Source organism: Chryseobacterium sp. JAH (genome assembly GCF_001507335.1).
Lineage (GTDB): Bacteria > Bacteroidota > Bacteroidia > Flavobacteriales > Weeksellaceae > Chryseobacterium.
On sequence record NZ_LMAH01000003.1, the window covers coordinates 518,657 to 633,999 of the forward strand.

The window sequence follows — 115,343 nt, forward strand, 5'->3', positions numbered from 1 at the left end:
ATGCTTTGATCTTTTTATCTAGTTTTTCAGCTTCATCGAGGATGATTTCTAAAGTTTCTTTGTATTCATCAGCGGTTCGGTTAATAGAAAGTGCTACATCCGCCTCCCCCATAATTGAAGTGAGCGGTGTTCTTAATTCATGAGAAACATTTCCGATGAGGTGATTTTGTGTTTCAAAAGAAGTTTCAATTCTTGTCAGCATCGTGTTGAATGTGTCAACCAATTCGTTTAATTCTCTGTTGTCAGGTTGAGATTCCAATCTTAAATGAAGGTTTTCAGAGCTGATCTGTTTTACCTTGCCTGTAATTTTAAGGATGGGTCTAAATAAAGTTTTAGACAAATAGAAAGAGAAAATCATGCTGAAGAAAATTGAGAGAACCATGCATGTAATAATTGTTCTCTTCAAGAATCCGAGATAATAAACAACATAATGGTTCTTTGCAGACGCAATGGCTATGTATTCTTTCTGATTAAATTTAAAAGACTGACCGATATAATAAAATTCCTTGTCATTATAATTGGCTTCACCTTTTCGGATAATATTTTTAAAAAAAGTGTCCGGAATGTGTACTTCTTTGGAAATGCTTTTAAAATTTGAATCTGAAGGAACTGCAAAAACATAATCACGTTCCATTGGGAGCTCTTCATCGTTCAGGCTATTGAGAATATAGTTTTCAGGTAGGTCAAGCTGCTGTTTGCTTTTCTCAATCTGAACGATCGTTGTGGTACGGATTTTTAATAATTCATAAAACCGTTGATGTGAAAAATTAACAATTGAAAAATAAACCAAACCTCCGAAAAGCGAAATGACGGTTATAAAAACAACCATCAAAAGCACCATCGTTTTGGTTTGATTTGTAATCATTTTGTTAGACATCTTCTATGGTTTTTTTAAAACATAACCCATTCCGATCACGGTATGAATGAGTTTTTTGTCGTCTTGATTATCTATTTTTTTTCTTAAATAATTAACGTAAACATCTACTACATTCGTTCCAAGTTCGTAATTCACTCCCCAAACGGAATCGAGAATTTCTGCTCTTGAGATTACTTTTTCTGGATTGTTAAGGAAATACATGAGCAGTTTGTATTCTGTGGTTGTAAGCGAAATTTCTTCTCCTGCACGCGTCACTTTTTTCGTATAATCATTCACTTTAAGATCTGAAAACTGAAAAAGGTATTCATTGAATGTCTCATCTTCAGTGATTTCTGGGGTTGTGATGGGGACACTTCTTCTCAGTAATGACTTAACCCTGGCAACTAATTCTATAAATTTGAAAGGCTTCACCAAATAGTCATCACCACCACTTTCCAAACCTAGAACAATGTTTTCTGAACTTCCCAAGGCTGTTAAGAAAAGAATAGGAACGTGTTTGTTGGTTTTCCTGATTTCTTTGCATACATCTAATCCGTTCATTTCCGGAAGCATGATATCTAAGATGACTAAATCGAAATCATTTTCCTGCACCAGACTTACACCGGTTAAACCATCAAAAGCCACGGAAACTTCATATCCTTTCTCCTGAAGTCCCTTTTTGATAAAAGAAACGACGCTGGTTTCATCTTCGATCAGAACAATTTTTTTCATATAGTAACGAATTTCACAAAAATAGGGAAAAGATTACAAATGATCTGAATCGGTTTGCAAATAGAATTGTAAGAGAAAAGGCGAAAACTTCTTTCCGCCTTTTTTTTCATCAAATTAGTTTTTACCCGGCTCTTTTTAGACCATTAATCAACAACAAACTAATCAATTTGTTGTATTTTAAATTCGCTAAACATTGGGTAAATATATTCACTATTTTTGAAATTATTTCACTTTGTAGTAGATTTTTTTAAAATAATTATTAAATATTAACAGAAAGCAATAAAACAGCCGTTCCTGTTAACTCTTTATGAATTTTTTGATAGGGTAAGTCTTTTTTCGACTTTACTTAAACTTTCAGAACTTATATCTTTAGACTTAATGCATAAGGGAGATAGCATTTTTCTCTGTCTATTTCTTGTTTTCAATATTAAAATCTGTCGAAGACTTTTATGAAGTTCACCGGATTTTGGAGACTAGTTTAATGAGTTTTATTGTTTTTTATTCCGATTCTTTTAATGATTGTTGCCAATTTTCTTCGTTCGGTTTTGTGTACGCACTATCAATTATTGAATATTTTGTATGCTATAGGTTTAGCATCAGAGAATAGTTGAGAACAAATAAGCCCTTGAATTTTTCAAGGGCTTAACTGATGTTATTCTGAATCTCTCAACATTCCGAGTTCTCCAAAATGTTTTTTAAATTTTTGAATTTTAGGACCTACCACAGCACTGCAGTAAGGTTGGTTAGGATTGACGTGATAATATCCCTGATGGTATTGTTCTGCTGCCCAGAATTTTTCAAATGGTGCCAGTTCTGTTACATATTTACCTGACCATTTGCCCGTTGCTTCAGATTCTCTGATTGCATTTTCTGCTCTTTGTTTCTCGGCGTCATCTGTATAGAAAATTACTGATCGGTATTGTGTTCCAATGTCATTTCCCTGTCTGTTAAGTTGGGTAGGATCATGAAGGAAGAAAAATACATCCATCAGTTGATCATAAGAAATAATTGCCGGATTGTAGGTGATTTGTACAACTTCAGCGTGACCGGTTTCTCCGGTGCAAATTTCTTCATATGTCGGATTGGCTTTATGGCCACCAGAGTATCCTGAAATTGCAGATTCTACACCTTTCAACATATTAAAACAGCTTTCTACACACCAAAAACATCCACCTCCGAACGTGATCTGCTGTAAATTGTTTTTATCCATTTTTTATTGATTTTTTATTTAAATTGTGTCTTTTATGACCATTAAAGAGGAATGAAAAACTCATCAAAAATAAGAAAAAATGAATCAAAATTTGGTCAAACAAATCTGTAAACTCAAATTACAACGATAGATTTCACAAATAACTATACAGGACAAAACACTTAATATTAAAAAAGAAAAAGCATTCTCAAAAGAATGCTCAATATGTTTTATTTGTCCTACATTTTATTTTTCCCAAACCAAGGCACTTGCTCCTAAAATTGCAGCATCGGCTTCATCCAGTTCACTGAAAACCAGTCGTACTTTGTTTCTGAAAATAGGTAAAAGGTTTCTTTCCATGTGAAGTTTAGCAGGTTTTAAAATGAAATCGCCCGCTTTAATAACGCCTCCGAATAAAAGAATTGCTTCAGGTGAAGAGAACATCACAAAATTGGCTAAAGCTTCTCCCAATTTCTGACCAGTATATCTGAAAACTTCTATTGCTACAGGATCTCCCTTTATAGCACACTCATGAACTGTTTTTGAGTTGATAGTATCTTCAGGATATTGATTCAACATAGAGTCTGGAAATTCTGCTCTCATTTTTTTTGCAGTAATGGCAATTCCTGTTGCTGATGCATACGCTTCAAGGCTTCCTTCAGAGCCCGTGCTCCAGTGTTTTCTTCCGCCAGGTTTTACAATGGTATGACCTAATTCTCCTGCAAAACCGTCGTGACCGTAGATTAAATGACCACTAGAAACAATTCCGCTTCCAACACCTGTTCCCAAAGTAATCATGATAAAATCTTTCATGCCTCTTGCAGCACCGTACATCATTTCACCTAAAGCTGCAGCATTTGCGTCGTTGGTCATTTTGCAAGGCTGTCCGAATTTTTCTTTCATCAGATCAGCAAAGTGGATCACACCTTTCCATGGAAGATTGGGCGCCTGCTCAATAGTTCCTCTGTAATAATTTGCATTGGGAGCACCTACACCAATTCCGTCCATCATTTTTCCTACAGCATGCTCATCAATTAATGGCTGTATTTTTTCGTGTAAAGCATCGATAAACTCTTCCGGCGTATCATATTGATCGGTAGGAAGCGAACCTTTTGCTAAAATCTGGCCTCTGTGATTTACTAAACCAAATTTAGTATTGGTTCCACCGATATCGATACCTAATGCAACCTGTTTTGACAAATCTATTACTGACATTTTCTTATTGTATAATTTCGAGGCAATAAATTTATAAAAAAGATTGTATTAATATTGATTAAACGGATATTTATTTGAATCAGATGACTTTTTTTGTCTTCTTTCTTCTTCCCCACCATACCAAAAATCCTGTTACGGGAAGCGAAGCACAAATTAAGCTGACAATAAATGCGATAATTTTGGTAGGTAAACCTAAAATTGAACCTACATGAATATCATAATTGGCTCCCACAGTCTTTTCGCCGAAATTTTTGTCTTTCATATCATGCGTGTGAAGTAAGGCTCCTGAGTTCTCGTCAAAAATCAAACTGCTGCTTTTGTGGTAAGAGTAGGAGAGGTGTTTTACATAGACCTCAAAATTAGGATGCTCATGATCATCCATGTGAGGATGGCCAAGATCTAGTGAAAAACCATATGAATCGGGATATTTTTCTTTTACTGTATTGCTGATGATGTCTAAGGTTCCTTCTGTCCTCAACTCAGTCGGAGCTTTTGTTTTAATGGACGAAAAATCCGGATAGACAGTTTCTCCTCCCGAAAAGACAAAGTAAAATGCTGCCTGAACAACAAAAAACGCATAAAATAATCCTGTAAGTGAAAAGATTAAAGCAAATATAGATGCGTAAAAACCTAAGACATTATGGAGATCGTAGTTTTTTCTTTTCCAGTTTTTTACGTTCTGCCATTTGAATGAAAAACGTTGTTTTCTCGCTGCTTTATTTTTGGGCCACCAAAGAATAATTCCCGAAATCAGCATGATCACAAAGATGATTACCGGAATTCCCACCACATAGGTTCCCCATTCCTGTTTCAGCAAATAGCTCCAATGAATCATTTTTACAATCTGGAAAAAACCGTTTTTCTCATCGTAAGTCTGTAAAACTTTTCCGTTGTATGGGTTGACGTAAGCTACTTTGTAAATAGGAAATTCGTCAAAATAATTCCACCCGTCCGGATTGTGCTCATACCAATAGAAAAGGTAAGACATCTTTTTATCAATCGGAATATTCACCCAATGTATAGGATATTTTTCTTTTACCTGATCATTTACTGATTTTTCCAAAACCCTGATCGGCAGGATCTGTTTGTGATCAATATTTGGCTCATTATGATAAATGACATCTTTTCTGGTAAAGTTTTCTACCTCGTCTTTGAATACGTACAAAGCACCAGTAATAGAGATAATAAAAATCAAAAATCCGATGCCCAATCCGAACCATAAATGTAATTTCCCTGTCCATTTTTTAAATTGACTCGGTTTCTTTTTGTGGTGATGTTTTTTCCTCATGAATTTCTAAAGTTGTGCAAATATAGGATTTTCTGTTTTTATTTAGATTAATTAAAATCTGTATTCAATCATAAGTGTTCCTCTCATTCCTAATGAGTTGGTGAAATCAGCGTCCCTTGCCGCCCACCATGAGATTGCCGGCTGATACATTTTGTTGAAAACATTTTCTACTCCTAAAGAAAATTTCCAGTTTTGATTAACATCATAGCTCGATTTAAAATTAAAAACCGTGTAGCCTGGAACTCTACCTTCACCATAAACAAACAATCCTGTTTTTGCATTCGGGTCAAATCTGTCCTGTTTAAAGGCATTGAGCATGTCCACTCCAACAGATAATTTTTCAATAGGTCTTACCTGAACATATGCCAGAACTTTCGGTGCAGAAATCCTACTGTTGTTGATTTTTGTTGAATAATCTCCGTCATCTTTTACAGAAGTTATTCCTTCCATCCAACTGTAGCTTCCTCCGAAATTGATCCATTTTGCAGGGGTGACGTGTAAAAATCCTTCCACACCATACACCACTTCGGGTGATCTTTGGATTGTTAACGCTCTGTCCGGACTTTGGATGAATGTAGCTCCTAATTTTGAAGTACTCACGTAAGAAGTCACTTCATAATTTAGCCATTTTGTGACTTGGCCTGTTGCTCCCAATTCGTAATTGTTGACGATGATAGGTTTGGTTTCAAGGTTGGTGATGGTATCAGAAGTCGAGGTTCTTAAAATTCTTCCCAACTCGTTAATTGAATATGCCTGTGAAAAACTTCCAAAAAGGTTGATCATCGGGTTGATGTTGTAACGAAGCCCAAGATTTGCTACTAATGCATTGTATTCCAGTTCGCCGCCGGTCACAAAAATACTTTTGGTAAAAGTTCCATCGGCTTTTAGTGATGAAAGAGTGTTAAAATCACCTACTTTTACTTTCATGTTTTCGTAGCGAAGCCCTCCTTTGATGGTCAATTTCTTTAGTAAATCAATTTTCACCAATAGAAAAGGGGCAATGTTGGTCATGTCCATATCCGGAGTCCAATAACGGCCATCTTCGAGCTTCTGAACGGTTTGGTCATTCAGGATATCTACTCCATAAATTACTTCTCCCTGAGAATTTTTAGCATTCCATAATTGGGTATCCAAATTAAGTCTTGCTCCTTTTTTATTTGAAATCACATTCGACTGGCCTCCGTTTAAGAAAGTGTCGCTATATCCGTAAACGGTTCTGAAATCTTGCAGATAGAGGTCTAAATTGAGTGAAGTGTTCCAAAATAAATTTTGATTGTCGTAGCTGATTTTAAAATTGTGATTTCTTGGTGTTCCCTGCGGTGTTGTTTCTAAGTTTTTGCCTTCGCCTTCACCGATCGTAGGGATTGAGCCATATTTTCCTGTTTTTAAACCTAAATTAAGGTCAGATTTTGAAGCATAACCAATGTAAGATGCTTCAATTCTTTGATTTTCATTAAAATTATAGCCTAATTTCAACATTCCGTTGTAGTTGTCCATTTTTGCAGGACTGTACGTGGGACTTAAATTGATGCCATCTGCATCTTTCATATAACCTGTTCTTTCGTAAGCGAAAGAAGCCACATAATCGAATTTATCTATGATTTTTCCAGATAAAAACTGACTGGCTCTCACCCCAAGAGTTCCTCCGTAAGGCTGCCCTGTAATTCCAACTTGGGAAATCCCTGAAATCTTTTTATCTGATTTGCTTTTTCTAGTAATGTAATTGATAATTCCACCGTCTGCACCGTTTCCGTAGATTGATGAAGAACCTTTAATCACTTCAATTCTTTCAATAACGGTCGGGTCAATTACTCGTAGGTCTCTCGCTCCGTTTCGAAGCGGTGTAGATTGTGGAATGCCATCAATTAATACCAAAACCTGACGTCCCCTCAATGTTTGTCCCGTATTTGAAGTTTGTCCAGAACTAGTAGCCAAACTCGGAACGGTATATTGTAAAATACTTGTAATATCTGAGTTGACCGTTAGTTGCGATTGAACCTGCTTTTCCCCGACAATAGTTACTGAACTTGGTATTTCTTTGATATTTTCGCTTTTTCTGGAAGCTGTCATGACCACCTCGTCTACGTCTTTAACCTGTAAAGAATCTTTTTGTTGAGCAAATGTTGTGATTGTAGCTAACGATGCTACAGATAAAATGATTTTCTTCATGATTACGCTTTAATTCCTTTTTTCTTCTGTTTCCCCAGCCATATTAAAAATCCTGTTACGGGTAATGATGTGCAGATCAGCCCTGCAATAAACCAAATAATCTTTCCTATCATTCCGAAATAGGATCCTGTGTGAATGTCATAATTGGCATAGGCATATTTTTCTGCAGTATTAAGTTCACGATGACGTTTATTAGACAGTAGTTTTCCTGAGTATTTATCAAATGCTAACTGATTTCTGATGGCAAATTTTCCTTCTTCACCATAGACGGTCACCGGAATGTTTTTTAAATCTTTTCCCTTTTTATTTTTCCCGTTTAATGGAACTCTGAAACTTGACGAGCTTGAATATAATTTCCTGGTCTCTTTTGCTGTAAGGTCAAAAACTGAACTGTTTTTTGCTAAAAGTGAATCCGGAGATTTAGATTCCTTTTCTTTAGGCAAATCAATCGTTCCGGATAACGTAAAATTGAATGCATTTTTCACCCATGGATATGCGAAATAAATTCCTGAAAGGCTCATGATTAAGGCAATAAATGAAACGTAGAATCCTAAAACACGATGAAGGTCATAGTTTTTACGCTTCCATGTTTTTACGTCTTTCCAGTCGAATGAAAAACGTCCTTTTCTCATTTTTTTATTTTTGGGCCACCAGAGAATGATTCCCGTGATGAGCATAATGATAAAGACAACAACCGGAACTCCTACTGCATATTTCCCCCAATCAGCTTTTAATAATAAACTCCAGTGTATGGATTTTAAAATAGGGAAGAGATCATATTTTTCGTTGTAAATCCCCAGAATGTCTCCGGTATACTGGTTCACATAAACCAATTTGTTAATTTTCACTTCGTCAAAATAATTCCAGGCTTTTTTGTCTTTTTCATAGTAGAGAAATTCATAAGATTTGTTTTTATCTAAAGGAATCTCCACAGAGCTAATCGGATATTTTTCATTGACCTCTAACGAAACTTTCTCACGAAGCACTTCAATAGACATAGGCTCTGCAATGATAGATTCTTTCTTTACATAGAGCGCATCTTTCCTAAGCTGATTTTGAATCTCATCTTTAAAAACATAGATCGTCCCGGTCAAAGAAACGATGAATACGATCATTCCAACAGATAAACCAAACCACAAATGCAGTTTGGCAGACCATTTTTTAATAAATGTAGGTTTCTTTTTATGATGATGTTTCTTCTTCATATAAAAAAAGCTAGCCATTGGCTAGCTTTTAAATATTTTATTAAAATTTATAGTTTAAACTAAGGGATAAGGTTCTTAATCTCTGAGGAGTTACCGTTGACCATCCTGAATAGTATTTCTTATTGGCGACGTTATCTAGTTTTAGGATCACACTATATTTTTCTTCATTATAAGAAAGTGCAGTATTAAAAATTGCATAACTTGGAATGGTAAATGTTCCGATTCCTGCTCTGTTTAATGTATAAAGATTACTTGCAGAATTTGCTCCGAAACCTATACCGACGTTTCTTAATGCACCATCCTGAACTTTATAATTTGCCCAGAAATTGAATATATTTCGTGGACCTGCTTCTTCAGGGCGATACCCTACATATGTTGGATCTCCTACAGTAACTTCACTGATGTTTTGGCTGAAACCTGCGATTACATTTAATCCTGCAACAGGACTTCCTACCACGCTAATTTCAAAACCTTTACTTTCTACTTCTCCTCCCTGAATACTTGCCAAAGGATTGGTAGGATCTGCCATTACCTTATCTTTTACCAAGATATTGTAATAACTTGCGGTAACTGATAATTTATCTTTAATTAAACTTGCTTTCGTTCCGACTTCCCACTGATTTGCGTGTTCCGGATCGAAGTATGCAAATGATTTGTTTCCACTAAGATCCGTGTTTTGTACTGGCTCAACATTTTGGAAACCATTCATATAATTGGCAAATATGGAAAGTTTGTCTTTAATTGGCTGGTAAACTAAACCTAATTTTGGAGAAAATGTTGTTGTGTTTTTAGATTTTTCTACTGCATAGGCTGTTGGATTTCCTGTAAAGTGATCCATTCTAAGGCTTAACATTGCAGATAAATTAGGAAGAATGTTTACAACATCTGAAACATATGCACTGTAGATTTTGGTTTCCATGCTTCCAATTGCTTGAGCACTTCCTGCCAAAGCATTGTCAACAGCTGATTTAGTTAAAAGTCCAGCATTGGTGTCTGACTGATTAACCAATGAGATTGTTCCAAAACCGGCCCATCCAGTTCCACCAATCAAAAATTCTCTCTGAAAGTAATCTAAACCAAATAAAAGTTTATTTTTTACATTTCCAATATTAAAGGTTCCTACAAAATTTTGCTGAATAGCAGTTGTATTTGTTTCTCCTCCTAATTTTGAAATAAATCTTGTAAACTCATTTCCATTAGATGAATCCCACAAATAATGATTATAGCCATCAGTTTTCGTATTTCCTCTTGAAACGATAGTACTTGACATCCAATTATCTGAAATTTTATATTGTGCCTGAGCTTGGATGTTGAATGAAGAATTCTTAATGCTTAAATCATTTGAAGTGTAAGAATTTTTATAATTCTGCTCAAACAAGTCTATTGAATTAAAAGAAAGTGGACTGTATCTGCTTAAGAAAATCATTGGTGCATTTGCTGCATCAGATTTCTTAATTTCAGTATTTACGAAAAAGGTCAATCTGTTATTAACTACATATTTAATAGATGGGTTAACATAGATAGATTCGCTGTAACCTGCATCCTGAAATGAGTTTTGCTTTTGATATGCTGCGTTTACTCTTGCATACATATTTTTTCCTACTGGAGTGTTTACATCTGCTGTTACCCTGTTTAGACCGTAGCTTCCAGTAACATATCCTACTTCACCTCCGAAATGATTGTATGGTTTTTTGGTTACAACATTTAGTAATCCTCCGTAAGAAATTACGCTACCTCCGTAAAGTGTTCCAGAAGGACCTTTGATCGCTTCAATTACTTCGATTCCTGCAGGATCTAAAGTTCCGTTGTTGAATGCAGGCATTCCGTTGATAAGATTAGGCTGTAAAGAGAAACCTCTCATTGAATAATATTCACCACCGTCATTTCCTCTTCCGGTAGACTCCCATAATCTTGCAATACCTGTAATATTTTTTAGAGCATCATTAAAGTTCGTAACAACTTGTTCTTTAATGACATTTTTATTTACTGTATTATAGACCTGGGGATTTTCAATATCTTTAAGTGGCATTTTGTTTGCCGATTGACTGTCTTTGGTTAAATAACCGGTAACTACTACTTCATCAATTTGATCAGACTTAATAGTATCATTTTCCTGTGCAAACGATATCATTGAACCCAACAATGATGCACAAACCAATAGTTTTTTCATGAAGCTTATTTTTTTGCAAATATATAGTTTTTAATTATTCTAAATAAACTATCGGATTGATATTTGTCATATTTGTAGTTAAATATTATTTATTGAATAACAAAAAAACCGCTTCAATTGAAGCGGTTTTTTATCATATATGTAATTATCTCTTATGCTGGAATTTCTCCTCTGTATAAGAATGATATAATTTCTTTGTTCATCTTGTCAACCATTTCGCTAAACAAGTGGAAAGATTCCTGCTTGTAGATTACCAATGGATCTTTCTGCTCGTAAACAGCTCCCTGAGAAGATTTTCTCAAATCATCCATTTCACGAAGGTGTAGTTTCCAGTTTTCATCGATGATTGATAAAGTGATATTCTTCTCAAAATCATTGATTAAGCTTTCGCAGTTGGAGTCGTGAGCTTCTTTCAAATCCGTAACGATGGTTAGCGTTTTCACTCCGTCTGTGAAAGGAACCTGAATCATTTTAAACATTGAACCTTGGTTTTGATACACATTTTCAATGATAGGGAATGATTTTTCCTTCAAAAGGTTCAGCTTCATATCATAGTCAGCCTGAGCTGCTTTGAAAAGAAGGTCAGTTAGTTCCGGAATTTGTTTAGATTTAAAATCATTCTCAGAAACCGGAGATTCCATTGTGAAGTTTTTAATGACTTCAAATTCAAAATCTTTATAGTTTCCAGTTGCTTTTCCTTTCGCTACGATAGAGTTGGCAACATCAAAAATCATATTAGTGATATCATACTTCAAGTGATCTCCGAACAATGCGTTCTTTCTTCTCTTGTAGATTACATCACGCTGCTTATTCATTACATCATCGTACTCAAGAAGTCTCTTTCTTGTTCCGAAGTTGTTTTCTTCTACTTTCTTCTGAGCTCTTTCGATTGATTTAGAAATCATAGAATGCTGAATAACTTCACCATCTTTATGACCCATTCTGTCCATCATTTTAGCAATTCTTTCAGAACCGAATAAACGCATTAGGTTGTCTTCCAAAGAAACATAGAACTGAGAACTTCCAGGATCTCCCTGACGTCCTGCTCTACCTCTCAACTGTCTGTCAACACGTCTTGAATCGTGTCTTTCTGTTCCGATAATCGCTAAACCACCTGATTCTTTTACTTCTTTCGAAAGCTTAATATCGGTACCACGACCCGCCATGTTGGTTGCAATGGTTACAACTCCTGGCTGACCTGCTCCGGCAACGATTTCCGCCTCTTTCTTGTGAAGTTTCGCATTCAGTACTTGGTGCTGAATTTTTCTTAACTGAAGTGCTTTTGATAGCAATTGTGAAATCTCAACAGAAGTTGTACCCACCAATACTGGTCTTCCGGCAGATGTTAAGTTTTCAATCTCTTCAATTACAGCGTTATATTTTTCTCTGTTGGTTTTGAAAACCAAATCCTGTCTGTCATGTCTTTGGATCGGACGGTTGGTAGGAATTACCACAACGTCTAATTTGTAAATCTGCCAAAGTTCTCCAGCCTCAGTTTCTGCCGTACCCGTCATCCCCGCAAGTTTGTTATACATACGGAAGTAGTTCTGAAGAGTAACCGTAGCAAAAGTCTGTGTAGCAGCTTCGATTTTTACGCTTTCCTTAGCTTCAATCGCCTGATGAAGTCCGTCAGAATAACGTCTTCCTTCCATGATACGACCTGTCTGCTCATCAACGATTTTTACTTCGCCATCGATCACTACATATTCATCATCTTTTTCAAACAATGTATATGCTTTCAGCAATTGGCTCATCGTGTGAACACGCTCAGATTTTTCAGCAAAATCAGAGAATAGCTTTTCTTTAGCTTCGAATTCTTCTTCTTTAGATAAATTTTTAGCTTCCACTTCAGCGATTTCAGTCCCGATGTCAGGAAGAACGAAGAAGTTTGTATCAGAGTTACCCTGAGACATATATTCCACACCTTTATCGGTCAAATCAACCTGATTGTTTTTCTCTTCGATAACGAAATAAAGATCTTTATCAACGATTGGCATATCACGGTTGTTGTCAGCCATGTACTGAGCTTCCACCTTCTGAAGTAATGCTCTGTTTCCGCTTTCAGATAAAAACTTGATTAACTGTCTGTTTTTCGGCAAACCTCTGTAAGCCTGAAGCAATTTAAAACCACCTTCTTTAGTATTTCCGGCAGCAATCAATTTCTTTGCTTCATTAAAAATTGTAGAAACTGTTTTTTTCTGAACTTCTACAATTCTGTCAATAGAAGGTTTAAGAACATCAAATTCCTGTCTGTCTCCCTGAGGAACCGGACCCGAAATGATTAAAGGTGTTCTTGCATCATCTACCAATACAGAGTCAACTTCATCCACAATGGCAAAGTTTAATTCTCTCTGTACTAATTCTGTAGGTGAAGCCACCATGTTATCTCTCAGGTAATCAAAACCAAATTCGTTATTGGTTCCGTATGTGATGTCTGAGTTGTATGCTTTTCTTCTTCCGTCTGAGTTGGGTTGGTGATTATCAATACAATCGATAGACATCCCGTGGAATTGGTACAATGGTCCCATCCAAGCAGAGTCACGTTTCGCCAAATAGTCATTCACAGTTACCACGTGTACTCCTCTTTCAGGAAGTGCGTTAAGGTAAATAGGAAGTGTTCCTACCAAAGTTTTACCTTCACCCGTTGCCATTTCTGCAATTTTACCGCTGTGAAGAATCACCCCACCAATAAACTGAGTATCGTAATGTACCATATCCCAATTTACAGGTGTACCTGCAGCATCCCATGAGTTTTTCCAAACTGCTTCAGTTCCTTGAATTTCAACGAAATCTTTAGTTGCAGCAAGTTCTTTATCCCAATCTGTAGCTGTTACACGGATTTCTCCGTTTTGAGCCCATCTTCTTGATGTTTCTTTGATTAACGCAAAAGCTTCTGGTAGAACCTGTAAAAGAACTTTTTCTTCAATCTCGTAAGAATCTTTTTTCAAAGCTTCAATTTTCGAGAAAAGAGCCTCTTTTTCATCAACGTTTTTTGAGTTTTTGATTTGCTCTCTGATTTGCTCTATCTGAGTTGTAATTGTATTGGTAGCCTCTTTAATTTTAGACTTAAATTGAGCCGTTTTCTCTCTCAACCCATCATCTGATAATTCTCCAATGCTAGGTTCAACAGCTTTGATTTTTGTTACAACTTTTTTTACTTCTTTCAGGTCCTGCGCTTTTTTGTCTCCCAAAAACCCTTTAAGAACTTTATTTAAAAAACTCATAGAATTTGTTTTAAGCTCAAAACCTCAGGTTTTAAGCATATTAAATTACACTCGATGGTGTATGTTATTATTGAAAAAGCTTTAAGCATATTGCCTAAAGCCTAATGCTTTGTACTAATATTCGTCTTCGTTCCAAAGATAATCTTCGTCCGTAGGATAGTCGCTCCAGATTTCGTCGATTGCATCGTATACCTCACCTTCGTCTTCGATTGCCTGTAGGTTTTCTACAACTTCCATGGGTGCACCAGTTCTGATTGCGTAGTCGATAAGTTCTGCCTTTGTCATCGGCCAAGGTGCGTCGCTTAAGTATGAAGCTAATTCTAATGTCCAGTACATAATTTTTATTTTTTGCAAAAGTATAAAAATAGGTTATATTATAAACTTTTTTTATGACTTGATTTTCAATTCTTTTATTAAATTTTGTATATGTTTACTGCAAATCATACTATAAGCATGATAGCAGCAGATTGATGTCATTTTCTCAAAAACCATTCCACAAATTTTTTTGTGCCATTTTGGAAGTTTGTGGTGGGCTCGTAACCGAGCAGATGTCTTGCTTTTGTAATGTCAGCGTTGGTTTTCTGCACATCGCCCTGCTGCATTGGCAGTATTTTTTTTGTGGCAATTTTGTCAAGATTTTGTTCAATAACGGACAACATTTCAGAAAGCTTGATGACTTCACTTTCTCCAAGGTTGATAATTTCGTATACGTTAATATTGTTTTCTAAATAATTGATAGATTTTACTATTCCGTCGACTACATCGTCGATGTATGTATAGTCTCTTGCTGTGTTTCCGTCGCCGTAGAATGGTATTTCTTTATTTTCAGAAATAAGTTTTGTGAATTTATAAATCGCCAAATCAGGTCTTTGTCTTGGTCCGTAAACGGTAAAAAACCTAAGCTGAATCATATCAATGTGATAAAGACTGTGATAAACATGACCTAAAATTTCACCACATTTTTTTGTGGCCGCGTATGTAGAGATGGGGTGGTCTACATTATCGGTTTCTGAAAAAGGAATTTTCTCGTTATTGCCATAAACACTTGATGATGAGGCGCAAACGAATTTTTTAATTTTAAATTCATTGCATAGTTCCCAGAGATGCATGGTTCCGCGTACATTGACTTCTTCGTATTCTAAAGGTCTTTCGATAGAGGGACGTACTCCAGCAAGGGCAGCCAAATGGATGACTAAATCAATTTGATGGTTTTTAAATATCTTTTCTAAACCTTCTTTATCTCTGATATCCTGATAGTATAAAACGTATCGGTCTGATTTTGAAATAGAAATCAAGCTCGCAATATCATTTTTTTTATCGGAAAATTTAAAATCAATACTTTTTTTGACAGAATCTAAAGTATTTTTAATTTTCATCTTATAATCATAGAAATCATCAAAATTGTCAATGTTTATGACAGAATGTCCGTGTTTCAATAATTCTTCTACCAAATGAGAACCAATAAATCCGCTTCCTCCCGTAACGAGATAGGTCATGTGTATTTTTTTAGAAGACAAATTTATTAATAATAGTTGAATGCTCTTTTCTTACTTTTGTTTTTTAAACAGAAGAGATGATTAATTTTCAAAAGCTTTTTGCTTTACCTAAGGAGGAGGAAGAAGATTTTACCTTTACAGAGATTGAGGAAGGAATTTATTTTCGAGGCCACAATCTCTGGCTTTTGGTCATCTCAATGGGGATTGCATGTATAGGTCTCAATATCAACAGCCCAGCAGCGGTAATAGGGGCGATGCTGATATCTCCTTTGATGGGGCCTATAGTGGGCGCGGCCTTCGGTTTTTCGATTGGTAATAGACATTTGATGCGCTTAGGAATCGTAAATTGGGCTTTAATGATTGTCGTTGCACTTTGCTCGTCTGCGTTGTATTTTTTCATCACGCCTTTTCATTCTGAAACGGCACAGCTTGAAAGCTTTAAGACTGCCACCATTTTTGACTGTTTTTTAGCACTACTGGGAGGTTTCGCATGGTTTTTGGGAATTGTTAGAAAAGAAGCCATTAAAGTAATTGCAGGAGTTGCTGTTTCTACAGCATGCATTCCGCCTCTTTGTACGGCTGGATATGGAATTGCAAATGGAAATTGGGAATATTTTTGGGGAGGATTTTACTTCTATCTTATCAACTGTTTCTTCATCGCCGTCGGAACCTGGATTCTCAGCATTGTATTGGGATATCAAAAATATTATCTTCAGAAAAATAAGATTAGAAACAAAAAAATGTCACTTTTTATTAGTTTGATTTCTGCTCTTATCCTGATCCCGAGCATTCTTCTGACCAAGAAAAAATGGGATCGAGAAAAACTCAATGAAAGATCTGAAAGTTATATTAAAACAATTAAAGAAAATCACCCTGAACTAGCCATTATCAGTCACGAACTTTATGAGCAAAATGGAAGCAGGTTTTTAAAAATAACATTGTTAAATGACAGCATAACGATTGGCAAAAATAAATTGGAAGAACATAATAATCTTGTAAAAGACATCCAATTGATTTGGCAATATTCGCCGAAACAGCAAAATTCAGAATCTGAGAAAATAAGAGAAATGCAGGCGCAAATTTCTGAATTAAAGCTGGAAATGGAACGAATAAAAACGAAAAAGAATAATAACTGATTCTAAAATTTTATATTTACTTAAAAGTTAACAAACATGCAGTTTCAAGGGCAAATTTTAAAAATGACTAGTTTCAATGACCAACCTATTCAATATTATTTAAATCTTTCAGGGGATTTGATTCATATGAATGAATTGTTGGGGAAAGAATTGAGCATTAAGCATACAGGTTTTCAATGTGTAAATTGTGGATTAGATAAAACAATCTACCGCATGGGCTTCTGTAAAAGCTGTTTTTTTGAAAGTCCATATGCGAGCGACACGATTATACGTCCGGAGCTTTCAACGGCTCATTTAGGAATTGGAGAACGAGATCTTGATATAGAGAAACAAATCCAATTGCAGCCGCATACCGTATATCTTGCATATACGGGCGATGTGAAAGTAGGCGTAACGAGAAATACGCAAATTCCCACACGATGGATTGATCAGGGCGCGACATTTGCTCTACCGATTGCGCGAACTGAAAACCGCTACGAAGCAGGAATGATAGAAGTTGCCCTTAAAGAACATCTTGCCGACAAAACCAACTGGAGAAAAATGCTGCAGGATGATTTTGAAGATGAAGTAGATTTGGCAGATTTCCAGCAGAAAATAAGAGAATATTTCCCTGAGGATTTCCAAAAGTTCTACTCTGAAGGCGAAGATATGTGGAAGTTTGATTATCCGTTTTCAAAGCCCGAAAAAGTAAGTTCTTTTACTCTTGACAAGAAACCTGAGTTTATAGGAAGACTTGTTGGAATCAAAGGTCAGTACTTAGCGTTTGAAGGTGGCAATTTTATGAATGTGAGAGGACATGAAGGTTATGTGATTGAGCTGGAAGTAAAAAATTAAAATGTTATTATGAAAAAACCCTGGGTTAAAAAGATTTTAATAGGTCTTGGAATTTTTTTCGGACTTATTCTGATTGCAAATTTTGCGATCAATATCTGGCTCAAAACCCAGCTTCCCGACTATATTAAAAAAAATACAGATTATAAAGTATCCTATCAATCTTTAGGGGTTGATTTGGGAACCGGAAATATTTTGGCGACTGGAATTACTGTCAATAATAAAAATCCGCAGAACTTGAATATAATGGGTTTCCAGGGAACGATTGATACCTTGAAAGTAAGTCGTTTCGGAATTTATGATGCGATTTTTAATAAAACCATCAGTTCGAGTGATCTGCTCTTGGCAAATCCCAATCTGAATATTATTCTGGCAAAACCGAAAGACAAAAAAACTGATAAGAAGACAAATCCAATTAGTTTTGAAAACATCAGAATAAATAACGGAACGATTCAGGTTTTTAAATATACCAAGCAAAAATTATTGGGCGTTAATGATTTGGATTTGTTTGTAGAAAATCTTGAGTTAAACGAAGAAACGGTAGAAAATAAACTGCCTTTTACGTTTGATCAGTACAGCATTAAAGGAAAAGATATTTTCTTCCAACCGAATGATATTTATACTTTGAAAATTGATAAGGTTACCACGACGAATGGTCAGGTTTCGATTGATCAGTTTCAGCTTGCTCCGATGATTGAATTTGAACAATTCAAAAAATTATATCCGAAGAAGAAGCAACTGATCTCGGCAAATATCCCGAAAATTGATTTTAGAGATGTTGTTTTAAAAGATAATAAAGTTTCTCTGACTAATGCCAGTTTTCAGAATCCCAATATTTTAGTTTATACTACGGATGCAATTCCGGATAAGGTAAAAAAACTGCTCAATTTTGAATTAAATCTGGGTGATTTTAAATTAGATAGAGGCATAATTCAGGTCAATAAGCCAGATGGCAACAAACTGCTATTTGCTAAAGATGTCAGTTTAAAGTTCAAAAACATTGAATATAGCAAAGATATTTCTGAAGAAATGATTCCGCTGAGATACAAGGATTTTAGTTTTTCAGGGAAAGATGTTCAGTTTTCCAATCATCAGGATATTAATGTCGGAAGTATTTCTTTAAGTCCGAAAAAAGGAGATTTCAAAAATATCTCAGTGATTCCGAAACATTTGGGTTCAGGTAAAACAACGATGCATCTTAAAGCCAATCAAATTGTTTTTAATATCAACAAATGGGAGATTGTCGACAAAAAACTCAATCTTGATGTAAAAGACGTTTTGGTGAATCAGGTTAATGGAACAGTTACTGCAGGAACCATTAAATCTAATAAAAAGTCAGAGTTCAACGGAATCCAGTTTCCAATTTTGGTCAGAAATGTCACTTTAAAGAATTCGAATTTAATTTATGATTCAAAAAATCAACCGTTACAATTCAACAATCTTAATGCAACGATAAAAGATATTGAACTGACAGAGAAACCAAAGAACGGAGGTTTGGCTGTTAAAGTGAAAGATTATGATCTTACAACCAAGAATTTTGCATACAAAACAAAGTTCTATAATATGACAGTAGGAGCTTTAGCATTGAATAAAAATAAAATCAAGATCGATCAGTTTGCGATGAAGCCTCTTGTTTCAAGAGCTCAGTTTATCAGAATGATTCCTGTTGAGAGCGATTTGTATGACCTGAAAGCCAATCAGGTGACCGCGGTTGGAAATTGGGATTTATTTTCAGAGAGTAAATTTCTTCATGCCAACAATGTTACAATTTTGTCCGCAAATGCCAATATTTTCAGAAGTAAAATTCCGGCAGATGATCCGAAAGAAAAGTTATTGTATTCCAGATTGTTGAGGACGATCAAAATTCCGATGTTTATTGATCAGCTTCAACTCAAAAATTCGGTTTTAGAATACGAAGAAGATACGCCAAAAAGCAGCGGGCCGGGGAAACTTACGTTTACCAATTTTAATATGAACGTGAAGAACCTGAATTCCGCAAAGATGAAAGGAAAACCTACTCAGGTTGACATTAAAATCAATTGTACTTTTATGAAAACATCGTTGCTGTCAGTCAATTGGGGATTTGATACGACAGATCAGGGCGACCGTTTTACGATTGCAGGAAAGCTGAACAATATTCCTGCAGAGGCTTTGAATGCTTTTGTTGTTCCTTATATGAGTATTACTGCGACAGGAACGATACAGGAAATGTTATTTAATTTTAAAGGAAATCCTAAAGGTATTGGCGGAACTTTTAATCTTAAGCATAAAGATTTAAAAGTTTCCATATTAGATAAAGATAGTAAAAAGAAAAAAGGCGTTTTAAGTGCGGTAGTCAATATTTTCGTAAAATCAGATTCCGGAAAATTTCCTGAGTCTGTCATTGTAGAAGGTGTTGAAAGAGATCCTACGAAGTCATTCTTTAATCTTTTCTGGAAGGGAATTGAAGACGGTCTTAAGAAAACACTCATCGGGATTGACGTTGATAAAGCTAAACAAACCGTTGAAAAAACCAAAGAATCTGTAAAAGACGTTAAAAGCACAGTGAAGGAGGTTAAAACTTCAGTAAAAGAAGCAGAAAAAGATATTTCTAAAGCAGTTACAGCTCCAGACAAAGGAGCTGAAAAACCAAAGGAGAAAGGCTTTTTCAAAAAAGTATTTAAGAAAAAAGAAAAAACCGAGACTCAGTGAGTTTCGGTTTTTTATAGTTGTAAAGAGAGTTATTATTTAAAAATCATACTCATCACTTTCATTAACGGGAATATCTCTAAGGAAAGTATCAAATTCGTGACCGGGATAATTGCTGTCTGCACCATATGAGTCAATGATAATACCTTTATTTCCAGAGTTATCCTCAAGTACATACAAAACGGCACTGTCATCCGGATTGCTGTCACCTTCAAAGCGATAGGTTTTCAGAATCGTCAACTCGCCGGGTTGATAGTTTTTGTCTGAATCTTCGTATTTCATTTCACAAGCTTCGTTCATTCTGAATTCTCGGTGTATGCCCCGCTCTCTAAGCCTTTCCATTACCTGACTTAGAGTGGTCATTCTGTCCATGTTGTCCGGATTTTCCATAATATTATTTTTTTTGATTTGTTTCTCATTAAATTACTACAATTTTCAAACCATAAAAAGCATGGTGAGTTAAATATGCTGTCTCTGCGGACTGTTTAATGTTAACAAAAATTATAATGACAGTGTGTGAAAAAGGTACACTATTTGCTTAATCTATTTACAAAATTGTACTAAATATGAAAAAAGAAGTAGGGGTTTTACTGGCAGGAGGAGTAGGTCTGTTGGCAGTGCTTAGCTTTTTAAGCGTAAAAAAAATATTAAGTAAAAAACATAAAAAATACAGCGAATATTACTCTGATCATCACAGGCATTTTGATAAAAATTCTGATGATGAAGATCATGGTATAGAGTATTACGCATTCAAGTAAGAGAAATAGTAACAGATATAAATTTTATATAATCCGCCTCGAAAATTTTTGATGGCGGATTTTTTTGTGGAAAACTTTTGTGTTAAAACTCATTATTTTCAAAACAAACCTTTATAATTTTACATATGAAATGCAGAACGAAAATATCATAAAAGGTCAGGGAGCTCAGCGAAACGTCATCAACCGTTTCGACAGATTCACCTTTGAGCCAGATGATGAAGATTTCGAGACGACAAAAACTACTTTCACAGAAGTTTTCCCTAAAACTATTGTTAATAAGGTGAAAAGTGAGGATTTGCCGATGGAATATTCGATGAATCCTTATCAGGGTTGTGAGCACGGGTGCTCGTATTGCTTTGCAAGACCAACACACGAATACTGGGGCTATAGCGCAGGAATTGACTTTGAAAGAAAGATCATGGTTAAGAAAAATGCTCCAGAACTACTGGAGAAATTCTTCAAAAAAAGAGGTTACAAACCTGAACCGATTTTGCTTTCAGGAAACACAGATTGCTATCAGCCTGCTGAAAGACAGTTTGAGATTACCAGACAGTTACTGAAGGTTTGTCTTGATTATAGACACCCTGTCAACATTCTTACAAAAAATGCAATGGTTCTTAGAGATTTGGATATCTTGAAACCGATGGCAGAGCAGAATCTCGTTTCTGTCTCATTAAGTATTCCGACCATCAATGAAGATCTGCGAAGAAAGATGGAACCCAGAACGAGTTCGTCTAAAAATAAACTGAAAGCAGTAGAAATTCTTTCTCAAAACGGAATTCCACCTCATGTGATGGTGGCGCCGATTATTCCGGGATTGAACAGTGATGAGCCATTAGCAATTTTAAAAGCAATTTCAGATGCAGGAGCACAGAGTTTTGGCTATACTTTGGTGAGGTTAAATGACACCGTGGAACCTGTTTTTGTGAAGTGGATTGAAGATGCTTTTCCTGACAGAGCGCAAAAAGTTTTAAATCTCATTCGCTCCATGCGTGGCGGAAAACTGGGAGACAAAAGAATTGTTGAAAGAATGAAAGGCGAAGGGAATATTGCAGAAATGATTCACAATACTTTTAAAATCGGCAGAAAGAAATATTTTGAAGGAAAAGAATTTCCGAAACTTTGTACAGATGGTTTTACAGGGACGAGAGAGCAGCAGTTGAGGTTCTTTTAGAATAAAAGTTTATCCTACTGACTGCAGAGATTTTCAAAGATTTCCCCAAGATGATGCTGTTGAAAATAAAAACCGCTCACTAAAGAGCGGTTTCAAAATTATTTTTTAATCAATCCCAATTCAATTAATCTTTCGTGCAAAAACTCACCTGCAGTGGTATCTTCATACAGTTTCGGGTTATTTTCATCTACACAATTTTCTAGAGCATTCAGCGACATTTCACTCACCGGATGCATAAAGAAAGGGATGGAATATCTTGAAGTTCCCCACAATTCTCTTGGCGGATTGACCACTCTGTGAATCGTAGACTTCAACTTATTATTGGTATGCCTAGAAAGCATATCTCCAACGTTAATCATCAATTCATCTGGTTCTGCTATCGCATCAATCCATTCACCTTTATGGTTTTGAACCTGAAGTCCTTTCCCTTGAGAACCCATCAAAAGAGTAATCAAATTGATGTCACCATGAGCTGCTGCTCTTACCGCATCATCGGGTTCCTGAGTGATTGGCGGATAATGAATGGGTCTCAAGATCGAATTACCTTCAGCAATTTTATCATCAAAATAAAATTCATCCAGACCAAGATACAATGCTAAAGCTCTCAAAACGTATTTTCCTGTTTTTTCAAGCATTTGGTATGTTTCCTTACCGACCTCGTTGAATTTTGGAAGCTCGTCTACGATCACATTATCAGGATATTGGCTTTTATATTTTGAGTCATCCGAAACGTATTGTCCGAAATGCCAAAATTCTTTCAAATCCCCTTTTTTAAATCCTTTTGCGGTCTCTTTTCCGAAACCTACATAACCTCTTTGTCCACCAATTCCGGGGATCTCATACTTTTGTTTGGTTTCTGTTGGGAGTTCAAAGAAGTTTTTTACTTCTCCATAAAGATTATCTACGAGTTTGTCATCGAGGAAATGTCCCTTTAAGGCAACAAATCCAATTTCTTCGTAAGCTTTTCCGATTTCATTTACAAATTTCTGTTTGCGTTCCGGGTTGTCCGAAAGGAAATCACGCAGGTCTACACTAGGTATTTTATCCATTTTATAGAAATTTTACGTGCGGCTAATTTACAGATTTTTTGACTTAAATGTTTTTACAATTAATTATTTATAGACTAAATTTGTCTCGTGAAATCGGCGAACACCTAATTGGTAAATAAATGAGGGTGAAATTTAAGACGGTTTTATTTTACCTTCAAAAATCAATAGAATTTTCAAATGAAAAAATATTCCTCCAAGAGAAGTATTCAGGTACTTGCCAATCTTTTTCAGCAATATGGTATTTTAGACGTTGTCATATCTCCGGGATCAAGAAACGCTCCTCTCGCGATTCATTTTTCGGAATTGGATGACTTCAACTGTTTCAGTATCGTTGATGAAAGAAGTGCCGCATTTGTAGCTCTTGGTATGGCAATAAGCGAAAAAAAACCGGTTGCAATTACCTGCACAAGCGGTTCAGCAGCTGCAAATTATTATCCTGCTGTGACAGAAGCTTTTTATTCAAATATTCCACTTTTGATCTTAACGGCTGACCGACCAACGGATTATGTCGACCTTTTTGACGGACAAACCATCCGACAGAAAAATATTTTTCATCAGCATTCTTACGGAGATTTCGAATTGTTGGAAGACAGCAAGGACAATGCTGAAGACATTAATTCAGAGATCATTAAAAAAGCTATCGAGCTCTGTTTTGAAAAGCAAGGTCCGGTTCATATCAATATTCCTCTCGAAGAACCATTGTATGACTTGGTCTCAGAGCTGCCGACTTTTCCTGAAGTTGAGAAGACAATCAAGAAAAAAGAATATGAAATTCCATCAAATTTAGTAGCCGACTGGAATACTTCACAGCGCATCATGCTTCTTGTAGGGACAAGAGCTTATAGCCCGGAACTTGAAAATCAGCTGACCCAATTGGTCAAAAATCATTCTGTGGTGGTTTTAAGTGAAGTCAATTCAAATTTGCATCACGATAAGTTTTTCAAACACATCGACCGTTATGTAACCCATTTTTCCGAAGAAGATTATAAAACTTATGCCCCGGATTTACTAATTACCATCGGGCAGAACGTGGTTTCGAAAAGGGTGAAGCAGTTTTTAAGAAAAGCACACCCGAAAGCGCATTGGCATTTGGATGAGGTTTGGCAACCGGATACTTATTTTGCGCTTACACAAAAAGTTGAGGTAAAACCGGAAGTTTTCTTTTCTAAGTTACTTCATTTTATCAATCTAGAGCCAAAACCTTACTTCAATCTTTGGGATGTTTTGAGGGATAAAAAAGATAAAAAACATTCAGAATTTTTGAATCTGATTGAGTTTTCAGATTTCTATTTTTTTAATAAAGCTTCGCAAAGTATTCCCGAAAATTATAATATCCATTTCAGTAACAGTTCGGCGATTCGTTATGCTCAGTTATTTGACTTCGGTAAAAGAAAAATTTACTGTAATCGCGGAACCAGCGGAATCGACGGCTCAACTTCTACGGCAATGGGTTTTGCCATCAAAAATACAAATCCAACATTATTAATAACGGGAGATTTAAGCTTCTTCTACGATATTAACGGGCTTTGGAATCAATATATTCCACCATTTACCAGAATTATAATCTTTAATAATGGGGAAGGGAATATTTTCAAAATCATTCCGGGACCGGGAAATGCAAATCCAAATACATTGGATGAATTTATTGCCACCAAGCATCACAAAAATGCAGAGTTTTTAGCGAAACACTTTGGCTTCACATATACAAAAGTGGAAGATGACGGAACGCTTGATCGTGTCTTGGATAACTTTTATAAGCCAGATGTCCAACCAAAAATAATCGAAGTTTTCACACACGGTAAAAATAATGCAGATGTTCTGAAAGCTTATTTTAATTTTTTAAAGGAAAATTAGAAGGGCATAAATTCATAAAAATTACTTTCTCCGTCCCTGAAGAGTGTATTTTTATGGAATTCTAAAATAATTTTCTTCCTGTACGGTTAAGGAAAAGAAATTATTTTAGAACTTAATAATAAACAATTCTAAAGGTTTAAATAATCATCATTCCCGGGAAGATTGGTAATCTTCGAAATAGGATAAATGAACATGTCATCAAAGTCATTCAGCGCATTAATTAGCTGAAAATGTGAGAACTCCTTGATGTTTTGCAGTGTAATCTCTGCTTCTTTGATCTTCTTTTTCTTCAGAAGATTCTGTCTCTGAACTCCGTTGAGCAGATAAGTGGAGGGTGTAAACCATTCCTTGCCTTTTTGAAATAGTATATTGGAAAATGAAGTGTCGGTGATGTGATTGTTTTTAACGATAATGATTTCTTCAGCTTTTGATTTCATCTTCATTTTCTCCAGTTCTTTACGGTCTTCAAACTTAAAAGAATAGTCATAAATATTGTTTTCAACCAACTGAAAATCCTGTATCTCCGGAATCGCGTAAGGAATCATCATGGTTCTGAATTTTTTATCCAGATCATAAGTCAGCCTCAGTTTGTACAGACCATCTTCATCATGATTTAGGTTTTTAAAGATTTTTTCCAAATCGATAGAGCCTTCTTTCCCAAAATGGGCAAAAGTATCGTTGACACGTTTTTGGTGAAATTCCAGCAGGAATAGTTCCTGATCTTCTACTTTAATGCTTTCAATGAATTGGGACATAGATTTTATTTTTCATTTCTTCGTACTCGTCTTCTAACTTGCTCATGTGCGTGATTCCGCCGCCGCTTTTAAAATACAGTTGGTCACCTTCTTTTTCGATAAAACGAATCATCACGCAACTGTCTAGATTTTCTCCGTCAAACCAACCGCAAACTCCGGTGTAAAACCCTCTGTCGAAACCTTCAGCTTCCAAAATGATTTCTAACGTTTTGGGTTTTGGGGCACCTAAGATTGATCCTGCAGGTAAAAGTTTTTGCATAATGCTTCCCACTTTTCCTTTGTATTCGGCTTTTACATTTCCTGAAATTTCCGAGCTCATCGCAAAAAGATTCTTTTGATGGGTTTTCAGAAAATCGATGTACTGAAATTTATCTACCGTCACATTATCTGCAACGATACTGAGATCATTTCTAAGCAGATCGACAACGGTATAATGTTCGGCTTTTTCTTTTTTATCGTTCTTTAAAACTTCTGCGGCATTCTCCAAAGATGCATCAATCGTGCCTTTCATCGGGTAAGTGAGAATTTTATCACTGATTATTTTAACGAAAGTTTCGGGAGAAAAAAATACGAAAAAATCTTTATATAAAACCTTGTATTTTGCCTGAGAATGAAAGAAAATTTCTTCTAAAGTCAGATTGGTTTCTATTTTCGTTTTTCGGGTGTAGTTGGTAAGGTAAGAATTTCCAAGACGGATATTTTGCTGAACGTGATCGAAGCCTTTTTGAAAACTTTCCAATGATTCCGGAAAGGATTTCAATTCCGTTTTTCTATCTAAAGCTTCCTGCTTTTCTGTGTTTGAAAATGACTGAAAATCAATTAGTAAACCATTTCTTTCAATTTCGTTTTGCTTGAAAATTTCTATCTCGTCAACGAGAAAGTCTATCATAAAGAAAAAAGGAACTTTCTGAAGTGAAAGTTCGTCCATTTCAATAAATTTTTGATGATTTGCCGAAAACATTCCGCAAAAGTAGTTATTGATGTTTACTTTTGCACAAAATATTTTTAATGCAGGAGAAATATCCACAAAAACCGGGACTCGATTTTATTTTAAAACAGGCTTTTTATTACTGGAACAGAACTTTGCTTTATCAGGTGATGTTTTCAATTATCTATTTTGCGATTTTTTTGACAGTTATGTTTTATTTTTCTGATAAGTACGGAATTATGGATCAGTTTCTAACAGCAGCTTCCGATTATATGAATACGGGACCTTCTGGTATGGATCAGTATAAAACGAATATTGCCACTATCATGGCGACAGAAGGGTTTCAAAATTTTTATCTAGGGATTGTTGCTGTTCAAATTTTTCTATATCCTCTAAATTTAGGATTCTTTCAAATTTTCAGAAAAATTGATTTAAAGGAGACGGTGGTTGTCGGAGATTTATTTGCAGGCTACAACGGATTGAATTTTTTCAGATATGTAAGTTATTTTATTTTTTGGTTCTTCTTATACACTCTCATTGCTCAGACTATAATACTTCCTGTGGTTTGGGTAATAGCAACAATTTTTGTAGCCCCTCTTATGTTTTTCCAAAATAAAACAATTTTTGAAGGAATTGCTTTAAACTGGAAAGCGTTGAAACTTCATTTTATCGAGATTTCTGCTTGCGTCATTGTTGCGGTTTTGTTTAAGTACATAGGCTTTGCATTATTTTTGGTGGGTGGATTGCTTACTTTGCCTTTCTGGAATGCGATGATTTACTCACTTTACAAAACTTTTTTCAAAGAAGAAGTATAATATTTAACAGAATGGTGATGCATTTGTTCTCAAAAAAAATTAAATTTGAGAAACAATAAAAATAAACACCATGTCAGAATTTAACGAATTTGATCAGCAGGGTTCTGCTCCAAACCGAGATACAGGTTCTATTATTTCGCATGCTTTCGAAATGTATAAAGGCGTAATTCTTTATGCTGTGGTCGCCATGATTATTTACATTATAGGAGATTCTATTATACAATCGATTTCTGGATTTAATTCTTATGCCAGCTACAGTGATTTTAAAGATTTTGATGCGGATGCCTACCGAGAAATTCTTTTTAATCGACCGGGGACGACTTTGTACTACTCGTTTACAGGTTTGTTCACTATTCTTTTATCTCCGCTTTTTGTTGGTTTAATCTATATTGCCAATAAATTCAACACGAAAATCCCTGTTGAATTTTCAGATTTATTTATTGGTTATCGCCAAAATTTAGGGAATATTTTACTGTACAGTTTAATTTCCAATATTATTTTGTGGATCTCTGCATTAATGTGTGTGATTCCTGTATTTTTTGTTTTTCCGCTGTTTCTTTTAGGTTATCCGATTCTTTTGTTTGAAAATGCAAATGCAATGGATGCAATTTCAAAAAGCTATAACATTGCACGGGAAAACTACGGTGTTTTTTTAGGAGCGGGGATTTTAGCGGCACTTATTTCGATCTCTGGACTGTTGCTTTGTTGTATTGGTATAATTTTTACTTATCCATTTATCTACATTGCCATGTACTCGGCGTACTGCGCATATTTAGGTAAACCAAGACAAATAACGAAGAAATAATGTCACACCACGAAAAACAAATCAGCAGTGTTGTTATCAAGCAAATTGCCCTGCTCGCTATCATCTTGATTTTAGCGGCTTTAATTTGCTTTAACTTAGCACTTTTTATCCCTTCTGTATTAGGAGCAATTACGATTTACGTCGTTTGTAGGAAGTATAATTTCTATCTTCAGGAGGAGAAAAAATGGAAACCTTGGGCTTCGGCTTTGGTTTTAATGCTGGCGAGTTTAGTCATTATCATTCTCCCGATTTATTTCATTGCCGATCTATTAATAGAAAAACTCGGAAATGCACAGGCGTACATGAATAAATTCAATGTTTTTATCGATAAAATTCATGATTTTGTTTATTCTAAAACGAGCATTGATCTTTTAAGTAAAGAAAATATGACCAAGCTGAAAGACACCGCTGGGCGTTTTTCCACCACAGCGTTAAGTGGCACGTTCAACACGTTGACTGTTGTCTTGTCCATGTATTTCATTCTTTACTTTATGTTTGAAAGACCAAGATTATTCGAAAGAATTTTGGCTTCTGCAGCGCCTTTGAAAAGAGCAAACGTCTCCATGATTGGTGAGAAGATGCGTAAATTGATTATAGCCAATGCGATTGGAATTCCTGTAGTAGCTATTGGGCAGGGGATTATTGCTCTAATTGGGTACTTTATTTTTGGGGCACCAAGTCCGATTCTTCTTTTTGCTTTAACGGCAGCAGCATCTATGATTCCTATTGTGGGAGCAGCCATTATTTATGTTCCGATTTGTATTTTTATGATTGCTGAAGGACAAACCGGTCCTGGTATTGGTCTGGGAATTTACTGTTTGATTGTTGTAGGTCTTACAGATAATATCCTCCGATTTACTTTATTAAAAAGGCTTGAAGATATCCATCCTTTAAATACTGTTTTCGGAATCATTATGGGTATGAAGCTCTTTGGATTCATGGGATTGGTATTTGGGCCGATTTTGGTTTCTTTTACCCTTCTTCTGATTCAGGTATACAGAAACGAATTTTCAGATGATGACACGCCTGAACTTGAGCTTACGAGTAAAGGAAATAATGACGATCTGGAAAACAAAATCGATTTAATAGTTTAAATATGGAGGAGGGAATACATCCTGAAATTTTACAGGAGATTTGTGTGGTGAAAATGCCTTTCGGCAAATATCAAAATACTGTTTTGGCTGATTTACCGATCAGTTATCTTGAGTGGTTTAACCGTCAAGGCATGCCCAAAGGTAAATTAGGAATGCAATTAGCGACGATTTATGAAATTAAACTGAATGGTTTAATGGATTTGCTCACTCCTCTTCGTGGTGGGAAAGTGGAATATGAGAAACCTAAGACTAAGGTTTATAAGTTCTAACTTGTGACTCTGAAATCTTTATGTTCCTAGTCCCTGTATCTTATGTGTTTTCATGGGTCGTTATTTTTACAATGATGCTTATGAAATTGATGAGATCGAAAAATCAAAAGCAAATAGTAATTTCAAGCGAATAGTTCTAAAGTTGAATACGCCTTCAAGATCAAAAGTTTTGGGTTTGGACTTATTGCTTTGGGATTCAGTATAATTATAATTTTATTGTTTCATTTATCATTCGATTTGAGAGGTCCCAACGGAACCGCTCAAATCGAAATCTTATTTATCCCTTCAAAGCCGCAATCTCATCTCGTAACTGTGCTGCTTTTATAAAATCTAGATTTTTTGCAGCGCCTTCCATTTCTTTTTGCTTCTGCGTAATTAATTTTTCTACATCTTCTGTTGCGTACGTTGCCTTGACGTCGGCAACTTTCTGCATGATCTGTTTCTGAGTATATTTTTCGTCCGGGAAATCTTTGCTTCTACCAACGAGATTTTCAGAGATCTTTTTATTTAAAGCCATTGGAACTTTACCATGTTCCGTATTATAAGCGATTTGTTTTTCGCGACGGTATTCTGTTTCATCAAGAGTTGCCTGCATTGATTTGGTAATCTTATCTGCATATAAAATGGCCCTTCCGTTTAGGTTTCTTGCTGCACGACCAACCGTCTGAATCATTGATCTTCTGCTTCTTAGCATTCCTTCTTTGTCGGCGTCTAGAATTGCCACAAGCGAAACTTCAGGTAAATCTAAACCTTCTCTCAATAAGTTGACCCCAATTAAAACATCAAAAATCCCAAGACGTAAATCCTGCATTATCTGAATACGTTCCAAAGTTTCAACATCAGAGTGAATGTATCTTGTTCTGATTCCGAATTTTGTGAAATATTTGGTTAATTCTTCCGCCATTTTCTTGGTTAAAGTGGTCACCAATACTCTTTCGTCTATTTCTGCTCTTTTTCTGATTTCTTCCATTAAATCATCAATCTGATTTAAAGAAGGGCGAATTTCTATAATAGGATCTAAAAGCCCGGTCGGACGGATAATCTGTTCGATATATTCTCCTCCCGTTTTTTCAAGTTCGTAATCTGCAGGAGTTGCAGAAACGTAAATAACCTGATTTTGAATGGCTTCAAATTCTTCAAATTTCAAAGGTCGGTTGTCCATCGCCGCTGGAAGTCGGAATCCGTATTCTACCAAAGCTTCTTTACGGCTTCTGTCGCCGCCGTACATGGCATGAACCTGCGGTACGGTAACGTGACTTTCGTCAATCACCATCAGATAATCTTTTGGGAAATAATCTAAAAGACAGAAAGGTCTTGAGCCAGGAAGTCTGCCATCAAGATAGCGCGAATAGTTTTCAATTCCTGAGCAGTAGCCTAACTCTTTAATCATCTCAAGATCAAGCTCTGTTCTTTCCTGAAGTCTTTTTGATTCTAAAGGTTTCCCGATTTCAGAGAAAAAGTCGACCTGCTTGACCATGTCGTCCTGAATATTTCTGATGGCACCGTTCAAGGTTTCTTTTGACGTCACAAATAGGTTGGCAGGATAGATTTGTATCTGGTCAAAATTTCCAGTCGTATTTCCGGAAACGGGATCAAAACTCTGAATTTTTTCAATTTCATCTCCAAAAAACTGAATTCTAACTCCATTATCTGCATATGCAGGGAAAATATCTACCACATCACCTTTCACACGAAATGTACCTCTTTGGAAATCTGCCAATGTTCTGGAATATAATGCATTAACTAAAGAATGAAGTAATGCAGTTCTTGTAGTTTTCTCACCAATTTCTAAGGAGATTAGTGATTTGTGGAATTCAGCAGGGTTTCCGACACCGTAAATACATGATACTGAGGCAACAATCAATACATCTCTTCGTCCGGAAAGTAAACTCGCAATTGCTGAAAGTCGTAGTTTCTCTACTTCTTCATTGATGCTCAAATCTTTTTCAATGTAGGTTCCTGAACTGGCGATGTAAGCTTCAGGCTGATAATAGTCGTAGTAACTCACAAAATATTCCACAGCATTTTCGGGGAAGAATTCTTTAAATTCCATGAAAAGCTGAGCTGCCAAAGTCTTATTGTGCGCTAGAACTAAAGTAGGTTTTTGGGTATTGTGAACGACATTAGCAACGGTGAACGTTTTCCCGGAACCTGTCACCCCGAGTAGAGTCTGATATTTTTCACCGATTTCCAATCCTTCAGTCAGTTTTTCAATGGCTGTAGGCTGATCTCCGGTTGGTTTATATTCTGATTGAAGCGTAAATTTCATTTGAGATATTTATTTTTTACTTGGTCAGATGGAACACCTCACCAACATTGCCTTTCAAAGATAATCTTATCAAGGCGTTTCATACATCAAATTTATGAAATAAAAAATGTTGGGAAGAGGAGTGTGGTCATAAATTATTTCTATTCTAATTTATTTAAAACAATGTGCTGGGATTAAAGCCAGCAGCTTTAATAGCTGGAGCTAGTGTATCTGCCAAAAATTCTTTTTCTTCAGTATCCAATTCGTTCCAAGGAAGCTCGTCAACCCTTTGAGATACGAGTCTTAATTTTGTTTCTGAAGATTCATTCGTGATGCATATTTCTTCTAGTTTATCCAAGAATTCATTAGTTGTAGTTCTAAGAAGTAGAATTACGGGCTTATCTGATGGCATGAGTCCACGAGCTTTCCAATTTTTTGGATTTTCGTAAGTTTCCGAAGTTTTTATAGTAGCAATTGTATTTGCTAAATTGACGTTACTCATTTTACTGTGAGTATTTAGGTTTGTAATATTATCTTTATTTTGCTTTTTACTGCAAGAATTCAGAACAATAAAAATTAAAATGGTAGAAATGTAGATACTTTTCATTTGCTAGCGTATATTATAAAGAAATTTTACTTCAAATATAATTAAAACCGTTATTAGCTAAGTCAAGTTTTTCAACTGTGTATGCCTTATTCTTTTAAATAAAAAAACCGCGAAGCAGTGACTTTACGGTAGGATTTCACATGATTGGTGAAGTTTATAATTTATTGTGTTTTTTTGAATGCTTCAAAACTCATAGTCAAAGGAAGTTTAAAAATGTATTTCACAGCGCTTCCATCTTTTGTTGCGGGTTTCCAGCTGATGTTTTCATTGGCTAATTTTACTGATCTAATTGCTTCTGTATTAAATATCTCATTATTTCCACTTGCTTTTATGTTGGAAACTTCACCTTTTTCACTAATTGTAAAATTAATATTTGATTTTACTACCCCTTCATCACCCTTAAAAGCTGCACCGTTAAATGTATTTGAAACCTTCTGTCGCATTGCATTGATTCCGCCTGGATATTCCGGAACAGTAGTAACTTCTTGTGTAACATTTACTGCCGGAGAAATTGCAAGATCTTGAACCTTACGCTCGCTATTTGAATTGTTATTTGTGGATTTTAGTTCGGAAACTTTAGCTGCTATATCTTTCTTGGGAGTGATGGTGTCTTTTTTTGTTTTGCTTTTAGAATCTTCAGAATTTACAGTAAAACTAACAGCAATATTTTTTTGAAGATTAAATTTCTCAGCATAGTCAGTTGTATAAAGGGACACAGCATAGTCAAACTTTCCGTAGTCTGGGTTTTTCGGCTGGATCTTCAATAGATAAACGTTGTAAAAGTCTGTGTTTTTGTAGCTCTTTAAAATGATGTTATCTATAATTTCCCCATTAAGAGTGATTTTGTAATCAGAATTTAAGAATTGATTAAGCTGTTTTTGAGTAGGAATTTGTTTATTAATTTCTTGATATGAAACCCAAACAGGAATTTTGTTCCAATCTATAACATTTATTTGGTCTCGCAATTCTATAAGTTTTAGCTGCTCATCTCTTGGAACTTCTTTTTTAAATCTATCAAAATCTCTATCTCTAATAATGTCTGCATATTTATCTGTGATTTCTAAAAATTCTTTGATCGCATCATTAGAATAAATTTTATTGACTTTTGTTGGTTGAGTTATACTTAAATAATTGTCAGCAGCTCCTTTGTCATTCGCATAAGTTCTTTCCGCAAAAATAAGAGCCAAAGCTGTAAATGCAGGAATCACCAAATACTTTTTTGCCTCCGCAAATTTTGAATTTTTTTTGGTCATCATAATAAATCTTTTTTTGGTGTTATTGAAATTGAATTGGTGTGTTAATTGTAAATTTTGCTGGGTCAGAACCTCATTCAGAATAAGTTCCTGATAGTTTTTAATGTTTTCATTTTTGATGATAACTTCTTCATCTGCCAAAAATTCATGATTGGTAATCATCACATTTTTATAGAAGTAAATGAAAGGATTAAACCAAGAAAAAGACTTTACAACTTCGATAAGTAGTACATCGAATGAATGCTTTTGTTTTACATGAATTTCCTCGTGAAGAAATATTCTTTCGTCAATTTTTTGATCCTTAAAATACTTTTCAGAAAGATAAATGGTGCTCAAAAAACTAAACGGCGCAATCTCTTCTTTAAGCAAAATGACATTTCGGTTCTGATAAATAATTTTTCTGCCTTTCAGTGTTTTAATTTTTAGTATTGAATACAGCATCTTTGCAATCAATAGTCCGGAGATTACAAAGTAAATGACCAATAATAATTGAGTGTAATCAAACTTTTCCGCCTGCATTGTAGCAGGAGTCTGCAAAATCTGTTGTGGAATTTCCTGCTCAATCAACAGCACTGGTTTGTCCTTTGCGATCTCTTTGGTTTCAATCGACACAAAAGGAATTGTGTATGAGAAAATAAGCCCAACAATAAATAAAAACGGTTGAAGGTCAATGTTTTCTCTTTTGCCAGAAATAAATAGTACAGTCCAAGCACAATTCCTGAACACAGAATTATTTTTAGAATGATAGTTTCCATGGCTATTCTTTTATTTCTTTGTCGATAATTTCACGAAGTTCTTTCAACTGCTTTTGACTCAATTTAGTGTTTGAGGTAAAAAATGAAGCAAACTGTGTCACCGAGCTGTTAAAAAAACGGTCAATCATAGAAGTCATTTCTTCTTTGAAATATTCACTTTTCGCAACTTTTGGAAAGTATTCACGTGAATTTCCATATAAGGTGTAGCCTACCAAATCTTTATTCTGCATTCTTTTGAGCAAAGTTGCTACCGTTGTTGATGCGGGTTTTGGTTCAGGGTAAGATTCCAGAATATCTTTCATGAAAAGTTTTTGTTTTTCCCAAAGCATTTCCATAATCACTTCTTCAGAATCTGTCAGTTTTATTTCTTTCATGTTCTACGTATTCCTATTCTGTTCTACAAATGTAGAATAAAAATTTAATTCTGCAATTTTTTATGGCATTATTTTTACACTCAGTTCAGTAATGCTATTTTCTGGCGTAAAAAAACAGCAATACCATTGTGCAAAATAGTTATTTAGGTTTGGCTGTTTTATAATTCTTAAACCAATAAATATTACATATGAAAAAATTACTCCTACCCGTTTTATTAGTCTCGGCAACGATGATAGTATCTTGTCAGGGAAAAGGTAAACGCAGCGAACCTGCAGCTACAGCAGAAAAAGCAAACACCAATTACAAACCTGCATTCGAAGGGCAAACCCGAATTGCACCAGTCAAAACAACAACGCCTTATAACGTAGAAGTGCTGAATACTTCATTAGGCAAACCGTGGGGAATGATCAATCTACCCGACGGACGTTTTTTAATTACCGAGAAATCAGGTTTCATCAATGTGGTTTCTACAGAAGGAAAAACAATGTCTAAAATCGAAGGCTTTCCAAAAGTGGACGACAAAGGACAGGGTGGCATGCTTGATGTTGCTTTGGATCCCGATTTCAAAACAAACAACGTGATTTATTTCTGCTATTCTGAACCTTACGGAGACGGAAATCATACAGCAGTTGCCAAAGGAAAATTATCTGCTGACCTGAAAAATATTTCAGAAGTAAAAGTAATCTTCAGAGCTACACCAACATACGATGGCGACAAACATTACGGAAGCCGTTTGCAGTTTGACAAAGACGGAAATCTTTTTGTAAGTACCGGAGAAAGGTCAGATAAAGAAACGAGAGTTTATGCTCAGAAAACCGATAATTATTTAGGTAAAATTCTAAAAATTACCAAAGATGGAAAACCTGCAGAGGGAAATCCATTCATCGGAAAAGCCGGTTATAAACCAGAAATTTATGCTTTCGGAATCAGAAGTCCTCAGGGTTTGGCTCTGGATGAAAAGGGACAGCTTTGGGATATTGAAATGGGACCGAGAGGCGGCGACGAAATCAATCTCATCCAGCCCGGAAAAAATTACGGTTGGGGCGATGTAACCTACGGAATTGAATACAACGGAGATAAAATCAATAGTGGTACTACCCAAAAAGCAGGCACCGAACAGCCGGTTTATTACTGGGATCCGGTAGTTTCACCAAGTGGAGTCACTTTCTACACCGGAAATATTGAAGAATGGAAAAACAATCTTTTCATCGCCTGTCTGAGTGGACAACACATTAACAGAATTGTTTTAAAGGATAATAAAGTTGTGGGTGAAGAGCGTCTGCTTTTAGACCAGAAAGAAAGATTCAGAGATGTTTTGAATGGCTCTGACGGAAATCTCTACGGAATTACCGACAGCGGAAAACTGTATAAGATTTCAAAGAAATAATTAACCAAAGTTGAAGTCCCGACGTGACGATTTTAACAGAAGATTGAAGATTATCCTTTCAATTATATGCTAATAAAAAAGAGGCTGCAAAATCTTAGATTTTGCAGCCTCTTTTAATGTAATTTAATTTTAAAAACTTTTAATAATCCTATTCAGTCCCTCTTCCAAAATCTCTCTTGAGGTAGAAAAGCAGATTCTGATGTGGCCTTCTGCTCCTTTTCCAAACCAACGTTCGGAACCGGGAACGACAGCCACTTTTCCTTGCTTTAAAACGTGTTGAGCAAACTGGTCGCTCGACATTCCGTTTTCTATTTTTGGGAAGATAACAAACGTGGCTTCCGGAAGGTTTGGGGTTAAAATTCCTGTGTTGCTCAGGATGCTGTGCGCCAAATCCCGGTTGTGCTGTAAATGCGTCAGGAAATCATTAAACCATGGCTTCGCCCTGTCGATAGCTACACTTGCTGCAATTTGTGATAAAGTGGAAACGCCTTCGATGGTAGAATTAAACTGAGATTTTTCTGTGAAATCATCCAACAGTTCCTGATCATTGCATAAAACGGCACCGATTCTTAAACCAGCAATTCCAAATGATTTTGAGAAACCGAATACGGTAAAACTTTTCTTTTTTGCCTCTTCCGATACAGATGAATAGGTGTTGAATTCCTTTTTATCATAAACAATATCGCTCCAGATCTCGTCGCTCATCACCCAAAGGTCATGTGCAGCAGCGATTTCGGAGATTTTGATTAAAATTTCTTTTGAGTACACACGTCCAACCGGATTGTGAGGGTTGCAGATGCTGATCATTTTGGTTTTAGGTCCAATTAGCGAAACCAATGTCTCAAAATCGATATCTCCGGTTTTGGAATCTACGGGACATAATTTCAGAATTCCACCCACTGCATCTACGGTTTTTTTAAATAAAAAATCAACCGGATCAAAGATGATCGCTTCGTCGCCAGGGTTCAAAACATATTTGGCAACCATAAACATTCCCATTGCAGCACTGTTGACTGCCAAAACATTTTCAGGAGTAAAATTTCCGTTTTTCCCTGTATTGAAATGCTCTGAGACGCTTTTTTTAAACTCAGGCAATCCGGAGAATGGTCCGTAGCTTAAATAGCCGTCTTTAATATATTCAATAATGCCCTGCTCGATTTCGGCAGACATTCTGAAATCCGGATCAGCAGCGGTAAGAGGGATGATTCCGTCTTCTAATGTTGCCCATCTTCCGTTGTAGGCCTTTTTTTTGAGAGCCTCAAAATTTATATCAGTATTATTAAACATATTATTTGTAAGAGATTGGTAAAGAGTCTTTTGGTTGTTCGCTGACAGGTAATAAAAACTGCTCAAGTAATATTCTGCCGTTTTTGATATGTATTTCTATTTCAGGTTTTCTTTCCTGTTCGTATTTTTCAAAGGTTTCTTCCAGATCTTTATTTTCCAGTAAAAGCTGAGTCAGAATATAAGAATCTTTTAATGCCGAAGTTACACCCTGACTTGTAAAAGGAATCAGAGGATGTGCTGCATCACCTAAAAATGCGATGTTTTTGTGATGAAAAGGATTCAGTTTTTCCAATTCATACACTCTCCAGATATGAGCATTGTCGTAGCTAGATTCTTTGACAATTGAAGAAACCAAAGGATTCCAGTCTCCGAAATTGTCAAGCATAAACTGTTTGATGCAGTCTGCCGTATAATCTTCATTAATAAAATAACGGGTGATATCAAACTGGCAATACCATAAAATTTTGCTAGGAGAGAGTTTTAAAACTCCGAAAGTTAATCCACCGTTTTCGTGGTGAAATTTATGAAAGTTGCCTTCAATCTGGCTTGCAATTTCTTCGTTTTCGATGATGTTAACAACTTCATTTTCTCTCACAGCCTTCATCACTTCATCCTGAAAGATTGCTCTTCTGATTCTGCTTCTAGAACCGTCTGACGCAATTATAACATCTGCTTGTAGTTTTGCGTTGTCTTCAAACTCCAGTTCTGCTTTTTCTCCAGAAAAACCGGTAAGATTAAGTGTACTTCTGTAAGAAATTTTATCTGTAGGAATATTTTGGCTTAAAACTTCAATTAAAGTGCTTCTTGAAATAACAAAGACATCATCCAGATCTTTTTCAGAAAGAATATGACCGTTGTGATCGTAGTGAATGTATTTTTTAAGGAAACTCCCTTTGGTATAAAGTTCATTGATATCGATAATCTCTGAAAGACATTCAATTCCTTCTTTTGGCAGAATAAATCCGTGACCTTTGAGGTCGTCTTTTGTCCGTCTTTCGTAAAGATGGTAGTCTAGATTATTTTTTTCTAAATAATTGGCCATGCTCAGTCCTGAAACTCCGGCTCCTATAATTGCAACTGTGCTCATCTTAGTTAGAATTTGATTTCAGAATCCAAAGATCACCATTTTTAATCTTCTTGCGCTCCAGTTTATTTTGGGTGCTCAGATTTAATAAAAACTCTTGTGATTTTTCAAACGAAATATTAGAAAGTACTGCAAATTCCTGAGTAGTAAGTGTAGGATAAACCGCAAATAAATTTTGCCAGTCTGCAGAATATTCTTTTTTCTTAGCTTGCGGATCAATCTTCTTTACTCTTTTCTCAAATTCTTCGTAAGGTTTAAAACCATACAAAACATCCAGCATTTCATCGTCTTTTACGAAGATTAAAGTAGGAAAGCCTCTTACACCCAATTGTTTTCCAAGATCAAGATCTTTTTTAAATTCGATCTGAGCTTTAGATTCATAATCTTCTCTCCATTGGGTAACATCTAATTTTGCCAAAGCCGCAGCTTTTGCCAGATGCTCATCTTTCGTAATATTTAATTTATCTAAGAAAACCATTTCACGAAGAATTCTTAGAAACACGATCGCTTTCTTTTCATCCTGCATCTGTGCCGCTTTGAATGCAATTGATGGAGGATATGATGAATTTAAAGGGTCTTCGATCCAAACACTGCCGTCGATTGGCATTTTGTAATAAGGGCTTACTTCTTCCCAGTGTCCTGCTACGTCGCTCGGCTTACTGATGCCACCGGAATTGTAAATATCCCAAGAAGGTAAAAGTCCCCCCATTCGATAATCGATTTCTACAGCTTCGCCATATTCTAATTTAAATTTTCTAAGCTGAGCTTCGATTCCCCAGCATGATGAGCAGATAGGGTCTGTATAATAAATGATTTTGATTTTATCGGTTTTTGCTGTTGTAAATTCAGCAGAAGATGATTCATCAGCAGGTGTTTCAAGAATTTCGCACACACCTTTTTCGTAGTCACAATTAAGAAGGGGATTATTATTCATAGTATTAAAATGATTAGCATTAAAAAAATTAAGAAGTATAGACAGGGCTGTCATGAGAGCTGTATCCATGGTAAAGTATTTTGATTTAACATAATATTAAAGAAAGAAATGAACTCTATCAAATCTATTTATATCATGACCTTTTTACTCAGGAGCTTTAAATACGTTGTCGTCAGAATGGAAACCTGCCACACCGCCACTAACTGCAAATTTCATTGCTGTAGCCGCCGTCATTCCCACCACGGGTTTGATGTTTTTTTCTTCGGTAATGATTACCCAGCCTGAAATAGCATAGGAATGCGGAAGGTAAACCGCTACGAAATTATGCTTATGCACATCGGCCATTTCTTTTTGTGTAAGAAAACCAATTCTCCAGATTTCAGGATTTTCATTGGTTTTCACCCAAACAGGGTCGCTGAATTTTTTCTTATCTCCAACGAAAGAAGACATCACATCTTTGGTAGGAGAATAAATATGTTTGATACCTGGAGTACGTTCAAGAATTCTGTCTATTGCATCTACAAAAAAACGTCCTACAACGAATTTGTTTCCCAAATATCCGAGTAGCGCAGTCACCAGAATTGTGGAGACAAAAACTAGTCCCGGAATTTCTCTTGCGACGGATGGAATAATATTGTCAACCGATGAAATTACATACCAAATCACAAAAATCGTCAGCCCGATGGGACCAATGATTAATAATCCCTGAAAGAAGTTTTTCAGAAAAAAATTGGTGATATTTTCAAAAGTAGGTTTTTTCAATTGGATTTTTTAACCGTGTATAGTTTCCTTGTTACCGTAAGATTTAATGATTTTTGCCTCATATTCTAGCCATTCTTCCCATCTTTTGTTCACTTTTTCAGGATCACCTAATTCTCTTGCAAAACCGATAAATGTAGTGTAATGGTTAGCTTCGGAAATCATCAATTCTTTGTAGAACTTTTTGAGTTCTTCGTCTTTTATGTTTTCTGTTAAAACTTTGAATCGCTCACAGCTTCTCGCTTCAATCATAGCAGCAAAAAGCATTTTATCAACAATCATCGTATCTCTGTGACCTCCTTTTTGGATGAAATTCACCAATTCATTGACGTAATCATCTTTTCTTGTACGTCCAAAAGTATAACCGCGCTTCTTGATAATTTCTAGGACCATACCGAAATGTTCAAGTTCTTCCTGAGCAATTGCTAAAAGTTCTGTCACAATATCGGGGCGTTCCGGAAGCATGGTGATTAATCCGATGGCATTGGTAGCGGCTTTTTGTTCGCACCATGCATGGTCTGTTAAAATTTCCTGGATGTTATCCTCTGCAATATTTGCCCACCTTGGATCGGTTGGAAGTTTCAACTTAAACATGATTTAAAAATTTTGGTAAATTTAATTAATAAAATTAACATGCGGTAATGCAAAACTCCTCACTTCAAAATTTATTTTGTTGTAATCATCTCTGGCATAGAGTTGGATTACCTAAATCAACATTAAAATCTTAAATCATGAATACTACATTAATGACAAAAAAATTGCAAAAATTTGCCCTTACAATGCTGACTATGTTTTTCAGTATTATTTCGTTTGCCCAGGATACAACACCTGACACACAGGTAAGCACGTCTACGAAAACTACCACAACTGAACAATGGTACATGGATCCCACTTATCTTATTATTGGTGGAGTAGTTCTTATCGTAGTGATCGCCCTTTTAGTAAGAGGAGGAGGAAGAGGAAGTAGAGATTAGAATCTCACGATAAAATATTGCCGCTCAGTAATTTACTGAGCGGTTTTTTTACGTAGATATTCTAAGATTCTCCATCCGGAATCGTCAAATTTCTTCAGACCTGAAGCAATAATAAATGCTAAAATCACATTAATAATATAAATAATAACCATCAAAGTCCACCACGGCATCAGTTCTTTCAAAGGAACAACAAGAAAATACACGAGCGAAGAGCTGATTCCCTGTCCGAAATAAAAGAAAATTGCGTTTTTACCGATATGTGTGACGAAATTTTCTTTGGTAATTTTTAATCGGTTATACAAAACAAATAGAGTTGTCAGTGAAAAGAATGTCCAAATAATGTAGGGCGTTTGCGGCGGAAATTTTTTCTTATTGATTTTGAAGAATACATCGTCACCGAAATACCAAAACATCCAAACTAAGGCTGCTGCTACCAATCCGTAAACAACAGGAATCATCTGTACTGGAATCTTTTTGCCACGCATTCTGTTTCCAATCAGGAAAACCGTCATGTAAAAAGCTACATATCCTACCTGGCCAGTTGGGTATAGTTCAGGGAATATATTAAATAGTAAAGTTAAAGCAATGCAAATTCCTATGAACCAATTAACGTGTTTCGGAAAAAATCTTAAGATTAAAACTCCGAAAACGGTTAAAATAAAATAGACTTTTAAGTACCAGAAACTTCCCATCACCACGGGAAAAGTGTCTGCATTTGAATATTCATGAAGATACCAGTTTCCTAAGTTTTGCCACTGCGGAGCTGTTGAAATGCTTGTTGCTTCATATTTTGTTCCGAATGTAGAGTAGAAGTTTTGTAGCCATTCGAGGGAAAAAAAAGTGAGCCCGAAAATTTTAAAGAAATAATCTAAAAAGAAAAGAAGTGTCACAAAAATCATGTACGTCACCTGTAGTTTCAGTAGTCTGTACAAGGTTTTTTCGATGTTTGAGCCAGAGGTTATTCCACTTAAAGCATAAAAAAGGGCGACATCAAAAACCAAAGAGAAAACTCTGATTTCAGGGATAATATAAAACTGCCCCGACCAAAATGCGGTATGAATAAATATTATGGAAAGTGTAGCTAAGCCTTTCGCAAAATCGATGTAAAGATCTCTGTTCATCTTATTGAGGTAAATCGCGTGTTACTTTTTCCAGTTTATCGTAATTGAAAAAATATAAACCTCCATCCCATTCAGGTTTTGCTTTTTTCTCAATTCCTCGCAATTCGTTTTCAAAAAGCCTGTGATATCTTACAGAATACCAAGAATTATAAAAATCATTATCGATTGAATACAATGGCTCTCTGAAAACTTCAGAACGCTGCTCAGTGGTCTTCTGAAGGTGAGAATAACCTTCCATCACAAGAAAAAGTTTGTAATTGTTTTCTTTTGCAAATCTCTCGTAGTTTGACATCGGAAGGCAATATTGTGATGTGCATCCATTGGTAAATATATAAACCAATGATTTTGGATGTTTTGATAATTCTGATTTAAGCTGCTGTCCGTTTATCTTGTACACGTGTTGACTGTCAGTCTGCTCAAAACTTTGTAAGGGCACAATCATCAATTGATCTTTTTCTGAAAGTTTTTTGTAATCATTGGTTACACCGTATACAGTGCACGACGCTAGAGATAAACAAAGTAAAATGCTTAAAATTATCTTCATTGTAAGTTTTTTCCAAAAGTACAAATAAAACCGGAGCAATTTAATTTCTATATTTGGAGAATTAATCACAAAATGATGAAGCATATTTTAAGTCTTGTTTTGTTCCTTTTATTCACTCTTAACCTCTCGGCGCAGGGAAATCGTTTTACGTATGAATATCAGTTCAGAATTGATTCCACAAAAACCGACAGCCTTAAAAAGGAATTTATGAATCTTGATATTTTCCCGACGAAATCTTATTTTTATGGTCAGGCTCAATATGCAAGCGATTCTGCAATGAACCATTCAATTATTCAGCAGAGAAAATCTACTCCGAACAGTATAAGCTATTCCTCCACGACGGAAGAGTGGAATGTTTCTTATTTAATAGAAAAATCTTATCCGGGTTTTAAAACAAACTGGTTTACGAATATCGAACAAACCAATATGGTGGTGGAAGAAACACTAGCTTTAAAATGGAATATTCTTCCCGAAACACAAAAAATAGAAAACTACAATTGTCAGAAAGCAACTGTAAATTTTGGCGGAAGAATTTGGGAGGCGTGGTTTTCCAAAGACTTGCCGTTTACAGATGGTCCGTACAAATTTCAAGGCTTGCCTGGATTAATTGTGAAACTCGAAGACAAAACAAAATCACATCAGTTTTTATTGAAAGGAAATAAAAAATTAAAAGCTGAGGATCATTCGTGGGATTATATTTTATCATTACAGAAAGAGGCAAAGAATGAATTTCAGGGCGTGAAAGTGAATCCTGTTCAATATAAAAAGCTTTTTTTGTCTTATAAAAATGATCCTGCAAAAGACATCAAACTCGATTTGGCAAATCCTAATAATTCGATGACGGTGACTACAGAATCGGGTGCGAAATTGACGAGCAATCCTGAAATTATTAAGTATTTTGAAGAATCGATGGCAAAGAAATATAAATCGGCCAACAATCAGCTGGAATTAAATTTACACAGAAAGTAGAAAATTTCTCAAAATCATATTGTTACTAAAGAAATAATCAGTACATTTGCACCTCGAATTAACTAAAAAATTTATAGACAATGTTTGCAATTGTAGAAATAGCAGGGCTTCAATATAAAGTTGAGCAAGACCAGAAGTTGTTTGTGAACCGTTTGAAAGGAGACAAAGGAGGAAAAGTATCTTTCGATAAAATTCTTCTTACTGTAAACGGAGCAATCACTGTAGGCGCCCCAGCTGTAAGCGGTATCACTGTAGAGGCAGAGATTCTTGACCACGTAAAAGCTGATAAAGTAATCGTCTTCAAAAAGAAAAGAAGAAAAGGTTATGAGGTTAAAAACGGTCACAGACAATCTTTAACTCAAATCAAAATCACTGGTATTACAGGATTTGAAGGAAAAAAAGCAGAGAAGCCTGCTAAAAAAACAACTAAAAAAGCTGACGCTGAAAGCGCAGAATAATTGTTAAACCAAAAAACCTTAAAATAAAATGGCACACAAGAAAGGAGTTGGTAGTTCCAAAAACGGTAGAGAATCTCATTCTAAAAGATTAGGTGTGAAGATTTTCGGTGGACAAGACGCTATTGCTGGTAACATTATTATCAGACAAAGAGGTACTCAACATCACCCAGGTGAAAATGTTGGTATGGGTAAAGATCACACTTTGCATGCACTTGTTGACGGTAAAGTAGTTTTCAGAAAGAAAGCAAACAACAGATCTTACGTATCTATTGAGCCAAACGCATAATTAAAAAGCGTTTTATAAAATAAAATCCTCAGCATTTTTGTTGAGGATTTTTTTGTGCTTTAATTATTTTTAGTTGAAAGATAATTGTCTTTTCTGTAATCTGGAAAATAGAATTTCTGCAGCTCCCAATGCCCACCAAAGCGGAAATTTAAAAAGGAAGTACAGAAGATTAAACCCATCAATGATTTTAAATTTTTGATGGACTTGGTGAAGCTCTATTTCACTTGAAATAAAAGGTATAAGAAAAAAACAATAAAAAAATAGAGACCTTTGAAATTATATTTAGTTTCATCTCAATCTTTTAGTGAAAAGAATATGGTTGATTATGATTGTTATTGAAAATAGAATATCATAATAAGTGAAACATGCAAATGGCTCTGATAGTTCATTAGAGATAGATAATAATTAATCTTTTAAAAATTAAACTGAAAACCTGCCTTAATTCCAAACTTAGAAACATCCGGTCGGTCAAGGTAATTTCCTCTCCAGTTAAAATCTACACGGAAAATTCTGATGTTTCCGAAACCGATATTCTCAATTCCAAATCCATATTCATAGTACACCTGTTGATCCGGTGCAGAATATTTTAGATTCTCAACATTGATGTTTTTTGACGCGTCACTCAAAGATCCGTAAGCACCTCTGATGAATGCTACTTCTCTAAGCTTCAGTTTCTTAATTAAAGGAATAAATGAAAGAATTTTGCCGTTAAAGTGATGTTCTATGTGAAGTGTAGAGTAGGTATCTGCAACAAATTCATAATAATTGAGCTGGGCAAAAGTATTTGGTACCAAGCCATAAGATTGGTTACCAGGAATGACATTCTGTAAAGCCAGTGGAACAGTATCAAAGTTTTTTCCTGCTTCAAAATTAAGCAAAGTTTTACCCCAGCTTCCCAAAAGGATAGGTTTGTAAAACATAAACTGAAGTTTATTGTAATTAAAATCTGCATTAAACAAACCTTCAATACCTCTTGTATATTTTAATACGATTGTCGGTGCCAATGTTCCGTGTTCGTATCGGTCGACCCCTGTCTGGGAAAATTTAGCTCCCGGTCTTGCTATTAAGCTAATGGTCACATGAGAATCATTTGTAGTTTTTCTTAAATCACCATTTCTGTAATACATTAAGCTGAAACCTGATGGATTGGCAGATTTAATGCTTTGCATGGTTCCGTCAACTCTCACCTGAAAGTTTTTCCAGGGTTCGATAGACGTGAATATACTCGTTTGGTTTACTGAGCTTAAAGAAGCGTTTTCTCCTCGTGCAAACACCGTTGATGAGGCAAATGAACGGGACATAATTCCATCTTCTGTTGTCAGCTGTACTCCAAGTTGCGTAATGTCTCTTTTTGTTCCGGCTCCTACCATGAAACGGTTTACTCTGTTGAACATGTAACGTCCTTCCACACCATATTTGAACTGCTGGTCTTTAAAACCATATGCATTATAGAATTGAATTCTCCAGGGATCATTCTGCCCGAAATATGTTCTGGCTCCCAATCTTATTCTGTCGCCTTCCACATCATTCTTTCCGTAAATTGAAAAAATAGGACCAATGTCAATGCCTTTTGTGATGTTGTAATGTTGTGAGGCAAGAGTTTCGTAGAGTTTTACAATACGGTTGAATTTCGGAGTCTGCTGTAATTTATCAAGCATCTCATATACTCCCTGTTCTGTTTTTGAAAGCGAATCTGGTCTTGCTTTTACCCAATATGCGTCGTCCTTGTCAACAAATTTGGCGTCATATTCTTCTTCTTTTCTTGTGAAAATAGAATCCGCAAGAGGTTTGTTGAAATCATATTCAGAATAATCTACCGTTCGCTTAGCGACAAGCCCTTTGGCTGTTTTCTTTTTTGAAAACGGAGTCATTTCAATTTCCGTAATGAATTTTTTAGGCAAAAATGTTTCATCATCCGGATTGTCATATTCCAATTCGGTTGATATTGCATTGATGAAGTTGACATTGATTTTATTGGTCGATTTTAAAGTGGCACCCAATACTGCATATGAATCAGTGTCAATAAACAAGTATCCCTGAAAGGCGAGAACATCGGTTCTTCTCGGTTGATAACGTATTTTGTAAGCCTGTTCGCCACGTACGGAAACGGTATCAATCAAATTATAATCGTAAGTGCTAAAGCCGTCTGTTCCTACGGGGCTTGGAAATCCGATATCAAAATAGTTCAGCGTATTGTCATAAATGTTAATGTCGCGGTAAAGGTTTTTTGCTGTAATTGCAATCACCTGATTGTCTTGAAATCCTGAAGTTTTTTGTGCAATAAGAAGTTTTTTGGTTTTCTTATTCGGTTTATTTTCCCCAAAATTGGTGTAGATAGATTCGTTTAGGAAAATAGGGAGAGCCATTTTTCCTCTTGCTGTAGAATCAGCGTAATCAAAGATGAAATCTAATTTGTTGAAGATTTTTCTGTTCATAAACGCACTGTCTAGGTTATTGGCGTCAAACTGAATCTTCTCATATTCTTTGTAAGTGTAGGTGTTAAACTTGTCAAGCCCGTTATTTCTCTTACGTTTCCAAACTTCCTGCATGATTCTGTATGCAGGGTTTTCTTTTTTGTTTTTAAATTTTGTTTTCTCGTTGTGAATAACGACTTCTTCAATATTACTTACTTTTTCAGAAGATAATTTGATGAGGAGGTTGCTGCTTTTGTCGGCGGTAATATCTACGCTTTCTAAAGCATAGTTTTTTTTCTGAAATTTAAGTTTGTAAATAATGCTGTCCGACTGTATGCTGAAGCTTCCTGAAGTAGTAGTAAGAATGGGAGTATTGCTGTCGTTGATAAAGATTTCAACGGCGCTGATCTCTTTGTTGTTTTTGTTATCTACAATTCTTCCGTTTGCTGTGTTTTGAGCATGAAAAAGACTGGTTATAAAAAAGGAAATATAAAGGAAACCGTATTTAAGTTGATTGGTTGACATCATTCGTATCTTCAAGCATTTAGCTAAACAAAAATTGTGCTGTTTATGATTAAATTTAAAAGTTTTTTAAAGACTTTAGGGTATATCTATCAAAATGCAAATGTAATGAAAATAAACCTATGAATATTGCGCTGAGACAACGCTTGAAATTGATATTTGATAAATAATGTAAGTGTGATTGTGAAAAATGTATAAAATCAAAAAAGACCTACATTTCTGTAAGTCTTTTTTGCTCCTCCTCTTGGGCTCGAACCAAGGACCCTCTGATTAACAGTCAGATGCTCTAACCAACTGAGCTAAGGAGGAATGTTCCTCTTTTAAGGTGGTGCAAAGATAATATGAAAAATAATATCAAGCAAATATTTTTTAATCAAAATTAACTGAAAACTGCTATCAGATTATTTTTCAGGAATTTAAATTTTAAAATAAATTGAAATAGGAAAGTACTAAAATCAAAAAAGACCTACATTTCTGTAAGTCTTTTTTGCTCCTCCTCTTGGGCTCGAACCAAGGACCCTCTGATTAACAGTCAGATGCTCTAACCAACTGAGCTAAGGAGGAATGTCCCTATTTTTAGGTGGTGCAAATATAGGACTGATATTTAAACCACACAAGTTTTTTAATTATTTTTTTCAATAAAATTAAAATTTATTGGTAATAATTTTGAAGATGTCTGCTCCGAAAATCAGTAACATTAAGCCTAACAGGAAGATAACACCAACCATCTGCGCATTTTCTAGTATCTTTTGTGGAACCGGTTTTCCTACGATCATCTCGTATAAAGTGAATATTACGTGTCCGCCATCCAATCCTGGGATAGGAATCAGGTTTAAGAATGCCAACCAAACAGAGAACATTGCTGTAAAACTCCAGAAAGCTGTCCAGTCGATAGAAACACTTCCGTCCTTCGCTTTATCAACAGGCATGTTTTTGATGATTGCCAATGGGCCACCTACTTTTTTGTAACCCTGAACTTTTTTGTTGAAGATTAATTTAAACTGTTTTACCTGATAGGTTAAACTTTCAATACTTCTTGTAAAACCTCTTCCAATCGATTGTCCGAAAGTGAAATGTTTTGTTTCATAGTATTTCGTCATCTGCTTGTAAGAAGAAATTCCCAAAGTTCCATCTTTTGAAACTGGCAGAGTCAATGGCTGAACTGCACCGTTTCTTAGAACTTCCACATTAAGATTTTTTCCTGCATTTTTTGTGATTATTCCCTGTAACTCATCATAATAGTTTATTTTTTGACTATTGACAGCGATAACTTGATCACCCACTTTTAAACCTGCAGCAGCGGTTTGAGGATTAACAATTGTATCAATTACCGCAGAAAATCTAGGGGTAAGAAATGCTTTAGGATTTTCATCTCTGAAAGCCATTGCTTTACCATCATCGTTGGTTGGGAAAGTAACTTCTTTTCCGTTTCTTAAAACTGTGATTTCGTCACTTAATAGAACATCTAAAGCTAATTTGTCAAGGTTGTTCTGGGTTTTTCCGTCTACTTTTAAGATTTTATCTCCATCTTGGAAACCCATTCCTTTTGCTACGCTTGTATAGTTCATCGGTGCGTCTACCTTTGCAGTGTCAAAAGAAGTTTCACCATTGAAAAATGATAGGCAAGCATAGATAATCCACGCTAAGAAGAAGTTTACGGTTACTCCACCCATCATAATGATTAATCTCTGCCAAGCTGGTTTTGCTCTAAATTCCCAAGGCTGTGCAGGTTGCTTCAGCTGCTCGGTATCCATGCTTTCATCTACCATTCCTGCGATTTTCACATAACCTCCGAAAGGAAGCCAACCAATTCCATATTCAGTTTCACCGATTTTTTTCTTCGCTAAAGAAAACCAAGGATCAAAGAAAAGATAAAATTTTTCTACTTTGGTTTTGAAATATTTGGCGGGTAAGAAATGCCCGAGTTCGTGAAGAATTACTAAGATAGATATGCTTAATATGAATTGAAAGATCTTAATTGCTAATTCCATTAATTGTTTTTAGATTTTAATTTGCAAAGGTAACAATTATCAAAAGGATGCCAAATAAAAAAGCTCCTCTAAATGAGAAGCTTTGTCATATATTCTGTCACTGTTTTTAGAAATTTAAAGAAACACCAAGACTTCCGTTGTTTCCAATTTCGGCGAAAACACCCACTTTTTCTGTGAAGAAATATCTTGCACCGATATGAGCGCCGATTCCGAAGTCTCTACCCAGAACTCCTAAGTCAACCCCAGGATATAGATCCAGTTGCTCTGGGAGGTCTAATGTCTCTTTCAGGTGGAAATTAATCCTTCCAAAAACAAAAACCCTGTTGTCTTTATTGTTGTCTTTGTATCCGTCAAAATAAATATTGGCTCCCGCCCCAACGGATAAAAGTTGATTCAAACCGTAGTCATAGGTACCGGTGACTCCTGTCCCATAGCCCCAAGCATTGAGTCCCAAATTTACTTTCTGATCTCCTTTCCCGGTCCAGGCTTGTGCGCTGACTGTTGCTCCTGTAAGAACAAGCATCAACATAAAAACCAATTTCTTCATAGATTTTATATTTTAAATTATTACTAAAGACAATTTGCAGCAAATATAAAACCGAAACCGATTTAAAAATGTAATTTTATAGAAGTTTTGAATGAATAATATGAAAATTACAGCATTAAATCTGGATATTGCCTGGAAAAATAAAGATGAAAACTTTAGAATAATTGAAGGGCAGCTGCAGAATCAGAGTGCAGATTTGTTTCTTATGCCCGAAATGTTTTCTACTGGTTTTTGTATGGATGCGGCAGAGATTTCAGATAAAAATGAAGAATCTTTGGAGTTTCTAAAGAAAATCGCACAAGAAAAAAACGCTGCTTTTTGTGGGAGTGCGTCAGTAGAAGTAGAAGGAAAGTTTTATAATAGAATGTATTTTGTAGAACCCAATGGTGATGCCTCTTTCTATGATAAAAGGCATTTGTTTTCATTTTCCGGTGAAGACAAAATTTACACACCCGGAAAAGAAAGGGTTGTTGTCGAATATTTGGGCATTCGTTTTCTGTTGCAGGTTTGCTATGACTTGAGGTTTCCTGTTTTTGCAAGAAATAAGGGTGATTACGATGCAATTTTATACGTTGCCAACTGGCCGGAGAAAAGAGTCGGAGCTTGGGAACATTTATTAAAAGCGAGAGCTATTGAGAATTTATCTTACGTTTTTGGTTTAAACAGAATCGGGACAGATGGAAATGATCTTTTTTATCAGGAAAGTTCGCACTGCTTTTTTGCAGACGGGTCGGAAATTGCTGAGAAGAAAGGAAATTTAGTTTCGGCAGACTTGAATTTAGAAGATCTGAAAGACTTTAGAAATCATTTTCAGTTTTTGAATGATCGTGATGATTTTGAACTTACTATTTAGGACAAAGAATTCCCACACATTTAACAAGTAGATCGGTGTCGATTTGAAAAATGTGTGGGAATAATTTTTTCTACTTTTAAATTAAACTAAAAGATAGTCTTAATCTAAATATACTGTTCTAAAAGTTGCGTCAGCCGATTCACGTCATGCACACCACTTTCTTTATATAATAACTCTCCTTTTTTAAATACCGCTAAAGTAGGAACACCACGTACTCCATACTGCGAGGCAATTGCCGGATATTGATCAACATCTATTTTTACTATTCGTGCACCTTCACCAATTTTTTCTTTTACAGTCGTTAAAACCGATGACTGTACTTTGCAGGGCTGACACCATGTTGCGAAAAAGTCTATTAACACGGGTCTTTCCGATTCTATAAGTTCCTGAAATTTTTGTGACATAATGATTCAATTTAATATTTTACTTTAAATTCTGAATGGCTCTGATGTTATCTAAGGTCTTACCATCATATACTTCGACACCGTTCTTTTTTAAGATTTCCACGGCATTGTCTGCCTGAATTCCTTTGTTGCAAAAAACTACAACCTTTTTACCTTTCAAAGATTCTGCTTTGTTCTGAATTTCTGCTAATGGAATATTGATAGCGTCTTTTGCAGTTCCTTCTGCGTACTGCTCCGGAATTCTTACATCAACCAGAATGATTTCTGAATTGTTGACCAATTCTTTTATTTCAGCTTTAGGTGTGTTTTGCTGTACGGAGGCCGTTTTGCATGCGTGCAATGAGAAAAATGCTACAAGTATAATTCCAAATAAATAGGTTTTCATTTAGAGGGTTTTAGACTGACAAACAAAATCAGATGTAGGTAGTTTTTCTGTTTTTTTAATTCCGTTAAAGCCACCCTCTATCTCGGTGAAATTTCTGATTCCATGTGAGTTAAGGATGCTTGCGGCAATCATGCTTCTATAGCCTCCAGCGCAATGTAAGAAGAAATGTTCAGAATCGTCGATTGTAGAAACCCAGTCGCTGATGTTATCTAATGGTTTGCTGAATGCATTATCAATATGTTCGGCAGAATATTCTCCGATTTTTCTTACGTCGATGATTTTTGAGTTTTCATCAAATTGCTCAACAAATTCAGACGGAGTAATTCTTTTTACCTCATCAATTTCTTTTGTAGAATTTCTCCAAGAAGCAAATCCACCTTTTAAATATCCTAAAACATTGTCAAAACCGACTCTGCTTAACCTTGTGATCACTTCTTCTTCAGTTCCTTCGTCTGAAACCAAAAGCAAAGGATGTTTTACATCTACGATAAGACTTCCAACCCATGGGGCAAAGTCTCCTTTTAAGCCGATGTTGATTGAATTGGGAATAAAGCCTTTATGAAATTCTCCGGCTCCTCTTGTATCTAAAATTAAAGCTCCGGTTTCTTCGGCAAAACTTTCAAAATCTTCAACGGAAACAGGATTTAATCCTTTCGTCATCACATCATCCAAGCTGTCATAACCACCCTTGTTCATTGCAACGTTCATCCCGAAATATTTCGGGGGAGCAGTCAATCCATCAAGAACTTCTTTGATGAAAGATTCTTTGTCGGGTTGATTTAGAGCGTAATTGGTTTTTCTTTGATTTCCTAGAATATCAACAGTTTCTTTCTGCATATTTTTTCCGCAAGCCGAACCCGCGCCGTGAGCCGGATAAACGGTAATACTGTCGTCCAATGGCAAAATTTTACTGTGGAGACTTTCGTACAAAATTCCAGCAAGATCTTCCTGTGTCATGCTTCCTGCTTTTTGGGCAAGATCGGGGCGCCCCACATCACCCAAAAATAGAGTGTCGCCTGTGAAAATAGCAGTTTCAATACCGTTTTCATCAATCAGCAGGTAAGTGGTGCTTTCCATGGTGTGACCTGGAGTGTGAAGTACTTTTATTTTGATGTTTCCGATTTCGAAAATTTGATTGTCTTCAGCGATGATTGCTTCGAAATCTGGTTCTGCAGTCGGTCCGTAAACGATTGGCGCATCAGTTTTTTTGCTTAAATCTAAATGTCCCGATACAAAATCTGCATGAAAGTGAGTTTCAAATATATATTTTAAAGTGACGTTGTCTTTTTCAAGGCGTTCAAGATATGGTTTTACTTCTCGCAGTGGATCTATAATTGCTGCTTCGTTTTCTGAAATAATGTAATATGCACCTTGTGCTAAACAGCCTGTATATATTTGTTCAACTTTCATTGATTTTTATTTAAATTTAAAATAATTATAAAGATACAAAATAATGGATGATTTATAAAGAAATGATAATTCTCATTGATAGTTTCTCTCAATAGCAGAAATTTAAAATCAAAATTTATTTTTGTAAATCATTTGTAATCAATTGGATGGTGCATCGTAACGTATGATGTTTTTAATTGCTGTTTTAAATCATATTTTATTATATTTATTTTAAGTTTTAATCAGTAATAAATTGATAAAAGCGGCACAGGAAAATTAAAAAAAATTACCTTTTAAAGATAAAAATCAAATGGCAGACAAGGCAAAATTTATAGACGAGCTTTCAACAAGATACACACCCAAAGGAGAGTGTATAATATTGGGAAAAGGTATGCTGGATGGTGATGTCGTCACAGATGTGAATGTTACAATTCCTTTAAAGACTATTAATCGTCACGGTCTTATTGCAGGCGCTACGGGAACAGGAAAAACCAAAACACTTCAGGTTTTTGCCGAACAGCTTTCTCATGCCGGCATTCCGTCTTTAGTTCTGGATATCAAAGGCGATTTTTCGGGTATTGCCGAGTCCGGACAAATGAATTCTATCATTGAAGAACGCTATGCTAAAACACAGCTTCCTTATAATCCGCAGGCTTTTCCTGTCGAGTTGATGAGCATTTCCGGAGATAAAGGTGTTAAATTAAGAGCGACTGTCACAGAATTTGGACCGGTTTTGTTAAGTAAAATTTTAGAGTTGAATGATACCCAGCAAAGTATCATGTCTATTGTTTTCAAATATTGCGATGACAAAGGTCTGCCTTTAATTGATTTGAATGATTTAAAGAAAGTTCTGCAATATGTAACTGACAATCCACTAAGTAAAACTGATTTGTCTGCTAACTATGGATCAATTGCTTCGGCGTCTTTAGGTACAATATTAAGATCTATTGTTGCTTTGGAGCAGCAAGGTGCTGCAGATTTTTTTGGTGAACTGAGTTTTGATGTTCAAGATCTGTTGGAAACACGAGACGGAAAAGGAGTTGTGAATATTTTAAGAGTTGCGGATATTCAAAATAAACCGCAGCTTTTCTCAACGTTTATGCTTTCGCTTTTTGCTGAAATTTACATGACTTTCCCTGAGGAAGGCGACAGCGGAAAACCAAAATTGGTTCTGTTCATTGATGAAGCACATTTGATTTTTGACGAATCTTCTAAAGCATTGGTTTCACAAATTGAAACGATGGTAAAACTCATTCGCTCTAAAGGTGTCGGAATCTATTTTATCACTCAAATTCCAGGTGATGTTCCTGAAAATGTGCTTTCACAGTTAGGTTTAAAAATTCAGCATGCTTTGAGAGGGTTTACCGCAAAAGATAAAAAAGAAATTTCTAAAGCAGTCGAAAACTATCCAACAACAGAGTTTTACAACGCTTCAGAATTGATACAAAACCTAGGAATTGGTGAAGCCTTTGTCACTGCTTTGGATGAAAAAGGAATTCCTACACCGCTTGTTCATACATATTTAATTTCTCCGGAATCTAGAATGGATATTCTTAGTGATGCTGAAGTTTCTGATCTGACTTCAAAGTCTGCATTGGTTTCAAAATATGAAAAACCGGTTGACAGTGAATCTGCATACGAGATTTTAGTAAAAAGAATGGAGCAGGCTGTTGAAAATTCTGGCCCGGCACAGCAGACAAAACCCGTAAAAGAGGAACCTGGAATGTTTGAGCAGGTTTTAAAAAGTCGCGCAGGAAGAACTTTTGCCAATACTCTAATGCGTGAAGGTGCTAAAGCAATTTTGGGAATGTTTGGTTTGGGCGGAAGAAAAAGATAAGTAACTGTCTTTTTGTATTTTTTAACCTATTTTGATTATTTTAGCAAAATTCCACCCGAGAACGAAGTTTTAAGGGTTCGGTTTTTGATAGAAATTCTAAGTTTAGATAAGATAAAATAAATGTATTCGATTATAGATATAGAAAGCAATGGTGCAGGGTTCAGAAAAGAATGCATTATCGATATCGCCATTTTTAAATATGATGGTCATAAAATTGTCGACCAATTTATTTCGCTTGTCAATCCAGAGAGTGATATTACTCCTTTTGTTCAAAAATTGACCAATATCAGCCCGAAAATGGTGAAAACGGCGCCTAAATTCCATGAATTGGCTAAAAGAGTGGTTGAAATTACCGAAGGAACAACTTTAGTAGGACACAACATTGATTTTGATTATAGAATGCTTCGCCAATCGTTCCAACGTCTTGGTTATGATTTTAATATCAATACTTTAGATACAATCCCTTTGGCTAAAAAACTGATTCCGGATGAGGTAAGTTATTCACTCGGAAAATTAGTGAAATCGTTAGGGATTCCTTTGGTGAATGCTCATCGTGCCGAAGGTGATGCACGGGCAACATTGGAGTTGTTTAAGCTCTTGGTCTCAAAAGATACTGAAAACGAGATTATACAGGAGCAGCATGAGGAAACCAATGCGAAGACGTATATTAATAAAATCAAGTTGTTAACCCAAGATCTACCCAGTGAGAAGGGGTTTGTTTATTTTCAAAATGAATCTGGAAAAATTATTTTCTCTGATTACGTACAAGATATCAACCGATTTTCTAAGAAACTTTTCAATTCAAAATCAAAAAAATTTGAAGAAATCCAGAAAGATGTTGAGCAGATTAATTTTGAATTGACCGGAACGGATATCATTGCAAAATTGATTTTAAATTCTAAAAATATTAAAAAGAAGGATACTCTGCCTTTTGGATTGTATTTCAGACATAATAAATACATCGTCGAAAAAAATACGCTTAACAAAGAAGAGAAACCAATTTTGAAGTTCCGTTCATTTACGCAGGGTTCAAAGGCGGTTCAGTTTATAGGAGAGGTTGAAGAGTTTGCGGATATTGAATTTTTTAAAAAGAAAATTGATTTCAGAAAAAGAAATGAACTTTGGCTGGGTGCAGGAAGAAAATTAGGTGAGAAACTTTTTTTAATCATCGAAAACGGCAAAGTCATTTCGTATGGTTTTTATGATTTGTTTACCCAAATTCAGACTTTAAGTAAAATTTCAAAACTAAAGTTAGACTTACCTCTTTCAACAGCAGATTTAAATAACGAGTTGCAATTAGCGCTACTACGTGGAGATTTTGAGACGCTCCCACTTCCGAAATAAGAGAATATATTTATCATTAAATACATTTTTATTTGAAGAAAATGCTTTTCAAATTCAATTTCTCAAAATAAATAGTATTTTTGCAAAAGAATTAAAAATAGCAATGCAAAATTTTAAACAAAAACAAACTGGAAAAAAGGGAGCTGTAAAGTTTTCAAAGGTTTGGAATACCTAAAAGAGTAGCCTTGCATACAAATAATTATTGTGGCAGACTCTTTTCGAAGAATCTGCCTTTTTTTATGTTAAATTAAAATTATGAACTCAAAAGAATTATTAAAGATTGCCCAGGATTTTGGCACGCCGGTGTATGTTTACGACGCTGAATCTATTAAAACTCAATACGAAAAACTTACATCTTCTTTTTTAAAACACACTAAGTTTTTTTATGCTGCAAAAGCTTTAACAAACATTAATATTTTAAAATACATAAAGAATTTAGGCGCTTCTCTAGATTGTGTGTCAATCAGTGAGGTGAAGTTGGGTTTGAAAGCAGGTTTTACTAAAGAAAGAATATTATTCACTCCCAATTGTGTTGACTTGGCTGAAATTGAAGAAGCAATGCAGCACGGAGTTCATATCAATATCGACAATATCTCTATTCTTGAACAGTTTGGAAACAAATTCGGGAATACATATCCAATTTTTGTACGAATCAATCCGCATATTTACGCTGGAGGAAACCATAAAATATCAACTGGACATATTGATTCAAAATTCGGCATTTCTATTCACCAGATGCGTCACATCGAAAGAGTGATGAAAAGCACCAACCTGAATGTTGAAGGGCTTCACATGCATACCGGAAGTGAAATAAAAGATCCTGAAGTGTTTTTGCAGGCTCTTGAAATCATGCTTGAGTTGTCTGAACATTTTCCAAATCTTAAATACCTGGATATGGGAAGCGGTTTCAAAATTCCTTATCAGGAAAGCGACATGGAAACTGACGTGAAAGCTTTAGGTAAAAAAGTGGAGAAAGCGATTGCTGATTTTTCAAAAGAAACTGGAAAGAAATTCGAGCTGTGGTTTGAACCTGGAAAATTTTTGGTTGGAAAATGCGGTTATTTGTTGGTAAAAGCGAATGTGATCAAACAAACTACAGCAACTGTTTTTGTTGGAGTTAATTCAGGATTCAATCATTTGATTCGCCCGATGTTTTATGATTCTTACCATACCATCGAAAACTTATCAAACCCAAAAGGTGCCGAAAGAATTTATACGGTTGTAGGAAACATCTGCGAAACTGATACTTTTGCCTGGGATAGAAAACTGAATGAGGTGAGAGAGGGAGATATTTTGGCATTCCACACGGCAGGTGCTTACGGTTTTGAAATGAGCACAAACTTTAATTCAAGATTGAAACCTGCTGAAGTTCTTTTCCTTGACGGAAAGGCTCACTTAATTAGAAAAAGAGATGAATTTGAAGATCTTTTGAGAAATCAGATTGAAGTTTTATAAATTTAATAAATAGGTATTTTTGGTAATAAAAAATCTGTCGCTTTGAACTTTCAAGGTATTTCATAGATTGTGAAAATAAAGTGCTTAAATAACTACAAAAAACTCCGTAAGAAATTGCGGAGTTTTTTTTTGGTTATATGCTTAAGATGAGATGGTCTTAATGCTTCAGTTTGAAACTTTAATAATTAAATGACTAAATTTGCCTTTCTGATTAAAAAATAAATTCAGAGATGAATGAAGTTTTAAAACAAAAAATCAATGCGACAGAAATCTTTTAGTACCAAAATTTTCTACCATAAAAATATTTGTACCGCTATTAATCTCAAAACTATAATATTATTGTAATGAATAATTCCTTAAAAAAATTCTATGTCATTGCATGGGTATTTGGTCTTGTATTTTATTTTTTAGATTATGTGGTTAGGGCTGCTCCTGCAGTGATGATCCCGGAATTGGTCAGTAATTTTAAAACGACCGAGCTGAAACTGATCAGTATGGTAGGAACCTATTATTATACGTATTCTACCTGTAGTTTGATTGCAGGAATTGCTTTAGATAAATTTGGAGGAAAACGATCTCTATTCGCTGGATGCCTGATTTTAGGAGTAGGATGTTTATTATTCCTCATCTCAAGTCAGACTGCAGGGATTACCGGAAGATTGCTTCAGGGGGCAGGGTGTGCTTTTGCATTTCCGGGCTGTGTATATCTTGCGAGTAAAGGTTTTTCATCAAAATCTTTGGCTACAGCCATTGGAGCAACACAATGCATTGGAATGTTGGGTGGGACCGCCGGGCAGTTCTTAGTAGGGCCTTGGGTAGAAGATGGAATTAATATCAACAGTTTCTGGCTTTGGTCGGGAATACTAACCGTAATTACAGCGGTTTTACTTTATCTTTTCACTCCAAAAGACGGTCAGTCTGATGAGTCGGAAGAAAAACCACACCAGTCGGTAGGATATTTAGAAACGTATAAAGTTGTTTTTAAAAATCCACAATCTTGGCTGTGTGGAATTATTTCAGGGCTTCTATTTGCTCCGACGACTATTTTTGCGATGACCTGGGCCGTTGCTTTTTTTGAAAAAGACAAACAGTTTCTCTTCCGTGAGGCAACAATAACCAGTGCAATGGTCGCGTTCGGTTGGGCTTTTGGTTGTCCGCTGTTAGGTTTAATTACGGATAAAATAGGCCGTAGAAAACCTGTTTTAATAGGGGGGGCTCTATTAATGATTTTAAGTTTTCTTCAAATGATTTATCTTCCGGATTTGTATGCTGCAAAAATCAGTATGTTCATTTTTGGAGTTGGTTCGGGGGCTGCCATGATCCCGTATTCTGTTATTAAGGAGACGAATCCGGATTACGTGAAAGGGAGCGCAACGGGAGCAATCAATTTTATCACTTTTGGAGTTACCACTCTGCTCAGTCCCGTCTTCAGCAGGTGGTTTGGAAAAAGTTTAGATTCGGCTTCAGGAAATTTGCATTTCGAACATTCCGTTTTGTTTTGGGTTGCGGGAATAGTATTGGCGATTTTAATTTCATTCCTGTTAAAGGAAACGGGGACTAAGGTTAAAAATCAAACCGTAACAGCTTAAAAATTTTAATTAAATAAATGTGAATAAAACTTTACACTCATGTGTGAAGTTTTTCTTTTGTCTCAATAGGCTAATTTTTATATTTGCTAAAATTTACAAAGCCACCAATGATGATCATGATAAAGAAACTCATAGTATTTTCTGCACTAACCCTGGTTTCTATTATTCTATCTGCGCAAGTTGCTCAACCTTTATATTATTATCCTCATGGTCATGAACCGTATGAAGGAGGAGACAAGGAGTTCTATAAGGACTTTCACCAGATACTTGTAGATAACAAAATGGAGCCCTGCGAAAATAAAAACGAACTTTATCTTCTTAAAGTAATCGTAACCGAAGAGGGTTCTGTAAAATATCTAAAAGATGAGATGAACTCTGGGATGGCTGAAAAGAATAAATGTGCCTATAATCTGGGTCTTCAGGTTTTAAAATATATGGATAAATGGAAGCCTCTGGAGATTGATGGCGTGAAAAAACAGGGTGTTGCCAGTTATCATATCTTCCCAGATGCCTTATTTGAAAATTATAAAGAGGGATATTCGGTTGAATCTGAACCTGCTTTGCTTGAAGGTTTACCTGATGGAATTAATAAATTTCGTTCGGAAGTGGTTAAAAAGATTGATCTGGATGGTTTTCAATGGAAACAGAGTTTCAAGATGGTCGCTCTTTTTACAGTAAATACTGAGGGTGTAATTGAAGATATAACGCTGGAAAACTCTTCAGGAGTTCCTGATTTTGATAAAAGAATAATCAGCGGTATTAAGAATGTTAAGAAAAAATGGAGTCCGGCAAAAATTCATGGTGTTCCGGTAAGGTATAGATTCAGGCTTCCGTTGAGTTTTGGGAATCCAAGTTAAACTCCTGCCATTCTGTCACAATATTTTGTATCTTTGCAAATTCAACGAATTTAAAATTTTTGAGTTCAATTTATTTTGAAACTAATTTATTTTAAACCTAAAATACAGACTTACCGTGCAGGAAAAATATATAGACGAAACCAAACAAGGAGAAGCTTTTGCTATTGCAGAGAAAACCGGAAATTCTAAAAAACTGTTTTTAGAAAGTTATGGCTGTCAGATGAATTTCTCTGATTCTGAAATTGTTGCTTCTATTTTGAATGACCAGGGTTACAATACAACTCTGAAAGTTGAAGAAGCAGATTTAATTTTATTAAATACATGTTCCATTCGTGAAAAAGCTGAGCAGACTGTGAGAATGCGTCTGGCACAGTTTAAAAACCTAAAGAAAGAAAGACCCAATATGACAGTTGGTGTTTTAGGTTGTATGGCTGAAAGGCTTAAAACTAAATTTCTAGAGGAAGAACAGCTGGTGGATTTAGTCGTTGGCCCAGATGCATACAGAGACTTACCGAACCTTTTAAAAGAAACCGAAGACGGAAGAGATGCTATTAATGTAATTCTTTCCAAAGAAGAAACATATGCAGACATCAATCCTGTTCGTTTGGGAGGAAATGGCGTAACTGCTTTTGTGACGATTACCCGTGGTTGCGACAATATGTGTACCTTCTGTGTAGTTCCGTTTACAAGAGGGAGAGAAAGAAGCCGTGATCCTCATTCAATATTAGAAGAGTGTAAAAGCCTTTGGGAAAGCGGTTACAAAGAAATCACCCTTCTCGGACAAAATGTTGACTCGTATCTGTGGTACGGTGGTGGTCCAAAGAAAGATTTTGCCAAAGCTTCAGAGATGCAGAAAGCTACCGCTGTAGACTTTTCAAAACTTCTTGATTCAGTTGCCAAAGCTGTTCCTCAGATGAGAATCAGATTTTCAACATCGAATCCTCAGGATATGAGTCTGGATGTATTCAGAACAATGGCGAAACATGACAACATCTGCAATTATTGCCACTTACCGGTTCAGAGCGGAAGCAACAGAATGCTTGAAGCCATGAACAGACAGCATACCCGTGAAGAATATTTAGAATTAATAAGAAAAGCGAAAGAGATCGTTCCCGATATTTCGTTTTCCCAGGATATGATCATCGGTTTCTGTAATGAGACTGAAGAAGATCACCAGGATACCTTAAGCCTGATGAGAGAAGTAGAGTATGACTATGGTTATATGTTCTCCTACTCCGAGAGACCAGGAACTCCGGCTCACAAAAAAATGGAAGACAATATCCCCGCTGATGTGAAACAGAGACGTTTGGCAGAAGTGATTGCTTTGCAGGGCGAATTGTCAAGAAAAAGAATGGAAGGCTACGTAGGTAGAGTTCACAGTGTCTTGATTGAAGGAATTTCCAAGAAAAATAAAAATCAATGGAAAGGCAGAAATTCTCAAAACGCAGTCTGTGTTTTCGATATGCTTGAAGGTCAGAAATTAGGTGACATTGTGGATGTTTTTGTATTTGATAACACACAGGGCACACTTTTAGGGGAAACTGTGAAATAATTATTTATTACAATATAACCACAGATTTATAATGGAAAAACTTCAGAAATACTGCCTCAGTGTTATATTGGTCATTATTTACAGCAATGTTTCAGCTCATATCAATACAGAAACGGCCGAAAATATAGGTTGTGAAAAACTCCGTCAACTATGTAACAAGTTGCTTTCGGAAGATGTTGATGATTCTATACTGTTTTCTAACCTTAATAAAGAAAGTAAGTATTTTGAATTAAATCAGAAACATCAAACTATTCATGCTGTTGGGAAGAAAAATTCGAAATTACAAAAAAACAATACAGATAGTTTCCTATCGAGTTGTTTTGAATTTGACAAATACGATAAAGCTTTAGAAGACTTCGAAAAACAAACCAAGCAGAATGGTTTTGCCGAAAAAATAAATTTTAAAAATAAATTTGCTAAAGTTAGAAATAAAGATGATTTAGATTTAAAAACTAGGACTTAGAAACGTTACGATGAGGGTCATGAATGAACCTGGTACTCATCAATTTCAAAATCTTTAATTTTTTTAATCTTTAAATCAAGAAAATGGCAGACTTACAATCTATAAAAGCACGTTTTGGTATCATAGGAAATTTTCCTGCGCTCAACCGTGCTCTCGAAAAATCTATACAAGTGGCACCTACCGATATTTCCGTTTTGGTTATCGGGGAAAGTGGCGTAGGGAAAGAATTTATCCCCAAAATTATTCATTCAGAATCAAAAAGAAAGCATCAGCCTTATATTGTTGTCAATTGTGGAGCAATTCCTGAAGGAACAATCGACTCAGAACTTTTCGGGCACGAAAAAGGGGCTTTTACAGGTGCCACAGCAACCAGAAAAGGGTATTTTGAAGTCGCAGACGGTGGAACGATATTCTTGGATGAGGTGGGTGAACTGCCTTTGCAAACACAAGTTCGTTTGTTGAGAGTTTTAGAAAGCGGTGAATTTATGAAAGTGGGTTCTTCGCAGGTTCAGAAAACCAATGTACGAATTGTTGCGGCAACCAATGTCAATATGATGAAGGCAATTCAAGACAGCAGATTCCGTGAGGATTTGTTTTACCGTTTGAATACGGTACAAATTGATATGCCGGCACTGAGAGAAAGAAAGGGTGATATTCATTTGCTTTTCAGGAAATTCGCGATCGATTTTGCCGAAAAATACAGAATGCCCGAGTTGCAACTTGAGGCAAGTGCAGTTCATTATATCGAAAATTACGCATTCCCCGGAAATGTGCGACAGCTGAGAAATCTGGTAGAGCAGATGACGGTTGTAGAAACCGACCGAAGTGTTACGGTAGCTAAATTGGCAGAATACATCCCGATGGATTCTCATTTACCGATGGTTGTGAATCATCCGAATGCACAAAAACAAACCGATTTTGGAAACGAAAGAGAAATCATGTACAAAATTCTCTTTGACATGAGAAATGATATTAATGATTTAAAATCCTTAACTTCGGAATTGATAAAAAACAGGGGAACGGCAGATTTAAGCAATCAGGAAAAAAATCTGATAAATAGAATTTACACTCCAGAACCACAGTCAAATGCAAGCCCGAACTCTTTACTGTTTTTTGAAAATAATAATAACCAAAATGTTCAGAACCCAACAATAATTTCAAATTCTGATGATCATTACGAAGATTTTGAAGACATTGAGGTAGAAGAAAACAGACCCGAATCTTTATCGCTTCAAAATAATGAGAAAGATTTAATTATCAAAGCATTAGAAAAGCATAATGGGAGAAGGAACAGAGCAGCAGATGAGCTTGGTATCTCACAGAGAACACTGTACAGAAAAATAAAACAATATAACTTAGAAGACTAAATCAATAAACATTAAATCAAAAAAATTATGAACGTAAATTTTACCGCAAAACCAATCAATTTTAAGTTGGGAGAGTACATGAGCAAAGGTTTTGAACTCCTAAAAAAAGATTTCGGAAATATTTTTGTAGCATTTTTATGCTGCTTTGTAATGGCGATTATCCCATTCTGCGGAATGTTGGGTGCCGGAAATTTCTATCTGTACCTTAGAAAACTAAATAAAGGGCAACAGGCAAGTCCGGGGGAAATCTTTAATTTTGACAGATTTATGCCATATTTTATTCTTCAGTTAATCGTTATTGGAGGTATTATTGCGCTTTATATTCCTTTAGGCATCGTCATGATTACAGCAGGAGCTTTAGCTGGTGACGAACCGGCAGCATGGGTTTCTGTGATCATGATTCCTTATGTTATCTTTATGTATGCTGCAATTTTCTACTTTGTGTTAAAAGGGTTTTATATTCCCGCATTGATTTCATTTAAAAATGTGACAGATATTAAAACTGCCTGGAATGCGTCAAAAATCATGACTAAAGATAATTTACTGTCGATCTTTTTGTTCTCATTGGTAGTGGGAATACTTTCTCAAATTGGTGTTATCGCTTGTGGTATTGGTTTACTTGCTACATTACCATTCATGTATGTTGCGAATTATTTTGCTTACGAAGATGCAATTACGCAGATCGAGCACGACGAGATTTCAGAGATTGGAATCCAAGAAAAATATTAAGATTTAAATACTTTGTAATGAGTCAGCTGAAAAACTTCTTTCTTTTAATTATTTGTATCGGATTTTTAAATTCCTGCTATACCTTTACAGGTTCGTCATTAACTGATGAAAAGACTGTGCAGATTAACGAATTTCCAAATAATTCTGCATTGGTAAACCCAACGCTGTCACAGCAGTTTTCAACAGATATTCAAAACCGATTTTTACAGCGTACAACTCTCAAAGGAACAAAACAAAACCCTGATATTCTGATTGAAGGTGAAATCACAGACTATTCGATTACTCCTACTACAATTAGTTCCACAACTCAGCCTACATCAGCTGGAGGAGTTATTCAGGAATCTCAAAACAAACTGACGATTACCGTAAAAGTTCATTACGAAAACAAACTGCATCCGGATGTAAGTTTTGACAGAACTTATTCTGATGAAGCAGTTTTTAACAGCAGTTTGTCTCAAAGTGCAATCGAAACTTCTCAAGTGAAAATTGCAACCGACAGAATTATCAACAAAATATTTAACGACATCGTAGCGAATTGGTAAGATGATGAATACTAGAGTTTTAGAATTATTAAGAAATCCGAAAAATATTCAGCCAGAAGATCTGCATCTTTTGAAGGAGGAAATTAATTCTTTCCCCTATATTCAAAATATCAGAGCCCTGCATCTTTACGGGGTGCATCTCTATGATAAAGACAATTATCAGAAAGCGCTTTCTTCAACAGCAGCTTATACGACAGATAAAAAAATACTGTATCAGCTGATTAACGGTAAAATTCAGCAAGTTAAACCTGTAGTCATTGTAGAAAAACAGGAAATCACTCCTGAAACAATTATTGCAAATCAAGTTGTTGAAACTAAAGTTGCGGGAAATGAAAATCTTCAGGAAGAAATCGCTGTGAGAAAAGAAGCCAGGAGTTTCTCAGATCATGATTATGAAGCTGCTTCTGAAGGATTAATCGCCGACAAACCTGAAATCAAACATTTGGTTGTAAAAGGCGAGAGAAACAGGATTTTATTCGAAGGCGAAGAAAATTTTCTGGATGAAGATCATAATGAAACCATTGATCTTGAATCTACATTAGAATCTGGTGTGATTGTAACGCACAAATCTGTTTCCAATCAAAACCTTAGTGAAACTGATGGAATACATGCAATTGTTGCGGAAGAATTAGCCGGAACATCTTCAGAAAGCGAAGCTGAGCAAGTTCATGCCCTGCCGAAAACGCAGGTTGAGGAAATTGCTGATAATGCCGAATTAAACTTAGAAGAAACGATATCTGAATCTGATGTAGATAAAGAAGCAGTAATAACAGAAGCTCCAAAGTCTGAAATTATTATTAACGAGGATCAGATAGATTCGAAAAATATTTCAGAAAAAGTAAATAAAGAATCTGAAATAAGCTTTCAGAAAGTTGAATCTTTCCCAACTGAAACCGATAATCAGGTAATTGAAAGCACTCATTCTTCTTACGAATCATCGATCGTCAAAGCAAAGCAGGCTGCAGAGGTATTAAATCCGGAATTAATTATTGAAGAAGAGAAAATTGATTCTGAGCAGATTGCAGAGAAAATTAATGATGATGCAGAACTCAGCTTCCACGGAACAGATTCTTTCCTTCCGGAAGTGAAAATTGAATCCAATAAAACCACAGAAAGTTTAAGTTCTGAAACTCCAAAATCTACTATCAACAAGCATGAAGACGAAATGCGCCGTTTGATAGAAGAAGTGGAGAAAAGGATGAAATCAAAAAAAGAAAACGCTCCCGAAAAGACGGAAGAAGCTCGTGAAGAGGAAATCAGTCACGATATCAGTTTTGCAGAGACTCAGGCATTTCATGTAGGTGAAGAGCAAAAAGCAGCGGAAGAAGCTGTAGTCACGGTTGCTGAATCCATCGTAGAAGAAGATCTTGAAGAAAAGAAAGCTGCAGAAGACAATAGCCTCGAGGAAAAGGCTGCAGAAGAAAAAGCTTCAGAAGAGCAATCACAAACTCCTGTAAATTCAGGATGGAAACCGATGAGTTTTGAAGCAAGCCGTCCTGACTCTTTACTCAACAAATCCACCGAAACTCTTCAGCAAAAAGAAGAAATTCAAACAATTGAAGTAGCACCAGAAGCTGAACCGATAGTGGAAGAAATCTTGACCGAAACTCAATCAGAAACTACTGAGCGTTCTGATGAGGCTGAAGAAAAAATTACCGAACCAGAAGCAGCTCCTGATAAACAAAATGGTGAAGCTCCTGTGATGAACGTATCATTCTTCGGTTCAGATATCGCAAGTTTAGGATTGTCTTATAAATCTGATCAAAAAGAGAAAGCAGATGCCAAGGAGCAGGAAGAGAAAATTGCTCAGCAGAAAATTGACGACAGTAATGTTCCCGGATTTATCAATACTTGGCAAAGTTGGTTAAAAATCGAGCGTGAAGAAGACGCTCCAATTGATAAAACGGAGATTAAAAATAAGGTCATTGAGTCGTTTATTGAGAACAATCCTAAAATCAGTCAGTTAAGAGATGAAGTCAATTTCGTTGTAAAAGAAAAGACAGATGATATTTCTCACTTAATGACTGAGACATTGGCAAATTTGTATATCGAACAAAAATTATATTCAAAAGCCGTCAATGCATTTTTAATTTTAGCGAATAAGTTTCCAGATAGAAAAGAATATTTTGAATCAAAAGTTCAGGAAATTAAAGATAACAGAAACAAAAATTAAGTTTTGATAGAACGAACAGAAAAGCGGCAGAAATTCAATTTCTGCCGTTTCTATTTTTTTATAATTTATTGGAATTCAATTGTTTCCTGTTTTTTAACTTTCTCCAGGCTTTTCGTCCAAAAACAATAACGAGAATGAGGGTGATTACTGCGAAGATTGCTGCAATAAAGGGTGCTACCATCGCCAAAACAGACATTATTCCGGCGCCTGCAGTTTCGGTAGTTCCTACAACAGAATTCCCCAGTCCACCAGTTGTCGCTGTAGATGCGGCCCGAATTCCCGCAAATCCTGAACTGATTGTCGCAGCCGTTCCTCCGCCAGCAATTAATGCCAAAGCCCACTGTGGAAATGTTCCCAATTCGGTAAACTGACTGGCGAATAATACAGAACCGGCAATCGTTGCCATCGGTATGGAAATCGTATCGAGCAGATGATCCACAAAAGGAATATAGTATGCAAGAATTTCTGTGATCATTGCAATTCCGGTAGTAATTAGAGCAGGTAAAGTAGAGAGCCATTCAAAGCTTTCACTCATGGGGATCCAATGGAAGTAGGAAGCTAAACTTACTGCGAACATTGGTAAAAATACTCTGAAACCTGAGGCCGCAGCTAAACCGATGCCAACAAAAGCACTGAGAATATGCTGCAGATAGGGAATTTGATCTAACATTTTATTTCGTCAATTGTTTTCTTAAAGCTACAAAAAATTATAAATGTCAATCGGAATTTATCTGAGCAAATAGTTCTGCGAAACAGAAAAGATATTATTTCAATTTTTGCAGAGTAATTAAAGTACTCAGACTACAATTAAAAAATATATGCAAATCTGTAGGAATTAAGCTCAATTCTTTTTCTGCGCCTGACACAATTTAATAAACTGTGCCTCTACATCCTGAAACTTTTCAGGCAATTCAGGGGAAACCCAAAACAGCATTGCCGTAGTTTTGTCGCCGAAGCACTCTTGAAATAAATCTTTGTTCAGGCGGTAACATTCTCTTAAAAGTCTTTTGATGCGATTTCTGTGAACCGCTTTTTTAAAATATCTCTTAGAAACGGAAACGCCAAGTTTTACATTCTCTGTCAATAGCTCAGGATGATGTTTCAGAATGATAATTCTCAGATTTCCGCTGTTTTTCCATTTGCCTTTTTCGAAAAGCAAAGTGATTTCATCTTTTTTCTTGAGTTTTTCCGCTTTCGGATATTTAAAATTCTGCATCCGCCTTTTTCACTAGTTGATTGATGACTTCTGCCGCAGCATACAACCCAAAAATTGCAGGAATGAAACTTATTGTTCCGTAAAAAGACCTTTTAAAATTGCTTCCATCTGTCATTTTCAGGCTGCTTTCATCCTGAATTTCACTTGAAAAAACACATCGGATTCCTTTGTCAATTTTCTCCTTCTTAAGCCTTTTTCTCACTTGTTTGGCAAGATGGCATTCGGCAGTTTTGTGGATGTCTCTTACCATCACTTTCGAAGGGTCAGATTTTCCACCGGCTCCCATAGAGCTTACAATTTTAATTTTTCTTCGTTTCGCTGCTATGATTAAGCTCACTTTTGGAGTAATACTGTCGATACAGTCTAAAATATAATCAAATTTTCCGGCATCTAAAACTTCAGCCATCCTTTCCGGATTTAGAAATTCATTGATTTTCACCAGTTCAAGCTGCGAATTAATGTCCATCAATCTTTCTGCCACCACTTCCACTTTATGTTTTCCAACGGTTGAATGTAACGCAGGAAGCTGTCGGTTAATATTGGTAATGTCTACGGTGTCACCATCTACGATGGTCATTTTTCCAATTCCGGCTCTTGCCAGAAATTCAGCGGCGAAAGATCCTACGCCACCTAAACCTACTACTAGAACATTTGCATTATTCAATATATTAATGCCTTCTTCTTTGATCAGAAGTTCTGTTCTTTCCAGCCAAAACTTATCCATTTTTTATCGTTTCTAAATTTTCTATAATCTGTTGTTGAAGTTGTTCTATCGAAATTTTCTTAATTTCTGAAACCTTTTGATATAATTCTTTGATGTCAAAATCATCATTGTCAGTTTCTAAAAAGAGTTTATTTAAAGGAACTGTTTTCAAAGTATCCTGCAAAGATAGATGATACAAAACAGCTTTTCCAAAACTCAGATAAAAATTATTCTTCAGAAGGTCGTCAGCCACATTTTGTTTTTTATTAAAACCATGAATGATCATCGGCTGCTCAGATTTTTTTCTGAAAGAAATCACTTCGTAAAACTTTTTTACGCAATGAATGATCAAAGGTTTTTTAACCTCATTAGCCAACTGAATCTGCCTAAAAAAAACGTCCTCCTGTATTTTTATATTCACAGAAACCAAGCTATCCAGTCCACATTCTCCAATCGCAAAACAGTTTTCTGTAATGGCGGATTGTAACCAATTTATCTGATTTTCAATGCTTCCAGATTCAATGTCTTGTGGATGAATTCCTGCAGAATAATAAAAATCCAGTGCCGTTCTTTCAAACTCCAGATTATAAATTCCATATTTAATATTTTTCTTATGATGATGAAAATCAAAAAAATCCATGATCAAAAATACAATAAATTAAAGTTCAATAATAATTATTAAACGTTCGTTTATGAATGTGTTAAAAATTTCTTAACTTTACTAAAATGGCACGCATGGGAAAAAAATTTACCGAGAAGCAGATACATATCTTAGATATTGCAGAAGAACTGATAGCAAAGAAAGGCTATGAAGGCACTTCTGTACGAGATATATGTTCAAAAGCCAATATCAACGTGGCAATGATTTCTTACTATTTCGGTTCAAAAGAGAAGATGATGTCTTATCTCTACCAGTATCGTGTGCTGAAAACCAGAGAGAATTTTTCAGAATTTGCAGATACGATTAAAGATGGAAAGCCTGAAATGCAGCTGAAAGAAATGATTAAATACATCGTTTCACAGCTCTTTAAATATAATTATTTCCATGGATTTGTTACCCAGGAATTGCGTCATACAGAAAACCTTAAGGATGAACTTCTTGATTTTTATCAGCTATTTGTCAAAAAGCTGGATGATGTGATTAAGAAAGGGGTGACTTCCGGAGTTTTTACATTTACTCCGAAACCTGAAGATATTTTGACAACCATTATTGGTTCCACTCTTTTTGTGATTCGCAATAAAAATTTCTACGAACTCTATGTTCCTCACAAAGATGATGAAACTTACACCAAAGAAGCCGAAAAAAAAGTGAGAATGAATCTTTTAATGAATGTTTTTGCCGTTTTAGGATACGCAGCTGACTAATTTTGCGTTAAATAATCATAAAAAAAAATCTTTTAGCAAAAAAGTTATATTTTTGCAAATTAATAGGTCGGTAAAACCGAAAACTGTTGAATTTTATATGAAGAAATATATTTTAGGTATTTTTGCCATAGCTGTCATTTCGGCGTGCACCAGTCAGCAAGATAAAGCGATGAAAAGCGCGGATAAAACATTTATCCTGAAAGCCGCTAATGAAAATTTCGCTAAAAAGAAATGGAAAAATGCTTTGGCTCTTTACGACAGACTTCCAAATCTGGTTGCAGGTACAGATGATGCTCCAAATGTGGTTTTTAATTCTGCATATGCAAATTATTATGATAAAAATTATAAACTTGCAGGGCACCAATTCAAAAACTTTGCAGTAAGTTTTCCTCAGGATAACAGAAAAGAAGAAGCGGCTTACATGTCGGCGCTTTGTTATTATAATGGATCTATGGATTATAACTTAGACCAGTCAAGTACAGAGTTGGCCATTAATGAGTTGCAGGATTTCCTGACCAATTACCCAAATTCTGAACGATCAAAAAATATCAATACCTTAATTGATGAATTGTCGTATAAATTAGAATTCAAGGCCTACGAAAATGCTAAGCAGTATTTCAAAATGGCAGATTATAAATCTACAAGTGCAGCTTTTGAAAATGTTTTGGAAGATTTTCCAAGTACAAAACTTCGTCCGAAGATCTATGATTACATGATGAAGTCACGTTATTTGCTTGCACAAAATTCTGTATATGATCTTAAAGACGAGCGTATCGAAAGTGCATTGTCTTTCACCAGACAGGTTGAAAAAGAACTTCCAAATACGGAATATTCTAAAACAGCCGTGGATCTAAGAGAAAAGCTTGAGAAAGAAAAGAAAGATTTTGTCGTTGTGAAAAAGCAGACAGAAGCTAGAATTGCAGAACTTACAGCAAGGCAGAAAAAAGCTGCTGATAAGCTTGCAGAAGAGTCTAAGACAGAACAGCAGATCAAAGATCAGGTGTCAAATGAAAAAAAGGCAATGCAGATTCAGAGAGATAGTGCGGTGTTGCAAACACCTCCGCCGGCTGCCACTTTCAAAATCCAAAGATAATTCGTAAATTTGCCATCTTATAAATAAATAATTTTCTGAAAATGAGCGTAAAAGATACAAAAGCAGAAGTAAATACTATTACTTACGATAAAGATAAGATTGAAGATAAAGTAGGTTCAATCTATGAAGCTATTGTTATCATGGGGAAGAGAGCTGAGCAGATTAATGCAGAAATCCGTACTGAATTACACAATAAATTAGACGAATTTGCAGTTCACAATTCTACATTGGAAGAAGTTTTTGAAAACAGAGAACAGATCGAAATCTCTAAACATTACGAAAAACTTCCAAAACCAACTTCTATCGCTATCCAAGAATGGTTAGATGGTGAAGTTTACTTTAGAAAGACTGAAGAGAGAAACTAATCACTCAGGTGATTTTTATAAATGAAGGTCATAAAGAAATAATTTCTTTATGACCTTTGCTGTTACTACAGGTTTCGATTCTTAGGAAAAAAAGGAGTATTTTAGTGCTTTAAAAATAATCTACATGAATATTTCCGGAAAAAAGATTCTTATTGCTGTTTCTGGTGGAATTGCAGCCTACAAAATTCATTTGCTCATCAGAGATTTTGTGAAAAGAGGAGCAGAAGTTCAGGTCATTATGTCTCCTGATGCTGAGCATTTTGTAACGAAGTTGAGTCTTGCCACTTTATCTAAAAATCCGGTTTATACAGATTTTTATGGTGATAACGGAACATGGAACAGCCATGTAGAATTGGCACTTTGGGCAGACGTGATGATCATGGCGCCCTGCACGGCCAATACTTTAGCAAAAATGGTTCATGGTATTTGTGATAATCTGATTATTGCAACTTATATGTCTGCGAAATGTCCGGTTTTTATAGCTCCTGCAATGGATTTAGATATGTATCAACATCCGTCAACCAAACAGAATTTAGAATTGGCAGAAGATTATGGTCACTTGGTAATTCCTGCAGAAAGTGGAGAATTGGCAAGTGGATTAATCGGTCAGGGAAGAATGGCTGAGCCGGAAACTATTTCAAAAGCAGTTGAAGATTTTTTTAATTTAAATGAAAAGAAATCACTTCAAGGAAAAACAGTTTTAATAACTGCGGGACCTACGTACGAAGCAATTGATCCTGTAAGATTCATAGGAAATCATTCTTCAGGTAAAATGGGATTTTCTATTGCTGAAGAAGCGGCAAAACGTGGTGCGAAAGTTATTTTGATTTCCGGACCAAGTTCTTTGAATTCAAAAAATGAAAATATTCATCTGCATAGGGTCACTTCTGCAAAACAGATGCTTGACAAAGTATTTGAGTTCTATGATAAAATTGACATTGGAATAGCAAGCGCAGCAGTTGCCGATTATGCTCCAAAGGTTGTTGCTTCAGAAAAAATTAAGAAAAATGAAGATAGTTTTACCATTGAACTGATTAAAAATCCGGATATTCTAAAAACGATGGGGGAAAAAAAAGCACATCAGTTTCTTGTTGGGTTTGCTCTCGAAACGCAGAATGAGGAAGATAATGCAAAAGGAAAACTGGCGAAAAAAAATCTGGATATGATTGTTCTCAACTCGCTTCGCGATGAAGGTGCCGGTTTTAAGCAAGATACCAACAAGATAAAAATATTCACAAAAACACAAAAAATAGAATTTGACCTCAAATCAAAAGAAAATGTTGCAAAAGATATTCTCGATACCATTGAAGCTCAGATTCTGAAATAATTTTTATAAATTTCCGTTCTCAACATTTATAGACAATGAAAAAATATACAATACTTTTATTTCTACTCCTTTTTAATTTTAGTTTCTCTCAGGAGCTTCTGGCAACGGTTCAGGTGAATGCGCAGCAATTGGGAGGAAGTAATCAGCAGGCTTTTAAAGCATTGGAAAAAAGTCTTAGAGATTTCGTTAACAATACAAGCTGGACGGGTAAAAAACTTCAGAATTTTGAAAAAATAAAATCAAATTTTGCCATCGTTCTAAGTGAAAGAGATGGAAATAAATATAAAGGAAGTATCGTTATTCAGGCGGTGCGACCTATTTTCAGCTCTTCGTATGAATCTCCTCTTATTAATCTCCAGGACACGAAATTTGCTTTTGATTATGTTGAAAATGAGAATTTAATTTTTAATGAAAGACAGTTTTCGGGAAAAAACTTGATTGACGTTATCAGTTTTTATGTATATCTGATTTTAGGATACGACGCAGACAGTTTTCAAGCTTCTGGTGGAACACAGTGGTTTACTAAAGCACAGCAGATTGCCCAAAATTCTCAAAACCGAGGATATGAGGGTTGGGGACAGATCAATGATCCGAGAAGCCGTGCAATTTTGATTGGGGAAATTTTAAATCCTAATATGTCGCAGCTTCGTCAGACCATGTATACCTATCACAGAGCCGGCTTAGACGGAATGTTTAATCAGGATCAAACACAGTCTAAAAAGATTATTTTTGACGCGTTGATGCAGTTGAAGACCTACGAAAACTCTTTCCAGCAGAATTACTTTTTTAATACCTTCATTACGACAAAGAATGACGAAATTTTTAATATTTTCAACTCAGGAAACAATGGTGGAATCGTATTGAATGACTTAAAACAACTGATGATTATTTTTGCACCGAAGTTTACCGATACCAAATGGAATAAGTGGAGGTAAAACATATAATTCTTGAATTCCGAATTCTAAAATTTTATATTTGCAGTATAAAGAAATCTGCCACTCATCATGCTTTCGAGAATATACATTAAAAATTTTGCCCTTATTGATGCACTGGATGTGTCTTTGAAAAATGGTTTACAGGTGATTACCGGTGAAACAGGAGCCGGAAAATCTATTATTTTGGGTGCACTCCGATTGATCTTAGGAGAAAGAGCTGATGTAAAATCCATCTCAAAAGCTGAAGAAAAAAGTATTGTAGAAACGGAATTTGACCTGAATAATCAGTTCAAAAAATTCTTTATCGAAAATGATCTCGACTACGAGCATCAAACGATCATCAGACGTGAAATTTTGCCTTCTGGAAAATCGAGAGCATTTATCAATGATGTTCCCGTGACTTTGGATGTGTTGAAAGAATTAACTTCACAACTGATAGATATTCACTCGCAATTTGAAACGTCTAATCTTTTTACAGCAGACTATCAGTTTAAAATTATCGATGGACTATCAGATAATAAAAATATAATCGAAGAGTATCAGCAGGATTTTTTACAGTTTCAAAGTTTAAAAACTCAGCTTAAAAAATTCCAAATACAACTTTCTGAGAACACAAAAGAAAGTGATTACAAACAGTTTCTCTTGAACGAGCTGGAAGATTTGAAACTCGATGATGTGGATTATGACGATTTGCAGAATCAACTTTCTGTGCAGGAAAATGCGGGGATGATTTCTGAAAATATAGCGCAGATTCTCTCAAGATTTCATCAGGAAGAAATTGGGATTCTTTCATTCTTTAATGAAGCTAAAAATAAACTGTCGAAAATTGCCGATGTATCTCACTCTTTCTCTGAACTGGATGAAAGGCTGGAAGGCTCATTTCTGGAACTGAAGGATATTCTTCAGGAATTGGAAGGTGAGGCTGAAAAAATAGAGATTAATCCCGAAAATCTAGTTATACTTTCTGAGCTGAATAATAAAATCAATGCCTTATTTCTCAAACATAATGTTTCTGATCTTGATGAATTAAAAGAAATCAGAGATCAGTTAGCGGGTGAGCAACAAGGAACCGCAGAAATTGAAGCATATATTTCAGAAATTGAAATCAATATTGCTAAAAAAGAAAAATCACTTCAGTCTTCAGCCGAAAAACTTTCAAAAAACAGGAAGAAAAGTATTCCTGTTTTCATTAAAAAAGCCGAAGATTTACTGAAAAAATTAGGTCTTGAAAAAGCAAAAGTAGACATCGAATTAACCGACGTTCCTGAATTTAATCAATTTGGAAAAGAAAATATTCAGCTTTTGTTTCAGGCAAATTCTGGTTTTCCACTAAAACCGATTCAGACTGCCATTTCAGGTGGTGAAAGATCGCGTGTGATGTTGGCGGTGAAGAAAATTATTGCCGAAAGCGATATGCTTCCTACCCTTATCTTGGATGAAATTGACACCGGAGTTTCCGGAAAAGTTGCCGAAGAAATCGGAAATCTGATGCGTGAAATGTCTCAGGATATGCAGTTGATTGTTATCTCTCACTTAGCGCAGGTTGCTGCAAAAGGGAATGATAATTACAAGGTGGTAAAGGAAGATATCAACGGCAAAACCCAGTCCACCATTATCACTTTAAACGAAGAAGAAAAACTGAACGAGATTGCGCAGTTGCTTTCCGGAAGTAAGATTACAGATGCAGCGATGATGCAGGCGAAAGAATTGATTGGGTAATTTCATCATGATTTATAAATTATGAGAAAAAATTTTATTTTAATATTCTTAAGTTTATTTACTATGCTTTTTTCACAAAACAATAAACTTGAGGGTAGATGGATTTTAGATAAAGAGACTGAACTGGATGGAAATTTGTTACCTATTAATGATTTTAATTTCTCACGATATGAGGATTATAAGTTTATGAGTAATAAGATGGAGATAAGTGGAATGGAGGTGCCAGTAACTATTAGTTCAAATAAAATAAAGACTCCAGGATTAGAATTTGGGTATGAATTTAAAGATGAGTATCTTATATTGAGAAACACAAATAAAATACTTTGGCTTTTAAGACCACAAAGTTTTATTCAATTATATCCTGAATTTCAACCTAAAGAAATTAATATTGATGGTAGAATTGTCTATCACGAGAATGTAATTTTTACAGCAGATTTCAATTACAAAGGTGGATTCACAAAATACCTGCAAGACTTTTTAATGAATTATCATGATTTTCCCAATGGTAAAAATCAGTCTATAATAGAATTTGTGATAACAAAAAACTCCAAAATAGAAAATGTGAAAATATTGAAAAGTATTTCTACTGATTTTGATTCAAAATTAATTCTACATTTAAAAAAAGGCGAAAAACTATTTCAAAATTCTACGGGTACAGATGTTTTCTATAGAAAAATCAATTCTTTTATTAATGAAGATGGACCAAAATCTGGTTTATCGAAAGAAGACCGTACAGTTGTTAAAATCTTCGAAAAAGGGAATGGTTATTATTTGAAAAATGACTTTAAAAAAGCCGTTGAATCTTATGAACAGATTGGAACATTAAATTCTATAAATAACAGTATGATATTAGAAACATTATACATTAGATTGGGAGTTTCATATCTAGCTAATGAGAATTTTCCTGGTGCTTGTGAAAGTTTTAATAAAGCAGGAGGTCTTACCAATTTTAAAACCAGAAATTATATTATTAATTTTTGCAATAAAAAGTAATTTTTCATTTTAAAGCCACAGCTTCGAATTAAACTTGTAACAAAAAGTACACTATATTTACTAATGTAAAAAAGTAGACTATGTTTAAACGATTTTTGGGACTGGAGTGGAAGAGTTTTTTCAGAGGATCTTCGGTGGGTTTGAATCTTGCGATGAAGATTTTTAGAATCATTGGAATTTGCTTCTTTGTTTTCTGGTTAATCAGCATGTCTTTCATTGCCTATTTTTATGTGCAGGAAGAAATGGAGCAGGATCCACTGAAAATTATTTCTCGTTTTCTGATTATAGGATGGGTCATTGATTTGGTTTTTAAATACATGCTTCAGCAGATTCCTACGCAGAATATCAAGCCATTTTTAACGCTCAATATTCCTAAAAGAGTAGTGGTCAACTACACATTAATCAAAACATTTCTTACCCCTTTAAGCTGGTTTAATTCCATCTTTATTGTGACTTTCTGCGGGATCCTGGCGTTCAATGGATATGGTTTTTTAGGAGTTTTTGCTTGGTTTGTAGGTCTGTCATCACTGTTTTACCTTAATAATTTTCTTAATCTTTTATTCAATGATAAAGAAAATATTGCCATTGGGGTAGGGATTCTTTTGGCAGGATTATTCGCTTTAAATTACTATGAAGTTGTGCCCGTTTTGTCTTACTCGGAAACTGTTTTTTACAGCTTTTACGAGAAACCGTATTTCGCATTAATTCCCCTATTGTTATTTGCGTTACTTTGGAAAATCACTTTTAACTATATACGTAAAGGATTTTATCTTGATGAAGGTCTTGAAGCCAAAAAAGAAATTGGAAAAACCGAAAACATAGCATTTCTAAATAAATACGGCGCCATCGGAACTTTTATCAATAATGACATCAAAATGCTGAAGCGTAATAAAGTAACAAAAGGCGTCCTTATCGGAAGTTTTATGTTTCTATTCTACGGTTTGCTGATGTTTGCCAATGATTTGTACAGCACTCCGGCTTGGATGATGTTTATGGGTCTCTTCGTGACCGGCGGATTTCAGTTTACCTTCGGGCAGCGAGTTCCTGCTTTTGATAGTGCATACTACCCCTTAATGATGACGCAAAACGTTCCGTATAAAGAATACCTTAAAGCAAAATGGTGGTTAATGAATATTGTCACAGCGATTTCTATTGTGATTGCCTTATTTTATGCCTATTTTGGATGGAATGTTTATTTTGCTTTTTTTGCTGCGGGACTATATAATATTGGTGTCAATTCTCAGTTTACGCTTCTGTCTGGGGCTTATAATAAAAACCTGATTGACCTCAATGCAAAAGAAAAAAGAGTGGGACAAAAAAACACGCTCACTTTCAAAGCGCTACTTTTAGCAATTCCTAAAATGTTATTACCAATGGCAGTGTATGGAATTATGAATTATTTTTTCGGAATTTCTGCTGCCGTAATCAGTATTGCTGTTTTAGGACTTTTAGGATTTGTCTTTCGTGAAAAAATCTTCGACCTCATTATCAAAAAATACAAAACCGAGAAATACAGTACGCTTGAGGCATTTAAAAAAGATTAAGATTTAAAGAGCCATGAAAAAACTTTAAAAATCAAGTGAAAAGATATTCATCACTTAACATCAAACATCCATACAAAATGATTACAATACAAAATTTAAAAAAAACATACGGTAACGCAACCGTTCTTGATATAGAAAATTTAGAAATTACCAAAGGCGAAACGTTCGGATTGGTAGGGAATAACGGTGCTGGGAAAACAACGCTTTTCAGTTTAATGCTCGATTTGATCCAGCCGACAACAGGTTTTGTAAGTGTAGATAATATCAAAGTTAATGAATCCGAAGCTTGGAAAAATAAAGTTTCTGCATTTATCGATGAAACTTTTCTGATTGGGTATTTAACTCCTGAAGAATATTTTTATTTCATTGGTGAATTGAGAGGACAGAACAAAGCTTCTGTAGATGAATTCTTAAAGCAGTTTCATGATTTATTTAATGGGGAAATTATCAATTCGGGGAAATACGTTCGTGATCTTTCCAAAGGAAATCAGAAAAAAGTGGGAATTATAGGTGCCTTAATTGGGAAACCAGAAATCATTATTCTCGATGAGCCTTTCGCAAATCTTGATCCTTCAACGCAAATTAAACTCAAGAATATGATTCGTGATTTTGCTAAAGAAAATGGTGTTACATTTTTAATTTCAAGTCATGATCTTGCGCACACCACAGAAGTTTGCAACAGAATTGTAGTGGTAAATAAAGGTCAGGTCGTACAAGATATCCAGACTAGTCCTGAAACTTTGCAGGTTCTTGAAAAATATTTTGCTGACCAGGTGAACGCAGGGAAACAGGAAGTTATTTCTGATGAAATTACCTTGTAAATACAATAGTTGAAAAGGACAAAGAGTTAATATCATGAGCATCGGGCATAGCCCGATGTTACTGTTTGTTGTAATGGCAAAGTACTGAAAGGACGACGTCATTGCATGCAGGAGAAACAAAATATATTGTACAATAATTAATTAAAAATATACTATTCATTTTCAGTTGGTTACTTCATTTTTTAAAATTTAATAAAAAAATATGTAACCTTTTCAGTTTTTTACGGTCTTTATAGTAGAAACAGAATAATAACCATGAAGCTCTTGTTTAATAATAAAAAAGAAGATTTGCTGAGCCGTTTGAAAAAACAGGATCCGGCTGCGCAAAAAATCTTTTATGATCAGAGTGTAAAGAAATTTCTGAGCGTAGCGAAAAGTTACATCAGCGATATCTATCAGGCAGAAGATTGCGTGATCAAGGCATTCTGTAAGATTTTTAAACATATTGATAGCTTTCGTGGTGAAGGGAATTTCGAAGGTTGGGGGAGAAAAATTGTAGTGAATGAATGCCTCAATTTTATTAAAAGTCACAAAACGGTTTTTTATCTAGACGATGTCAATGCTTCAATGCTCGAAGAAATTTATGAGGAGCAAATCGTTTTTGATTTTAATGCACAGGAGCTTTTAGATCAGCTTCCGGATGCTTACAGGATGGTTTTTAACCTGTATGTGATTGAAGAATATTCACACCAGGAAATTGCAGACACACTCAATATTTCTACTGCGGCGAGCAAAACCCAGCTCTTCAGAGCTAAAGAAAAATTGAAAAAGATTTACTTCCAACAACAAAAGAAACTGAAAAATGAACACGTCTAAAAATAATTTGGAATATCAGATCAAAAAGCAGATCGATGAAAGAGAAATTACTCCTTCAAGAAATCTATGGTCTGAAATTGAAACACAGACTCAGGTATTTGAAGATAGTCAGACAAAGAAAATCAATTGGTTTCTGGTAGCAGCTTGTTTCGTGTTAATGTTCAGTTTGGGAGCGGTTTTGATTTTTAATGAAGATCAGCCAGAGATTCAGGTTGTAAAGAAGGGAATTATTAAAGGTCAAGTTGCCAACCCAGAAGTTCAAACCTCTCCGGAAATCATTCAACAAAATCAGGAAGAATTTGATAAAGTAGAAAATGTAGCTTCAACAAAACCTGAAAATATTACTCCGGAAATTAATGTAGAACAGCAAACACTTCCGATAATCAAAGAAAATCCGAAAGAAATTGCAGCTCAGATATCTCAGATGCCGGCAGGGAAAATTTTAGCAAAAACAGATTCAATAAAGATTCGGGCAAAAAAGAAAAGATATGTAGATCCTTCAACTTTGCTTTTCTCTGTAGAGCATAAAGACGTCATCGAAAATTCTAAGGACGGAAGTAACGTCGCAAAGGTTGATCTCAATTCAAAATAAATCAGTTTAAACTTAAAAAATAATAATACTATGATTAAGAAATTTATCATCACAGGAATGTTGTGCCTTATTGCTACCTCAGTCAATGCACAGAGAAAATCATTAGGCATCAATCTTCAGTCTAAGGAAGACACTACGGTAAGCCCAATTGTAAAGGAGAAAGTAGAAGAGTATGCTTCAAAAATCAATGACATTATTCAGGAAGAAAAGAAGCTGATGGAAAATGAATTGTCTTCGCTTCAGGCAAAAAATGTAGACAAAGCTGAATTCGACAAACAGAAAGCACAAATCGCAGACAATTATTCGGAAAAAATAGATGCGAGAATCGAAACTTTAGGTTTTGACCTGGATCAGGTTATTCAGAAGCAGGTGAGATATTCTCTTTTAAATTCTGACATCACGTCAAACGAAGAGTTGAAGGCAGAACTTTTAAAGAAATTCAGACCCACAAAAAACCTAGAAGGATATTTTTCTTATGGAATAATGACATTGACGAATGATCAGCCTGATAATGACCTGGACAAAAACTTGGGATACGCCAATAATCTTGAATTTGGTTTGAAATTTAATTATCAGTTCAGCAGAACAAGTCCATGGGGGCTGATTTCCGGTCTTGGTTTCTCGTGGAGAACAGTTCGTCCGGATAATAATATGGTTTTTGCTAAACAAAACAGTGAAGTAATACTTTCAAAATATGAAGGAGGACTTGACAAAAGCAAGCTGAGAACAGGTTATTTGATGGTGCCGTTCGGCTTTCAGTATAATTTTTCAAAAATTAAAAACGCCGGGATGGATGTTCAGTACAGACCGTATTCTGATGGTTTGAGAATGGGCGCGAATGTTTATGGTGGGGTAAGAATGTCAACTAATAATATCATTAAAGGAGATAGTCAGAGCTTAAGAGACCGTTCAAACTATCAGGTCAATCCTTTTGTTTATGGTGCTCAGTTTACCGTTTCTTATGATAATATCAGTGTTTTCGTTAAAAAAGATTTCAGCAATTTCTTCAAAGATTCTTATTTTGAAAATGATAAAGCTTTGGTTGTCGGAATTGCTTTGGGCTGGTAAGATTTTTCATTCATTCATATTAATAGAAAACTCCGTAGAAATTTATTTCCACGGAGTTTTTGTCAATTATTATGTTTAATCTGTTTTATCACTCAATCTGTGAGATGTTTAAAATTATTTCAAACTTCCCACCATATCCTCTGGCTTCACCCATTCGTCAAACTGTTCAGAAGTGACAAAACCAAGATTAATGGCTTCTTCTTTCAAAGTCGTTCCGTTTTTGTGGGCAGTTTTTGCAATTTTTGCTGCGTTTTCATAACCGATATGAGTGTTCAAAGCCGTCACCAACATTAAAGATTTGTCTACCAATTCTTTGATTCTCTCATGATTTGGTTCAATTCCCACCGCGCAATGATCATTGAAGGAAATACACGCATCAGCTATCAATTGAGCAGATTGTAAGAAATTGTGAGCCATCACGGGTTTAAAAACATTCAGCTCGTAATTTCCCTGCGTTCCCGAAAAAGAGATCGTTGTGTCGTTTCCTAGAACCTGAGCACAAACCATTGTCAACGCCTCATTTTGCGTAGGGTTTACTTTTCCGGGCATGATAGATGAACCTGGTTCATTTTCAGGAATGTGAATTTCTCCAATTCCTGAACGTGGTCCTGAAGCCAATAATCTCACATCCTGAGCAATTTTATACAGCGAAACAGCCAATTGTTTCAGCGCTCCGTGAGATTCTACGATGGCATCATGAGCTGCTAGAGCTTCAAATTTATTTTCAGCAGTTACAAAAGGAAGATTGGTGAATTTGGCAATATATTCCGCCACTTTTACATCATAACCCTGTGGCGTGTTCAAACCGGTTCCCACCGCAGTTCCACCCAAGGCCAGTTCAGAAAGGTGTGGCAATGTATTTTTTAAAGCTTTAATTCCGTAATGTAATTGAGCAACATATCCTGAAAATTCCTGACCTAAAGTTAATGGAGTAGCATCCATCAAATGGGTTCTTCCTATTTTTACAATGTCTTTAAATGCAAGCGCTTTTTCGTTCAACGTGTTTTTTAGTTTCTCAACGGCAGGAATGGTAACTTCAACTACCTTTTTATATGCAGCAATATGCATCGCTGTTGGATAGGTGTCGTTTGAAGACTGAGATTTATTCACATCATCATTTGGGTGAACTTCGGTTTTGTCGCCTAAATTTCCACCTGCGTTAAAATGAGATCGGTTGGCAATTACTTCATTCACATTCATATTCGATTGTGTTCCGGAGCCGGTTTGCCAGATCACCAATGGGAATTGGTCATTTAGTTTTCCTTCAAGGATTTCGTCGCAGACTTTGCCAATCATATCTCTCTTTTCTGCTGGTAAAACTCCTAAGTCAGTGTTTGTGTAGGCGGCAGCTTTCTTTAAATAAGCAAAAGCCTTGATAATTTCATGGGGCATTGAGCCTTCGGGACCGATTTTGAAATTGTTTCTCGAACGTTCTGTTTGTGCGCCCCAAAACTTATCCGCAGGAACCTGCACTTCACCCATAGTGTCTTTTTCTATTCTGTAATTCATTGTGATTGATAATTTTATTAAGAGTTAACTTAAACCACAAAACCAATTCATGCTTTTTAGTACGAAAAGTATCTTTTGTGATTGATAAAATTACTCAATAATAAAAACCCTCGCAATTTATAATCATTATAAATACAGCGTAAAGTTGTTGATTTTGATCATGTTTTTTTCGTAAGCCGTATTTTTGCACCGAAAATAGAAAGTACATGGATTTTAAATATCAGGATCCGTATCCAATTTTGAAAGATGATACGGTATATAAAAAATTAACTTCAGATTATGTGAAAGTTGAGCAGCATGGAGAAAGAGAAATTTTAACGATCGATCCTAAAGGTTTGGAACTATTGGCTGAGGAAGCTATGGCAGATGTTTCTTTCATGCTTCGTTCTTCGCATTTAGAAAGTCTGAGAAAAATTATTGATGATCCTGAAGCAACTGATAACGATCGATTTGTTGCTTACAATCTACTTCAAAACGCTGCGGTGGCGGTAGAAGGTGCTTTGCCATCTTGTCAGGATACTGGAACAGCAATTGTAATGGGTAAAAAGGGCGAAAATGTTTACACAGGCGTTGAAGACGGCGAATATTTAAGCAAAGGAATTTACAATACTTACCAAAAAAGAAACTTAAGATATTCTCAGGTAGTACCGTTAACGATGTTTGATGAGAAAAATTCTGGTTCAAATCTTCCGGCGCAGATTGACATTTATGCTAAAAAAGGAGATTATTACGAATTTTTGTTTTTAACGAAAGGTGGAGGTTCTGCTAACAAAACTTTCCTATATCAGAAAACAAAATCTTTACTGAACGAAAAATCTCTTGAAGCTTTTGTAAAAGAGAGAATTTCAGACCTTGGAACAGCGGCATGTCCACCTTACCACTTGGCTTTGGTTATTGGAGGAACTTCTGCTGAAGCAAACTTGGCAGCAGTAAAAAAAGCATCGGCAAAGTATTACGACAATCTTCCGACAGAAGGAAATGAAGCCGGACAGGCGTTCAGAGATTTGGAATGGGAAGCAAAAGTTCAGAAAATCTGTCAGGAAAGCGCAATCGGTGCTCAGTTTGGAGGGAAATATTTAACGCATGATGTAAGAGTAATCAGATTACCTCGTCACGCGGCTTCTTGTCCGGTCGGGATGGGAGTTTCTTGTTCAGCGGATAGAAATATTAAAGGAAAGATTACCAAAGAAGGAATTTTCTTAGAGCAATTGGAACAAGATCCTAAAAGGTTTTTACCTGCAACACCGCCACATTTGGAAGAAGCTGTGGAAATTGATCTAAATAAACCGATGCCTGAAATTTTGGATGAACTTTCAAAATATCCAATCAAAACAAGATTAAAATTAAACGGAACATTAATCGTTGCCAGAGATATTGCTCACGCAAAAATCAAAGAATTATTGGATGCAGGACAGCCAATGCCTGAATATTTTAAAAATCATCCGATCTATTACGCTGGACCTGCAAAAACACCTGAAGGAATGGCTTCAGGAAGTTTCGGACCGACAACGGCTGGAAGGATGGATGTCTATGTAGACGAATTCCAAAGTCATGGTGGAAGTATGGTCATGCTGGCAAAAGGAAACAGAACTGCTGATGTCACCAACGCTTGTCACAAATATGGTGGTTTTTACATCGGTTCAATAGGTGGTCCTGCTGCGATTTTAGCGAAAGATAATATTTTATCAGTTGAAGTGGTAGATTTCCCTGAATTAGGGATGGAAGCGGTAAGAAAAATTGAAGTAAAAGATTTTCCTGCATTCATCATTACCGATGATAAAGGAAATGATTTCTTTGCCAATCTTGCGCATTAAGAATAAAGATTAGGTGAGTTGAAGTCTTTATTTAAAAGTCTTTTGTCTCTTATATCGAACAATTAGTTTAAAATAAAAATAAATTGCAAAATTTAGGTTCCATATCTTTTGATGAAAAAGAAAAAAGTCCTATTTTTGCCTAAAATCTATAAGAAAGATGATGTTATCAGCATTTTGGCCGTTTTATCAGTTCCTTTGGACAATTTACTTTGTTACAATGTTCCTAGTGGGATTCTGGTGTATTTTTATGTTTTTCGGTTTTGTTATCCCATTGTGGTTAACAGAAGGTTTGAAGGAGTATTTCGGTAAGGTAAAACCTTTCGATCCTGAAGACATCAGAAGAAAACTTATTACCGAGCAGGAAGGTGTTGAAGTAATTTTCAACCAGCCTAAAGGTCACGGTCCTTTCTTACACGATAGCCACGGGCACGACCACGGACATCATTAATTGATTGTCATTGCTTTCTCATATGAATTCCGAGAAAGTAATATCAAAGCAAAACAACATATATTAAACCACTGATTTATCGGTGGTTTTTCTGTTTTTAAAAAGAGCTCGTTCGCAGTTTTTCGGGAGATACACCAAACTTTTTCTTGAATGCACGCGTGAAATTTTGAACATATTCATAACCACAGTCAATTGCAATTTCTTTAATCATCAGATTTTTATTGATAATCAGTTTCTTCGCTTTCAACATTCGTAATTCAGAAATGTAATCGATAATGGTGGTGTGATAATGAGTTTTAAATTCTTTACGGATTTTGGTTTCATTAATTCCCACTATTTTACTTATTTCCTCAATTTTTAAATTCCTGTGAAAATTTTCGTCGATAAATTTTTTAATAATTAAAGGAGTTTCAGATAAATCTTCAGTGGTATTTTTTTCTTTAAACTGCTCAAAAACGAGAATCAATAATTTAATAATTTTTGCTTCTACAAATAATTTCTGCATCACTCCTTTTCGGTAGTAGCTCATAATTTCATGTATAATCATATGCATTTCTACCGTCATGTCTGGTGGGGTTTCTTTGTGTAAAAATATATATTGATTGTTAATCATCTGCTTTAGGATTTCTGCACTTTCCCGATTTGCTTGTGGATTGATTAAATTGAAAATATATTGATATCTGATCTGAATCTGAAAATATTTTAACGTATCATGAGTTGTCGACAGTTCAGCTTGACTCTTTTCTGGACTGTAATGTAAAATGTATTTGTTTTTCTGAAATTTAAATTGTGTTCCGCAATCATCAGCGTTGAGCCGGATATTTGGACTTAGTAAAAAAAGTAAGTTAAAGCTAGATTTTCCCTCTAAAAAAATAGCCTTTCCAAAATTCTCCTTATCGGTCTTCTCATACATCACAATCTCGATGTCGTCAGATGTAAATATTAAACCTCTCGTATTCTGCTTCTTCATAATATTTGTTTTTACTTCTTTCTTACATTGCTGAACAAGATAGGATAACATTTAGTTTGAAAATGATAAGTCTGCCCTGATTACGGAATGTATATTTGTGCAAAATTAAATTAAATTTAGAATAATTAAAAATAATATTCATCATGTTCAGAAATTTATATTGGAGTATAACGAGGCTAGGCTTAGGGCTAATTACTCTTACAGGCAGTCTCTTGTATGGTCAGCAATGGCAGGATGTAGGTACGGCTACAATTTCTGCAGGTGGTAGCAGTTTCAATAATGTAGCAGTTGATGCTCAGGGAAATTATTATGTATCCTACTACGATCTTTCTGTTAGCAAAGGTTCAGTGCAAAAGTTTAATGGTACTTCTTGGTCATATGTTGGTGGAAGTGCAGGGATTACGACGGGTTTTGCGACTTACAATTCTTTATCAGTTGCTCAGTCAGGAAATACGATTTACTATACAAATCAGGGAACAGGTCTTGAAGTGAGACAATTTAACGGGACTTCATGGACACAGTTGACAAGTCCGACAACTTCTACAGTAAATTATCAGGCATCTGCTGTTTCCTCCGCCAATACTTTGTTTACGTACTCCACACATAACTCCGGAACCGTTCAACGTTATGTAAACGGAGTTTGGGAACAGGTGGGAAATAACGGGTTCTCAAACGGTGCCACATTTGCAGAAATGGTTATAGGCTCAAACAATAAAGTCTACACCTGTAATGTTTCAAGCGGTGTAAGGGTGTACGAAAATACAATTACAGCAACATCCACAGATAACTGGACTTTAGTTGGGGGGCAGTATCGTTGATGCAGCATCATCTTCTGAACAGTATACTTCTGATATTGCCATTGATGGCAATAACAATCTTTATGTGGCGTATGTTTCAAATACTGCGGGCGGACAAAAATTAAATGTCAAAAAATTCAACGGAACTTCATGGTCACAAATGGGAGCTGCAAATTTTTCCAGCGGAAGGGTGCAGCATGTCGCCATCGCTGTAACCTCTGAGGGTGAACCTTATGTCGTTGCAAGCCGCTGGGAAAATGATGACATGTTAAAAAACACGGCTTATAAATTTGATACAACAACGCAGGCGTGGGTAGCTTTCGGAGGAGCTTTTATCTCCGACGGTGAGGCGACTTATAACGATGTAGCAATTGATAATGTTAATAATTATCTGGTGCTTTCTTATTCTCAAAGCGGAGTGAAAGTGAAGCGTATTTCAATTCCTGCCCTAACTACAAACCCTATCTGCAACAATACAGACCCGGGAAATACACCCGGAGATACGGGTTGTGTGACATTTAATTATAAAGGGCAACCTGTTATTTACACCACAGTTCGTGGTGCAGATGGAAAAATATGGCTTCAGCAGAATCTTGGAAGTTCCCAGGTAGCTACTTCCATAGCCGATACAGATTCTTATGGAGATCTTTTCCAGTGGGGAAGATGGGATGATGGTCACCAAACGAGAACTTCTGCCACGGGTGTAGCGCCAGCACAGAATAATCCAAGCGGACTGTCAGGAATCAACTACTATATTCTGGGAGCAAGTGGAAGTTCTTGGTGGGGAGCTAATGCGACAAGTGATCAGTGGGCGGCAGCTGGTGCAGCTGCAGTAACACCTGCAATTGGAGCAGACCCATGTAAAGCAATCGGACAAGACTGGAAAATGCCATCTCAGGCAGACTGGACATCTTTGGTGAATGCAGAATCAATTGGAAACCCGGCCACAGCATACAGCAGCAAATTAAAATTACCTGCAGGTGGATATAGAAGCAGCTCAGACGGCGGATTTACATTTGTAGGACAAAGAGGATATTTTTGGAGCTCAGACGTTGCAAGTACAGGAGGAAAATATTTATACATAGGTTCTACAATTGCTAATCCCTCATCTGGGGCGCCTAGAGGACAGGGAGCATCTTTAAGATGCATTAAAGATGCAGCGGCGCTAAGTACAACCGATATCAGAAAATTGACATTAGGAGTTTATCCAAACCCTACCAACGGAATTTTAAATATTAAAACAGATTCAAATGTTGAAATTGTAAATGTTACCAGTACTGTTGGACAAAAAATAAATGTACAGTTTAAAAACAACCAAATTAATATGAGCGGACTTCCAAACGGAGTTTACATTGTAGAACTGATGTTGAAAGACGGTCAGAAGTTTTCAAAAAAGATTATTAAAAACTAAAATACACACCAATCACAGATATTTAAATTTTAATTTTATTTTTTACATTGAGAGCTCATGCATTTTGTATGGGCTTTTTGTATGTACTTCGGCTAAAAATATTTGTCCTTATTTCCTTTTATCGGTGAGTGGGATTACCATTCAGAAAATGATTGTTCAATAAACATAAAACAATATAAAGCTTGTGAAAATGAACTTTTTTTATTTATCTTCAAATCCGTATCTTTGCATACTAAATTTTTAATATGTCTAAGTCATTAATTCCAAAATTAGAAGCGATAAAACAAAGATATAATGAGGTGGCAGACCTTATTATACAGCCAGACGTAATTTCGGATCAGAAAAAATATTCTTCATTAAATAAAGAATACAGCGATTTAGGAAAAATTGTACACGTTTACAATCAATATAAAAGTGCTTTAGACAATATCGCAGAATCTGACGAAATCATTGCAGATGGTTCAGATAGAGACTTGGTTGATATGGCTAAAGAAGAAAAAGTAGAAGCTCAGCAAAAGCTTCCCGGTTTGGAAGAAGAATTGAAAGTTCTTTTGATACCTAAAGATCCTGCTGATGACAAAAACGTAATTGTAGAACTTCGTGCCGGAACAGGTGGTGATGAAGCTGCAATTTTTGTGGAAGATGTTTACAGAGCTTATGCGATGTTTTTCAAAACGAAAGGATGGAAGCATGAGATCACAGACTCCAGCGAAGCTGCAAAAGGGTATAAAGAACTTATTTTAAAGATTGAAGGCGACGGCGTTTACGGAATCATGAAATTTGAATCCGGAGTTCACCGTGTACAGCGAGTTCCTGAAACAGAATCTCAAGGCAGAGTACACACTTCAGCAATTACTGTGGCCGTTTTACCGGAAGCTGAAGAAATTGATTTTGAATTAAATCCTGCCGATATCGAAATGCAGACTTCACGTTCAGGTGGAGCGGGTGGACAAAACGTAAACAAGGTAGAAACCAAAGTTCAGCTGACACACAAACCATCAGGAATGGTTGTGGTTTGTCAGCAGGCACGTTCTCAGTTGGCTAACCGTGAATTGGCAATGGAAATGCTTCGTACAAAATTATACGATATCGAAGTTCAAAAATCTGTTGGTGATATTGCTGCACAGCGTAAATCTATGGTTTCCACAGGTGACCGTTCTGCAAAAATCAAAACGTACAATTATCCCCAAGGAAGAGTAACCGATCACAGAATCAACAAATCAATGTACAATCTTGATGCGTACATGAATGGTGATATTTCTGATATGATCGATGCCGTAATCATGGCTGAAAATGCTGAGAAAATGAAAGGTGAAGAAGAAAATTATTAAGATTTTTCTTTTTATAATATTTAAAAGCTTTTGAGAAATCAGAAGCTTTTTTTATTCCCACAACTTTCCTTAAATTTGAGAAAATCCATCACAATGAATTTCAAACCAATTCTGTTAACAGCTGGAGTATTGTTTTCAGCTACTTTTTATTCTCAAAAAATGAATTATCCTAAAGCAGTAAAAGGAAATCAGACCGATACTTATTTTGGAACTGCTGTTGCAGATCCGTACAGAGATTTGGAAAACGATTCTGAACCCACCAAAAAATGGGTGGATGAAGAAGTCGCGTACAGTCAGAATTATTTATCTAAAATTCCGTTCAGACAGGAAATTGCAAAACAACTGACAGACATCTGGAATTACGAAAAGATCGGTGCACCTTTCAAAGAAGGAGATTATACGTACTACTATAAAAATAACGGACTGCAGGCGCAATCTGTTTTGTACAGAACCGATAACAAAACCAAAACAACAGAAGTATTTTTAGATCCAAATAAATTTTCAGAAAAAGGAACGACGTCACTTTCGAGCCTGTCTTTCAATAAAAAAGGAAATTTGGCAGCTTATGCCATTTCAGAAGGTGGAAGCGACTGGAACAAGATCATCATCATCGATGCCATTACCAAAAAACAAATCGACGAAACGATTGTAGACGTAAAGTTCAGCGGAATTTCGTGGTTAGGCGATGAAGGTTTTTATTACTCGAGTTATGATAAACCGAAGGAGGGAACCGTTCTTTCTGGTATGACTGATAAACACAAGGTTTATTATCATAAATTAGGCACAAAGCAATCTGCAGACCAGTTGATTTTCGGAGGAGAAAAAACACCGAGAAGATATTTGGGAGCATACCTGTCTGAAGACGAAAGGTATTTGATTATTTCTGCAGCCAATGCGACCAATGGAAATGAAGTTTATATTAAAGATTTAAAAAAGGGTGGCGATTTCGTCCAGATCAACAGCGGTTTTGATATCAATGCAAATATTGTGGATACAGACGGCGATAATCTCTACATTTTTACCGATAAAGATGCACCCAATATGCGTTTGGTGAAAACTACCATCCAAAATCCAGCTCCGGCAACCTGGAAAGACGTGATCCCTGAAACAGAAAATGTGTTGGGAATTTCTTCAGGCGGAGGATATTTCTTTGCAACCTACATGGTTGATGCGATTGACAAAGTAAAACAGTTCGACAAAAACGGAAAGCTTATCCGAGAAATTGCTTTGCCTGGAAAAGGGAATGTCGGTGGATTCGGTGGTAAGAAAAAGGAGAAGGAAATGTACTATTCTTTCAGCAATTATATTACGCCTGGAACTACGTATAAATTTAATGCTGATACAGGAAATTCTGAGGTATATCAGAAGCCTAAAGTAAAATTCAATCCTGAAGATTACGTTTCTGAACAGGTTTTTTACACATCAAAAGACGGCACAAAAGTTCCGATGATGATTAGCTATAAGAAAGGAATTAAGATGGATGGTAAAAATCCGACAATGCTGTACTCTTATGGTGGTTTCAACATCAGCTTACAGCCATCATTCTCAGTAGTTAATGCCATCTGGATGGAAAACGGAGGTATCTATGCCGTTCCAAACATCCGTGGAGGAGGTGAGTACGGTAAAAAATGGCATGATGCAGGAACGAAAATGGATAAGAAAAATGTATTTGAAGATTTCATAGCAGCCGGAGAATATCTTCAGGCTAAAGGCTATACTTCAAAAGAATACATGGCGCTTTCAGGAAGATCAAACGGTGGACTTTTAGTTGGGGCAACGATGACGATGCGTCCTGATTTAGCAAGAGTTGCTTTTCCCGGAGTGGGTGTTTTGGATATGTTGAGATACAATAAATTCACTGCCGGTGCAGGCTGGTCTTACGATTACGGGACGGCCGAAGACAACAAGGAGATGTTTAATTATTTAAAATCTTATTCTCCGGTTCATAATGTAAAAGCGGGAACCTGCTATCCATCAACAATGATTATTACGAGTGATCACGATGACAGGGTGGTTCCGGCGCATTCATTTAAGTTTGGTGCGGAATTACAGGAAAAACAGAAATGTGCAAATCCAATTTTAGTAAGAATTGAAAAGAATGCAGGTCACGGTGCAGGAAGAGCAACTGACCAGGTGATCAGTGAAAATGCAGATTTGCTTTCTTTTGCTTTGTATGAAATGGGGATTAAAAAGCTAGGAAAGTAATTGCTATTAAATTTTAGCAAATCAGCTTAACAATGAATTTACAAGATTTAGTGCCAAAAGAAAAAGGCGACGATCAAAACATTAGAAAACTTAAAAAGCTATCATTCGAGGAAATTCAGCCTATAATTCCTAACCTATTAATGTGGCTTCAAGATATCAATTGGCCAATAGCAACTGATGTTGCTGATGTTTTAGAACCATTTTCAGATAAATTAACGCCTTATCTGATGGAAATCTTTAAAACAAAGGATGGTATGTGGAAATATTGGATTTTAACCATTTATGGTAGAGAAACAAGAGATGAAATTTTCTTAAAAGAAATTACTAGAATAGCGACAATTCCGACACGAGATGAGGTTGAATGTGAGGTTGATCTGGAGGCGCAAGCAATTTTAAATGGCGACTATAAGTAAATTCACATAGATTAAAATAAGCGATATTGTATTTCTACAATGTCGTTTTTTTTGAATTTAAGTCGAGATTAAAGTTGTAATTCATAAATGGAAGATTTAATACGGAATAGGATAAAATCTTATTAATTTAAAAACAATAATTCTAAACCCATTTGTTAGATTAATTTAGTTATAAGTTTGAAAAAAATAAACAGATAAGAAAGAAAATCAAAGATTTTCAAAAACAAATGTGATCTTTTAAACAAAACAAAAATCTATGTGGCTAATGTATTAAAAAAGACTTCATTTTAACGATGTAATTCACCTCTTTATTGTTGAAAATCAACACCAAAACATTAATCCAAAAATGCTTACTTTTAAAATCTTAAATCGAAACTCATGAGAAGGGAAATTCAGAATAAAAATCCCCAATTTACCATATCAGAAAAACATTTGGAAGTCTATCAGTTTGAGAAAGACGGTCTTGAATTGAAATCAAAATACACTTCTGAGGATATTAAAGATCAGTCAATCAGTGATTCTTCACCGGGAATTGCTCCTTTTTTACGGGGCCCTTACTCCACAATGTATGTTCAGAAACCGTGGACGGTGCGTCAGTATGCAGGTTTTTCTACTGCTGAAGAATCCAATGCGTTTTATCGAAGAAATCTGGCAGCCGGGCAAAAAGGACTTTCTGTAGCTTTTGATTTGGCGACGCACAGAGGATATGATTCTGACCACGCAAGAGTAGTCGGCGACGTTGGGAAAGCTGGTGTTGCGATTGATTCTGTTGAGGATATGAAGATTCTATTTAATGAAATTCCATTGGATGAAATCTCAGTTTCGATGACGATGAATGGTGCCGTTTTACCGATTCTTTCATTTTATATTGTTGCTGCAGAAGAACAGGGAGTATCTCAGGATAAGCTTTCAGGAACGATTCAGAATGATATTTTGAAAGAATTCATGGTGAGAAACACGTACATTTATCCTCCCACACCTTCCATGAAAATCATTGCTGATATTTTTGAATATACGTCTAAAAATATTCCGAAATTCAATTCAATTTCCATCTCAGGTTATCATATGCAGGAAGCCGGTGCAACACCGGTTTTGGAAATGGCATACACTCTTGCCGACGGTTTAGAATACGTAAGAACGGGTATAAAGGCCGGAATGAACGTTGATGATTTCGCCCCAAGACTATCTTTTTTCTGGGCAATCGGAATGAATCATTTCATGGAAATTGCTAAGATGCGTGCTGCAAGATATATCTGGGCAACACTCTTGAAACAGTTTAATCCTCAAAACGCAAAATCGTTAGCATTAAGAACACATTCGCAGACTTCAGGTTGGTCTTTAACTGAGCAGGAACCATTTAATAATATCACGAGAACAGCCATTGAAGCCCTGTCTTCAGCTCTGGGGGGAACGCAGTCTTTACATACGAATGCTTTAGATGAAGCGATCGCGCTTCCTACAGATTATTCAGCGAAAATTGCGAGAAATACTCAGATTATTCTTCAGCAGGAAAGCGGAATCTGCGATGTAGTAGACCCAATGGGGGGAAGCAATTTAGTGGAAGCTTTAACTCAGCAGATGATTGAAGAAGCCATGAAATTCATCGATGAGGTAGAAAAAGAAGGTGGAATGACAAAAGCTATTGAAGCCGGGATTCCAAAAATGAGAATCGAGGAAGCTGCAGCAAAAAAGCAGGCAAAAATAGATAGTAGTGAGGAATTTATTATTGGCGTCAATTCATTTAAATCGAGTTTAAAACAGACTCCGATTGATATTTTAGATATTGACAACACTGAAGTTCGCAGAAAACAAATTGAAAGACTTGAATCTATTAAATTAAGCAGAAACGCTGAAGCGGTAGAAGAAGTTTTAAACCAAATCCGTGAATCTGCAAAAACCGGAAATGGTAATCTATTGGCATTATGCATCGAAGCCGCTCGCAGAAGAGTGACTTTGGGCGAAATGAGTGATGCCATGGAAGAAACGTTCGGTCGTTATAAAGCCAATATCAGAACAATACAAGGAGTTTACGCTATGAACGCAGGTAAAAACGAATACTTTGGTCAGGCGCTTCAGCTTACCCAAAAATTTGAAGAGGAAGAAGGGCGTCGCCCGAGAATTATGGTGGCAAAAATGGGTCAGGATGGTCATGACCGCGGTGCAAAAGTAGTTGCAACGGCTTTTGCCGACATGGGATTTGACGTCGATGTTGCGCCATTATTCCAAACACCGGAGGAGGTTGCAAAACAGGCGGTGGAAAATGATATTCATATTTTGGGAGTATCTTCTTTGGCTGCAGGACACAAAACTTTGGTTCCGCAGGTTGTAGAGGAATTAAAAAAATTGGGAGCAGAAGATATTACAATTGTCGTAGGTGGCGTAATTCCACAGCAGGATTATGAATATCTGTATGCGAATGGCGCTGATTTTATTTTCGGACCGGGGACAAATCTGCCGAAGTGTGCAGTGGATATTCTGAACAGGTTTCTACATTAAAATGTGATTAGAATCCAATAAATTGCACACCATTTGCATTGATAGCCATAACCAAAAAATAAAATATTATGGCTTATACAGTAGTTTCAGTATTTCCGGCAACTGTCAATACAGAGGAAATCACATCAGGATTAAAAAATCAGGGCTTTAATGAAGCAGATATTATTGTTTCAAAATCTACAGTTGAAGACGAATCGGCAGTCGATAATTATAGAGACGATGAAAAAACAAAAAGTTTCTGGGACCATGTTTTCGCAAGTGATCATGAATTATTAGATGCGTACAGCAGAGAAAGTATTGGTAAAATAAACGTAGTGGTCTACACTTCTACCATTACTGAGGCACAGGATGCGAAAAAAATTCTTGATCAGTATGGTGCACTAAAAATTTATAACAAACCTTCATTTAAAGAAGAAAAGTCTGACACAGCAGGGCTTCCGGAAGATGTCTATAACGGGATTATTTCTAAAGCGAGACACAATTTGTACTTCTTAGATTCAGAAAGAACAGCTGATCAGAGTACACGCGGTATGAGCGATACGATGGATGATCTTGGTTCAAAAGATTAAACTAAATTCTACAACATACAATCTGAGTAAAGCAATTTATTCAGATTTTTTTTATCGAATTTATTAAAAAATATTTGTCAGAATAAAAATTATTCTATCTTTGCACCTGACAATCAAGTCAAACCAATAAAAAATAACGAAGCAATGTTCAAATACAATCTATATACATTAGTAGGATTGCCTTTTGCAAAGGCGAGGCTTCGTGGTTTGGTACATTCTTAGAACAACAGTATAATGAAATATCAAAACCCGGAGTCGTAAGATTTCGGGTTTTTATTGCGCAATATTTCAAACTCAAAAAAGTTTCCCCGAAATCATTTTTTTAGGAGCTATTTCCCGCTTTCCGCTATATCTTTTTTCGCCAACGCTTTTTTCAAGCCAACGCAAAAAAAAGGATATCGCTGCAATCGGGGCTAGAGATTTCAGCTCCAAATCAATATTTGTCATAAAAATAGTATGACAACAACAATCAACTAAAAATTTAGTTGATTTAAATATTTTGATGTGAGAAAGTGCTATCATCTTACATCTATTATCTAAAATCTAAAAAGATGGGAAATTTAAAACTAAAAGGAAAAGATATATTAAAATTGGGCTATCCAAACAACCAGAGCGTCAATATCGCGTTGGAAGTGATGAAGAGAAATTTTGCAACCAAAAATATTCATTATGTAAAATCTCTTCTCAAGGAAATCCAGCAGAATCCGGAGAACTTTGAGAAAGATTTAACTTTCGGACAGATCGCGGAGGCTTTGCTTACATCCAAGAAAACCGAGAAAAGAATGCTCAACACCAACCGGGCGACTTTCCAGATTTTCGGAAATAATATTTCGGATGAAGCAAAAAACCAACTGTACACCGCATTGAAACTGCCAATAGCAACGCAAGGCGCTTTGATGCCCGATGCACACAGCGGTTACGGACTTCCGATTGGTGGTGTTCTCGCCGTAGAAAATGCCGTGATTCCTTACGGAGTCGGGATGGATATCGGCTGCAGAATGTCGCTAAGTATTTTGGATACGCCAATTTCATATCTCGACGGTGCAAGAGACAAATATGAAAAAGCACTTGTCGAACATACCAAATTCGGGATGTACGAAACGCACAAATCTCACGTCGACCACGAAATTTTCGACAGAGATACGTTCGGTTTAATTCCGATTTTGAGAAGATTAAAAGGAAAAGCCATCAAACAAATGGGAAGTTCCGGCGGTGGAAATCATTTTGTGGAATTCGGGGAAGTAGAGATTACGGAAGAAGACAAACAAATCAATCTTCCAAAAGGAAAATATCTCGGAATTCTTTCTCACAGCGGTTCGCGTGGATTGGGAGCGGAAATCGCTCAGTATTATTCGAGAGTGGCGACCGAACAATGTCCGTTACCAAAAGAAGCACAAAACTTTGCCTGGCTGGATTTGAACACGCATCTCGGATTAGAATATTGGACAGCAATGAATCTCGCAGGAGATTATGCTTCAGCTTGTCACGACGACATTCACCGAAGATTGGTGAAAGCAGTCGGCGGAAGAGTGAAGGCCAAAATTGAAAACCATCACAATTTTGCATGGAAAGAAATCCACAACGGAAAAGAAGTGATCGTTCACAGAAAAGGGGCAACACCAGCAAACGAAAATGAGTTGGGAATGATTCCCGGTTCGATGACGGCAAAAGGCTTTATCGTTCGCGGAAAAGGAAATCCAGATTCACTCAACTCAGCTTCACACGGTGCGGGAAGAGCTTTTTCAAGAGGAGAATGCAGAAATCGTTTCACCCAAAATGATATTAAAAAAGAATTGAAACTAAAAAATGTAATTTTAATGGGAGGAAATTCGGAAGAGGCACCGATGGCTTACAAAGACATCCATGAAGTGATGAATGCACAAAGTGAACTGGTGGATATTCTAGGAACTTTCCAACCACGAATAGTGAGAATGGACAAATAATGATTGACGTAAAAATCAAGATTTTAGTTCAACTGTACTCACTTGAAAAAATTAAAATTTAAACAAAATGAAAAAAATATATAAACAAGAATATATCAACTATCACGAGAGCATCCTTGTAGTTTGTCCAGATTGCGGGGAAGATGCTGTAGTGAAAAATGAATCTGATTATCAACGTGCCACTTTGGAATGCAGACATTGTAATCTGAAGAGAGCCGGATTGGAAACAATTGTTTTCAAGGTATTTGTGAAAATAAATTGTCCCGTTTGCGCTCATGCTATTCGTTTCGAACAGGGAAATTTGAAGGAGAAGCCAATAGGTGTAACTGTAAAATGTGATGCATGCGAATCCTCTTTTCAAATGAAGCCGAGAACTGAAAAGTACTGTAATTGTGCTGTAAAAGAGGAAGGCTTGATTCATGATAAGGTTTTTGGCCATCCGTATTATTTTCAGCAGGATTTCAAAGGGAAATTGTTCTGGGCAAGAAACCGGGAACATCTTTTGGAAATGGAGAATTATGTTTCATCAGATTTAAGAAGAAGATCGTCTTATGGAGCAAGAATGGTAGAAAAATTACCAACATTTATTAAAGAAGCTAAAAACAGAGAAGCGATCTTGAAAATTTTACAAAAATGGAAAAACTCATACAAATAACCTCAGGAAGAGGACCTTTAGAATGCCAATGGGTAGTTGCCAAAGTGCTGAAGGTCTTTCTTGAAGAAGCAAAACAAAATAAAATCGATTACGAAATCATCCACCGTGAAAATGGAGATGAAAACCTGACATTGAAATCTGTAACCATACTTTTAAAAGGAAAAGAAGTCAATGAATTTCTGAAAAATTGGCTAGGAAGCATTCTTTGGATTGGAAAAAGCACGTTCAGAAAATTCCACAAAAGAAGCAACTGGTTTATTGGGATTTTTGAACTGGAAGGTTTGGAGAAAATTGAATTTAATGAAAAAGAAATTCATTTTCAGACCACGAGAAGTCAGGGAAGTGGCGGACAAAACGTGAACAAAGTGGAAACTGCCGTTCGTGCAACTTATCTGAAAACCGGACAAAGTGTTTTCGTGCAGGATTCCCGTTCGCAACTGGAAAACAAGAAAATTTCAATCATCAGATTAAAAGAAAAAGTGATGGAATTTCACATTCAGCAACTGGAAAAACAAATGCAGGAAACCTGGAACAATCATTTGAATGTTCAGAGGGGAAATCCTATCCGAATTTTTTCAGGAACCGATTTTAAAAAGAATCATCAGGAGAAATCTTTCAAAAAACAAAGACATCAACTGAAAAATGAATTAAAAAATTACAGAAATGACCTTAACTAAAAGTAAATATTATTTCGAAGCGCTGGATAATTATCCATACAGCTTGCCGGAGTGTCTGGAAGCGTTGAATTATGCGCTTTCCTACGACCCTGAAGATGCAGATTCGCTTTGTCTGATGGGAAGAATCTACAGCGAAATGCTCGATGATTATGAAAAAGCAAAACTCTATTTTGAGGAAGCGATGCAGTGTGACGTGACCAATCTGAATACGCCAAAATACTACATTAAATGTCTTTTGGACAACGAAGATTTTCAGGAAGCGGAAAAGCTGATTAACTATTCTTTAAAAATTAAAGGAATTGACAGATCAACATTATGGTTTTACAGAGCTTTGTTGTCTGAGATGAGAGGAAGTCTTCCTAATGCATTAAAATTTTTAACCGAAGCGGAGAAGTTTTGCTTCACGCCACAAAGTTTGGATTTTATGAAAAGCCGAAAGAAATTCATCAAATCTAAGATGCCGAAGAAATCTAAAAAGAAGAAGGAGACGAAATAAGTCTCCTTTTTTGTAAATTTAATTTATGAAAAAATATTTATTTTTGATTCTATTGCTATTGATTTCCTGTAAAAAGAAAGAGGTGGAGAAAGAAATAATCCAAAAAGATGAAACTTTGGATTTAAGATATGAGGTTTTGAATCAATTAATAGACAGTGATAGTTTATCATACAATCAAAACGATTTTATTTATAGTAGTACATTAAAAAGTGTTTATCTCTACGAAAATGAAACTGATGAGCCAAAGCCAATCGGAATAACTTTGAAATATAATTCAGTTTTTTTACAAAAGGACTCCGCTTATTATAGAAATCAAGAGAAAATGATTTTCAATTTTAGATTTGATAAAAGAAAGGTTAGGCAAAAACTGCAATACGCTACAGATGAAGAACTTCACAAACTAAATGAAATTAAAAATAGTGATTTTTGGACTGAATTTGACAAAAAATATGGACACAAATGTATCCGCAGTTTTTCTGTACCTTTTTTTAATAAAGATAAAACTATGTGTATTGTGCAAAATTCGGTTTCTTGTGGATATTTAAATGCAAATGGATATACTGCAATTTATAAAAAGATTAATGGAGACTGGAAGGAAATAAAATCATTTGATCATTGGGTAAGTTAAGATATGAAGATAAATTTCACACTAAAACAACTACAATTGAAAGAAACATTCTCCATCGCTTATGGAAATTACAATCATCGTGATGCATTGTTAATTGAATTATCTCATCAAGGCTACAAAGGTTATGGGGAGTGTGTGGCAATTGATTATTATCACATCAATCTTCAAAGTTTTGTTTTAAAATTAAAAGAAATCCAAGATCAGATTAAAGATCAGAAAATCATTCATCCTAAAGAATTTTTTACATTTTTATTGAGTTTAAATCTTCATCCATTTTTAGTTTCTGCTTTAGATTGTGCGTATTGGGATTTGTTTGGAAAACTGGAGAACAAAAGTTTTATAGAGCTCAATCAACTTCCTACAAAGAATTTGACTGAAAGCTCCATCACTATTTCCGTTGGAGAGATAGAGCAGCAGATTAAGAAAATTGAAAAAAGTAATTGGAATCAGTTCAAAGTAAAATGCAAGGGTTTAGATAAAAAGCATGTTGAGGAACTTTTAAAACTAAACAGAAACATTGCTTTAGATTCTAACGCGAGTTTTTCAGATGAAGATTGCGTTTGGCTTCAGGAAAATGCTAAGATTCAGGAATTTTCATACTTAGAACAGCCCCGTCCTATTGATTATTATAAAATATTAAAAAAAGAAAGCTTCGCCAACTGGATGGCAGACGAAGATTGCCAAAATTTAGACTCGTTAGATAAACTGGTTCCTTATTATCAAAGCGTCAATATTAAACTGATGAAGTGTGGCGGATTGACTCCCGCTTTAGAAATGATCAAAAAAGCTAAAGAACTCAACTATAAAATTATGATTGGCTGTATGACAGAATCCAGCGTTGGAATCTCTGCAGGCTGCCTTCTTGCTGGGCTAGTAGATTATGCAGATTTAGATGGAGCAACGCTTATTTCCAATGATTACGCAAAAGGAAATTCTGTACAAAATGGAAAAATAATTCTATCCGGCAAACCGGGATTGGGAATTGAGCTAAAATAAAAAATAGGCTTTCACGGAAAGCCTATTTTTTATTCACGGAAATCAAGTAGTCGTAGACCATTTGATGTTGATCAGTATTTAATTTGGCTTTAGGCGCCATTCTGCTTAATGTTTTAATCCATCCCTGATTATCGTGCTTTGCAGGATCTGGAAGCTTATGACATCTGTTGCATGAGTTTTCAAAAACTGTTTTTCCCTGAGCTAGCTGCTCAGAAGAAGTATACTTCGGGCCGGTTACGGCTGTACTTTTCGGTCCACATGAAACTAAAAATACTGAACCTAAAACAAAACTAAAAACTACCTTTTTCATAATACTGCTTTTTGGTGAAATGACTAATTACTCTTCACAGAAACCACATAATCATAAACCCACTGATGCTGTTCATCTGTAAGTTTCGCTTTTGGAGCCATAGAATTCATAATTCCTACCCATTGCACAGAGCTGTAAGCTGTAGGATCTGGTAAACCATGACATCTTTTGCATGAATTTTCAAAAATCGTTTTTCCCTGTGCTAGCTGCTCGGCAGTGCTGGTAGCTGATTTTGGAGCTTCTGCTACAGGAGTAGATTTTGGTGTGCATGATGCTAGTAGAACAGAGACAATTGCAGCGGTAAGAAATATGTTTTTCATGAAGTTTATTTTTTGATTAAAGCAAAAGTAAGCAATTCCTCAAAGGGTTCATATAAGGCCGTTTAATTTAGAAGTATTAAAATTAATATTTCATTTTCCAAGAAATTGCTGGTTATTTTTATATTTTTGAATGAATGAAACCGAAAGGTTAAGTTGACCTTTGGAAAAATATAAATAATCTGATGAAATTTTCTACTGACGACCTGATAGAAGGAATACAGTCTGGCAACAAGCGCCTGATTGCAAAAGCGATTACTTTGGTTGAGAGTAAAAAAGAAGAACATCGTCATCAGGCAGAAGATTTATTGAAAAAGATAATGCCTCTGACAGGAAAATCAGTCCGTGTCGGTATTACAGGCGTCCCGGGTGCCGGGAAATCTACTTTTATTGAAAATTTTGGAAGGTTGGCTATTGCTAAAGGGAAAAAGGTAGCTGTACTCGCAATCGACCCGAGTTCTTCTATCAACAAAGGAAGTATTTTGGGTGATAAAACCAGAATGGAAGAACTGGCGAAAGAAGAAAATGCATTTATTCGCCCCTCTCCAAGTTCTGGATTTTTAGGTGGAGTTGCCAATACGACTTTCGAAACAATGATGATCTGTGAAGCCGCCGGATACGACTATATTTTAATTGAAACCGTTGGAGTCGGCCAGTCGGAAGTTTTGGTTTCAGACATTACCGATGTTTTTTTATTTTTAAAAATTATCGGTGGCGGAGATGAGCTTCAAGGAATCAAACGTGGGATTATGGAGATGGTTGACGTGATCTTTATTAATAAAGTGGAAGAAAGTAACCTTCAAAAAGCCAAAAATACAAAACTTGAATTAAAACGCGCCCTAGATTTTCTTCCATCAAAAGAAAAAAGCTGGAAAGTTCCTGTTGTGCTCGGCTCAGCACTTTATAACGAAGGCCTCGATGAAATTTACTCCAAAATTGATGAATTTATCGACCTAAAGAAAAAAAAGGAACGTTTTGATGTTGTCAGAAAACAGCAGTCAGAAAAGAGGTTTGAATATTGGGTTCAAGAATATATTTTAAGCACGATGAAGCGAAATGAATCTTTAGAGGCAGCATATTTTAAGCACAAAAAAAATGCTTCGGCACTGGTGTCAAATCCAAGTACTGAAGCAAAATTATTTGTTGAGAAATTTTTAAATAAAGATTAAAGTTTTTCTTTTTCTTTTACTTCTTCATTTTTAGAAATATATCCATCATAAGTAATTGGCTGTCGGTCATTACTTCTTATCGATGTAAATGCTTTACCATTTTTATAGACTTCAATGTTAATATCTGAGACGTTTTTTACATCATTTGGTTTGATTTTAAGAACCCAGTTTCCTTTCTTGCTTTGAGATTTGGTAACGGTATAATCTTTAGAGGTAAACCTATAGCTGTTATCTGAACTTCCATAGGTGGTGTTGAAAGCTCTTCCAAAGTATGGAAGCACAACTTCCATTTTGCCCTTTTTCAATTCAATCTCATAACCGTCACCATCCAGTTGTAGTATTCTGGTTGAAGGATTATTAGGAATGGAATTTAAAGCATTGATTACATCATAATTCATCGGATTTGCTCTTTCAGCATGAAATGTAAATTCTTCCGAAGTCACAAGTGCATTAACCATTTGAGCATCTGAGGTATTCTGAGATGAGCAATTCTGGAATGATAGCGTCAAAATAAATACTGATATAATTGAAATAAACTTTTTCATGATATGATTGATTAGTATAATGAGATAGCAAAATGTATGCAAATCTTTAATAAATAATTTGTTTTGGAACAGAAATTGTAAGGTTGAACTTATAATACGCAATACAATGAAAATTACACATCTTTTAGGAATTGGAGCAACGGTTTTATCGGTTGCAGCTTGTACGACAAACCCTATTACTGGGAGATCTTCGTTACAAATAGCAAATAATTCTGAGATAGAAGCGATGGCTTTACAGCAATATAAGCAAACGTTAACCAAATCTAAGGTAATCACGGGTTCTCAGGCTCAAAGCGTTAAAAACGTAGGAAACAGAATTAAAAACGCTGCAGAAAAATATTATGCCAGTATCGGACGTGGTGCCGATCTTGCCAACTATCAATGGGAATTTAATCTGCTGCAGGACAGTCAGATAAACGCATGGTGTATGCCAGGAGGTAAAGTTGCAGTGTATTCAGGAATTCTTCCTATCACCAAAGATGATACAGGTTTGGCTGTTGTAATGGGACACGAGGTTTCTCATGCATTGGCCGGTCATGGTAATGAAAGAATTTCTCAGTCAATGATTGCTCAAGGATTGGGAACTGCATCTGGTTTAGCAATTAAAAATGAAAAGACAGCAGCAATCTTTCAAAGTGTATATCCTATAGGATCGCAGGTTGTTTTATTAAAATATGGAAGAAATCAGGAGTTGGAAGCTGATCAAATGGGATTATATCTAATGTCAATGGCCGGTTACGATCCAAGACAGGCAATTCCTTTCTGGAACAGAATGGATTCTTCATCTTCAGGAGCCAGACAGCCGGAATTTTTATCCACCCACCCAAGTCCCGGATCAAGAGTAGGCGACATTCAGAAGAATCTTCCTAAAGCATTAGAATATTACAGAGCAGCAGGAGGAAAGGTTTAATTTGAAATAAATTTTTCTTTCTTAATTTTATTAACCCAAACATCCTATCATGAAAAGTATCTCAATCACAGGGCTTATACTTTTAGCAGTATCTGCATTACTTTTTTACTTGACGACAGATTTTACTGTTGAACGAATTACAATCTCACATGTGATGGGCGTAATGGCAGGAATCGGAATCGGTTTAATAATCGGTGGAATGATAGGGTATGTGAGCAAGGGTTCGGCTATCAAAGCAGAGCAAAAAAGAAAGGAATTTAAACAGCTTCAAAGAGATAAAGAAGAACTTGAAAAGCAAGCTGCAATCATCGCACAGCGTGAAGCAGAGCTTGAACATCAAAACAAAAATCCTCAAATTTAATTGAGGATTTTTTATTGCTGTATAAACTGTAATTTAGAATTTATATCCCACACCGAGCATAAACAGACTTGATCTGTTGTCATAATTAATCTCTTGGCTTGAACCTGCTATATTGTTGATGAATTTTCTCTGATCTTTAGAAAAAGCTCCCTCGTATTTTGCCGAAAGAATCACTTTTTTAATCTCACTTTGAACACCCAGCTGGTATCCAACGGTAAATTCTTTGGCATCAACTTTTTGTACAAAATCTCCGAAGTTATCTCCTTTAGATAAGTTGAAACTTCCAACCGGTCCTGCATAAACACTTAACAAATCGCCCAAAACATTTACACCTACTAAAACAGGGATATCAACTCTGTTGCTTTTAGCCTTAATGGTGGTTGCCTGAGCATTAGCGTCATTGGCTACAGTGAATTCATTGCTGAAATTTGTATAATAAATTTCAGGCATCAAATACAAGGCAGTTGGTAAATCGATTTTCATTGATAAACCTGCGTTAAAACCGGTAATGTTTTTGCCTTCTTGCTCTACAGCATTGGTAGCGGCAGTTTTAAGGTTTTTCCATGATGCAGAACTTGTAGGGATCAAAACGTTTGCTTTTGCTGCAAGCGAAATTTGAGCCGAAGCAAATACTGAAAAACTTAATAATGCGATACTAATTATCTTTTTCATTGTCTTCAATTTTAGTGATTGTATTTTCTACGTTTTTATGATTTTCGAGTAAATATTCTCTTAATTCTTTAAATAATTCTGATGAATAAACGAAATCAATCAGATTTTTATTGCCGGCAGTTATAAGGATATCTTTATTCCCTTCCCATTCCTTAATACCCAATCTCAGATAAACAATTTTTTCACCAATTGTCATCACCGAATTCATGTCGTGGGTATTGATGATGGTCGTTGTGTTGTATTCCTTCGTAATCTCGAGCAATAAATCATCAATGACATTTGATGTATATGGATCCAGTCCAGAATTGGGTTCGTCACAGAAAAGATATTTTGGATGGTTTACAATTGCTCTTGCAATGGCAACACGCTTTTGCATACCTCCTGAGATTTCTGACGGAAATTTTCGGTTGGCTTTATCTAAATGTACTCTTCCAATTACTTCAAAAACTCTTCTTTTCTTTTCTCTGAAAGTAAGATTGGTAAACATATCCAGCGGAAACATGATGTTTTCTTCTACGGTTAAAGAGTCAAACAGTGCACTCCCCTGAAAAAGGGTTCCGATTTCTGAACGGAGTTGCTGCTTTTCTTCACGATTCATTACATTAATATCCCTTCCGTCAAACAAAATTTCCCCTGAAGAAGGTTGATAAACATTCAATAAGCTTTTCAGGAATACTGTTTTTCCAGACCCACTCTGCCCGATAATCAGGTTTGTTTTCCCCTTTTCGAAAGTGGTTGAAATTCCTTTCAGCACTTCAACATCACCAAAACTCTTTTTAAGATTTTTTACCTCAATCATCAGCTTAATATTAATTGTGTTAAAATTAATTCGGAAATAATGATGAAAACCATCGTCCAAACCACAGCCTGTGTACTCGCTCTACCCACTTCCAGAGAACCACCTTTTACGAAATATCCAAAATAAGATGGGACTGTTGCAATAACAAATGCAAAAACAATAGTCTTGGCAAACGCATAATAAATAAATAGATTAGGCATATACATTTGGATACCTGTAATATAATCTGCAGTTGTCCAGTTTCCGGTAAGCATTCCTGCAATATATCCGCCTCCAATACCAAAAACGATACTTATTGCAATTAGAATAGGATTGAAGATAAGGCATGCAATAATTTTAGGTAGAATAAGGAAGTTAGGAGAGTTAACCCCCATAATATCCAATGCATCAATCTGCTCAGAAACTCGCATGGTACCAATTGTCGATGCAATATATGAACCCACTTTTCCAGCAAGAATTAAACTGATAATGGTAGGTGCAAATTCTAGAACTAAAACTGCCTTTGTTGCATAACCTACAAATGAAGTTGGTATGGGGAATGATGATGCATCAAAATTATTAAACATCTGAATGGCGACTACTGCACCTACAAAGATAGACGTGAATGTAACCAACCCAAAAGAGTTGACCCCCAAGTCATTGATTTCTCTCATAAATAATTTCCAGAAAACTCTCATTTTCTGAGGCTTTTGAAGAGATTTACCGATCAGGATCATATATTCACCGATGGCTGTAAAAAACTTTTTTAACATTCTGCTAAATTAGGCTATTTTTATTTATTTTACTTTGCATTTTTATCACCGAAAAGTGCCAAAAGAATGGTTTTAAGATGATAATTATTTCCAGAACAAACTCCGTATTTCTGATATAAATGCATCTGCGAGAATATGTATTCATCTGACCTCCCTGTTTTCTGAATCTCCACGAAAACCACTTTCCACATTCATACATGACCCGGATTGGTTCAACTTCTTCATGACGCCCACCTTTTCTGCACAAACAGATCCTTTCAGGCTTTTTTAATCATTATGCAATGAAAGGAAACAGCCAAAAACAAATCAAAACTAAGACCAATGTCGAAAAAAATAATAATATCACCACTTCTGCTTAAGAGATACAAAATAGAAATACCTAAAATTAACTAAAGGTTAGCAGGATAATAATCAATTTTAAATCTCTTGAATATCTTCTTGGCATCTATTATACGTTGATACAGAGCTGATTTAAGGGAATTTAGGGGATATTGAGATATTTATGGGTCTGTACTGATGCCTGCCAGCGCGGGTTTGCAAGAATGAAATCTGTAATTTTCGGATATATTTCATCACGTTTACTCCACTCGCTCTGAAGATAAAGTCTGCAGTTTTTCGAAACTTTTGCAGCCTGTTCTTCAGCAAATTTCAGATCATTATTGTTAAAAACAATCACTTTCAATTCGTGAGCTTTTTGATAGATCTCTTCTTTCGGCAATCCTGTTTTTTTGGGTGAAAGAGTAATCCAATCTAACTGGCCGCTCATTGGATAGGCTCCGGAAGTTTCGATATGAACTGTGCAGCCTAGTTCCTTTAACTTTCCGGTTAAAACATCTAAATTCCACATCAATGGCTCACCGCCTGTTAACACAACAATTTTGCAGTGTTTTGCAGCTGTCTCTGCAATTTCCTCAGCATTCATCAAAGGGTGAAGTGTAGGATCCCAGCTTTCTTTTACATCACACCAGTGACAGCCTACATCACAACCTCCAAGTCTGATAAAGTACGCTGCTTTTCCGGTATGCGCACCTTCGCCCTGAATAGTGTAAAAATGCTCCATCACCGGGAGCATTTTACCTTCTTTTAATAATATGTCTTCTACTAAATCCATTTTAAATTAGTCATTATAGACTGAAGTTTTGTAAGCAATGATCGTATTTTTCATCAACATTGCTCTTGTCATTGGACCAACTCCTCCCGGAACAGGTGTAATCCAGCTTGCTTTTGCAGCACAGCTGTCAAAATCTACGTCACCGGCAAGATAGTATCCTTTTGGGGAATCATCATCTACTCTGGTAATACCAACGTCAACTATTACCGCTCCGTCTTTGATCATTTCACCCTTCAAAAAGTGTGGATCTCCCAAAGCAGTAATCACGATATCAGCTTTTTTAGTGTATTCTTCAATGTCTTTCGTATATGAGTGAGTCAAAGTTACCGTAGAATTTCCAGGGAAATCTTTTCTTCCCATTAAAATACTCATAGGTCGTCCCACAATCTTACTTCTACCAATAATCACACAGTCTTTCCCTTTTGTTTCGATATTATATCTTTCTAATAAGGTTAATATTCCGAATGGGGTAGCGGGTAAAAACGTGTCCATTTCCAGAGCCATTTTTCCGAAATTTGTAGGATGGAAACCATCAACATCTTTTCTCGGATCAATTGCGTTAATGATTTTCTCCTGATCTACCTGATCTGGTAGGGGTAACTGAACGATAAATCCGTCTACTGACTTATCTTTATTTAGTTCTTCAATTTTTTCCAATAATTCAGATTCTGAAACCGTACTTGGAAATTTTACTAAGCTCGATTGAAATCCTACTTCCTCACAATCTTTCACCTTAGCATTTACATATGCCTTACTTGCTCCATTGTTTCCAACAAGAATTGCTACCAAATGTGGTGCTCTTCTTTTGCTTTCACGAATTTTATCAACTTCAACCTTGATTTCTGCTTTTATTTCTTTGGAAACTTTTAATCCGTCAAGAATTTCTGCCATTTTTACTTTTATTACTTTATTAAACTTCCTATATGTAGAATAAATAAAATTTTGATGAATTTTACGCTCATTATTTCATCAAACATTTATCTAATTTCTTTTTATTTATTTGATTTGTAATAATTAATCAAACCATTCGTAGAGCTGTCATGAGAGCTGATAGCCTCACTGTTTTCCAATTCGGGTAAAATTTTATTGGCTAAAACTTTTCCTAATTCTACACCAAACTGGTCAAAACTGAAAATGTTCCAAATCACTCCCTGCACAAAGATTTTATGTTCGTACATTGCAATTAGTTGTCCTAGTGAAAAAGGAGTTAATTCTTTGATTACAAGGGAGTTTGTTGGGGTGTTTCCTTGGAAGACTTTGTAGTTTAATAAGAAATCAATTTCTTCTTCAGATTTCCCTGATGCTTTTAATTCCGCCTCTGCTTCTTCTTCATTTTTACCAAAAGCTAACGCTTCGGTTTGTGCAAAAAAGTTAGCCAGCAATTTATCCTGATGATCAGAAACTTTGTTTGGGCTCTTCGCATAGGCAATAAAATCTGCAGGAATCAACTCAGTTCCCTGATGAATCAATTGATAGAATGCGTGCTGCCCATTAGTTCCCGGTTCACCCCAGATGATTGGTCCTGTTTCATATTCTACGAATTCTCCGTTTCTGTCAACACATTTTCCGTTACTTTCCATATCGCCTTGCTGCAGATATGCTGCAAACCGGTCAAGATATTGAGAATACGGAAGAATTGCATAGGTCGTTGCAGCGTAAAAATTACGGTACCAAATTCCCAGAAGTCCCATCAATACGGGAACGTTTTCAGCAAAATCAGCCGTCTGGAAATGTTGATCTGTATTCTCGGCACCTTTTAATAGTTGTTCGAAATTTTCATACCCAACTGAAAGTACAATACTTAAGCCGATTGCACTCCACAATGAATATCTTCCGCCAACCCAATCCCAGAATTCGAAGATATTTTCTTCTGCAATTCCGAAGTCTTTAACTGCTTGAACATTAGTTGATAATGCTACAAAGTGTTTTGCTACATCTTCCTGTTTTCCAGCTTTTAAGAACCAATCTTTTGCTGAATTGGCATTCGTCATCGTTTCCTGAGTCGTAAACGTCTTAGAAGCTATGATGAACAAAGTTGTTTCAGGATTAAGATCTTTAACAACTTCAGCGATATGATTTCCGTCCACATTAGAAACAAAATGAACATTTAATCTTGTTTTAAAATGTTTCAGAGCCGAAACTACCATCACAGGTCCCAAATCTGAACCACCGATTCCGATGTTCACGACATCTGTGATTTCTCTGCCGCTGAAACCTTTGTGATTTCCTGAAATAATGCTTTCAGAAAAAGTTTTCATGTGGTCTAGAACTTTTTTAATTTGTGGTTTGATATTCTCACCGTCAACCAAAATTTCTTTATCAGAAAAATCTCTTAAGGCAGTATGTAACACAGCTCTTCCTTCTGTTTCGTTGATTTTATCTCCGGCAAACATTTTAGAAATAGCATCCTTCAGCTGACATTCTTCTGCCAAATTTAATAGAAGCTCTTTTGTTCCAGAATCAATTAAGTTTTTAGAATAATCAAATAAATAATTTTCTTTTTTGATAGAAAACTCTTCAAAGCGATTTGGATTAGATTGAAAAAGACTTCTCAGTTCAAAATCATTGTTTCCAAAATGTTCGTCAAGCGCTTTCCAGCTGTTAGTTTGGGTTGGGTTTATTTTAGATAGCATATTTTAAATTTGAATTAGAATTTTAAGGAATATATCCGAATAGCTTTTCCAAAAATTCCGTTTGATAAATTATGATTTGCAAATTTACGGAATTTCGGACAATGAAGTTTATTGTGGATTAAAAATCAGTTGGCGAGTTCCAATTCGATACAAAGACTATAATTAGAATTATTGATTTTCTTTTTGTTTAAAATATTTTTCCATTGTAAATTCCCACTAAAAGAAAAAATATTTGATGCCTCCGACTCGTATCCTTGAAATTTTGGAGCAATTCCTTGTTGCATTACATTTTTTAAGCGTTTTCCATCAGGATATTTAATATCTGTTATATAGGTAAATTTATTTTGCTCATTTACAATCCATTCAAAACCTATGAAAAAACCATTTTTAGGAAATTGTATTGGTGTTTTAGAAAGATCAATTTCTGTAATATTCTTACCTGATTTACAAGTAACCAATATGCTGTTTACTTTGTCTTTTGATGGTTTACCACCTTCATTATCGTAAAAAACAAGATTAAAGGTTGCTTCTTTAATGGCTTTTTCGACTTTTGTGGGTATTCTGATTTTTTTTATGAAAAGTTTTTCATTAGAAACATCAGCTTTAAATAAATCTACGACTACCCAACTCATAGTGGAAGCAGAAAAACCCATGCTGTTATTCTTAATTATACCTAACTTAAAAGCTTTTTGAAATTTTGGTCGCACAATCTCCACCTCAGCAATCTCAATAAATTTAGGTTTCAGCAAATACACGGACTGATATTTTTCCGTTCTGAAATTTTCATAACCAAAAGATTGAATTTCTGATATTTCTTCACCTTTATCCAATAGTGTTTCTCCATTTTCTTCTGTGTTTTTGTAATAATCTTTGTCTTTTAAAATCAGTTTAGCATAAGGAATTGGCTTTTGATTTTCTGCGTCAATCACTTTAATTTTCTGAGAGAACATCAGAAGGGGATACAGGAAGCTGATTAAAATTAAGAATTTGGTTTTCATCTTTTTAAATAAAATTTGATCAAAAATAATTATTTGAATTCACTATGTAATGAAATTAATGCTGAATTGTAAAAAAATCTTAGATTTAAATATTCATATTTAAAAATCTACCTTAAATGCTAAGTAGAAGAACTTTTATCAAAAAATCATCGCTCGGATTAGGCTTATTTGCATTGCCGACATCTGCTACATTCTTATTTGACAAGGATTTTGTCTCGAAAAGACCAAAATTAAGCGACCGAAAATTCATTTCAGCCGCTGTAGAAAATACAATCAAAACGATCAAAAAATCTATCACAGATCCTGAACTGGCCTGGATGTTTGAAAACTGTTTTCCAAACACTCTTGATACAACGGTGAAATTTTATCATAAAAATAATAAACCTTTTACATACGTGATTACGGGAGATATCGACGCGATGTGGCTTCGTGATTCTTCGGCGCAGGTTTTCCCATATTTAAGTCTGGCTAATGAAGATGAAAAACTGAAAAATCTGCTGAAAGGTGTCATCAATAAACAGGTTGAATGTGTTCTGCTCGATCCTTACGCCAATGCTTTTTTTGATGATGCTGCAAAAATTAGCGAATGGAAGGATGATTTAACAGAAATGAAACCCGGAATTCATGAGCGAAAATGGGAAGTTGATTCGCTATGCTACGTGATGCGTCTTTCTTGTAATTATTGGAAGGTGACAGGAGATTCATCTGTTTTTGATGGAGACTGGAAAAAAGCGATGCTGTTGATTTTACAAACCTTTAAACAACAGCAGAGAAAAGATTCAAAAGGTCCTTACAAATTTCAACGGGCCAATGGAAATGCTTTAGATACACAATTTGCAGGAGGTTTTGGAAATCCCACTAAAAAAGTGGGCTTGATTCATTCTATGTTCAGGCCTTCTGATGATGCTACTTTTTATCCTTTTTTGATTTCTTCGAACATGTTTGCTGTCGTTTCTTTGAGTGAAACTGCAGAGATTTTTTCTCAGGTTTTAAAAGAGGAAAATTCGGCTTCTCAATTTAAAAACTTAGCCCAAGAAGTTGATGACGCCATTCAGAAATATGCGATTTTAGATCATCCTGAAGCAGGGAAAATCTATGCCTTGGAAATTGATGGTTTCGGAAATGCATTGTTTATGGATGATGCGAATGTTCCGAATTTGCTTTCAATCCCCTATTTGGGCTATGCTTCAAAAGATGATGAAGTCTATCAGAATACCAGAAAGTTTTCGCTGAGTAAAGCCAATCCTTGGTACAGCGAAGGGGAATTTGCCAAGGGAATCGGCGGTCCACACATTGGTGAACATAAAATTTGGCCTTTGGGTTTGATCATGCAGGCGCTTACAACTGATGATGAAGAAGAAATTATTTCAGTTTTAAAAATCCTTAAAGCAACCCACGCAGGAACCGGATTTATTCATGAATCTTTCGATGTACATAATCCCAAGGACTTTACAAGATCATGGTTCGCCTGGGCAAATACTCTTTTTGGCGAACTGATTTTGCATCTTCATAAAACGAAACCTGAAATTTTGAAAAGACGATTTTAAATATAAAAACCTCCACAAAAGCGAAGGCTCAGAAAAATCTATGTTGATAACCTAAAGGTTAGGATGCCGTATTGTGTTCTTTTGTTTTTTGCTGAATTTTATTATTAGATTTGTTTTTTCGGTAAAAGTAAAATATGATAAGAGCAATAAGTACAATAGGCCAAATGGTAACCAATCCCACAAGAATTTTTTGAATCAAATAAAACCCTTCCACAAAAGCATTTTTCACATCATACAGGAAATTAAATTTATATTTATTGTCGATATTTTGTGAGTTTGTTACGGCAATTTCTGCAATACGAAGTTTAGGTTCTTTAATGTAAATATCGACTATGCTGTATTTCAAATGATCAGTTACGTCCATATTGGCGAGCTGCTGTTGATTTTCCTCAGACATATTTTCATCGTTCATTTTCACTTTGTCTTTGGTGATTTTAAGCTCTGAAATATTTTCACTGGTCTTCTTGATTCTTTTTCCTTCCAGTTCAGCATATTTAATGGTTGCGGTTACATCTTCAGCATTGATGACTCTTGAATTTAAAAAAAGCTTTTTATCATTAATTAAGATTAAAAAGTCACCCAGTTTTTTGGAGGGAACACGAACCTTCATCGTGTTTTCAGTCTGGTATTTTTTGACAAGCATTGCAGCTTCATTAGAAGTATTAAAAGTTTCTTCTGAAACAACATTGCTTTGAAGATTGCTGTTTGTCACAAATCCACCAATTTCCTGAACCGATTTTTCTATTGAAGTAGTAGCTTCGTAGACATCTTTTACTTCCATGTTGACGTTCGCTGTTTTGATAAACTGTTTGTCTTTTACAGATATCGTTGCGACTGATGAAACACTATCGGAAATGGTTACTGAAGCAGAATCTGCAGAAGTTGACATTTCATAATCACTTGCTGTAGCTTCTCCTTTTTTGCAAGAATAAATTCCGAATAAAATTGCTGTGGAGATCGATAGTTTGATGTAAGTCGTTTTCATATGATATTTTTTAATTTTTTTCTTACTTCAAAGTTGAGAACGAAACCTTTGTAATGTTTGAAAATGAAAAGTAAAAAATTTGTAAATAAAATTAAAGAATTATACTATTGAAAATCAATGTTTTGTAAAAAGGTAAAGCCTGTGTGCCTGGTATTTCGGATTGATTTTTGCTTAAATTTTACAAATCAAACCAAAATCAATATGTCTAAAACTTTTTCAAAAATCAGAAACGCCATAGAATTATTTAAATCGATTGATTTTGATCAGTTAGGCGAAATCTCACAAAAAGTAAATCTTCCCAAACTCATGGAAAATTTCTCAAAGCTGGATGATAATCAGCTCAAGGGAATGATGAAAATGCTTGATCCAAATAAGAAAAAGAAAGAGCTGCCACCGATTGATGGAGATTTCTACGATATTTATCACACTTTGACACCCGAGCAAAGGGAGGTTCAGCAGAAAGTAAGAGATTTTATGGAAAAGGAAATGAAACCTTTAGTTAATCATTATTGGTTACGAGATGAGTTTCCGCACGAATTGATTCCGAAATTTCAAAAGCTCGATATCTGTGGAGTCACTTATGATGGTTACGGCTGTAAAGGAATGCCTTTTCTGATGGAAGGTGTTATTGCTATGGAAATGGCTAGAGTTGATGCTTCAATAGCAACTTTCTTCGGAGTGCAGTCAGGATTGTCAATGGGTTCAATTTACATTTGTGGTTCAGAAGAACAGAAACAAAAATGGCTTCCACAAATGCAGAAGTTTGAGAAAATAGGAGCTTTTGGATTAACAGAACCAGAAGTCGGTTCGGGAGCAGCCGGAGGTTTAACGGTTACGTGCAAAAAAACTTCTGAAGGATGGGTTTTAAATGGACAGAAAAAGTGGATTGGGAATGCAACGTTTGCAGATTTGATTATTATATGGGCAAGAGATTTAGGCGATGGCGAAGTAAAAGGTTTCATTGTTGAAAAAGATAACCCAGGATATTCTGTTGAGAAAATCAAAGGAAAAATGGCGTTGAGAATTGTTCAGAATGGTTTGATCACATTAAAAGATTGTACAGTAACCGAAGAAAACCGGTTGCAAAATGCCAATTCTTTCAAAGATACCGCAAAAGTGTTGAGAATGACGAGAGCAGGAGTTGCATGGATGGCGACAGGCTGCG

Annotated in this window: 110 protein-coding genes and 2 tRNA genes (2 of these 112 running past the window's edge); 59 read left to right on the top strand and 53 right to left on the bottom strand. The window is 35.7% G+C overall.

Annotated features, from left to right (window positions below):
• From AR685_RS09580 to AR685_RS09630, 11 genes are all read right to left on the bottom strand, one after another.
• Nucleotides 1–865, bottom strand: partial view of a sensor histidine kinase gene (locus tag AR685_RS09580; RefSeq protein ID WP_228376422.1) — the 5' portion only. Its footprint begins 533 nt before the window's first position; only the first 865 of its 1,398 coding nucleotides appear in the window; the start codon lies at nucleotides 863–865; the stop codon falls past the left edge of the window.
• Nucleotides 866–880: 15 nt separating this feature from the next.
• Entirely contained in the window at nucleotides 881–1,588 is a 708-nt protein-coding gene (locus AR685_RS09585) for a response regulator transcription factor (RefSeq protein ID WP_059124413.1), read from the bottom strand.
• 652 nt (nucleotides 1,589–2,240) lie between these two features.
• The gene (msrA, locus tag AR685_RS09590) at nucleotides 2,241–2,798 is read right to left on the bottom strand and encodes a peptide-methionine (S)-S-oxide reductase MsrA (RefSeq protein ID WP_047443435.1); all 558 of its coding nucleotides are present in this window, start codon (nucleotides 2,796–2,798) and stop codon (nucleotides 2,241–2,243) included.
• 225 nt (nucleotides 2,799–3,023) lie between these two features.
• Nucleotides 3,024–3,992 (bottom strand): ROK family protein, encoded by a 969-nt coding sequence (locus tag AR685_RS09595; RefSeq protein WP_047443436.1) that lies wholly within the window; start codon nucleotides 3,990–3,992, stop codon nucleotides 3,024–3,026.
• A gap of 79 nt (nucleotides 3,993–4,071) precedes the next feature.
• Nucleotides 4,072–5,280, bottom strand: coding sequence for a PepSY-associated TM helix domain-containing protein (locus AR685_RS09600; protein ID WP_047443437.1), 1,209 nt, complete (start codon nucleotides 5,278–5,280; stop codon nucleotides 4,072–4,074).
• Nucleotides 5,281–5,331: 51 nt separating this feature from the next.
• Entirely contained in the window at nucleotides 5,332–7,449 is a 2,118-nt protein-coding gene (locus tag AR685_RS09605) for a TonB-dependent receptor (RefSeq protein WP_059124414.1), read from the bottom strand.
• 2 nt (nucleotides 7,450–7,451) lie between these two features.
• Nucleotides 7,452–8,672, bottom strand: coding sequence for a PepSY-associated TM helix domain-containing protein (locus AR685_RS09610; RefSeq protein WP_228376423.1), 1,221 nt, complete (start codon nucleotides 8,670–8,672; stop codon nucleotides 7,452–7,454).
• A gap of 22 nt (nucleotides 8,673–8,694) precedes the next feature.
• Nucleotides 8,695–10,824 carry a TonB-dependent siderophore receptor gene (locus AR685_RS09615; RefSeq protein ID WP_059124415.1) on the bottom strand — a complete coding sequence of 710 codons (2,130 nt, stop codon included), beginning with the start codon at nucleotides 10,822–10,824 and terminating at the stop codon, nucleotides 8,695–8,697.
• A 152-nt stretch (nucleotides 10,825–10,976) separates the two neighbouring features.
• A complete protein-coding gene (gene secA / locus AR685_RS09620) occupies nucleotides 10,977–14,048 on the bottom strand; it encodes a preprotein translocase subunit SecA (RefSeq protein ID WP_059124416.1) in 3,072 nt (1,023 codons plus the stop codon).
• 114 nt (nucleotides 14,049–14,162) lie between these two features.
• Nucleotides 14,163–14,384, bottom strand: a complete 222-nt coding sequence (locus AR685_RS09625) for a DUF2795 domain-containing protein (protein WP_034709134.1) — start codon at nucleotides 14,382–14,384, stop codon at nucleotides 14,163–14,165.
• A 137-nt stretch (nucleotides 14,385–14,521) separates the two neighbouring features.
• Complete coding sequence (locus AR685_RS09630; protein ID WP_059124417.1) at nucleotides 14,522–15,544, bottom strand: GDP-mannose 4,6-dehydratase; 1,023 nt, start codon at nucleotides 15,542–15,544, stop codon at nucleotides 14,522–14,524.
• Between the two features lie 77 nt (nucleotides 15,545–15,621).
• On the opposite strand from AR685_RS09630, the gene AR685_RS09635 reads away from it, so the two are divergent.
• From AR685_RS09635 to AR685_RS09645, 3 genes are read left to right on the top strand one after another with little or no spacing between them, the layout of a single operon-like run.
• Nucleotides 15,622–16,680 (top strand): DUF389 domain-containing protein, encoded by a 1,059-nt coding sequence (locus tag AR685_RS09635; RefSeq protein WP_059124418.1) that lies wholly within the window; start codon nucleotides 15,622–15,624, stop codon nucleotides 16,678–16,680.
• A gap of 36 nt (nucleotides 16,681–16,716) precedes the next feature.
• Nucleotides 16,717–17,514: a DUF2797 domain-containing protein gene (locus AR685_RS09640; protein ID WP_059124419.1), complete on the top strand. Its 798-nt coding sequence runs from the start codon at nucleotides 16,717–16,719 to the stop codon at nucleotides 17,512–17,514.
• Between the two features lie 9 nt (nucleotides 17,515–17,523).
• Nucleotides 17,524–20,202: a hypothetical protein gene (locus AR685_RS09645; protein WP_059124420.1), complete on the top strand. Its 2,679-nt coding sequence runs from the start codon at nucleotides 17,524–17,526 to the stop codon at nucleotides 20,200–20,202.
• Nucleotides 20,203–20,238: 36 nt separating this feature from the next.
• Here the strand turns inward: AR685_RS09645 and AR685_RS09650 are convergent, their stop codons facing one another.
• Nucleotides 20,239–20,589 (bottom strand): hypothetical protein, encoded by a 351-nt coding sequence (locus tag AR685_RS09650; RefSeq protein ID WP_047443445.1) that lies wholly within the window; start codon nucleotides 20,587–20,589, stop codon nucleotides 20,239–20,241.
• 176 nt (nucleotides 20,590–20,765) lie between these two features.
• Here AR685_RS09650 and AR685_RS09655 point away from each other — a divergent pair, with 176 nt between their 5' ends.
• Both AR685_RS09655 and AR685_RS09660 read left to right on the top strand, forming a co-directional pair.
• Entirely contained in the window at nucleotides 20,766–20,957 is a 192-nt protein-coding gene (locus tag AR685_RS09655; RefSeq protein ID WP_047443446.1) for a hypothetical protein, read from the top strand.
• A 130-nt stretch (nucleotides 20,958–21,087) separates the two neighbouring features.
• Nucleotides 21,088–22,131 carry a PA0069 family radical SAM protein gene (locus tag AR685_RS09660; RefSeq protein WP_059124562.1) on the top strand — a complete coding sequence of 348 codons (1,044 nt, stop codon included), beginning with the start codon at nucleotides 21,088–21,090 and terminating at the stop codon, nucleotides 22,129–22,131.
• Nucleotides 22,132–22,229: 98 nt separating this feature from the next.
• On the opposite strand, the gene AR685_RS09665 is transcribed toward AR685_RS09660, so the two are convergent.
• Nucleotides 22,230–23,180, bottom strand: a complete 951-nt coding sequence (locus tag AR685_RS09665) for an isopenicillin N synthase family dioxygenase (protein WP_047443447.1) — start codon at nucleotides 23,178–23,180, stop codon at nucleotides 22,230–22,232.
• A gap of 177 nt (nucleotides 23,181–23,357) precedes the next feature.
• Between AR685_RS09665 and menD the strand changes: the two genes are divergently transcribed.
• Nucleotides 23,358–25,034, top strand: a complete 1,677-nt coding sequence (menD, locus tag AR685_RS09670) for a 2-succinyl-5-enolpyruvyl-6-hydroxy-3-cyclohexene-1-carboxylic-acid synthase (RefSeq protein ID WP_059124421.1) — start codon at nucleotides 23,358–23,360, stop codon at nucleotides 25,032–25,034.
• A gap of 128 nt (nucleotides 25,035–25,162) precedes the next feature.
• Here menD and AR685_RS09675 read toward each other — a convergent pair whose 3' ends face one another.
• Both AR685_RS09675 and AR685_RS09680 read right to left on the bottom strand, forming a co-directional pair.
• On the bottom strand, nucleotides 25,163–25,789 hold the full coding sequence (locus tag AR685_RS09675; protein ID WP_059124422.1) for an aminotransferase class IV: 627 nt from the start codon (nucleotides 25,787–25,789) through the stop codon (nucleotides 25,163–25,165).
• Nucleotides 25,773–26,750 (bottom strand): aminodeoxychorismate synthase component I, encoded by a 978-nt coding sequence (locus AR685_RS09680; protein ID WP_059124423.1) that lies wholly within the window; start codon nucleotides 26,748–26,750, stop codon nucleotides 25,773–25,775. The genes AR685_RS09675 and AR685_RS09680 overlap by 17 nt, the downstream gene beginning before the upstream one ends.
• A gap of 47 nt (nucleotides 26,751–26,797) precedes the next feature.
• On the opposite strand from AR685_RS09680, the gene AR685_RS09685 reads away from it, so the two are divergent.
• From AR685_RS09685 to AR685_RS09700, 4 genes are all read left to right on the top strand, one after another.
• Nucleotides 26,798–27,532 (top strand): hypothetical protein, encoded by a 735-nt coding sequence (locus AR685_RS09685; protein WP_059124424.1) that lies wholly within the window; start codon nucleotides 26,798–26,800, stop codon nucleotides 27,530–27,532.
• Between the two features lie 70 nt (nucleotides 27,533–27,602).
• Nucleotides 27,603–28,337: a hypothetical protein gene (locus AR685_RS09690; RefSeq protein ID WP_047443452.1), complete on the top strand. Its 735-nt coding sequence runs from the start codon at nucleotides 27,603–27,605 to the stop codon at nucleotides 28,335–28,337.
• Nucleotides 28,337–29,431, top strand: a complete 1,095-nt coding sequence (locus tag AR685_RS09695) for an AI-2E family transporter (RefSeq protein ID WP_047443453.1) — start codon at nucleotides 28,337–28,339, stop codon at nucleotides 29,429–29,431. The genes AR685_RS09690 and AR685_RS09695 overlap by 1 nt, the downstream gene beginning before the upstream one ends.
• 14 nt (nucleotides 29,432–29,445) lie before the next feature.
• Entirely contained in the window at nucleotides 29,446–29,700 is a 255-nt protein-coding gene (locus AR685_RS09700; protein WP_052187818.1) for a DUF3820 family protein, read from the top strand.
• A 277-nt stretch (nucleotides 29,701–29,977) separates the two neighbouring features.
• Here AR685_RS09700 and uvrB read toward each other — a convergent pair whose 3' ends face one another.
• From uvrB to AR685_RS09720, 4 genes are all read right to left on the bottom strand, one after another.
• A complete protein-coding gene (uvrB, locus tag AR685_RS09705; protein ID WP_047443454.1) occupies nucleotides 29,978–31,969 on the bottom strand; it encodes an excinuclease ABC subunit UvrB in 1,992 nt (663 codons plus the stop codon).
• A gap of 154 nt (nucleotides 31,970–32,123) precedes the next feature.
• Entirely contained in the window at nucleotides 32,124–32,555 is a 432-nt protein-coding gene (locus AR685_RS09710; RefSeq protein ID WP_047443455.1) for a hypothetical protein, read from the bottom strand.
• 161 nt (nucleotides 32,556–32,716) lie between these two features.
• Nucleotides 32,717–34,534 (bottom strand): M56 family metallopeptidase, encoded by a 1,818-nt coding sequence (locus AR685_RS09715; RefSeq protein WP_082671913.1) that lies wholly within the window; start codon nucleotides 34,532–34,534, stop codon nucleotides 32,717–32,719.
• A 31-nt stretch (nucleotides 34,535–34,565) separates the two neighbouring features.
• Nucleotides 34,566–34,937, bottom strand: coding sequence for a BlaI/MecI/CopY family transcriptional regulator (locus AR685_RS09720; RefSeq protein WP_059124426.1), 372 nt, complete (start codon nucleotides 34,935–34,937; stop codon nucleotides 34,566–34,568).
• Nucleotides 34,938–35,125: 188 nt separating this feature from the next.
• Here AR685_RS09720 and AR685_RS09725 point away from each other — a divergent pair, with 188 nt between their 5' ends.
• The gene (locus AR685_RS09725) at nucleotides 35,126–36,325 is read left to right on the top strand and encodes a PQQ-dependent sugar dehydrogenase (RefSeq protein WP_059124427.1); all 1,200 of its coding nucleotides are present in this window, start codon (nucleotides 35,126–35,128) and stop codon (nucleotides 36,323–36,325) included.
• 129 nt (nucleotides 36,326–36,454) lie between these two features.
• On the opposite strand, the gene AR685_RS09730 is transcribed toward AR685_RS09725, so the two are convergent.
• The 5 genes from AR685_RS09730 to AR685_RS09750 all read right to left on the bottom strand — a co-directional run bounded on the left by AR685_RS09730 (nucleotide 36,455) and on the right by AR685_RS09750 (nucleotide 40,983).
• Entirely contained in the window at nucleotides 36,455–37,612 is a 1,158-nt protein-coding gene (locus tag AR685_RS09730; RefSeq protein ID WP_059124428.1) for a pyridoxal phosphate-dependent aminotransferase, read from the bottom strand.
• A gap of 1 nt (nucleotide 37,613) precedes the next feature.
• The gene (locus AR685_RS09735; protein ID WP_047443463.1) at nucleotides 37,614–38,699 is read right to left on the bottom strand and encodes an FAD-dependent oxidoreductase; all 1,086 of its coding nucleotides are present in this window, start codon (nucleotides 38,697–38,699) and stop codon (nucleotides 37,614–37,616) included.
• A 1-nt stretch (nucleotide 38,700) separates the two neighbouring features.
• The gene (locus AR685_RS09740) at nucleotides 38,701–39,699 is read right to left on the bottom strand and encodes a DsbA family protein (protein WP_228376424.1); all 999 of its coding nucleotides are present in this window, start codon (nucleotides 39,697–39,699) and stop codon (nucleotides 38,701–38,703) included.
• Nucleotides 39,700–39,774: 75 nt separating this feature from the next.
• Nucleotides 39,775–40,392: a DUF502 domain-containing protein gene (locus AR685_RS09745; protein ID WP_047443465.1), complete on the bottom strand. Its 618-nt coding sequence runs from the start codon at nucleotides 40,390–40,392 to the stop codon at nucleotides 39,775–39,777.
• Nucleotides 40,393–40,401: 9 nt separating this feature from the next.
• Nucleotides 40,402–40,983: a tRNA-(ms[2]io[6]A)-hydroxylase gene (locus AR685_RS09750; RefSeq protein WP_047443466.1), complete on the bottom strand. Its 582-nt coding sequence runs from the start codon at nucleotides 40,981–40,983 to the stop codon at nucleotides 40,402–40,404.
• 137 nt (nucleotides 40,984–41,120) lie between these two features.
• Here AR685_RS09750 and AR685_RS09755 point away from each other — a divergent pair, with 137 nt between their 5' ends.
• Complete coding sequence (locus AR685_RS09755) at nucleotides 41,121–41,363, top strand: hypothetical protein (RefSeq protein ID WP_131777611.1); 243 nt, start codon at nucleotides 41,121–41,123, stop codon at nucleotides 41,361–41,363.
• 32 nt (nucleotides 41,364–41,395) lie between these two features.
• Here the strand turns inward: AR685_RS09755 and AR685_RS09760 are convergent, their stop codons facing one another.
• Together AR685_RS09760 and AR685_RS09765 are read right to left on the bottom strand one after the other, a co-directional pair.
• A complete protein-coding gene (locus AR685_RS09760; RefSeq protein WP_059124429.1) occupies nucleotides 41,396–42,484 on the bottom strand; it encodes an acyltransferase family protein in 1,089 nt (362 codons plus the stop codon).
• A gap of 1 nt (nucleotide 42,485) precedes the next feature.
• A complete protein-coding gene (locus AR685_RS09765) occupies nucleotides 42,486–43,028 on the bottom strand; it encodes a hypothetical protein (protein ID WP_059124430.1) in 543 nt (180 codons plus the stop codon).
• Between the two features lie 72 nt (nucleotides 43,029–43,100).
• Between AR685_RS09765 and AR685_RS09770 the strand changes: the two genes are divergently transcribed.
• From AR685_RS09770 to rpmA, 3 genes are all read left to right on the top strand, one after another.
• On the top strand, nucleotides 43,101–43,997 hold the full coding sequence (locus AR685_RS09770; RefSeq protein ID WP_082671914.1) for a GLPGLI family protein: 897 nt from the start codon (nucleotides 43,101–43,103) through the stop codon (nucleotides 43,995–43,997).
• Nucleotides 43,998–44,077: 80 nt separating this feature from the next.
• The gene (gene rplU / locus AR685_RS09775; protein WP_047443471.1) at nucleotides 44,078–44,455 is read left to right on the top strand and encodes a 50S ribosomal protein L21; all 378 of its coding nucleotides are present in this window, start codon (nucleotides 44,078–44,080) and stop codon (nucleotides 44,453–44,455) included.
• A gap of 28 nt (nucleotides 44,456–44,483) precedes the next feature.
• Nucleotides 44,484–44,741, top strand: a complete 258-nt coding sequence (gene rpmA / locus AR685_RS09780) for a 50S ribosomal protein L27 (RefSeq protein ID WP_034677604.1) — start codon at nucleotides 44,484–44,486, stop codon at nucleotides 44,739–44,741.
• A gap of 413 nt (nucleotides 44,742–45,154) precedes the next feature.
• Here the strand turns inward: rpmA and AR685_RS09785 are convergent, their stop codons facing one another.
• The 5 genes from AR685_RS09785 to AR685_RS09805 all read right to left on the bottom strand — a co-directional run bounded on the left by AR685_RS09785 (nucleotide 45,155) and on the right by AR685_RS09805 (nucleotide 50,215).
• A complete protein-coding gene (locus AR685_RS09785; RefSeq protein WP_228376425.1) occupies nucleotides 45,155–47,683 on the bottom strand; it encodes a DUF5686 family protein in 2,529 nt (842 codons plus the stop codon).
• A 229-nt stretch (nucleotides 47,684–47,912) separates the two neighbouring features.
• Nucleotides 47,913–47,986, bottom strand: a tRNA-Asn gene (locus tag AR685_RS09790).
• A gap of 181 nt (nucleotides 47,987–48,167) precedes the next feature.
• Nucleotides 48,168–48,241: transfer RNA gene (locus tag AR685_RS09795), tRNA-Asn, on the bottom strand.
• 80 nt (nucleotides 48,242–48,321) lie between these two features.
• Nucleotides 48,322–49,668, bottom strand: coding sequence for an RIP metalloprotease RseP (rseP, locus tag AR685_RS09800; protein ID WP_059124432.1), 1,347 nt, complete (start codon nucleotides 49,666–49,668; stop codon nucleotides 48,322–48,324).
• A gap of 106 nt (nucleotides 49,669–49,774) precedes the next feature.
• The gene (locus tag AR685_RS09805; RefSeq protein ID WP_059124433.1) at nucleotides 49,775–50,215 is read right to left on the bottom strand and encodes a DUF6646 family protein; all 441 of its coding nucleotides are present in this window, start codon (nucleotides 50,213–50,215) and stop codon (nucleotides 49,775–49,777) included.
• Between the two features lie 91 nt (nucleotides 50,216–50,306).
• Between AR685_RS09805 and AR685_RS09810 the strand changes: the two genes are divergently transcribed.
• Nucleotides 50,307–51,068 carry a nitrilase-related carbon-nitrogen hydrolase gene (locus AR685_RS09810; RefSeq protein ID WP_059124434.1) on the top strand — a complete coding sequence of 254 codons (762 nt, stop codon included), beginning with the start codon at nucleotides 50,307–50,309 and terminating at the stop codon, nucleotides 51,066–51,068.
• 104 nt (nucleotides 51,069–51,172) lie between these two features.
• On the opposite strand, the gene AR685_RS09815 is transcribed toward AR685_RS09810, so the two are convergent.
• From AR685_RS09815 to AR685_RS09825, 3 genes are read right to left on the bottom strand one after another with little or no spacing between them, the layout of a single operon-like run.
• The gene (locus AR685_RS09815; RefSeq protein ID WP_047443475.1) at nucleotides 51,173–51,472 is read right to left on the bottom strand and encodes a thioredoxin family protein; all 300 of its coding nucleotides are present in this window, start codon (nucleotides 51,470–51,472) and stop codon (nucleotides 51,173–51,175) included.
• Nucleotides 51,473–51,491: 19 nt separating this feature from the next.
• Nucleotides 51,492–51,857 (bottom strand): rhodanese-like domain-containing protein, encoded by a 366-nt coding sequence (locus AR685_RS09820; RefSeq protein WP_059124435.1) that lies wholly within the window; start codon nucleotides 51,855–51,857, stop codon nucleotides 51,492–51,494.
• Complete coding sequence (locus AR685_RS09825; RefSeq protein ID WP_047443476.1) at nucleotides 51,858–53,267, bottom strand: MBL fold metallo-hydrolase; 1,410 nt, start codon at nucleotides 53,265–53,267, stop codon at nucleotides 51,858–51,860. It abuts the gene before it with no gap.
• 289 nt (nucleotides 53,268–53,556) lie between these two features.
• On the opposite strand from AR685_RS09825, the gene AR685_RS09830 reads away from it, so the two are divergent.
• The 11 genes from AR685_RS09830 to AR685_RS09880 all read left to right on the top strand — a co-directional run bounded on the left by AR685_RS09830 (nucleotide 53,557) and on the right by AR685_RS09880 (nucleotide 67,154).
• Nucleotides 53,557–55,083, top strand: coding sequence for a helicase HerA-like domain-containing protein (locus AR685_RS09830; protein ID WP_059124436.1), 1,527 nt, complete (start codon nucleotides 53,557–53,559; stop codon nucleotides 55,081–55,083).
• 120 nt (nucleotides 55,084–55,203) lie between these two features.
• Nucleotides 55,204–56,427: a PolC-type DNA polymerase III gene (locus AR685_RS09835; RefSeq protein ID WP_059124437.1), complete on the top strand. Its 1,224-nt coding sequence runs from the start codon at nucleotides 55,204–55,206 to the stop codon at nucleotides 56,425–56,427.
• A gap of 255 nt (nucleotides 56,428–56,682) precedes the next feature.
• Complete coding sequence (gene lysA, locus AR685_RS09840; RefSeq protein WP_185095992.1) at nucleotides 56,683–57,882, top strand: diaminopimelate decarboxylase; 1,200 nt, start codon at nucleotides 56,683–56,685, stop codon at nucleotides 57,880–57,882.
• 344 nt (nucleotides 57,883–58,226) lie between these two features.
• A complete protein-coding gene (locus AR685_RS09845) occupies nucleotides 58,227–59,471 on the top strand; it encodes an MFS transporter (RefSeq protein ID WP_059124438.1) in 1,245 nt (414 codons plus the stop codon).
• A gap of 116 nt (nucleotides 59,472–59,587) precedes the next feature.
• Complete coding sequence (locus AR685_RS09850; protein WP_165592805.1) at nucleotides 59,588–60,328, top strand: energy transducer TonB; 741 nt, start codon at nucleotides 59,588–59,590, stop codon at nucleotides 60,326–60,328.
• Nucleotides 60,329–60,443: 115 nt separating this feature from the next.
• Nucleotides 60,444–61,880, top strand: coding sequence for a tRNA (N6-isopentenyl adenosine(37)-C2)-methylthiotransferase MiaB (miaB, locus tag AR685_RS09855; protein ID WP_047443481.1), 1,437 nt, complete (start codon nucleotides 60,444–60,446; stop codon nucleotides 61,878–61,880).
• A 31-nt stretch (nucleotides 61,881–61,911) separates the two neighbouring features.
• Complete coding sequence (locus AR685_RS09860) at nucleotides 61,912–62,343, top strand: hypothetical protein (protein ID WP_059124440.1); 432 nt, start codon at nucleotides 61,912–61,914, stop codon at nucleotides 62,341–62,343.
• A gap of 83 nt (nucleotides 62,344–62,426) precedes the next feature.
• On the top strand, nucleotides 62,427–63,710 hold the full coding sequence (locus tag AR685_RS09865; protein ID WP_059124441.1) for a sigma-54 interaction domain-containing protein: 1,284 nt from the start codon (nucleotides 62,427–62,429) through the stop codon (nucleotides 63,708–63,710).
• 27 nt (nucleotides 63,711–63,737) lie between these two features.
• The gene (locus AR685_RS09870; RefSeq protein ID WP_059124442.1) at nucleotides 63,738–64,439 is read left to right on the top strand and encodes a hypothetical protein; all 702 of its coding nucleotides are present in this window, start codon (nucleotides 63,738–63,740) and stop codon (nucleotides 64,437–64,439) included.
• A gap of 17 nt (nucleotides 64,440–64,456) precedes the next feature.
• Nucleotides 64,457–64,981 carry an LPS assembly lipoprotein LptE gene (lptE, locus tag AR685_RS09875; RefSeq protein WP_052187795.1) on the top strand — a complete coding sequence of 175 codons (525 nt, stop codon included), beginning with the start codon at nucleotides 64,457–64,459 and terminating at the stop codon, nucleotides 64,979–64,981.
• Nucleotide 64,982: 1 nt separating this feature from the next.
• Nucleotides 64,983–67,154, top strand: a complete 2,172-nt coding sequence (locus tag AR685_RS09880) for a hypothetical protein (RefSeq protein WP_059124443.1) — start codon at nucleotides 64,983–64,985, stop codon at nucleotides 67,152–67,154.
• A gap of 58 nt (nucleotides 67,155–67,212) precedes the next feature.
• Here AR685_RS09880 and AR685_RS09885 read toward each other — a convergent pair whose 3' ends face one another.
• The 4 genes from AR685_RS09885 to AR685_RS09900 all read right to left on the bottom strand — a co-directional run bounded on the left by AR685_RS09885 (nucleotide 67,213) and on the right by AR685_RS09900 (nucleotide 69,713).
• On the bottom strand, nucleotides 67,213–67,824 hold the full coding sequence (locus AR685_RS09885; protein WP_059124444.1) for a DUF4126 domain-containing protein: 612 nt from the start codon (nucleotides 67,822–67,824) through the stop codon (nucleotides 67,213–67,215).
• Nucleotides 67,825–67,995: 171 nt separating this feature from the next.
• Nucleotides 67,996–68,370 (bottom strand): ribonuclease P protein component, encoded by a 375-nt coding sequence (gene rnpA, locus AR685_RS09890; protein ID WP_047443487.1) that lies wholly within the window; start codon nucleotides 68,368–68,370, stop codon nucleotides 67,996–67,998.
• A complete protein-coding gene (locus AR685_RS09895) occupies nucleotides 68,357–69,094 on the bottom strand; it encodes a ThiF family adenylyltransferase (RefSeq protein ID WP_059124445.1) in 738 nt (245 codons plus the stop codon). The genes rnpA and AR685_RS09895 overlap by 14 nt, the downstream gene beginning before the upstream one ends.
• On the bottom strand, nucleotides 69,087–69,713 hold the full coding sequence (locus AR685_RS09900; RefSeq protein WP_059124446.1) for a TatD family hydrolase: 627 nt from the start codon (nucleotides 69,711–69,713) through the stop codon (nucleotides 69,087–69,089). The genes AR685_RS09895 and AR685_RS09900 overlap by 8 nt, the downstream gene beginning before the upstream one ends.
• A 95-nt stretch (nucleotides 69,714–69,808) precedes the next feature.
• Between AR685_RS09900 and AR685_RS09905 the strand changes: the two genes are divergently transcribed.
• The 12 genes from AR685_RS09905 (at nucleotide 69,809) to AR685_RS09960 (ending at nucleotide 81,711) form a co-directional block, all read left to right on the top strand.
• Entirely contained in the window at nucleotides 69,809–70,438 is a 630-nt protein-coding gene (locus tag AR685_RS09905) for a TetR/AcrR family transcriptional regulator (RefSeq protein WP_047443765.1), read from the top strand.
• Between the two features lie 97 nt (nucleotides 70,439–70,535).
• The gene (locus AR685_RS09910; protein ID WP_059124447.1) at nucleotides 70,536–71,531 is read left to right on the top strand and encodes an outer membrane protein assembly factor BamD; all 996 of its coding nucleotides are present in this window, start codon (nucleotides 70,536–70,538) and stop codon (nucleotides 71,529–71,531) included.
• Between the two features lie 41 nt (nucleotides 71,532–71,572).
• On the top strand, nucleotides 71,573–71,896 hold the full coding sequence (locus AR685_RS09915) for a DNA-directed RNA polymerase subunit omega (RefSeq protein WP_047443491.1): 324 nt from the start codon (nucleotides 71,573–71,575) through the stop codon (nucleotides 71,894–71,896).
• A 124-nt stretch (nucleotides 71,897–72,020) separates the two neighbouring features.
• Nucleotides 72,021–73,223: a bifunctional phosphopantothenoylcysteine decarboxylase/phosphopantothenate--cysteine ligase CoaBC gene (gene coaBC, locus AR685_RS09920; protein WP_059124448.1), complete on the top strand. Its 1,203-nt coding sequence runs from the start codon at nucleotides 72,021–72,023 to the stop codon at nucleotides 73,221–73,223.
• A 35-nt stretch (nucleotides 73,224–73,258) separates the two neighbouring features.
• Entirely contained in the window at nucleotides 73,259–74,158 is a 900-nt protein-coding gene (locus AR685_RS09925; protein WP_047443493.1) for a DUF4835 family protein, read from the top strand.
• Nucleotides 74,159–74,227: 69 nt separating this feature from the next.
• Nucleotides 74,228–75,877: a DNA repair protein RecN gene (locus AR685_RS09930; RefSeq protein WP_059124449.1), complete on the top strand. Its 1,650-nt coding sequence runs from the start codon at nucleotides 74,228–74,230 to the stop codon at nucleotides 75,875–75,877.
• Nucleotides 75,878–75,898: 21 nt separating this feature from the next.
• A complete protein-coding gene (locus AR685_RS09935; protein WP_131777612.1) occupies nucleotides 75,899–76,870 on the top strand; it encodes a tetratricopeptide repeat protein in 972 nt (323 codons plus the stop codon).
• Nucleotides 76,871–76,950: 80 nt separating this feature from the next.
• Nucleotides 76,951–78,414, top strand: a complete 1,464-nt coding sequence (locus AR685_RS09940) for a DUF5687 family protein (protein WP_059124450.1) — start codon at nucleotides 76,951–76,953, stop codon at nucleotides 78,412–78,414.
• Between the two features lie 77 nt (nucleotides 78,415–78,491).
• Complete coding sequence (locus tag AR685_RS09945; RefSeq protein WP_059124451.1) at nucleotides 78,492–79,235, top strand: ABC transporter ATP-binding protein; 744 nt, start codon at nucleotides 78,492–78,494, stop codon at nucleotides 79,233–79,235.
• Nucleotides 79,236–79,490: 255 nt separating this feature from the next.
• A complete protein-coding gene (locus AR685_RS09950) occupies nucleotides 79,491–80,051 on the top strand; it encodes an RNA polymerase sigma factor (RefSeq protein WP_047443497.1) in 561 nt (186 codons plus the stop codon).
• Entirely contained in the window at nucleotides 80,038–80,643 is a 606-nt protein-coding gene (locus AR685_RS09955) for a hypothetical protein (RefSeq protein WP_059124452.1), read from the top strand. Before AR685_RS09950 ends, AR685_RS09955 begins: the two co-directional genes overlap by 14 nt.
• Before the next feature lie 30 nt (nucleotides 80,644–80,673).
• Nucleotides 80,674–81,711 carry an outer membrane beta-barrel protein gene (locus AR685_RS09960; protein WP_047443499.1) on the top strand — a complete coding sequence of 346 codons (1,038 nt, stop codon included), beginning with the start codon at nucleotides 80,674–80,676 and terminating at the stop codon, nucleotides 81,709–81,711.
• 114 nt (nucleotides 81,712–81,825) lie between these two features.
• Here AR685_RS09960 and fumC read toward each other — a convergent pair whose 3' ends face one another.
• Complete coding sequence (fumC, locus tag AR685_RS09965; RefSeq protein WP_059124453.1) at nucleotides 81,826–83,220, bottom strand: class II fumarate hydratase; 1,395 nt, start codon at nucleotides 83,218–83,220, stop codon at nucleotides 81,826–81,828.
• A gap of 206 nt (nucleotides 83,221–83,426) precedes the next feature.
• Between fumC and AR685_RS09970 the strand changes: the two genes are divergently transcribed.
• Both AR685_RS09970 and AR685_RS09975 read left to right on the top strand, forming a co-directional pair.
• Complete coding sequence (locus AR685_RS09970) at nucleotides 83,427–85,034, top strand: fumarate hydratase (protein ID WP_059124454.1); 1,608 nt, start codon at nucleotides 83,427–83,429, stop codon at nucleotides 85,032–85,034.
• Nucleotides 85,035–85,191: 157 nt separating this feature from the next.
• The gene (locus AR685_RS09975; protein ID WP_047443502.1) at nucleotides 85,192–85,482 is read left to right on the top strand and encodes a hypothetical protein; all 291 of its coding nucleotides are present in this window, start codon (nucleotides 85,192–85,194) and stop codon (nucleotides 85,480–85,482) included.
• A gap of 97 nt (nucleotides 85,483–85,579) precedes the next feature.
• Here the strand turns inward: AR685_RS09975 and AR685_RS09980 are convergent, their stop codons facing one another.
• Nucleotides 85,580–86,452 (bottom strand): helix-turn-helix domain-containing protein, encoded by an 873-nt coding sequence (locus AR685_RS09980; protein WP_165592806.1) that lies wholly within the window; start codon nucleotides 86,450–86,452, stop codon nucleotides 85,580–85,582.
• 143 nt (nucleotides 86,453–86,595) lie between these two features.
• Between AR685_RS09980 and AR685_RS09985 the strand changes: the two genes are divergently transcribed.
• The 7 genes from AR685_RS09985 (at nucleotide 86,596) to AR685_RS10015 (ending at nucleotide 95,674) form a co-directional block, all read left to right on the top strand.
• Nucleotides 86,596–87,270 (top strand): hypothetical protein, encoded by a 675-nt coding sequence (locus tag AR685_RS09985; RefSeq protein WP_059124456.1) that lies wholly within the window; start codon nucleotides 86,596–86,598, stop codon nucleotides 87,268–87,270.
• Complete coding sequence (locus AR685_RS09990) at nucleotides 87,251–88,660, top strand: T9SS type A sorting domain-containing protein (RefSeq protein WP_059124457.1); 1,410 nt, start codon at nucleotides 87,251–87,253, stop codon at nucleotides 88,658–88,660. The genes AR685_RS09985 and AR685_RS09990 overlap by 20 nt, the downstream gene beginning before the upstream one ends.
• 245 nt (nucleotides 88,661–88,905) lie before the next feature.
• A complete protein-coding gene (gene prfA / locus AR685_RS09995) occupies nucleotides 88,906–89,991 on the top strand; it encodes a peptide chain release factor 1 (RefSeq protein WP_047443505.1) in 1,086 nt (361 codons plus the stop codon).
• Nucleotides 89,992–90,150: 159 nt separating this feature from the next.
• A complete protein-coding gene (locus AR685_RS10000; RefSeq protein ID WP_228376429.1) occupies nucleotides 90,151–92,196 on the top strand; it encodes a prolyl oligopeptidase family serine peptidase in 2,046 nt (681 codons plus the stop codon).
• A 32-nt stretch (nucleotides 92,197–92,228) separates the two neighbouring features.
• Nucleotides 92,229–92,609, top strand: coding sequence for a DUF5071 domain-containing protein (locus tag AR685_RS10005; RefSeq protein WP_059124458.1), 381 nt, complete (start codon nucleotides 92,229–92,231; stop codon nucleotides 92,607–92,609).
• Between the two features lie 378 nt (nucleotides 92,610–92,987).
• Entirely contained in the window at nucleotides 92,988–95,105 is a 2,118-nt protein-coding gene (scpA, locus tag AR685_RS10010) for a methylmalonyl-CoA mutase (RefSeq protein ID WP_059124459.1), read from the top strand.
• Nucleotides 95,106–95,173: 68 nt separating this feature from the next.
• Nucleotides 95,174–95,674 carry a hypothetical protein gene (locus tag AR685_RS10015; protein ID WP_059124460.1) on the top strand — a complete coding sequence of 167 codons (501 nt, stop codon included), beginning with the start codon at nucleotides 95,174–95,176 and terminating at the stop codon, nucleotides 95,672–95,674.
• A gap of 294 nt (nucleotides 95,675–95,968) precedes the next feature.
• Here AR685_RS10015 and AR685_RS18025 read toward each other — a convergent pair whose 3' ends face one another.
• Nucleotides 95,969–96,196, bottom strand: a complete 228-nt coding sequence (locus AR685_RS18025) for a hypothetical protein (RefSeq protein ID WP_131777613.1) — start codon at nucleotides 96,194–96,196, stop codon at nucleotides 95,969–95,971.
• 29 nt (nucleotides 96,197–96,225) lie between these two features.
• On the opposite strand from AR685_RS18025, the gene AR685_RS10020 reads away from it, so the two are divergent.
• The 6 genes from AR685_RS10020 to AR685_RS10045 all read left to right on the top strand — a co-directional run bounded on the left by AR685_RS10020 (nucleotide 96,226) and on the right by AR685_RS10045 (nucleotide 101,069).
• Nucleotides 96,226–97,617, top strand: coding sequence for an RtcB family protein (locus AR685_RS10020; RefSeq protein WP_059124461.1), 1,392 nt, complete (start codon nucleotides 96,226–96,228; stop codon nucleotides 97,615–97,617).
• Nucleotides 97,618–97,684: 67 nt separating this feature from the next.
• Nucleotides 97,685–98,272, top strand: coding sequence for a hypothetical protein (locus tag AR685_RS10025; RefSeq protein WP_059124462.1), 588 nt, complete (start codon nucleotides 97,685–97,687; stop codon nucleotides 98,270–98,272).
• Nucleotides 98,251–98,949 (top strand): peptide chain release factor H, encoded by a 699-nt coding sequence (gene prfH, locus AR685_RS10030; RefSeq protein WP_059124463.1) that lies wholly within the window; start codon nucleotides 98,251–98,253, stop codon nucleotides 98,947–98,949. Before AR685_RS10025 ends, prfH begins: the two co-directional genes overlap by 22 nt.
• Nucleotides 98,936–99,445, top strand: a complete 510-nt coding sequence (locus AR685_RS10035) for a tetratricopeptide repeat protein (RefSeq protein ID WP_059124464.1) — start codon at nucleotides 98,936–98,938, stop codon at nucleotides 99,443–99,445. The genes prfH and AR685_RS10035 overlap by 14 nt, the downstream gene beginning before the upstream one ends.
• A 25-nt stretch (nucleotides 99,446–99,470) precedes the next feature.
• Nucleotides 99,471–100,073, top strand: a complete 603-nt coding sequence (locus AR685_RS10040; RefSeq protein ID WP_059124465.1) for a hypothetical protein — start codon at nucleotides 99,471–99,473, stop codon at nucleotides 100,071–100,073.
• Between the two features lie 36 nt (nucleotides 100,074–100,109).
• Nucleotides 100,110–101,069 carry an enolase C-terminal domain-like protein gene (locus AR685_RS10045; protein WP_228376426.1) on the top strand — a complete coding sequence of 320 codons (960 nt, stop codon included), beginning with the start codon at nucleotides 100,110–100,112 and terminating at the stop codon, nucleotides 101,067–101,069.
• Nucleotides 101,070–101,091: 22 nt separating this feature from the next.
• Here AR685_RS10045 and AR685_RS10050 read toward each other — a convergent pair whose 3' ends face one another.
• Nucleotides 101,092–101,379 (bottom strand): c-type cytochrome, encoded by a 288-nt coding sequence (locus AR685_RS10050; RefSeq protein WP_059124467.1) that lies wholly within the window; start codon nucleotides 101,377–101,379, stop codon nucleotides 101,092–101,094.
• 23 nt (nucleotides 101,380–101,402) lie between these two features.
• Nucleotides 101,403–101,699, bottom strand: a complete 297-nt coding sequence (locus AR685_RS10055; RefSeq protein ID WP_047443517.1) for a c-type cytochrome — start codon at nucleotides 101,697–101,699, stop codon at nucleotides 101,403–101,405.
• Between the two features lie 182 nt (nucleotides 101,700–101,881).
• Here AR685_RS10055 and meaB point away from each other — a divergent pair, with 182 nt between their 5' ends.
• Nucleotides 101,882–102,865 carry a methylmalonyl Co-A mutase-associated GTPase MeaB gene (gene meaB, locus AR685_RS10060; RefSeq protein ID WP_059124468.1) on the top strand — a complete coding sequence of 328 codons (984 nt, stop codon included), beginning with the start codon at nucleotides 101,882–101,884 and terminating at the stop codon, nucleotides 102,863–102,865.
• On the opposite strand, the gene AR685_RS10065 is transcribed toward meaB, so the two are convergent.
• The gene (locus AR685_RS10065; protein ID WP_047443519.1) at nucleotides 102,862–103,410 is read right to left on the bottom strand and encodes a DUF4251 domain-containing protein; all 549 of its coding nucleotides are present in this window, start codon (nucleotides 103,408–103,410) and stop codon (nucleotides 102,862–102,864) included. The two genes, meaB and AR685_RS10065, sit on opposite strands and share 4 nt — an antisense overlap.
• Before the next feature lie 106 nt (nucleotides 103,411–103,516).
• On the opposite strand from AR685_RS10065, the gene AR685_RS10070 reads away from it, so the two are divergent.
• Entirely contained in the window at nucleotides 103,517–104,320 is an 804-nt protein-coding gene (locus AR685_RS10070) for a M48 family metallopeptidase (protein WP_059124469.1), read from the top strand.
• A gap of 49 nt (nucleotides 104,321–104,369) precedes the next feature.
• Complete coding sequence (locus tag AR685_RS10075) at nucleotides 104,370–104,681, top strand: hypothetical protein (RefSeq protein WP_047443521.1); 312 nt, start codon at nucleotides 104,370–104,372, stop codon at nucleotides 104,679–104,681.
• A gap of 33 nt (nucleotides 104,682–104,714) precedes the next feature.
• Here the strand turns inward: AR685_RS10075 and AR685_RS10080 are convergent, their stop codons facing one another.
• From AR685_RS10080 to AR685_RS10110, 8 genes are all read right to left on the bottom strand, one after another.
• The gene (locus AR685_RS10080; protein WP_059124470.1) at nucleotides 104,715–105,353 is read right to left on the bottom strand and encodes an outer membrane beta-barrel protein; all 639 of its coding nucleotides are present in this window, start codon (nucleotides 105,351–105,353) and stop codon (nucleotides 104,715–104,717) included.
• Nucleotides 105,337–106,152: an ABC transporter ATP-binding protein gene (locus AR685_RS10085; RefSeq protein WP_047443523.1), complete on the bottom strand. Its 816-nt coding sequence runs from the start codon at nucleotides 106,150–106,152 to the stop codon at nucleotides 105,337–105,339. The genes AR685_RS10080 and AR685_RS10085 overlap by 17 nt, the downstream gene beginning before the upstream one ends.
• Nucleotides 106,152–106,904, bottom strand: coding sequence for an MlaE family ABC transporter permease (locus tag AR685_RS10090; RefSeq protein WP_047443524.1), 753 nt, complete (start codon nucleotides 106,902–106,904; stop codon nucleotides 106,152–106,154). The genes AR685_RS10085 and AR685_RS10090 overlap by 1 nt, the downstream gene beginning before the upstream one ends.
• A gap of 29 nt (nucleotides 106,905–106,933) precedes the next feature.
• Nucleotides 106,934–107,077: a hypothetical protein gene (locus AR685_RS18105; RefSeq protein ID WP_165592807.1), complete on the bottom strand. Its 144-nt coding sequence runs from the start codon at nucleotides 107,075–107,077 to the stop codon at nucleotides 106,934–106,936.
• A 308-nt stretch (nucleotides 107,078–107,385) separates the two neighbouring features.
• A complete protein-coding gene (locus AR685_RS10095) occupies nucleotides 107,386–108,015 on the bottom strand; it encodes a 7-carboxy-7-deazaguanine synthase QueE (RefSeq protein WP_059124471.1) in 630 nt (209 codons plus the stop codon).
• A 6-nt stretch (nucleotides 108,016–108,021) separates the two neighbouring features.
• The gene (locus tag AR685_RS10100) at nucleotides 108,022–108,906 is read right to left on the bottom strand and encodes a bifunctional 5,10-methylenetetrahydrofolate dehydrogenase/5,10-methenyltetrahydrofolate cyclohydrolase (RefSeq protein WP_047443526.1); all 885 of its coding nucleotides are present in this window, start codon (nucleotides 108,904–108,906) and stop codon (nucleotides 108,022–108,024) included.
• A gap of 101 nt (nucleotides 108,907–109,007) precedes the next feature.
• Complete coding sequence (gene pgi / locus AR685_RS10105) at nucleotides 109,008–110,648, bottom strand: glucose-6-phosphate isomerase (protein WP_059124472.1); 1,641 nt, start codon at nucleotides 110,646–110,648, stop codon at nucleotides 109,008–109,010.
• A 125-nt stretch (nucleotides 110,649–110,773) separates the two neighbouring features.
• Nucleotides 110,774–111,646 (bottom strand): hypothetical protein, encoded by an 873-nt coding sequence (locus AR685_RS10110; RefSeq protein ID WP_059124473.1) that lies wholly within the window; start codon nucleotides 111,644–111,646, stop codon nucleotides 110,774–110,776.
• 116 nt (nucleotides 111,647–111,762) lie between these two features.
• On the opposite strand from AR685_RS10110, the gene AR685_RS10115 reads away from it, so the two are divergent.
• Nucleotides 111,763–113,193 carry a glycoside hydrolase family 125 protein gene (locus AR685_RS10115; RefSeq protein WP_059124474.1) on the top strand — a complete coding sequence of 477 codons (1,431 nt, stop codon included), beginning with the start codon at nucleotides 111,763–111,765 and terminating at the stop codon, nucleotides 113,191–113,193.
• 58 nt (nucleotides 113,194–113,251) lie between these two features.
• Here the strand turns inward: AR685_RS10115 and AR685_RS10120 are convergent, their stop codons facing one another.
• A complete protein-coding gene (locus tag AR685_RS10120) occupies nucleotides 113,252–114,178 on the bottom strand; it encodes a DUF4349 domain-containing protein (protein WP_059124475.1) in 927 nt (308 codons plus the stop codon).
• A gap of 201 nt (nucleotides 114,179–114,379) precedes the next feature.
• On the opposite strand from AR685_RS10120, the gene AR685_RS10125 reads away from it, so the two are divergent.
• A protein-coding gene (locus AR685_RS10125) for an acyl-CoA dehydrogenase family protein (RefSeq protein ID WP_059124476.1) crosses the window boundary here: on the top strand, nucleotides 114,380–115,343 show its 5' portion. The gene runs 395 nt beyond the window's last position; 964 of the gene's 1,359 nt are visible here — the first part of the coding sequence; the start codon lies at nucleotides 114,380–114,382; its stop codon lies beyond the right edge, outside the window.

Coding starts and splice junctions, on each gene's coding strand:
- AR685_RS09585 (WP_059124413.1), bottom strand. CDS start 1,588: ATGAAAAAAATTGTTCTGATCGAAGATGAAACCAGCGTCGTTTCTTTT.
- msrA (WP_047443435.1), bottom strand. CDS start 2,798: ATGGATAAAAACAATTTACAGCAGATCACGTTCGGAGGTGGATGTTTT.
- AR685_RS09595 (WP_047443436.1), bottom strand. CDS start 3,992: ATGTCAGTAATAGATTTGTCAAAACAGGTTGCATTAGGTATCGATATC.
- AR685_RS09600 (WP_047443437.1), bottom strand. CDS start 5,280: ATGAGGAAAAAACATCACCACAAAAAGAAACCGAGTCAATTTAAAAAA.
- AR685_RS09605 (WP_059124414.1), bottom strand. CDS start 7,449: ATGAAGAAAATCATTTTATCTGTAGCATCGTTAGCTACAATCACAACA.
- AR685_RS09610 (WP_228376423.1), bottom strand. CDS start 8,672: ATGGCTAGCTTTTTTTATATGAAGAAGAAACATCATCATAAAAAGAAA.
- AR685_RS09615 (WP_059124415.1), bottom strand. CDS start 10,824: ATGAAAAAACTATTGGTTTGTGCATCATTGTTGGGTTCAATGATATCG.
- secA (WP_059124416.1), bottom strand. CDS start 14,048: ATGAGTTTTTTAAATAAAGTTCTTAAAGGGTTTTTGGGAGACAAAAAA.
- AR685_RS09625 (WP_034709134.1), bottom strand. CDS start 14,384: ATGTACTGGACATTAGAATTAGCTTCATACTTAAGCGACGCACCTTGG.
- AR685_RS09630 (WP_059124417.1), bottom strand. CDS start 15,544: ATGACCTATCTCGTTACGGGAGGAAGCGGATTTATTGGTTCTCATTTG.
- AR685_RS09635 (WP_059124418.1), top strand. CDS start 15,622: ATGATTAATTTTCAAAAGCTTTTTGCTTTACCTAAGGAGGAGGAAGAA.
- AR685_RS09640 (WP_059124419.1), top strand. CDS start 16,717: ATGCAGTTTCAAGGGCAAATTTTAAAAATGACTAGTTTCAATGACCAA.
- AR685_RS09645 (WP_059124420.1), top strand. CDS start 17,524: ATGAAAAAACCCTGGGTTAAAAAGATTTTAATAGGTCTTGGAATTTTT.
- AR685_RS09650 (WP_047443445.1), bottom strand. CDS start 20,589: ATGGAAAATCCGGACAACATGGACAGAATGACCACTCTAAGTCAGGTA.
- AR685_RS09655 (WP_047443446.1), top strand. CDS start 20,766: ATGAAAAAAGAAGTAGGGGTTTTACTGGCAGGAGGAGTAGGTCTGTTG.
- AR685_RS09660 (WP_059124562.1), top strand. CDS start 21,088: ATGCAGAACGAAAATATCATAAAAGGTCAGGGAGCTCAGCGAAACGTC.
- AR685_RS09665 (WP_047443447.1), bottom strand. CDS start 23,180: ATGGATAAAATACCTAGTGTAGACCTGCGTGATTTCCTTTCGGACAAC.
- menD (WP_059124421.1), top strand. CDS start 23,358: ATGAAAAAATATTCCTCCAAGAGAAGTATTCAGGTACTTGCCAATCTT.
- AR685_RS09675 (WP_059124422.1), bottom strand. CDS start 25,789: ATGTCCCAATTCATTGAAAGCATTAAAGTAGAAGATCAGGAACTATTC.
- AR685_RS09680 (WP_059124423.1), bottom strand. CDS start 26,750: ATGTTTTCGGCAAATCATCAAAAATTTATTGAAATGGACGAACTTTCA.
- AR685_RS09685 (WP_059124424.1), top strand. CDS start 26,798: ATGCAGGAGAAATATCCACAAAAACCGGGACTCGATTTTATTTTAAAA.
- AR685_RS09690 (WP_047443452.1), top strand. CDS start 27,603: ATGTCAGAATTTAACGAATTTGATCAGCAGGGTTCTGCTCCAAACCGA.
- AR685_RS09695 (WP_047443453.1), top strand. CDS start 28,337: ATGTCACACCACGAAAAACAAATCAGCAGTGTTGTTATCAAGCAAATT.
- uvrB (WP_047443454.1), bottom strand. CDS start 31,969: ATGAAATTTACGCTTCAATCAGAATATAAACCAACCGGAGATCAGCCT.
- AR685_RS09710 (WP_047443455.1), bottom strand. CDS start 32,555: ATGAAAAGTATCTACATTTCTACCATTTTAATTTTTATTGTTCTGAAT.
- AR685_RS09720 (WP_059124426.1), bottom strand. CDS start 34,937: ATGAAAGAAATAAAACTGACAGATTCTGAAGAAGTGATTATGGAAATG.
- AR685_RS09725 (WP_059124427.1), top strand. CDS start 35,126: ATGAAAAAATTACTCCTACCCGTTTTATTAGTCTCGGCAACGATGATA.
- AR685_RS09730 (WP_059124428.1), bottom strand. CDS start 37,612: ATGTTTAATAATACTGATATAAATTTTGAGGCTCTCAAAAAAAAGGCC.
- AR685_RS09735 (WP_047443463.1), bottom strand. CDS start 38,699: ATGAGCACAGTTGCAATTATAGGAGCCGGAGTTTCAGGACTGAGCATG.
- AR685_RS09740 (WP_228376424.1), bottom strand. CDS start 39,699: ATGGATACAGCTCTCATGACAGCCCTGTCTATACTTCTTAATTTTTTT.
- AR685_RS09750 (WP_047443466.1), bottom strand. CDS start 40,983: ATGTTTAAGTTGAAACTTCCAACCGATCCAAGGTGGGCAAATATTGCA.
- AR685_RS09755 (WP_131777611.1), top strand. CDS start 41,121: ATGAATACTACATTAATGACAAAAAAATTGCAAAAATTTGCCCTTACA.
- AR685_RS09760 (WP_059124429.1), bottom strand. CDS start 42,484: ATGAACAGAGATCTTTACATCGATTTTGCGAAAGGCTTAGCTACACTT.
- AR685_RS09765 (WP_059124430.1), bottom strand. CDS start 43,028: ATGAAGATAATTTTAAGCATTTTACTTTGTTTATCTCTAGCGTCGTGC.
- AR685_RS09770 (WP_082671914.1), top strand. CDS start 43,101: ATGATGAAGCATATTTTAAGTCTTGTTTTGTTCCTTTTATTCACTCTT.
- rplU (WP_047443471.1), top strand. CDS start 44,078: ATGTTTGCAATTGTAGAAATAGCAGGGCTTCAATATAAAGTTGAGCAA.
- rpmA (WP_034677604.1), top strand. CDS start 44,484: ATGGCACACAAGAAAGGAGTTGGTAGTTCCAAAAACGGTAGAGAATCT.
- AR685_RS09785 (WP_228376425.1), bottom strand. CDS start 47,683: ATGATGTCAACCAATCAACTTAAATACGGTTTCCTTTATATTTCCTTT.
- rseP (WP_059124432.1), bottom strand. CDS start 49,668: ATGGAATTAGCAATTAAGATCTTTCAATTCATATTAAGCATATCTATC.
- AR685_RS09805 (WP_059124433.1), bottom strand. CDS start 50,215: ATGAAGAAATTGGTTTTTATGTTGATGCTTGTTCTTACAGGAGCAACA.
- AR685_RS09810 (WP_059124434.1), top strand. CDS start 50,307: ATGAATAATATGAAAATTACAGCATTAAATCTGGATATTGCCTGGAAA.
- AR685_RS09815 (WP_047443475.1), bottom strand. CDS start 51,472: ATGTCACAAAAATTTCAGGAACTTATAGAATCGGAAAGACCCGTGTTA.
- AR685_RS09820 (WP_059124435.1), bottom strand. CDS start 51,857: ATGAAAACCTATTTATTTGGAATTATACTTGTAGCATTTTTCTCATTG.
- AR685_RS09825 (WP_047443476.1), bottom strand. CDS start 53,267: ATGAAAGTTGAACAAATATATACAGGCTGTTTAGCACAAGGTGCATAT.
- AR685_RS09830 (WP_059124436.1), top strand. CDS start 53,557: ATGGCAGACAAGGCAAAATTTATAGACGAGCTTTCAACAAGATACACA.
- AR685_RS09835 (WP_059124437.1), top strand. CDS start 55,204: ATGTATTCGATTATAGATATAGAAAGCAATGGTGCAGGGTTCAGAAAA.
- lysA (WP_185095992.1), top strand. CDS start 56,683: ATGAACTCAAAAGAATTATTAAAGATTGCCCAGGATTTTGGCACGCCG.
- AR685_RS09845 (WP_059124438.1), top strand. CDS start 58,227: ATGAATAATTCCTTAAAAAAATTCTATGTCATTGCATGGGTATTTGGT.
- AR685_RS09850 (WP_165592805.1), top strand. CDS start 59,588: ATGATAAAGAAACTCATAGTATTTTCTGCACTAACCCTGGTTTCTATT.
- AR685_RS09860 (WP_059124440.1), top strand. CDS start 61,912: ATGGAAAAACTTCAGAAATACTGCCTCAGTGTTATATTGGTCATTATT.
- AR685_RS09865 (WP_059124441.1), top strand. CDS start 62,427: ATGGCAGACTTACAATCTATAAAAGCACGTTTTGGTATCATAGGAAAT.
- AR685_RS09870 (WP_059124442.1), top strand. CDS start 63,738: ATGAACGTAAATTTTACCGCAAAACCAATCAATTTTAAGTTGGGAGAG.
- lptE (WP_052187795.1), top strand. CDS start 64,457: ATGAGTCAGCTGAAAAACTTCTTTCTTTTAATTATTTGTATCGGATTT.
- AR685_RS09880 (WP_059124443.1), top strand. CDS start 64,983: ATGATGAATACTAGAGTTTTAGAATTATTAAGAAATCCGAAAAATATT.
- AR685_RS09885 (WP_059124444.1), bottom strand. CDS start 67,824: ATGTTAGATCAAATTCCCTATCTGCAGCATATTCTCAGTGCTTTTGTT.
- rnpA (WP_047443487.1), bottom strand. CDS start 68,370: ATGCAGAATTTTAAATATCCGAAAGCGGAAAAACTCAAGAAAAAAGAT.
- AR685_RS09895 (WP_059124445.1), bottom strand. CDS start 69,094: ATGGATAAGTTTTGGCTGGAAAGAACAGAACTTCTGATCAAAGAAGAA.
- AR685_RS09900 (WP_059124446.1), bottom strand. CDS start 69,713: ATGGATTTTTTTGATTTTCATCATCATAAGAAAAATATTAAATATGGA.
- AR685_RS09905 (WP_047443765.1), top strand. CDS start 69,809: ATGGGAAAAAAATTTACCGAGAAGCAGATACATATCTTAGATATTGCA.
- AR685_RS09910 (WP_059124447.1), top strand. CDS start 70,536: ATGAAGAAATATATTTTAGGTATTTTTGCCATAGCTGTCATTTCGGCG.
- AR685_RS09915 (WP_047443491.1), top strand. CDS start 71,573: ATGAGCGTAAAAGATACAAAAGCAGAAGTAAATACTATTACTTACGAT.
- coaBC (WP_059124448.1), top strand. CDS start 72,021: ATGAATATTTCCGGAAAAAAGATTCTTATTGCTGTTTCTGGTGGAATT.
- AR685_RS09925 (WP_047443493.1), top strand. CDS start 73,259: ATGAAAAAATATACAATACTTTTATTTCTACTCCTTTTTAATTTTAGT.
- AR685_RS09930 (WP_059124449.1), top strand. CDS start 74,228: ATGCTTTCGAGAATATACATTAAAAATTTTGCCCTTATTGATGCACTG.
- AR685_RS09935 (WP_131777612.1), top strand. CDS start 75,899: ATGAGAAAAAATTTTATTTTAATATTCTTAAGTTTATTTACTATGCTT.
- AR685_RS09940 (WP_059124450.1), top strand. CDS start 76,951: ATGTTTAAACGATTTTTGGGACTGGAGTGGAAGAGTTTTTTCAGAGGA.
- AR685_RS09945 (WP_059124451.1), top strand. CDS start 78,492: ATGATTACAATACAAAATTTAAAAAAAACATACGGTAACGCAACCGTT.
- AR685_RS09950 (WP_047443497.1), top strand. CDS start 79,491: ATGAAGCTCTTGTTTAATAATAAAAAAGAAGATTTGCTGAGCCGTTTG.
- AR685_RS09955 (WP_059124452.1), top strand. CDS start 80,038: ATGAACACGTCTAAAAATAATTTGGAATATCAGATCAAAAAGCAGATC.
- AR685_RS09960 (WP_047443499.1), top strand. CDS start 80,674: ATGATTAAGAAATTTATCATCACAGGAATGTTGTGCCTTATTGCTACC.
- fumC (WP_059124453.1), bottom strand. CDS start 83,220: ATGAATTACAGAATAGAAAAAGACACTATGGGTGAAGTGCAGGTTCCT.
- AR685_RS09970 (WP_059124454.1), top strand. CDS start 83,427: ATGGATTTTAAATATCAGGATCCGTATCCAATTTTGAAAGATGATACG.
- AR685_RS09975 (WP_047443502.1), top strand. CDS start 85,192: ATGATGTTATCAGCATTTTGGCCGTTTTATCAGTTCCTTTGGACAATT.
- AR685_RS09980 (WP_165592806.1), bottom strand. CDS start 86,452: ATGAAGAAGCAGAATACGAGAGGTTTAATATTTACATCTGACGACATC.
- AR685_RS09985 (WP_059124456.1), top strand. CDS start 86,596: ATGTTCAGAAATTTATATTGGAGTATAACGAGGCTAGGCTTAGGGCTA.
- prfA (WP_047443505.1), top strand. CDS start 88,906: ATGTCTAAGTCATTAATTCCAAAATTAGAAGCGATAAAACAAAGATAT.
- AR685_RS10000 (WP_228376429.1), top strand. CDS start 90,151: ATGAATTATCCTAAAGCAGTAAAAGGAAATCAGACCGATACTTATTTT.
- AR685_RS10005 (WP_059124458.1), top strand. CDS start 92,229: ATGAATTTACAAGATTTAGTGCCAAAAGAAAAAGGCGACGATCAAAAC.
- scpA (WP_059124459.1), top strand. CDS start 92,988: ATGAGAAGGGAAATTCAGAATAAAAATCCCCAATTTACCATATCAGAA.
- AR685_RS10015 (WP_059124460.1), top strand. CDS start 95,174: ATGGCTTATACAGTAGTTTCAGTATTTCCGGCAACTGTCAATACAGAG.
- AR685_RS18025 (WP_131777613.1), bottom strand. CDS start 96,196: ATGATAGCACTTTCTCACATCAAAATATTTAAATCAACTAAATTTTTA.
- AR685_RS10020 (WP_059124461.1), top strand. CDS start 96,226: ATGGGAAATTTAAAACTAAAAGGAAAAGATATATTAAAATTGGGCTAT.
- AR685_RS10025 (WP_059124462.1), top strand. CDS start 97,685: ATGAAAAAAATATATAAACAAGAATATATCAACTATCACGAGAGCATC.
- prfH (WP_059124463.1), top strand. CDS start 98,251: ATGGAAAAACTCATACAAATAACCTCAGGAAGAGGACCTTTAGAATGC.
- AR685_RS10035 (WP_059124464.1), top strand. CDS start 98,936: ATGACCTTAACTAAAAGTAAATATTATTTCGAAGCGCTGGATAATTAT.
- AR685_RS10040 (WP_059124465.1), top strand. CDS start 99,471: ATGAAAAAATATTTATTTTTGATTCTATTGCTATTGATTTCCTGTAAA.
- AR685_RS10050 (WP_059124467.1), bottom strand. CDS start 101,379: ATGAAAAAGGTAGTTTTTAGTTTTGTTTTAGGTTCAGTATTTTTAGTT.
- AR685_RS10055 (WP_047443517.1), bottom strand. CDS start 101,699: ATGAAAAACATATTTCTTACCGCTGCAATTGTCTCTGTTCTACTAGCA.
- meaB (WP_059124468.1), top strand. CDS start 101,882: ATGAAATTTTCTACTGACGACCTGATAGAAGGAATACAGTCTGGCAAC.
- AR685_RS10065 (WP_047443519.1), bottom strand. CDS start 103,410: ATGAAAAAGTTTATTTCAATTATATCAGTATTTATTTTGACGCTATCA.
- AR685_RS10070 (WP_059124469.1), top strand. CDS start 103,517: ATGAAAATTACACATCTTTTAGGAATTGGAGCAACGGTTTTATCGGTT.
- AR685_RS10075 (WP_047443521.1), top strand. CDS start 104,370: ATGAAAAGTATCTCAATCACAGGGCTTATACTTTTAGCAGTATCTGCA.
- AR685_RS10080 (WP_059124470.1), bottom strand. CDS start 105,353: ATGAAAAAGATAATTAGTATCGCATTATTAAGTTTTTCAGTATTTGCT.
- AR685_RS10085 (WP_047443523.1), bottom strand. CDS start 106,152: ATGATTGAGGTAAAAAATCTTAAAAAGAGTTTTGGTGATGTTGAAGTG.
- AR685_RS10090 (WP_047443524.1), bottom strand. CDS start 106,904: ATGTTAAAAAAGTTTTTTACAGCCATCGGTGAATATATGATCCTGATC.
- AR685_RS10095 (WP_059124471.1), bottom strand. CDS start 108,015: ATGGATTTAGTAGAAGACATATTATTAAAAGAAGGTAAAATGCTCCCG.
- AR685_RS10100 (WP_047443526.1), bottom strand. CDS start 108,906: ATGGCAGAAATTCTTGACGGATTAAAAGTTTCCAAAGAAATAAAAGCA.
- pgi (WP_059124472.1), bottom strand. CDS start 110,648: ATGCTATCTAAAATAAACCCAACCCAAACTAACAGCTGGAAAGCGCTT.
- AR685_RS10110 (WP_059124473.1), bottom strand. CDS start 111,646: ATGAAAACCAAATTCTTAATTTTAATCAGCTTCCTGTATCCCCTTCTG.
- AR685_RS10115 (WP_059124474.1), top strand. CDS start 111,763: ATGCTAAGTAGAAGAACTTTTATCAAAAAATCATCGCTCGGATTAGGC.
- AR685_RS10120 (WP_059124475.1), bottom strand. CDS start 114,178: ATGAAAACGACTTACATCAAACTATCGATCTCCACAGCAATTTTATTC.